The sequence below is a fragment of the Mycobacterium sp. P4_H6 genome (assembly GCF_056400845.1).
Genome location: NZ_JBFUKN010000021.1, coordinates 1 through 85,122, shown reverse-complemented (window position 1 = coordinate 85,122; position 85,122 = coordinate 1). Strand labels below are relative to the sequence as shown.

The window sequence follows — 85,122 nt, the reverse complement described above, 5'->3', positions numbered from 1 at the left end:
CATCGGAACCTCCGAGCGCTTCTTCTCGCAGAATGTCGTCAACGAGATCATCGCGCCGACCATCTACGACATCGTGCGGTCCGCCCGCGGTGAAGTGGTGTCGTTGGGTTTCGTGATCTCGCTGTGGGCGGGATCTTCGGCGGTGTCGGCGTTCGTCGACTCGGTGGTCGAGGCGCATGACCAGACACCTTTGCGGCACCCGGTGCGGCAGCGGTTCTTCGCCCTCGGGCTGTACGTGGTGATGTTGGTCAGCGCCGTGCTGGCGGCGCCGTTCATCGCGTTGGGCCCGCGCAAGATCACCGAGTTCATCCCGGACAGCTGGTCGCATGTCCTGCAGAACGGGTACTACCCGGTGCTGGTGATCGCGCTGATCCTGGTGGTGACCGTGCTGTACCGGGTGTCGCTGCCCAGTCCGTTGCCCACCCATCGGCTGGTGGTCGGTGCGGTGCTCGCGACGGCGGTGTTCCTGATCGCCACCTTCAGTCTGCGGTTCTATCTGAGCTGGATCACCGCGACCGGCTATACCTACGGCGCGCTCGCGACGCCGATCGCGTTCCTGCTGTTCGCGTTCCTGGCCGGCTTCGCCGTCATGATCGGCGCGGAACTCAACGCCGCGATCCAGGAGGAGTGGCCCGCCCCGGACACCCACGCGCGGCGGTTACGCGCCTGGGTCGCCGGGAAGGCCGAGAAGGCCGAGAAGAGTCCTACTTCTTGAGCTGCTCGTAGATCCGCTTGCAGTCCGGGCAGACCGGGGAACCCGGCTTGGCCGACTTCGTCACCGGGAAGACCTCGCCGCACAGCGCGACGACGTGGGTGCCCATGACGGCACTCTCGGTGATCTTTTCCTTCTTCACATAATGGAAGAACTTGGGGCTGTCGTCGTCGGTCCCGTCGTCGACGCGCTCGTCGGTATCCGGCCGCTCGATGGTCTCGGTCTGCATTGCACCATTGTGCCCGACACCGGCCGCCCCATGCGCCCGCAGATGTGGAACAGTGGAGGTATGAAACACGGCCCCGAGCTGAGTTTCGACGACGAAGGTCGCCCGGTCCTCATCACCCGCGCTGCACTCCCCCAGGACGAGCAGCACCGCGAGCGTGTCCGTAAATATCTGACGATCATGGCCTTCCGTATCCCGTGCCTGATCCTCGCCGCCGGGGCCTACGGGATCTGGCACAACGGACTGATCTCGCTGGCGATCATCGTGGTCTCGATCCCGCTGCCCTGGATCGCCGTGCTGATCGCCAATGACCGTCCGCCGCGCAGCGCCAGCGAGCCGCGCCGCTACCAGGACGCCGGCCCCAAACGCACCCCGTTGTTCCCCACGGCGGAACGCCCGGCGCTGCAACCACCGGTGCGGCCGACCCCGAGCGCCGGTGGCGAACCCGGCGTTCCCAGCTGAGCAGCATCTTTCCCACTTCTCAGGACATTCTCAGGTCAGAGGTTTAAAACCGCAGGTCAAGTGGTACGCCACTGAGACCGGGCGGGAACTCTGAGGCACCCTCGGGCGTTGTACGTCATGACAGTTCAACCGAGCAGGAGGCCGTAAATGGCGATCGCCACCGCAAGCCGCTTCGATTCCGATCTGGACGCCCAGAGCCCAGCTGCCGACCTTGTCCGTGTGTATCTCAACGGCATCGGTAAGACCGCGCTGCTGACCGCCGCCGACGAAGTCGAGCTCGCCAAGCGCATCGAAGCCGGCCTGTTCGCCCAGCACGTACTGAACACCAAGAAGCGTCTCGGTGACGCTCGCAAGCGCGACCTGGCCGCCGTCGTCCGCGACGGTGACGCGGCCCGCCGGCACCTGCTGGAGGCCAACCTGCGCCTCGTGGTGTCGCTGGCCAAGCGGTACACCGGTCGTGGCATGCCGCTGCTGGACCTGATCCAGGAGGGCAACCTCGGACTCATCCGCGCGATGGAGAAGTTCGACTACGCCAAGGGTTTCAAATTCTCGACCTACGCCACCTGGTGGATCCGGCAGGCCATCACCCGCGGTATGGCTGATCAGAGCCGCACCATCCGGCTGCCCGTCCACCTCGTCGAGCAGGTCAACAAGCTGGCCAGGATCAAGCGCGAGATGCATCAGAACCTCGGCCGGGAGGCCACCGATGAGGAACTGGCCGAAGAGTCGGGCATCCCCGCCGAGAAGATCGCCGACCTGCTGGAGCACAGCCGCGATCCGGTGAGCCTGGACATGCCGGTCGGCAGCGACGAGGAAGCCCCGCTGGGCGACTTCATCGAGGACGAGAACGCGATGTCGGCGGAGAACGCGGTCATCTCCGAGCTGCTGCACACCGATATCCGCTACGTGCTGGCCACCCTGGATGAGCGTGAGCAGCAGGTCATCCGGTTGCGCTTCGGCCTCGACGACGGCCAGCCCCGCACCCTGGACCAGATCGGCAAGCTGTTCGGTCTGTCCCGCGAGCGGGTCCGCCAGATCGAGCGTGAGGTCATGTCCAAGCTGCGCAACGGGGACCGGGCCGAGCGCCTGCGTTCCTACGCGAGCTGACCGAGTAGAGCTGGGTCCACCAGCGCAAACGTGCACCACAGTGATGCCCGCCGCGATCCGCGGCGGGCATCACATCGTCGTAGGGGATGTTGCACCCCTGTTCAGGCAGCCGGACGGCTAGACTGAGAAGCTGATGGCAGGGCCTGGAAGGTAGGGCATGAACGATCTCATCGATACCACCGAGATGTACCTGCGGACCATCTACGACCTCGAAGAAGAGGGAGTGGTTCCGCTGCGTGCACGGATCGCCGAACGGCTCGAGCAGAGCGGTCCGACGGTCAGCCAGACCGTGTCCCGGATGGAGCGTGACGGGCTGCTGCACGTCGCCGGCGACCGCCATCTCGAATTGACCGAGAAGGGCCGCTATCTCGCGGTCTCGGTGATGCGCAAGCACCGCCTCGCCGAACGGCTGCTGGTCGACGTCATCGGCCTGCCCTGGGAGGAAGTCCACGCCGAGGCATGCCGCTGGGAGCACGTCATGAGCGAGGACGTCGAGCGCCGGCTGGTCCAGGTGCTCGACAATCCCACCACCTCGCCGTTCGGCAACCCGATCCCGGGTCTGTCCGAGCTCGGCTTCGGCGGCGCCGGTAACGGCGAGGACGCCAGCCTGGTCCGCCTCACCGAACTGCCCGCCGGTTCCCCGGTCGCGGTGGTGGTGCGCCAACTCACCGAGCACGTGCAGGGCGACGTCGAGCTGATCGGCCGCCTCAAGGAGGCCGGCGTAGTCCCTAACGCGCGCGTCACGGTGCAGGTCACCGACGATCCCGCCGAGCAGGGCGGTGTCCTGATCCTGATCCCCGGGCACCAGGAAGTCGAACTGCCCCATCACATGGCGCACGCCGTGAAGGTCGAAAAGGTCTGAGCGAGGCCTGTTTTCAGCCGGCTCGCTGACCGAATGCGAGCCGCGGCGGTAGCCGCACACCGAGTTTGCCCGCAGTGCGATAGCCCGACAGTGCCATCCCGCGGATCTGTTCCGGACGCATGCCCGACTGCAGAGCGCTGTCCAGCATGCCCGCCATCCGGTGAGCCGGATCAATCCGCACCGCCTCCTCCAAGGCAATACCGGCCAGTGGGCCGTCCCCGCGCGCATAGGCCGAGAAGGCCAGCAGGGACAACGCGTCCGGACGCCGGCGCTGCGGCAGTACCCGGGCCATCAGCGCCCACAACGACTCGGCCTCGGCGGCGCAATCCCCCACCGCCAGTGCATACAGGGTGTCGCGCACCCGCGGATCGGCCAGCGCGCAGACCAGCGCCACCAGCTCCGCATCGGCGGGTTCGGTGCCGTCCGCGAGCCGGGCCGCGGCGGCCATCGCCGCGTGCACGGCCTCGCGCGCGGTCCGGGTGGTCAGCTTGACCACGCGGTGGCTCGCAATGGCCTCAGCGAGACGCTCGCAGCGATCGGTGTCGGTGACCGCGATGACCTGTTGCAGATCGGCGCGGCGCCGGTAGAGCCGCCGGCCGTCCAGCACCGCAGCCGCCGCCAGCGGTGAGGCCTCCGGGTCGTCGACGTCACCGTGCGCACCGCACCCGTCGGCGCAGAACCAGCGCCCGCCCGCGGCCACCCGGTCGACCACCAGCACGGCGAGCAACTCGACCCCTTCTTCGGCCAGCGAGCGCGACAGCGCGTCGGCCAGCTGCTCGTGGTCGGTGCCGCAGGCCTCGCAGTCGGCGCCGAACTCATCGACGATCACCGCGATCGCCTGATCGGGGGCCGCCGCGCCGACCACCTCGGCCAGCTGGCCGGTGTTGTCGGCCAGTCCCGGTGACAGATCGACCCGCATGACACAGCCCAGTTCGGCACCGTCGACGGTCACCACCACCAGCGAGTGCTCAGGAACGAAGCCCAGCACGGCGGGCAAAGCGGCGATCAGCGAGGCGGGCCGGCCGATATCGAAACCACGAGATTGCGTTGTCATGCGTTCCACGGTGACGGCAGTCGCCCACAGGAAATGGGTCAGTGCCGCCGCGCGGCATCCGGCTGTGGACGAATCCGCGACTGTGGACAACCCCGATCAAGTCACCGAATCCGCGGTCGGCAGCAGCCTTTCCAGGACATCCGCCAGCGTGATCAGTCCGCGCACCCGGCCGTCGTCGACCACCACCACCAGGTGATTGCGGGTCTCCCGCATGATGCGCAGTGCGGCGTACACCGGGGTGTCGGCCGCCAGTTTCAACGCCGGCCGCATGAGATCGGCGGCGGTGATCGTGCCCGGCGCGTTCACCGTGTCGCGCACGTGCACAACGCCGTCGCCCGCCACCAGCAGCCGCAGATGGCCGGTGACCCGCGACTCGGCCTGGATCTGGGCGGGCGTCGCGTCGAGGGCCACGCTGCTGGGCGGGGCGCCGTCGCGGACCATGTCACCGATCGTCAGCGCCTGCAGTTCCAGCGCGCTGACCAGATGGCCGTGATAGCGCTCATCGAGGGTCCCGACCGTCGCCGAGTGCTCGACCAGGTGGCGCAGCGCATCCGGGTCCTGGCCGGTGGCCACCTGATCGACCGGATCGACACCGACCTTCTTCAGGCACCAGTTGGCGAGCCGGTTCAGCGCGCCGATCAGCGGGCGGGTCACCCACATGAACGCACGCATCGGCAGTGCCAGCAGGGTCGCCGAGCGCTCGGGATGCGCGATCGCCCAGGACTTCGGGGCCATCTCACCGACCACCAGGTGCAGGAAGGTGACGATGATCAGCGCGAGCACGAAACCGCCCACATCGGCCAGCCACGCCGGAGCGCCCCAGCCCGCGATCGCGGGTGTGATCCAGTGGTGCACAGCGGGTTTGGTGATGGCACCCAGAGCCAGCGTGCAGACGGTGATACCGAGCTGGGATCCGGCCAGCAGCACCGAGAGCTCCGAGGCCGAACGCAGGGCCGCACGCGCGGACCGGCTGCGCGGGGCGGCGTCTTCGAGCCGGTGCCGCCGCGCGGCGATCAGTGCGAATTCCACCGCGACGAAGAAGGCACTCGCCGCGATCAGCAGGGCGGTGACCAACGCGACGCCCCATGGGCTGCTCATCGCACCTCCACCAGAACGCTTGCCGGAACGTGCTTGTCGACGCCGCGCACGGTGGCGTGCAGTTGCCGCGCGGCCGCCGGCTCCTCGGCGATCAGGTCGGCGGGTTCGACGCCGAGGTCGACGGTGATGCTGTCGCCGACAGCGGGCAGACCACCGAACTCGGCGATGATCAGACCGGCCAGCGTCTCATAGTCACCCTCGGGCAGATCGTGGCCGACGGCGCGGCTGACCTCGTCCAGCGCGACATCCCCGCGGACCAGCCAGCCCTGCGGCGTCGCGACGATATTCTCGTCCGCGCCGTCCCCGTCGTGCTCGTCGTCGATCTCACCGACGAGTTCCTCGGCCAGATCCTCCATGGTGAGCACCCCGGCGAAACCGCCGTATTCGTCGATCACCAGGGCCATTTCGTCACGCGCCTCATTGAGGGTGCGCAACGCCGAGGGCAGTGGCAGCGTGGTCGGCAGGATGACCGCCGCGCGGCTCACCGAGGCTGCGGTGGCGTCCGGATCAGTGGCGCCGAGCAGGTCGTGCAGATGCACGACGCCGATCAGATCATCGGCGGATCCGCCGATGACCGGGTAGCGGGTGTGACCGGTGGCCATCTTGTCCAGGACCGCGCGCACCGGCTCGTCGGCGAGCACCACGTCGACGCGGGCGCGCGGGATCATCGCGTGTTCGGTACTGCGGGTGGGGAAATCGAGGATGCGATCCAGCAGGGTGGACAGATCCTCGGGAAGTTCACCGGCCTGCCGCGAGTCGGCGACGATGTGCTCCAGATCGCGCGGCGTGGCCGAGTGTTCGACATCGTGCACCGGTTCGATGCGCAGCGCTTTCAGCAGCAGATTCGACGAGGCGTCGAAAAGCTTGATGAGCCAACCGAACACCGCAAGATAGATGGTGGTGGACAGTGCCAGCTTGTCGGCGACGGCTTCGGGCCGGGCGATCGCGAGGTTCTTCGGGAACAGCTCACCGAACACCATCTGCACCACCGTGGAGAACAGCACCGCGAGCACCGTGCCGATGGCGACGCCGACCGCGATGGGCACACCCACATCACCGAGCAGCTCACCCAGGCCCGCACCGATGAGCGGCTCGGCGACATAGCCGACCAGCAGTCCGGTCACGGTGATACCGAGTTGGGCGCCCGACAACATGAACGAGGTGCGCCGAGTCACCGCCAGTGCGCGGGCGGCCGCGGCGTCGCCGGCCTGGGCCCGCGCCTTCAGCCGGGACCGGTCCACGGCCATGAAGGCGAATTCCTGGGCCACGAAGTACCCGGTCAGCGCGGTGATCGCCAGCACGACCGCGATACCGGCAAGGATTCCCAGGGCGGTCAGCATGGCGTGCCGGGGCAGGGTCTTCGGCGTTTGCGCTTGGCGCGTCTCACATGGATACATACGAACGACACCGCGCCGAAGTTCCCGAACCGACTGTGCCGAAATTGTTCACACGCAATTAGCCGCGCAGACATACGGTTCGGCCGTGACCGGCGTAGGACTTCAGCCATGGGTTCCATGCAGGAGTACGACCTCGTCGTCATCGGTTCCGGCCCCGGCGGCCAGAAGGCCGCGATCGCCGCCGCCAAGCTTGGTAAGACGGTCGCGGTGATCGAACGGGGGCTGATGCTCGGCGGCGTCTGCGTCAACACCGGCACCATCCCGAGTAAGACGTTGCGCGAGGCGGTCGTCTATCTCACCGGGATGAACCAGCGCGAGCTGTACGGCGCCAGTTACCGGGTCAAGGAGAAGATCACCCCCGCCGATCTGCTGGCGCGCACCCAGCACGTCATCGGCAAGGAGATCGACGTGGTGCGCTCGCAGTTGATGCGCAACCGCATCGAGCTCTACGTCGGGCACGCCCGCTTCCTCGATGCGCACACCGTGCACGTCGATGACCCCAACCGCGCCGAGCGGGTGACGGTCAGCGGCCGCAAGATCGTGATCGCCACCGGCACCAAACCGGCCCGCCCGGCCGGCGTCGAATTCGACGAGCACCGGGTGCTCGACTCCGACGGCATCCTCGACCTCAAGTCCATCCCGAGCTCCATGGTCGTCGTGGGTGCCGGCGTCATCGGCATCGAGTACGCGTCGATGTTCGCCGCCCTGGGCACCAAGGTCACCGTCGTCGAGAAGCGCCCCAACATGCTGGAGTTCTGCGATCCGGAGATCATCGAGGCGCTGAAGTTCCACCTGCGCGATCAGGCGGTCACCTTCCGCTTCGGCGAAGAGGTGACCGCCGTCGACGTCGGCTCCGCAGGCACCGTGACGACGCTGGCCAGCGGCAAGCAGATCCCTGCCGAGACGGTGATGTATTCGGCGGGGCGGCAGGGCCAGACCGATCACCTCGACCTGCCCAGCGCCGGCCTGGAGGCCGACAACCGGGGGAGGATTTTCGTCGACGACAACTATCAGACCAAGGTCGACCACATCTATGCCGTCGGCGATGTCATCGGCTTTCCCGCGCTGGCCGCGACCTCGATGGAGCAGGGCCGGCTGGCCGCCTATCACGCATTCGGTGAGCCGACGCACTCGATCACCGAGCTCCAGCCCATCGGTATCTATTCGATCCCCGAGGTGTCCTACGTCGGGGCCACCGAGGTCGACCTGACCAAGGATTCGGTGCCGTATGAGGTCGGGGTGTCCCGGTACCGGGAGTTGGCCCGCGGGCAGATCGCCGGCGATTCGTACGGCATGCTCAAGCTGCTGGTCTCGACGGAGGATCTGCGGCTGCTGGGCGTGCACATCTTCGGGACGAACGCCACCGAGATGGTGCACATCGGCCAGGCCGTGATGGGGTGCGGTGGGACGGTGGAATACCTGGTGGACGCGGTTTTCAACTACCCGACATTCTCCGAGGCCTATAAGGTCGCCGCGCTCGATGTGATGAACAAACTGCGGGCGCTGAGCCAGTTCAGGCGCTGACGGGACTTCCGGCAGCCTCCCCCGTGTTGGCACAGATGTCCGGGGTCGCACACTGCGACCACGGCAAAGTGCGAGACACTAGTGAACAGGAGGTGAACCACATGGCCGAAAATCAGGAACAGCACTACCAGCCCGACCAGAACGGTATGTACGAGCTGGAGTTCCCCGCCCCGCAACTGTCCACCACGGACGGACGCGGGCCCGTGATGATCCACGCGCTGGAGGGGTTCTCCGATGCCGGTCACGCCATCAAGCTGGCGGCGCAACATCTAAAGGACACCCTCGACACCGAGTTGGTCGCGTCCTTCGCCATCGATGAGCTGCTGGACTACCGGTCGCGGCGGCCGATGATGACGTTCAAGACCGATCACTTCAGCAGCTACGACCAGCCCGAACTGAACCTGTACGCGCTGCACGACAGCGTCGGCACCCCGTTCCTGCTGCTGGCAGGCATGGAGCCCGACCTGCGCTGGGAGCGTTTCGTGACGGCCGTCCGGCTGCTGGCCGAGCGCCTGGGCGTGCGTCAGACCATCGGACTGGGCACCATCCCGATGGCGGTGCCGCACACACGTCCGGTCACGCTGACCGCGCACTCCGCGAACACCGAGCTCATCGCCGAGTACACCCCGTGGGTGGGCGAGGTGCAGGTGCCTGCCAGCGTCTCCAGCCTGCTGGAGTTCCGGATGAGCCAGCACGGGCACGACGCCGTCGGTTTCACCGTGCATGTGCCGCACTACCTGGCCCAGACCGCGTACCCGCCGGCCGCCGAGAGCCTGCTCACCGAGGCGGCGAGGGCCGGCTCGCTGCAGATCCCGCTGAACGCACTGGGTGAGGCCGCCGCCGAGGTGCACACCAAGATCAACGAACAGGTCGAGGCCAGCGCCGAAGTCGCTCAGGTGGTGACTCAGCTGGAGCGTCAGTACGATGCGTTCGTTGCCGCTCAGGAAAATCGCTCGTTGCTGGCACGTGACGAGGAGCTTCCCAGCGGTGACGAACTGGGTGCGGAGTTCGAACGTTTCCTCGCTCAGCAGGCGGACGGCAAGTTCGGCGAGGGCTTCACCGACGGCGACGAGACCACCTGACCGAGCTCCGCTACCGGATTGCGAGGAGTGACCGAGATGACCGATCGCAAACCCAAGCTGCGCAGCGTGCGGGAGATCTCTCCCACCTTGCAGTTCCGCACCATCCACGGCTACCGGCGGGCGTTCCGGGTGGCCGGCTCGGGCCCGGCGATCCTGCTGATCCACGGTATCGGTGACAACTCGACGACCTGGCACACCGTGCAGTCRATGCTGGCCCGGCGGTACACGGTGATCGCACCGGATCTGCTGGGCCACGGCCAGTCCGACAAGCCGCGCGCGGACTACTCGGTGGCCGCCTACGCCAACGGCATGCGTGATCTGCTCAGCGTGCTGGACATCGACCGGGTCACGGTCGTCGGCCACTCCCTCGGCGGCGGGGTGGCGATGCAGTTCGCCTATCAGTTCCCGCAATTGGTCGACCGGCTCGTGCTGGTCGGCGCGGGCGGTGTCAGCAAGGACGTGAACGTCGTGCTGCGTCTGGCGGCGCTGCCGATGGCGACCGAGGCGCTGGCACTGCTGCGGCTGCCACTGGTGCTGCCTGCCCTGCAGGCCGCCGGACGCTTCGGCGGGGCGATGCTCGGTTCCACCGGGCTGGGCCGCGACCTGCCCGACGCGCTGCGGGTGCTCGCCGACCTCCCCGAACCCACCGCGTCCTCGGCGTTCGCCCGCACCCTGCGCGCGGTGGTCGACTGGCGCGGCCAGGTGGTCACCATGCTGGACCGCTGTTATTTGACCGAATCGGTTCCTGTGCAACTGGTTTGGGGCTCCCACGATTCGGTCATCCCGGTCAGCCACGCCTGGCTCGCGCACGCGGCGATGCCGGGCTCGGAACTCGAGATCTTCGAGGGATCCGGGCATTTCCCGTTCCATGACGATGCCGATCGATTCGTCGACGTGGTGCAACGCTTCATCGACACCACGATTCCGGCCGAGTACGACCACGAGATGCTGCGCGGGTTGTTGCGCACCGGCATCAGCGAAGGCGCCATCACCGGTTCGCTGGGCACGAGGGTCGCCGTGCTCGATGCAATGGGGGCCGACGAGCGCAGCGCCACCTGACTACCATCGGGGTATGGCCGTCGATGTCACTGTCCTGCGGGTGTTCACCGATGCACACGGCGAGTTCGGCAATCCGCTCGGCGTGATCGATGCGTCGACCGTGGATCCGTCCGACCGCCAGCGCGTCGCCGCCGAATTGGGCTACAGYGAGACCGTATTCGTCGACATCCCGGAGTCCGGTGCGGCGAGCGCGCACATCCGGATTTTCACACCGGTCACCGAGCTGCCGTTTGCCGGGCACCCGACGGTGGGCACCGCGTGGTGGCTCAAGAACCGCGGCACCCCCGTCCGCACGTTGCACGTCCCGGCCGGCCTGGTGCGGGTGGACTACCTGTCAGAACCCGACGGCGAGTGGACCGCGATCAGCGCGCGTTCGGACTGGGCGCCGGAACTGGCGATCTACGACCTGCACACGCCCGACGATGTGCTGGCCGCCGACCCAGCCGACTACAGCGATGACGTCGAGCACTATGTCTGGGCATGGASCGACCGCGAACAGGGTGCGCTGCGCGCACGGATGTTCGCCCCCCACCTGGGGATCGCCGAGGACGAGGCGACCGGTTCGGCGGCGGTCCGGATGACCGACTATCTGAGCCGGGATCTGCTCGTCACGCAGGGCAAGGGATCCGAGATCCGCTCGTGGTGGGATCCGGCGGGCTGGGTGAAGATCGCCGGCCGGGTCGTCGAGGACACCGGCGTCCGGCTGGACTGATTCAGCCGGAGGTGGAGACGCGATGGGCGCGCAGCGCCTCGATCTCGCGCTCGAAATCGGCGGCCGAGGTGAATGACCGGTACACCGAGGCGAACCTCAGGTAGGCGACCTCATCGAGATCGCGCAGCGGGCCGAGGATGGCCAAACCCACTTCGTTGCTGGGGATCTCGGGCGATCCGGCGGCACGCACCGCATCTTCGACCTGTTGGGCCAGCAGGTTGAGGGCATCGTCATCGACTTGGCGGCCCTGGCACGCCCGGCGCACACCCTTGATGACTTTCTCTCTGCTGAACGGTTCGGTGACACCGCTGCGTTTGACGACCGCGAGTACCGCGGTTTCCACAGTGGTGAATCGGCGCCCGCATTCCGGGCAGGAGCGGCGACGCCGGATGGCCTGACCCTCATCGGTTTCCCGGGAGTCGACGACACGCGAATCAGGATGGCGACAGAAAGGACAGTGCATCACCGCTCCTTTGCCGCACCGCAGGTCGACCAGTTCGAATGTCTTCGAGCCTACCTGGGTGACGCGTGGCAGTCGCACTCCCGCGCCGACGAGCACGTCTCAGCCGATCGGCGCGATGAGGGTCTGCCCGGCCTGCACCGTGCTGGAGTTCAGCTTGTTGAGCTCGCGGATGCGTTCGACCACCGGCTCCGTAGGCGCATCGGGTGCCACCCGGTGCGCGATGTGCTGCAGGGTCTCGCCGTCCTGCACGTACACCACCGACAACCGGGTGGGCAGCTGCACGGGCTCCTCGGTCGGGCCACCCAGCTGCGCAACCAGCCCGAGCCACAAGGTGATTCCACCGGCCAGCAGGGCCATCAGCACCGTGGCGGCCGGGGTGATCGGGCGGCGCCGGTGCGAGGCACGCGACATCAGCACCCCGGTGCCGCGGTGGCCCAGCGGCGCACCACCCGGACGGCGGGTCGGCTGCACGCGGCGGCGGCGCACCACCACATCGCGGGGCAGCGGCCACACCTCGGCGGCCGTCGACGGCTGGGCCGTGGGGGCCGGGGCAAATGCACTGTTCCGGCTGACCGGGCGAGCTTCGAGAATTGTCATCTGACTGCCTCTCCGAGTAGGTGGCGTTCGCTTCTGTGTTCGAATGCTAGTCGATCATGTGTTCGATGAATAGAACATGTGATCGAACTGTTGCGAAACGATAGACGGGACCACCGACAAGTAGGCGGGGGTCGGTCGCGCCTCCGGCCCGTACATCAATTGCGCACAATTTAGTTGTGCAATATAGTTGTGCGGTGCACGCAGCCCGACTCGACGACCAGCTGTGCTTTGCGCTGTACTCGGCCTCCCGGGCCATGACCGCGGCCTACCGCCCACTCCTCGACGAACTCGGTATCACCTATCCGCAGTACCTCGTGCTGCTGGTGCTGTGGGAGGAGCAGGACTGTTCGGTCGGGCATCTGGGCCACCGCCTGCACCTCGATTCCGGGACGCTGTCGCCGCTGCTGAAGCGGCTCGAGAACAGTGGCCTGGTGGTCAGGCAGCGCGCCGCCGACGACGAACGCCGTGTCGAGGTGTCGCTGACGCCGGCCGGGCGGGCGCTGGAGTCGCGTGCCGCGTATGTGCCGGAACGCCTGTTGACGTCGACGGACGCCGCCGAGGCCGACATCGCCGCGCTGCGAGACGTGCTGCGCGGACTGGTGCATCACCTGAATTCCTTGCAGTGACGACACGAAAGGATCGGATATGAAGACGCTCTACACCGCGGAGGCGCTCGCCACCGGCGAGGGACGCGACGGGCACGGACGCACGTCGGACGGAAAAGTCGATGTGGCGCTGAGCATCCCGAAGGAGATGGGCGGGTCGGGCGCGGGCACCAACCCCGAGCAACTGTTCGCCGTCGGCTACGCCGCATGCTTCCATTCCGCACTGCGCCTGGTCGCGCGCCAGCAGAAGGCCGACGTCTCCGATTCCGCGGTCGGCGCCCGGGTGACACTCGGATCCGGCGATGACGGCGCCTTCGGCCTGGCCGTCGAACTCGAGATCACCCTGCCGAATGTGGATCACGCGACGGCGCAACAGCTTGCCGAGGCCGCCCACCAGGTGTGCCCGTACTCCAATGCCACCCGCGGCAACATCGAGGTCACCCTGACGGTGGCCGATGAGTGAGCTTCCCGCCCCGCCGCCGACCACCCGGGCCCGCACGATCGCACGGCTGGCACTCGCCGGCGCCATGATCTTCGCCGGGTTCAGTCACCTGTTCTGGGCTCGCGAGGAGTTCCAGGCCCAGGTCCCCAAATGGGTGCCGATGGACGCGGACGGCGTGGTGATGGCCTCGGGCGGCGTCGAGATCACCCTCGGCGTCGGACTGGCCCTGCTGCGGCGCGACCGGGTGCTGGTCGGCCGGCTGCTCGCGGCCTTCTTCGTGCTGATCTTTCCCGGCAACATCGCTCAATTCGCCAATCATGCCGACGGTTTCGGCCTCAACAGCGACACCAGCAGGTTCGTCCGGCTGCTGTTCCAGCCCGCACTGATCGCATGGGCGCTGTGGTCGACCGCGGTCCCGCGCGGCGCCACCAAATCCGACACGCCTCGAACACATGTTTGATTATCTGTGCCACGGCGACTACATTCGGCGCCATGAGCGACAGCACCGAAACCCCTGAGGCACGCTCCAGCCTGACCGAGCGTCAGCGCACCATCCTGGAGGTCATCCGCACCTCCGTGACCAGTCGCGGCTATCCGCCCAGCATCCGCGAGATCGGCGATGCCGTCGGTCTGACGTCGACATCGTCGGTGGCCCATCAGCTGCGCACCCTGGAGCGCAAGGGCTATCTGCGCAGGGACCCCAACCGCCCACGCGCCGTGGACGTCCGCGGCTCCGACGAGATGGTGACCCCGATCGTGGCCACCGATGTCGCGGGCTCGGACGCACTGCCCGAACCCACCTTCGTCCCGGTTCTCGGCCGGATCGCGGCGGGCGGGCCGATCCTCGCGGAGGAGGCTGTCGAAGAGGTCTTCCCGCTCCCCCGCGAGCTCGTCGGCGAGGGTTCGCTGTTCCTGCTGAAGGTGGTCGGCGAGTCGATGATCGACGCCGCCATCTGCGACGGGGACTGGGTGGTCATCCGCCAGCAGAACGTCGCCGACAACGGTGACATCGTCGCGGCGATGATCGACGGCGAAGCCACCGTCAAGACCTTCAAGCGCACCCGCGGTCAGGTGTGGCTGATGCCGCACAACCCGGCGTTCGACCCCATCGACGGTAACGACGCGGTCGTGCTCGGCAAGGTCGTCACCGTCATCCGCAAGATCTGAGGACGCTCAGTCCGCCCGGACGAATCCGTTCGTCCGGGCGAATTCCTCGCTGGCAAACCAGATTTCRGCCTCGGTGTCGCGATATCCCGGGCTACCCGGAGCCCAGTAGAGCCCGGTCTTCGTGTCAGCCTTGATCGGATAGCCCTCGGGGGCCCGGTAGCGATCACCGGTGGCAAGACGCATCGAAGTCCAGCCGGCGTCCTCGGGTTCCTCGATCTGGATCGCGGCGTGACGGCCACTGGGGAAATCCGGTTCGTACTCGGGCTGCGCAAGACCGGAGGTCAGCGGCACGACCGTGGTCGGTGGATCGAACTCCTCCGCACCGGTCTCGGGAGGCGCTTCGATCCGCGTCGGCGCGGTGTCGACCGCATCCGGATCGTGATCGAAACTCAACGGCTCCTCGGGGGCGCCCAATTCCTCGAGCTCATCGCCCTCGACGTCATGATCATCGGAGCCGTACTCGTCGGACTCGTAGTCGCCGGGTTCCTCGTTGTACTCGTAGTCGTCGTCACCGGTTTCGTCATCGGCGGAGTCGGATTCGGCCGGGGTCCCCGACGCCCACGGGCTCTGCGGCGGGTAGACGGCCGGTTCGGGACGGCTGGGATAGCCGGACTCGTAACGGTCCTCGTATCCACCGTCATAGCCGCGCTCGTAGGGGTCATCGCTGAACTCGTCGTCCTCGCGGGGCCGCCGGTTGCGCAGCACGGCGATGGCGATCAGCGCGATCACACCCACCAGCGGGATCAGGCCCAGCAGCCACCACCACGGCGAGGAGTACCACTTGTCGCCGCTGTCCGAGCCGCCGGTGGCCGCCGGCGCATCGGCCGGTGCCTGCGGTGCGTCCGCACCGGGGACCTCCAGGCCGGCGAGTTGAGACTGCAGGCCGGCAGGTTYGGTACTGAACTTGTTTGTCGCCTTGTCCCACGAGATCGAACCGCCGTTGAACTGCTGGCTGACGACGGTGCCGTTCTCGGTCTGATCGGCCTTCGGGGCGCCGAGCTCGCCGGTCGCGCCGCCGAGCTTGTCCCAGGCCGCGTTCATCGCGCCGCGCACGATCACCGCACCGAAGTCGGGGGTCCAGAAGATCACCGGTTTGTCCGCGGCGGCGAAGGCGACGACGCGGCTCTGCGGTGTCAGACCGCCGTCGGCCTCACTGGTGGTGGGGAATCCGAGATCCCCCGTCGGTCCGCCGACGGTTTCGTACTTGGCCAGGACCTGGCCGGTGACCACATTGGCGCCGGTGTCCGGGCTGTAGAAGATCTTGCCGCCGGCGTAGTTCTGCCCGACCCCGTCGGCGCCGATCGCGTACTGCGCACCCTCTTCGGCACCCAGCGGACCCAGCGCACCGCCGGCCGCCCGGCGGGCGGCGGCAATCGCCGATGTGGCGTCCGAGGGGACCTCGATGGCCCCGAGCTGACCCGCCAACTCGGGCGGCACCGTGGTGAAGGCCTTGGTCTTGCGGTCCCACGAGATCTCGCCGCCGGTGAACTTCTGGGTGACGGTGTCGCCGTTGGTGGTCTCGTCCTCGCTGGGGACTCCGAGCACCCCGGCCGAACCGCCGAGGGCGTCCCACGCCTGGTTGACGGCGCCACGAACGACCCGGGCGCCGGTGTCCGGCGTCCAGAAGATGACCGGCTTGTCCGGCGCGCTGAACGTCGAGTTACGGCTGTTGGCCGCCCGGCCCGCGCCCTCATCGATCGTCGGGAAGCCCAGATCGCTGTCCGCGGGGCCACCGAGAGATTCGTACTTCTCCAGGATGGCGCCCGAGACGATATGCGCACCGGTGTCGGGGGTGAAGAAGATCTTGCCCGACGCGAAGTTCTGCCCGAAGCCGTCACCGGCCGGGTAGACCCCACCGTCCTTGGGACCCAGTGGGCCCCCGTCACCGCCGCCGGTCTCCCAGGCAGCGGTGATCGCCGCATCGGCGTCACCTTCCGGTGTCGCCGCGGCCGGTGGCGCCAGCAGCACCATGCCCGCAATCAGTGCGGCACTCACCAGCCCTGTCGCTGCCCGGCCGGCAAGCCTGCCCAGCCGGGTCCGCTGCCTGGTCATTCGGTCCTCCCCGAAGTAGCGCAAAACCACACGAAAGTATCGCGTTCGTCAACTTTGCGTCAGTTGACCGAGAACTCGTGGGATATCGCCACCTGCGCCGAAACGTGTCGGGACACTCAGACCCCGAGGCCGCGACCGATGATCTCCTTCATGATCTCCGTCGTACCGCCGTAGATCGTCTGGATCCGTGAGTCCAGGAACGCCCGCGCGATCGGGTATTCCCGCATGTAACCGTAGCCGCCGTGCAGTTGCAGGCAGCGATCCACCAACCGAACCTGCGCCTCGGTGCTGTACCACTTCGCCATCGCCGCCTGCTCGACAGTGAGCTTGCGGTCCAGGTGCAGCCGGATGAACTCGTCGACCATGATCCGGATCGCGGTGGCCTCGGTCGCCAGTTCGGCGAGCACGAACCGGCTGTTCTGGAAGCTGCCGATGGGCTTGCCGAAGGCCTTGCGTTCCTTGGTGTACTGCAGGGTCTGCTCGAGTGCGGACTCCATGGCCGCGGCGGCCATGACGGCGATGCTGATGCGCTCCTGGGGCAGGTTCTGCATCAGGTACAGGAAGCCCATGCCCTCCTGGCCGAGCAGGTTCTCGACCGGAACCTTGACGTCGGTGAAGGACAGTTCAGCGGTGTCCTGCGCATCGAGGCCGATCTTGTCGAGGTGGCGCCCGCGCTCGAAGCCCTCCATGCCACGCTCGACGACCAGCAATGAGAAGCCCTGGGCGCCCTTCTCGGGGTCGGTGCAGGCGACGACGATCACCAGGTCGGCGTGAATGCCGTTGGTGATGAAGGTCTTCGACCCGTTGAGGATGTAGTGGTCACCGTCGCGGACCGCGCGGGCCTTGATGCCCTGCAGGTCGCTGCCGGTGCCGGGCTCGGTCATTGCGATCGCCGTGATCAATTCGCCGCTGCAGAATCCGGGCAGCCAGCGCTGCTTCTGCTCCTCGGTGCCCAGTTCGATCAGGTACGGCGCGATGACATCGTTCTGCAGCGTGAAGCCCAGTCCGCTGTGACGGCCGGCACTGGTCTCCTCGGTGATGACGACGTTGTAGCGGAAGTCCGGGTTGCCGCCGCCGCCGTACTCCTCGGGCACGGCCATGCCCAGAAATCCCTGCTTGCCCGCCTCGCGCCAGACCTGGCGGTCGACGATCTTGGCCTTCTCCCACTCTTCCTGGAACGGCGCGGCGTGGCGTTCCAGGAAGGCGCGGTAGGACTCGCGGAACAGATCGTGCTCCGGCTCGAACAGCGTGCGGTCGAATTTGACGGCGCCCATGCGTGACCTCCGGTACTGGTATCAGGGTGTGTGGCGCCCAACATATACCAACCGGATGGTTGGTCGAGCGGTGAGTCCAGCGCCCTAGGATTGGTGCGTGTCACGAGCCAGCCTCGCCCACTGGGGTGCCTTCACCGCCGAGGTCAGCGACGGCGATATCGCGGCGGTGACACCGCGCACCGGTGACGCCGATCCCTCTCCCCTGCTGCACAACCTGCCCGGGTCGATCCGGCACCGCTCGCGGGTCACCGGCCCCGCGGTACGCCGCGGATGGTTGCGCGACGGCCCCGGACCCAGCGAGCGCCGCGGCGACGACGAGTTCGTGGCGGTGTCCTGGGACGAGCTGACCGACCTGCTGGCCGGCGAACTGCGCAGGGTGATCGACACGCACGGCAATGAGGCCATCTACGGCGGCTCCTACGGCTGGGCCAGCGCCGGCCGGTTCCACCATGCGCAGAGCCAGGTGCACCGGTTCCTGAAACTCATCGGCGGATACACCTCGTCGCGGCACTCCTACAGCCTCGGGGCGACCGGGGCGATCATGCCCCGGGTGGTCGGCACGCACGACGACCTGTTCAAGCGTTCCACCCAGTGGGAGGTGATCGTCGAGCACACCGACCTGCTGGTGGCGTTCGGCGGTATCGCGCTGAAGAACACCGGCATCAATCACGGCGGCACCACCGCACACCCGGCGCGCGCGGCGCTGCAGCAGTTCCGCGAGCGGGGCGGTCGCATCGTGTCGTTCTCGCCGCTGCGCGACGATGTCGACGGCGATCACGAGTGGCACGCACCGGTGCCCGGCACCGATGTGGCCGTCATGCTGGCGCTGGCCCACGTGCTGGCCACCGAGGGCCTCGTCGACCGCGAGTTCCTGGACACCTACTGCATCGGGTACGAGCGGTTCGAGCGGTACCTGCTGGGCACCGACGACGGAGTGCCGAAATCCCCCGCGTGGGCGTCGGCCATCAGCGGGCTGGCGGCCGAGGATCTCACCGCACTGGCCCGTCGGATGGCCGCGGGCCGCACCCTGGTCACCGTCAGCTGGTCGCTGCAACGGATCCGCCACGGCGAGCAGGCCCCGTGGATGGGCCTGACACTGGCCGCGATGCTCGGCCAGATCGGCCTGCCGGGAGGAGGTTTCGGGCACGGCTACGGGTCGATGAACGAGCCGGGCCTGGCGCCGCTGCGCTTCCGGCTGCCGGTGCTGCCACAGGGCCACAACCCGGTGTCCACCTTCATCCCGGTGGCCGCCGTCAGCGATATGCTGCTGCACCCCGGCCGTGAGTACGACTACAACGGCCTGCGCCTGACGTTTCCCGATATCCGGCTGGTCTACTGGGCCGGCGGGAATCCGTTCCACCACCACCAGAACATCCCGCGGCTGCGCCGCGCACTGGCCCGTCCGGACACCATCGTCGTGCACGATCCGTACTGGACGGCGATGGCCAAGCACGCCGACATCGTGGTGCCATCGACCACCGCCTATGAACGCGAGGACTATTCGGGCTCGCGCAACGACCCGATGCTGACCGCGATGCCCGCGCTGACCGAGCCCTACGCCCAGTCGCGGGACGACTACACGACCTTCGCCGAACTCGCGCAGCGCTTCGGGGTGGCCGAAGCGTTCACCGAGGGCCGCACGGCCCGGGAGTGGCTGGTGCACATGTATGACACGTGGTCGGCCGGTGTGGATTTCGCCGCGCCGTCCTTCGATCAGTTCTGGGCCGACGGGCAGTTGCGGTTGCCCACCGAACCCGGGCTGACCCTGCTGGCCGACTTCCGCGCCGACCCGTACACGAACCGGTTGAACACCCCGAGCGGGCGGATCGAGATCTTCTCCGCCGATATCGACGGCTTCGGTTACGACGATTGTGCGGGACACCCCGCCTGGTTCGAACCCACCGAATGGCTGGGCGGTGAGCGCGCGCAGACCTACCCGCTGCACCTCATCGCCAACCAGCCGGCCAGCCGGCTGCACAGCCAGCTCGACGGCGGTGCCACCAGTCAGAAGTCCAAAGTTCACGGGCGCGAGCCGATCCGGATCCATCCCGCCGATGCCGCGGACCGCGGCCTGGCCGACGGCGACGTGGTGCGGGTGTTCAACGACCGCGGCGCCTGCCTGGCCGGCGTGGTGATCGATGACCGGCTGCGACCCCAGGTGGTCCAGCTGTCCACAGGCGCCTGGTTCGACCCGCTCGATCCCGCCGACCCGGACTCACTGTGTGTGCACGGCAATCCGAATGTGCTGACCGACGATGTCGGCACCTCGGCACTGGCCCGCGGATGCACCGGCGCCCATGTGCTGGTGCAGCTGGAGAAGTTCGTCTGGGGCGAGCGCAGCGACGGGGAGGGTCCGGCCGAGCTGCCGCCGGTGCGAGCCCACGAGCCGCCGGTGATCCGCTAGGCGCGCTGGTCGGCGGGCAGCCGGGGCGCCACCAGGTCGACGAAGGCATCGACCACCCGGTAGGCGTCGGCGATCGGATGGCCGTGCAGCAGCGCACCGGACAGCATCGTGTTGATGATGCCCCACACCATGATTGCGGTGTCGGCCGATTCCTGGGCCCCCAGTGAGGCGAAATCCTCGGACAGCGTCTGCTGGGCGACGGCGCCGAACTCTTCCATCAGGGCCGCCGCGTTGGCGTCGGCGGTGTTCTGCAACAGCATGCAGACCTTGAAGAAGGCAGGACGACGCTCGAAGGTGGCGATGATGCCGCGCACCTTCTCCCGCACCCGGCGCTCCGCCGGTCGGGTGTCCGGGGCGGCGGGCGCGAAAACCGGCTGCGCCCAATCCATCAGCACCGCGGCGTACACATGCTCCTTGGAGCTGAAGTAGCGGTACAGCGTGCCCAGCGCCACATCCGCGGCGTCGGCGACATCACGCATCTGGATCTGGTCGTACTCCTGCGCCTTGAGCAGTGCCTGCGCGGCCGCCACGATCTGCGACCGGCGGGCCTGCTTGTAGCCCGGCATGTCGGTCATGGCGGCCTCAATTCCTCGGCAGCCCGAGGATCATCGTGGCGATGATGTTCAGCTGGATCTCGATGGTGCCGCCGCCGATGACCTCGGCGGGCATCATCAGGCTCTGCCCCACCGCAGGCTGTTCGCCACCGCCGACCATGGCCGCGCGGCCGCTGAAGGCCAGTGCGTCCGCGGTCACCCGGCGCACCAGCAGTGCGGTGCCGACCTTGCCGACGCTGCTCGCCGGGCCCGGACCGTGCCCGGCGAGCCTGCCCAGGGTGTCCCGCACCGCGAGTGCGCCGATCGCGTTGGTGGCCGCCCGAACCTCACCGAGCGCCCCGCGCACCGCCCCATCCTGCGGGCCGGCCCGGCGGGCCAGGGTGCGCAGCTCACTTTCCTTGTCCAGCTTCACATAGGCGCCGATGGCCACCCGCTCATTGGCCATGGTGGCCAGCGCATGGGACCAGCCGGCGGTGGGCTCACCCACCAGCATCTCGTCGGGCACGAACACATCGTCGAAGAACACCTCGTTGAAATGCTCGTCGCCGCTGGCCGTGCGCAGCGGCCGGACCCGGATGCCCGGGGACGTCATATCGACCAGAAAGTACCCGATACCCTTGTGCTTCTTGACATCCGGATCGGTGCGGGCCAGCAGCGCGCCCCAGTCGGCACGTTGCGCCGAGGAGGTCCAGACCTTCTGTCCGTTGATCCGCCAGCCACCGTCCACCTTGGTCGCCCTGGTCGACAGCGCGGCCAGGTCCGATCCGGCGCCGGGTTCGGAAAAGAGCTGGCACCAGCCGATCTGACCACGCATGGTGGGCACCGCGAAGCGGTCACGCTGCGCATCGGAGCCGGCGGTGAGCACCGTCGGCAGGATCCACTGCGCGATCCCCAGCGACGGCCGTGTCAGATAGGGCCGCTTGTCGTACTCCTCGTCGATGATGAGCTGCTGCGCCGGTGAGGCATCGAGCCCCCAGGGCGCGGGCAGGTACGGCGCGACCAGACCGGCATCGGCGAGCGCGGTGCGCTGCGGGCCGGTCCAGTACTCCGCGTATTCGGGGTTCTGCCTGCCCGGCTTCTCGTTGCGCAACGCTGCCGCAGCATCGAGGGCGGCGGCCACACCGGCGCGGAAGTCCGGCTCGACCTCGGTGAGCTCGATGGCGAAGTCACGTCCGGGCAGGTCCGGATCGCCAAGGGCGCGTGCCCAATCCGTCACCGGACCGATGGCGGCGGCCAGACTGATGGCACGCTTCCAGTACAGGTGCAGGTCGTGTTCCCAGGTGTAGCCGATCGCGCCGAACATGGTCAGCGCGTCGACCACGAGTTCCGGGAGCCGGCCGATGACGGAGACCGCGGCGCCGGCGGCGGCGATGCGATGCTGCACCGCGGACTGATCCGCGCCGCGAATCGCATCCCAGGCCGAGGCCGCGGCGAGTTCGCTGTTGATGAACAGCGTCGCCGCCTTGTGCTGCAGGGCCTGGAAGGTACCGATCGGGCGGCCGAACTGCTCGCGCACCTTCAGGTAGGCGACCACGTTGTCCACACACCAGCGCGCGATGCCCGCGGCTTCGGCGGCGATGAGGCCCACGGCGATACCCTGCGCGGTCTGCTCGTCCATCCCGGTGAGGGCGTCACCGCCGCGCACACCGTGGCAGTGCAGGGTGCCGACATCGCGGGTCAGGTCGGTGGGCGGCTGCGCCTGCACCGTGACGCCCGGCGCACCGGCGTCCACGACGAACCAGAGTGTCTCGCCCGCTTCGGTTCTGGCGCCGACCACGAGGTGCTCGGCGGAACTCGACCCGAGTTGCGGCCCGGCCGAGCCATCCAGCTGCCATCCCCCGTCCCCGGCGGTGGCCCGGATCTCGCCGTCGCCGGGCAGCAGCAGCGCCGCCGTGGCGCCGGCCGCGATGGCCTGCAGCAGCGCACGGGCAGCGGGCCCGTCGGTATCGGCGGCGGCCACCGCGGCACCGGCGATGACGGTGGGCAACAGCGGTCCCGGCAGCAGTCCGTAACCGGCGGCGTCGATGACACACGCGGCCTCGGCCAGTGTGCCGCCCTGTCCGCCGAACTCCTCGGGCAGGTGCACGGCGTGCAGACCCTGGGCGACCAGGGTCGCCCAGAAGTCGGGCCGGGTTCCCGCCGCGATCGCGTCGAACTGCGATCTGGTGAGTTCCCGTCCGCCGTGGCGCTGCGCAAAGCCGGCCATCGAGTCGGTGAGCTGGATCTGTTCATCGGTCAGGGCGACAACCACGCCAGTCTCCTATCGCGCCGCGGTGTAATGCAGCAGGGTGATGTCGGCCTCGGGGCGATCGGCGAACACCGGGGACACCGCCATGCCGACCCGTAGCTGTGCCGCCTCGACGTCGACGAGTTCGGTGGCCAGCCGCGGGCCCTCGTCCCACTGCACCACGCCGAGCAGATGCGGCACCGCGTCGGCGAACTGCGGTGCGACCGGCCGCTGCGCGACGGCGAAGCTGACGAGTGTTCCCGCGCCCGAGATCTGGCGCCACTGCAGGTCKTCGGCGAGCGTGCCGGGGGCGAGCACGCGGGGGTAGAAGACGTAGGCGTCCAGCGACGGCGAGAACTGGACCCATATCTCGTGGCGGCGCAGGCCATCCCAGAACGGGGCCGACGTCGGGGTGGGCAGCGGCATCGGGCGCGCCAGTGCGTCGTTCACGGCTAGTCCCCCTCCAGCACGAGTGCTTCTTGTTCACTGAGCACGCCGCCGTTGCCGGACACGAAAGCGCGGTCACAGTCGGCGATCTGGGTCGCCTCGGCGCGGCCCATCAGCTGCCGGGTGGCATCGCAGACGTGATGCATGCCCCCGGCGTTGCCGGGCTGCCCGTAGCCGAGTTGTCCGCCCGCGGTGTTCATCGGGAAGTCGCCGCGGAAGGTGAGGTCATGGTCGGTGACGAACTGCATGCCCTTGCCCTTCTCGCAGAACCCGGCATCTTCCAGGGTGAGCAGCGCGGTGATGGTGTAGCAGTCATAGATCGACACCATGTCCATGTCGGCCGGCGTCGCGCCGGCCATGCCGAACGCGGACTCGGCGACCTTGACCATCGGCGTCTGCAGCGGATCGGCGGCGTACACCGGCGACTTGTAGGGCACGCGTTCGCCGAAACCCTTGATCCACACCGGCCGGTTGCGGCTCTTACGCGCCAGATCGGCGTTCGTGACCAGGACCGCCGAACCACCCATACAGGGCATCACGATCTCCAACATGTGCAGCGGCGAGGCGATGATGGGGCTGTCCAGCACGTCGGCAATGCTCAGCGGTTTGTCCTTGAACACCGCGCCCGGGGTGTGGTTGGCGTTGACCCGTTGGTCGACGACGATCTTGGCCATCGCGGCCTCGTCGTAACCGTATGCGGCGGCGTACATCTGGGCGACCTGGGCGTAGGGCCCGTTCTGGCCGAGGTAGCCGTAGGGGATCTCGAACTCGGCCTGCGGCGAGCCGTAACGGTAGCTGGAGGCGCCGTAGTACAGCGCATCGCCGGGGTCGTAGGGGCGCTGTGGCGACATCGGGGTGAGGTAGTTGGCCGGGATGGCGCACAGCACCGCCTGGCAGATCCCCAGTTCGATGGCCGCCGCGGCCCGCCACACCATGGCCGCGCCCGACGCGCCGCCGAGGTCGACCAGCTCGGCGTAGTTGACCGCCAGCCCCAGGTATTCCGCGACGGTGGACGGGACGAACAGTTGGGATTCCATCACCCCGCAGGTCACCAGCCCGTCGACCTGGTCCACCGTCAGCCCGGCGTCGGCGACCGCGGCGGCGGCCAGCCGTGCCCACTGTTCCAGGATGAACTCCGGCGCGCCGGTCGGCTTGCGCGTCGCGGGCAGCTCGTGGAACCCGACGATCGCGGCGTCGCCCCGCAAACCCATGTGATCTCCCTTCGATCATTCAGAAACGACGATATGAGAATGAGATTCTACTTTCAATTCGGGGCCCTGTTTTCGGTAACGACAACGTCACGGCGCCCCGGGTGCGACGATCCGAAGAGCGCATACCCGGGGGTGCCAGATGCCTACTGCACGACGCGTGCTCACAACCCTGCTGACGTTGCTGACCGCGGTTCTCATCACCGTCGCCTCGACCCTGACGATGGCCGTGGCACTGGCTGCGACGGCGCTCATCGTGCCGGGCACCGGGACACCGAACGCCAACATCGTCGGCGACTACCTGGAGAACGCCCGCGATTACTACATCTCGCCGTTCAACCCGGCATGCACCGCGGACGACGACTGCGCGCTGCAGGGCATCGACTATCCCGCGCAGTTCTGGCCGATCCCGCTACCGGGCTGGGGCGGGCTGCAGGGTGCCAAGTGGGATGTGTCCACCGGCGAGGGACTGTCCAAGCTGAACTCCACGCTGGTGGACACCCTGGCCCAGGATCCGCCGAACACACCTGTCGTCATCTTCGGTTACTCGCAGGGCGGCAACATCGTCAGCCGGGAGAAGCGCAACCTGGCCGGGCTGCCCAAGGATCAGACCTACCTGTCCTTCGTGATGATCGGAAACACCAACCGGCCCAACGGCGGACTGTTCGAGCGGCTGGCCTTCCTGGGACATGTGCCCATCCTGGACGCGACGTTCGGCCTGCCCGCGCCGACCGACACCTGCGATCACATCTGCGCCACCGATATCGCGTTCCGCTACGACGGTGTCGCCGACTTCCCGCTCTACCCGCTCAACGCACTGGCGGTGTTCAACGCGATCGCCGGGTTCTGGTACATCCACGGCACCTACCTGTCCCCCAATGCGGACAGTGATGTCGGCGAACTCCCCGACGGGTACACGCCGGAAGAACTGGCCGAGCAACTCGCCAACGAGGACAACTGGGACGAACACGGCGACACCCGCTACATCACCATCTCGACCAAGACCCTGCCGATCGTGCGGCCGTTCCTGGACTTCGCCGGATTCAGCGGGACCGGGTTCATCATCAAGCCACTCGTCACGCTGTTCACCCCCGTGCTGGAGGTGCTGATCGAGGCCGGCTACGACCGCTCGCTGAGCTACGGCGTGCCCGCGCCCTTCCGGCTCATCCCGCGGATCAACCCGTTCGTGCTGGCCCGCGATGTCGTCGACGCGCTCGGCGAGGGCATCCACGATGTGTTCGGCGGCGGCACCACGACCAAGCCCGCGGTGCAGAAGCCGGCGCCGGCGAGCACGGCCGCGGCCGCTGCGCCCGAGTCCGTGCCGGCCGCTGTCACCGAAGCGCCCACGGACACGGTGGAGGCCGACGCAGGAGACGAGAAGGTCGAGCGTGCCCGGCTCACCGACGCCAGGACCGCACCGCACGCCGCGCGGCGAGCCCTGTCCGGCGTGCGATCCGCCGACGCACCGTTGACCTCGGCACACGACGCCGATGAGCAGGACATCGAGGACGTCCCGCAGGACAAGCCGGACAACGACATCGACGCCGACAGCGACGACGTAGACAACGACAAAGACACCGACGCGGCAGCTGAGGACAACGACGCCTCGAGCGATCAGAGCGAACCTGCCGACACCGCGGACAAGGCGGCCTGAGCGGCGCGGGCAGGCGCACCGGCCCCTGGAATCCGGGGGATCCCTCAGGACGGTGTGCCTGCCCGTGCGACTACCAGTTGCTGAACTCGCGCAGGCTGGCCGCGAGCGGAACCGGTACGCGCGCAGTGATTTTCGTGCCCGATTCGGTGTGTTCGGTGGTATCGATCCGGCCCTCGGTGTGCACCCGGGCCACCAGGTCGCCGCGGTCATAGGGCACCGTCACGTCGACGAAGGCGTCGGTCGGTTCGACCAGCTCCACCAGCCGGGCACGCAGCTGATCGAGCCCCTCGCCGGTGTGCGCGGACACGAACACCGCGTCCGGTAGGGCGCGGCGCAGCTGTGCCAGGGCGAGATCGTCGGCCGCGTCGATCTTGTTGACCACCAACAGTTCCGGGGCCGGCGAGCCGTCGTGGTCGGAGTAGACGTCGCGCACCACCTGGCGGACCGCGTTGATCTGCGCCAGCGGGGTGGCATCGGAGCCGTCGACCACATGCACCAGCAGATCGGCGTCGACGACCTCCTCCAGGGTGGAGCGGAACGCCTCCACCAGCTGGGTGGGCAGGTGCCGGACGAAGCCGACGGTGTCGGTCAGCACGAAGGGCCGGCCGTCGTCGAGTTCGCCGCGGCGGGTGGTCGGCTCCAGCGTGGCGAACAGCGCGTTCTCGACCAGCACCCCGGCGCCGGTCAACGCGTTGAGCAGACTGGACTTTCCGGCGTTGGTGTAGCCGACGATCGCGACGGCGGGCAGATCGGCGGCCCGGCGCTTACCGCGCTGGGTGTCGCGGATCTTCTTCATGTCCTTGATCTCGCGGCGCAACTTCGACATCCGCTCGCGGATACGGCGGCGGTCGGTCTCGATCTTGGTCTCACCGGGGCCGCGGGTGCCCACGCCGCCACCGCTGCCGCCGGCGCCGCCGCCCTGCCGGGACATCGACTCAYCCCAGCCGCGCAGCCGGGGCAGCATGTACTCCATCTGCGCGAACGCCACCTGCGCCTTGCCCTCGGCGGACGTGGCGTGCTGGGCGAAGATGTCCAGGATCAGCGCGGTCCGGTCGATGACCTTGACCTTGACCACCTTCTCCAGCGAGTTCAGCTGAGCGGGACTGAGCTCACCGTCGCAGATGACGGTGTCCGCGCCGGTGGCGGTGACGATATCGCGCAGTTCGATGGCCTTGCCGGAGCCGATATAGGTCGACGCATCGGGTTTGTCGCGGCGCTGCACGAGAGCCTCGAGGACCTCCGAGCCCGCCGTCTCGGCCAGCGCGGCGAGTTCGGCCATGCTGGCGTCCACGTCGGCTGCGGTGCCCTCGGTCCACACCCCGACGAGCACCACCCGCTCCAGGCGCAGCTGACGGTATTCGACCTCGGAGATGTCGGTGAGTTCGGTCGACAGCCCGGCCACGCGGCGCAGTGCCGCGCGGTCCTCGAGGGCCAGTTCGCCGGTGCTCGGAACGGGATTGCGCGTGAAGTCAGATTCAGTCATATGTTCTTTCGATGGTGGCACGGTGGCCGGGGTTCACGCACCTGAATATTCGCCGTGCGCAACGAGCATCGACGGGCCACGCAGGTAGCTGGTGGCCTCAGTGATGGTGACGCTCACCTCACCGCCGGGGACGCGGACCACCAGGGTGCCGGTCTCCTCCCCCAGGTGGTTCAGCGCCGCCAGCGCCGCGGCCACGGTTCCTGTTCCGCAGGAACGGGTTTCGCCCACTCCGCGCTCGTGGACCCGCATGTTCACCGAGCCGTCGGTCGGGCTCGTCAGGATCTCCACGTTCACCCCGTCGGGGAATTGCGCGGTGTCGAAGGACACGGGTGCACCGACGTCGAGGACGGCCAGCGCGGCCGCGCTCAGGTCCGTCACGCAGGCCAGGTGCGGGTTGCCGACATCGACGCCCAGCCCGGTGAAGCGCTGCCCGCCGACCACGGCCGACCCGGCGCCCAGCCGGTTGACCTTGCCCATGTCGACGGTGACCTCGGCGTGCGTGGGGCTGAACTGCTCGATCACCACCGGTCGCGCCCCGGCCAGCGAACCGACCACGAATTCGTCACGGGTCTCCAGTCCGGAGGCCCGCAGGTAGTGCGCGAAGACCCGCACCCCGTTCCCGCACATCTGCGCGATGGAACCGTCGGCGTTGCGGTAGTCCATGTACCAGTCCTGGGCCGACACCCCCTCGGGCAATGTCGCGAAGACCCCGGCGGCAGCCGCGGCGCCGGCCGTGGTCACCCGCAGCACGCCGTCGGCGCCCAGTCCGCGGCGCCGGTCGCACAGCGCAGCCACCGCGTCGGGCGTCAGCGCCAGCGCGGCGTCGAGGTCGGGCAGCACGACGAAGTCGTTCTGTGTGCCGTGACCTTTGGCGAACCTCATTTGTCCAGGATACGCAGCGCCGCGTCCATCAGGTCCGGCGCCGAACCGTCGAGCCAGTTCACCCGGTGATCGCGGCGGAACCAGGAGCGCTGCCTGCGCACATAGCGACGGGTGCCCACGAAGGTGGGCTCGGCGGCGGCGGAGCCGTCGCCCAGGGCGTCCAGGTCGGCGAGCACCTGCGCGTAACCGAGGGCCCGCGATGCCGTCACCCCGTCGCGCAGGCCACGCTCGATCAGGCCGGACACCTCGGCGACCAGACCTTCGGCGAACATAGTGTCGGTGCGCTGCTGCAGCCGTTCATCCAGAATGCTTGTGTCCCAATCCAGCCCGATGATCGCCGTACCCCAGCGCGGGGTGCCGATGCGTGGCGCCGACGCCGCGAAGGGTTTGCCGGTCAGTTCGACCACCTCGAGTGCGCGCACGATGCGGCGGCCGTCGGTGTCCAGGATGGCGGCACCGGCCGCCGGGTCGACCCGGGTCAGTTCGGCGTGCAGCGCGCCCACCCCGACCTCGGCGAGGCGGGCCTCCCAGCGGGCCCGCACCGCCGGATCGGTCGCCGGGAACGACCACTGGTCCAGCAGCGACTGGATGTAGAGCATGGATCCGCCGACGATCACCGGCACCGCGCCGCGGGCCATGATCGCCTCGATATCGGCCGCCGCGTTCTCCTGGTACCGCGCGACCGAGGCGTTCTCGGTGACGTCGAGGACATCGAGTTGGTGATGCACGATGCCGCGACGCTGCGCCACGGGCAGTTTGGCGGTGCCGATGTCCATGCCGCGGTAGAACTGCATGGCATCGGCGTTCACGATCTCGCCGCCGAGCCGCTCCGCCAGGGCCAGCCCGAGCGCGGACTTTCCGGTCCCGGTCGGCCCGATGACCGCGACGGGACGGATCTCGCTACTCATGGGAGCCAGGTGCCCGCGAAGTAGCCGACGCCGAATGGTGCCCCGCGGTAGAGCTCACGGGCCTGCACCGGCCGCGCGCCGACCAGGCCGGCCAGCACCTGATAGGCGCCCTGCCCGACCGCGCCGCCGGCACACCTGATCACGGCGTCGACATCGCCGGCGGCCAGCGCGTCATCCAGCGCGGCCTGGGCGGACACCGAATCCGGGTCGAACCCGCCGGGCGCGGACTGGGTCAGCGTGTTCGCGCCGTCGGCGACCACCAGCACGCCGACGGGTTCCGGGAGTTCCTCGAGCTCGGTCCGCAGCGTCCTACCGCGGTACACGGCCGCCTCGCCGGCGTCGGCGTAGACCCGCACCTCGGCGGTGCGGCCGGCGTTCACCTGCCCGCGCACCCAGCCGGCGATCAGCGCGGCCAGCGGCAGCTCGGTCACCGGGTCGTCGGCATCCGGCGACAATGCGACCCGGATGTCGGCGCCGTACCCGGCGAAGGTGCCCACCGCGGACGCCGCGATCAGCTGGTCGTCGCCACCCGCGCCGAGGGCGATCCAGCGCGGCGGCAGTTCGGCGGCCGCCGTCAGCACCGCGGTACGCAGATCTGCCACTTCGGCCGCCGCGGCACCGGCGAGTTCGGGCACCAGGACCGGCGCCGAGGGGATCAGAGCAATGGCCGCCAACACGCCATCACGTTATCGCCTTGGCGGTGTCGGACTGATCGGCCCAGCCGGCCTCCCCGCGGGCCAGGGCGGCGGTGGCGACCATCATCACCGCCACCGCGGCGATCAGGGTGATCCAGCCGGCCTCTCCGGGGCGCAGGGTCTCCCCGAGCACCACCACACCCAGCACCGAGGCGACGATCGGCTCGGTCACCGTCATCGTCGGCAGCGACGCCGTGATCGACCCGGCCCGGAACGCGGCCTGCTGGTAGGCGGTGCCCGCCACCGCCACCAGCACCCAGGCATAGAGCTCCGGGGTGCGCAGCAGCTCCCACACCCCGTCGCCGATGCGGTCGACCACGCCCTTGGTGAGAATCGCGAAAAGTCCCCACAGCGCGCCGGAGACGCACGCCAGCAGGATCGCGCTGATCTTGCGGCCGGACCAGACCCGCGCGCCCAGCACACACAGCACGATCGCCGGTGCCAGCACCGCACCGACGGCCAGCCAGGTGTCCGCGCCGGCCCGCTCATGGCCGGCCGTCGGGTTGCCGACCGTGACGATCACCACCACCGACACCGCCAGCAGCACCGCCCAGGTCCACTCGAACCGACTCACCCGGTGCTGGTTCGCGCGGGCGTTCAGCGGTAGCGCGAACAGCAGCGAGGTGACCAGCAGGGCCTGCACCAGCAGCACCGAACCCAGCCCCAGCGCCGCCGCCTGCAGTCCGAACCCGACCGCCGAGACGAGACTGCCGATCCACCAGGCGCGGTCCTTGAGCAGTCGCAGGAACAGTTGCAGATGGCTGACCTGCTCATCGGTCACCTCGTGCGCGGAACGCTGGTGGATGACATCGCCGATGGCGATGAACAGCGCAGCGCCGAGTGCCAGCAGTGCGGCGATATCCGCCTTGTCCAACGGAGGCCTCCCAACAGGTCAGGGCACTGAGGGTGCCGGTAAACACATGCCGATCGCAACCGCGGCTCGACCCGACCTGCTTGAATAGCGACGGAAGCTATCGGGCGCCGCGTCGCGCGGCAGGTGCGTGGGTCAGACCACGCGGAGTGCGAGGAATGGATATGACAACCAACGACTCAGGTTCCGGCGAGACCACCGGGGAATCGGCAGCTGCGGCCCCCAAGCCCACTCCCAAACCCACGCCCAGGCCAGGACCGCGTCCGACACCGCACCCCCGCCCGGCCGCGGCCGTGGCAGCCGCGCCCGTCGTCTCGGCACCGGCATCGGTGGATCCCCACCGGTTCGGTCGCGTCGAGGACGATGGCACCGTCGTCCTGATCACCGCCGCCGGAGAACGCGTCATCGGCTCCTGGCAGGCCGGTGAGACCGAGGCCGCGTTCGCACATTTCGGCCGCCGCTACGACGATCTGCACACCGAGGTCGTCCTCCTGGAGGCCCGGCTGGCCTCCGGCAGCGGAGATGCCCGCAAGATCAAGTCCGCGGCCTCCGCACTGCTGGAAACCCTGCCGACCGCCGCGGTCCTCGGCGATGTCGACGCCGTCGAGCAGCGGCTCAAGTCCATCCTCGAACACGCCGACGGGGCCGCCGCCGAGGAACGCGCCCGGCGCGATGAGCACCGCGCCGCCCAGACCGCCCGCAAGGAGGCGCTGGCCGCCGAGGCCGAGGAGATCGCCAACGCCACCGGCCAGTGGAAGTCCGCCGGCGACCGGCTGCGCGCGATCCTCGACGAGTGGCGCACCATCACCGGCCTGGACCGCAAGACCGACGACGCGCTGTGGAAGCGGTACTCGGCGGCCCGGGAGACCTTCAACCGGCGCCGGGGTTCGCACTTCGCCGAGCTGGACCGCGAGCGTGTCGGGGCCCGGCAGGCCAAGGAAGCCCTCTGCGAGAAGGCGGAGAAGCTCAGCGATTCCACCGACTGGGCAGGCACCGCGGCGACCTTCCGGGATCTGCTCGCGCAGTGGAAGGCCGCCGGTCGCGCCGCCAAGGATGTCGACGACGCGCTGTGGGCGCGGTTCAAGGCCGCCCAGGACACCTTCTTCGAGGCCCGCAACGCCATCAACGCCGAGCGAGATGCCGAGTTCGGCGCGAACGCGGTCGCCAAGGAGAAGCTGCTGGCCGAGGCCGAACGCATCGACATCTCCGACGCCAAGGCCGCCCAGGCCGCGCTGCGTGCGATCGGCGACAAGTGGGACGCCATCGGCAAGGTGCCGCGGGAGAAGTCGGCGGATCTGGAGCGCCGACTGCGCGCGGTGGAGAAGAAGGTCCGCGACGCGACCACCGCGAGCCAACCCGATGCCGAGGCCCAGGCGCGGGCCGATCAGTTCCGCGAGCGCGCCGAGCAGTTCGAGCGCCAGGCGGAGAAGGCCGAGGCGGCAGGCAAGACCAAGGATGCCGAGGCGGCCCGGGCCAGCGCCGCGCAGTGGCGGGAGTGGGCGGGGACCGCTGCGGAAGCGGTCACCAAGAAGCGTTAGGGCTTGTCGGGATCGTCACCGAGATCGTCGAGCAGCGTCTTGTGCTGACGCTCGGCGACGGCCTGACGGCGCTCCGCCTCGGCGGCCAGCTGCACCGCGGTGCGTGACCACACCACCCGCGCCCAGTGGAAGGCCAGCAGCAGCACGGCCAGCCAACCGATGACGAGCCCGAATCCGGGGCCGGGCAGCCCCGCACCGGCGGTCTGGCGGGACCACACCGCGAGCATGCCCGCCGGGCAGGCCACGGTGGTGCCTGCCAGCGCGATCCAGGCCAGCGTCCAGCGCCGGGTCAGCAGCGCCAGGACGGAGAACCCGACGCTGAAGACCAGCGCCAGCCAGACGAACACCCGCGACGGCAGCGAGAGGCCGTCGGCGATCGCGGTGTCGCTGGCGATCAGCACGTCGATGCCGCGGGAGGATCCGGTGTGCGGGAGCAGCAACGACACCAGCACGACGAACACCAGGATCGCCACCACCAGGGCGCGGGCACCGGGGTCGATCTCGGAGGCCACCCGGCGTTCGGCGGCTTCGATATCGCCCTTGAACGCGTCGAAGTCCTTGGGGTCCTGGCCGCTCACAGCGCGCATCCTCCGGTGACGGGGACGGCGGGCGGAACGCCGATACCCGGCATACCGAGACCCACGCCGGTGACCGGGCGAAGCCCCGCCGCGTGCGCGTCCCCGGCGCGGGTACGGCGGTGCGTGGACACGACTCCGTCGGCGACCAGGAAGTGCGGGGCGGCGCGCGTCACGGTCGTGGTGACGATGTCGCCGGGGCGGATGTCGGCGCCGCCGGAGGCGAAGTGCACCAGCCGGCCGTCGCGGGCGCGCCCGGACATCCGCGCGGTGGCGGCGTCCTTGCGTCCCTCCCCCGCGGCGACCAGCAGTTCGACGTGCACGCCGACCTGAGCCTGGTTCTCCTGCAAAGAAATCTGCTCCTGTAGCTCGATGAGTCGCTGATAGCGTTCGCTGACAACCTCTTTGGGCAGTTGGTCGGCGAGCGTGGCGGCCGGGGTGCCGGGGCGCTTCGAGTACTGGAACGTGTACGCGTTCGCAAAGCGGGACTGCGCCACCACATCCAGGGTGGCCTGGAAATCCTGCTCGGTCTCGCCCGGGAAGCCGACGATGATGTCGGTGGTGATGGCGGCGTGCGGTATCGCGGTGCGCACCCGGTCGATGATGCCCAGGTATCGCTCGGCGCGGTAGGACCGCCGCATCGCCTTGAGCACGCGATCCGAGCCCGACTGCAGCGGCATGTGCAGCGTCGGGCACACATTGGGCGTGGCTGCCATGGCCTCGATGACGTCGTCGGTGAACTCGGCGGGGTGCGGGGAGGTGAACCGGACGCGCTCCAGCCCGTCGATGGTCCCGCAGGCCCGCAGCAGGTCGGCGAAGGCGCCGCGGTTGCGCGGGGTGTCGGAGTCGGCGAAGGACACCCCGTAGGCGTTCACGTTCTGCCCCAGCAGGGTGACCTCGAGCACACCCTGGTCCACCAGGGTCTGCACCTCGGCCAGCACGTCACCGGGGCGACGGTCCACCTCTTTGCCGCGCAGCGCGGGAACGATGCAGAACGTGCAGGTGTTGTTACATCCCACCGATATGGAAACCCAAGCGGCGTAGGCGGATTCGCGGGCAGCAGGCAGCGCCGACGGGAACTCCTGCAGCGACTCGGCGATCTCGACCTGGGCGACCCGCTGGTGACGTGCCCGCTCCAGCAGCACCGGCAGCGAGCCGATGTTGTGGGTGCCGAACACCACGTCGACCCAGGGCGCCTTCTTCAGGACGGCGTCGCGGTCCTTCTGGGCCAGGCAGCCCCCGACGGCGATCTGCATGTCGGGTTCGGCGTTCTTGCGCGGGGCCAGATGGCTGAGATTGCCGTACAGCTTGTTGTCCGCGTTCTCGCGCACGGCGCAGGTGTTGAACACCACGATATCGGCGTCGGTGCCCTCGGCGGCCCGCTCGTAGCCGGCGGCCTCCAGCAGCCCGGACAACCGCTCGGAGTCGTGCACATTCATCTGGCAGCCGTAGGTACGCACCTGATAGGTGCGCACGGGGGCCGGGCGGCCAGCACCCGCCTCCACAGTCGAGGCCAACACGGAAGTCACGACGTTCATGTTACGGGGGTGTCGATACGCCCCATCCTGAGCATTACCTGGGTAGGGTTCCAGTCCATGACCACCGCGGCTTCGGTCCCGATGATCTCGCTACAGGGTGTGAACAAGCACTTCGGCGATCTGCACGTGCTCCGGGACATCGATCTCGATGTTCCGCGCGGTCAGGTCGTGGTGGTGCTGGGCCCGTCGGGTTCGGGCAAATCAACGTTGTGCCGCACCATCAATCGGCTCGAGCCGATCGATACCGGCACCATCTCCATCGACGGTGCGGTGCTGCCCGAGGAGGGCCGCAAACTCGCCGAGTTGCGCTCGGATGTCGGCATGGTGTTCCAGTCGTTCAACCTGTTCGCGCACAAGACAATTGTCGAGAACGTGATGCTGGCGCCGGTCAAGGTGCGAAAGCTGGCCAAGGACAAGGCCCGTACCGAGGCGATGGCCCTGCTGGACCGGGTCGGCATCTCCAATCAGGCCGACAAGTACCCGGCTCAGCTGTCCGGCGGGCAGCAGCAACGGGTCGCGATCGCCCGGTCACTGGCGATGAGCCCGAAGGTGATGCTGTTCGACGAGCCGACCAGCGCGCTCGATCCGGAGATGATCAACGAGGTGCTGGCGGTGATGACCTCGCTGGCCACCGACGGGATGACCATGCTGGTCGTCACCCACGAGATGGGTTTCGCGCGGCGCGCGTCACATCGGGTGGTGTTCATGTCCGACGGTGCGATCGTCGAGGACGCCGAGCCCGAGGAGTTCTTCAACAACCCCAAGTCCGACCGTGCCAAGGATTTCCTCGGCAAAATTCTCAACCACTGATCGTCCACCTCCGAAAGGACCATGACATGCCGTCTCTGCGTTTCCGGGTGGCTGCCGCCGCCGTTCTGGCCGCAGCGCTGCCGTTGACCCTCGCCGCGTGCGGCGGCGGTGAGGGCGACAGCAACAAGGTGACCATCGGCACCAAGATCGATCAGCCCGGTCTGGGTCTGAAGAACCCCGACGGCACCATGAGCGGGTTCGACGTCGACGTGGCGACCTATGTCGCCGAGCAGCTGGGCTACAAGCCCGAGGACATCGAGTGGAAGGAATCCCCGTCGGGGCAGCGCGAGACGCTGATCCAGAACGGGCAGGTGGACTTCATCGCCGCGACGTACTCGATCACCGACGCCCGCAAGGAGAAGGTGAGCTTCGCCGGGCCGTACCTGATCACCGGGCAGAGCCTGCTGGTGCGCGCCGACAACAGCGACATCACCGGTGCGGAGTCGCTGGAGAACAACAAGAAGCTGTGCTCGGTGACCGGTTCCACGCCGGCCCAGCGCATCAAGGACAAGTACCCGGGCGTGCAGTTGCAGCAGTACGACACCTACTCGGCCTGCGTGGAGGCGCTCAAGACCGGCGCGATCGACGCGGTGACCACCGATGAGGTCATCCTGGCCGGCTACGCCGCCCAGTCCCCCGGAACGTTCAAGATCGTCGGCGAACCGTTCTCCGAGGAGCGTTACGGCATCGGCCTGAAGAAGGACGACACCGAACTGCGTACCAAGATCAACGATGCCATCACCAAGATGATCGCCGACGGCGCGTGGAAAGAGGCCTTCGACAAGAACCTCGGCCCCGCAGGCATCACCGCGCCCACACCGCCGACCGTCGACAAGTAAACCGCGCGCGGTCACGTGGAGATCTTCACCGAGTACCAGGACCGGATCTACGCGGCGTTCTGGGTCACCATTCAGCTCACGGTGTACGCCGCCATCGGCGCGCTGGTGCTGGGCACCATCCTGGCCGGGATGCGACTGTCCCCGGTTCCGGTGATGCGTGGGCTGGGCACCAGCTACGTCAACGTGGTGCGCAACACGCCGTTGACCCTGATCCTGGTGTTCTGCTCRCTGGGTCTCGGTAACACGCTGCACATCACGCTGACCGACCCCAACTCGCCGACCTCGATCGTGGACAGCGGTTTCCGGCTCTCGGTGTTCGGATTGACCGTCTATACAGCGGCTTTCGTCTGTGAGGCGATCCGGTCCGGCGTCAACACGGTGCCGGTGGGTCAGGCCGAGGCGGCACGTTCGCTCGGCCTGACCTTCGCCCAGAACCTGCGGATCGTCATGTTGCCGCAGGCGTTTCGCGCGGTGATCATTCCGCTCGGTTCGGTGCTGATCGCGTTGACCAAGAACACCACCATCGCCTCGGCGATCGGGGTGGCCGAGGCGGCGTTGTTGATGAAGGAGATGGTGGAGAACACCTCGGCGCTGCTGGTGGTCGGTGGCATCTTCGCGATCGGGTTCGTCATCCTGACGCTGCCGATGGGGCTGCTGTTCGGCTGGCTGGGCAAGCGGCTGGCGGTGCTGAGGTGAAAGCTGCTGCCTCCGTCCTCTACGACGTACCCGGTCCCCGCGCCCGGGCCCGCAACCGGATCTTCACCGTCCTGACGGTGGTGCTCTTCGCCGCGGCGTTCGGCTGGGTGATCTGGAAGTTCGCCGCCGCGGATCAATTCACCGCGGCCAAATGGGAGCCCTTCCTCACCGGGGATCTGTGGATCACCTACGTGCTGCCCGGCATCAAGGGCACGCTGACCGCGGCGGCGGCGTCCATCGTGCTGGCGCTGGTGCTCGGCTGCCTGCTCGGTGTCGGCCGGCTGTCCCCGATATCGGCGGTGAGTTGGGCGTGTGCGACCTTCGTGGAGTTCTTCCGTGCGGTCCCGGTGCTCATCATGATGCTGTTCTCGTATGCACTGTTCGCGTTCTACGACATGTTCCCGTCGGAATACCTGGCGCTGGCCGGTGTCATCACCGGTCTGACCCTGTACAACTCGGCGGTGATCGCCGAGATCGTGCGCACCGGCGTGCACGCCCTACCGCGCGGACAGGCCGAGGCGGCCTCGGCGCTGGGCATGACCTGGCGCCAGACGATGGGTTCCATCCAGCTGCCGCAGGCCATCACCTCGATGCTTCCGGTACTGGTGTCCCAGATGGTGGTGGTGCTCAAGGACACCGCGATCGGGTACCAGATCACATTCCTGGAGATGGTCCGGCAGGGCCAGAGCATCGGATCGGCCTACGGCAACTACATTCCCGCGCTCATCGTCATCGCGGCGCTGATGATCGCGCTGAACTTCGCGCTGTCGTCGGCGGCCAACCGACTCGAGGCCCGGCTGCGCCGGTCCAAGAAGGGGCCGGAACCGTTGGCCGCCAGGCCCGTTGTTCAGGACGGTCCGGCGGTCTGRTTCCGGGCCAGCACCAGACCCGCACAGGCGATCGCCGACGCGCAGACCATCACGATGCCCAGCGGGCCCGCGGTCCGCTCGCCGGCCAGACTCACCAGCGGTGAGACGGCGGCGGCCAGCAGGAACTGGGTGGCGCCCAACGCGGCCGAGGCAGTGCCTGCCGCACCCGGGGCGGCCGACAGCGCCAGCGCGGTCGCGTTGCCGAAGATGAGGCCCATCCCGGCGACGGCGGTGAACAGCGGGAGCGCCAGCCAGCCGGCCGCGGCTCCCGACCAGGACAGCGCCAGCACGGCGATGCTGGACACCGTGATCACCGCCAAGCCGACGGCGGCCAGGACGTGCGGTTCACTGCGCGCGGACAACCGGGCGCTCAGCGCACTCATCAGCAGCAGACCGAACGCATTCACCCCGAACACCGCACCGTACTGGGCCGCGCTCAGCCCCATCATCGTCTGGTAGATGAACGGCGAGGCCGAGATGTAGGCCATCATCACGGCGAACGCGAAGCCGAAGGCGACGACGTTGCCGACGTATCGCCGACCGAGAAGCCGGCGCAGAGGCGAACCGGTGGTGGCCTTTTCGTCGCGCAACGCGGTGCGCCGCTCCTCGGTATGGGTTTCGCGGATCACCACCAGCGCGGCGATGAGCATCAGCACGACCAGCGCCAGGATGACGGCCAGCGCGCCGCGCCAGCCCAGCGGACCCACCAGGAAACCACCGGCCAGCGGCGCGGCGATCGGGGCCACGCCCCCCACGATCATCATCAGGCTGAACGCCCGGGCGGCGGCGCGACCGGTCGCCAGGTCGGAGATGATCGCGCGGCCGATCACCATGCCTGCCGCACCCGTGAGGCCCTGGGCCAGCCGGGCGGCGATGAGCACCTCGATGGTCGGCGCCAGCACCGCCACCACACTGGCGGCCACGCAGATGGCGGCGCCGATCAGCAGTGGCCGGACCCGCCCGTAGCGGTCGGACAGCGGGCCGAAGATCAACTGCCCCAGGGCAAGCCCGATGAGGAAGGTGGTCAGGGTCAGCTGCACATTCGTGGGCGAGGTGTGCAGGTCGGAGACCATCTCGGGAAAGGCGGGCAGGTACAGGTCGGTGGCGAAGGGAGCCACCGCGGACAGCAGCGCGAGGGTGACCAGCAGGCCGGCGGTGATGCGCGGCGCGCGCTCGGTACGCGCGGGGGTGTCGACGGACGTCGGCATTCAACATCTCCAAGTAGTTATCATTTGATAGTTATATATCTATAACTATCAGGTAGGGTGGCCGCATGCAAGCGCGATCGCGTCACACCGAGCAGCTCGCCGACCTGGCCGACGTCGTCATGGCGGTGTCCCGCGCCATCAAACTGCGTACCGCCGCAGACCCTTCGGTGCTCGACCTCTCGACCACCGAGGTGACGGTGCTGCGCTATATCGACCACCACCCCGGCGTCAGCCCCAGCGCGGTCGCCAGCGGAACCGGCCTGCAGCGCAGCAATCTGAGCCGGGCGTTGCGCGACCTGGAGGCCAAACACCTGGTGCGGCGGGCCGCCGACCCCTCCGACAACCGTCAATCACTGTTGCGGTCCACCGAGTCGGCCGCCGAGAACCTGAGGCACATCAGGGCGATCTGGTCCGGACTGCTCCGCGATGCGCTCGCGGACACCGGCGATCACGACATCACCGCCGCGCTCGAACTTCTCGGCACGCTGGAGCGCGGCCTGTACTAGTCGGGCCAGGCCCGCAACGACCGGTCGGCGATGGCGTGCAGTTCCTCGCGGGTGGCGCCGCTCCTGGCCTGCACGGCGATGCCCTGACAGGTGGCGGCGATCCAACGGGCCAGCGAAACGGGGTCCTCACCGGCGATCTCGCCCGCCGACTGCGCCGCGGCGAACCGCTCGGCGAGCACCGTTACCCCGGCATCGCGCAGTTCGGCCAGATCGGAACCCCCCTGCACCAGCAGACATCCCGACGGACGGTCCGGCGTCGAGGTGGCGTCGGCCGCCCCGTGCACCATCGCGTGGGCGACCTCGCGGGCCGTCGGTAGGCCGAGCGCGTCGGCGGCATAGCCGCCGTGGCCCGCCACGTAATGCTCGACCGCGCGCCGGAACAGGTCGTCCTTGGAACCGAAGGTGTCGTAGAGACTGCGCCGGTTGATCCCGGTGGCGTCGGTGAGGTCACTGATGGAGACGCCGTCGAAGCCGTGCTCCCAGAACAGCCGGGTGGCGGTGTCGAGCACCTGCTGCGGTTCGAATCCCCTGGGCCGACCGATCGCCATTGACCTCTCCTGTGTGATGCGGGCCACAGTGCGGAATGATCTTCCTGCCGTGACGCTTGACCTGTACACACTATGTAACCGATCGGTTCGAAAGAACCTTCCCAGCCTTCGGAGGACACCATGACCGACACCACCCACACTCCAGTACTGGCCGGCCGCCGGGCCCTGGTCACCGGAGCCTCCCGCGGTATCGGAGCCGAGATCGTGCGCCGGCTGGCCGCCGACGGCGCCGCCGTGGCGTTCACCTACAACTCGTCACCGGCACCCGCGGAAGCCCTGGCCGCCGAACTGACCGCCGCCGGCGCGAAGGTGGTGGCCATCCAGGCCGACAGCGCCGACGCGACGGCCACCGCGGCCGCCGTCGACACCACGGTCGCCGAACTGGGCGGTCTCGACATCCTGGTCAACAATGCGGGCGTGGCCTCCGGCGCGCTCATCGAGGACTTCGCACTCGAAGAGTTCGACCGGATCGTGAACATCAACGTGCGCGGCGTATTCGCCGCCACCAAGGCCGCGGTGCCGCACCTGGGCAAGGGCGGCCGCATCATCAACATCGGCAGCGTGAACGCCGACCGTGTTCCGGTGCCCGCCTTCTCGGTGTACGCGTTGTCCAAGGCGGCCGTCGCCGGCTTCACCCGAGGCCTGGCCCGTGAACTGGGCCCGCGCGGTATCACCGTGAACAACATTCAGCCGGGGCCGATCGCCACCGACATGAATCCCGCCGAAGGCCCACTGGCCGACCAGATGACTCCGCTGCTGGCGGTCGGCCACTACGGTCACACCAGCGACGTCGCCAGCGCCGTCGCGTTCCTGGCCTCACCGGATTCCGGCTACATCACCGGCATCGCGTTGAACGTCGACGGTGGCTTCCTGATCTGACAGCCCAGGGATGGCCTAGACCGAACGGCGTTCGCGCTCATGGACGAGTTGCGTGCTGACGACGTCGAAGGCCATCCCCTGGTTGTATCCGCGCCGGGCCAGCATGCCCACCAGCCGCCGGGTCACCTTCACCTCGTCATCGAGCTTCTCGCGGCGCAGCCTGGCGGCCACCAACTCCTCGGCCCGCACCCGCCACTCCCCGGCGTCCACGCTGTCGAGCGTTTCGGCGATGAGCTCGGGATCAACCCCCTTGGTCCGCAACTCAGAAGCCAACGCGCGCTTACCTTTTCCAGCATTGGCGCGACGGGTGTGCACCCATTGTTCGGCAAACGCCGCGTCATCGAGCAACCCGACCTCGACGAGCCGGTCGAGCACCCGGGCACTGACGTCGTCGGGGAAACCGCGCTTGGTCAGCTGGGCTTCCAGCTCGGCACGCGTGCGCGCCCGAACGGTGAGCAGGCGAAGGCACACGTCCCGCGCCTGCTCCTCCCGTTTGGGCTCAGCCGGCTTCTCAGAAGTCGACGGGGGCGGGCAGAATGTCATCTTCGGCAGTCAGCACGGCACCGATGCCGAGCTTCTCCTTGATCTTCTTCTCCACCTCGTTGCCCACATCGGGGTTCTCCAGCAAGAACTTCCGGGCATTCTCCTTGCCCTGGCCGAGCTGCTCGCCCTCGTAGGTGAACCACGAGCCGGACTTGCGGATGAAGCCGTGCTCGACGCCCATGTCGATGAGCGAGCCCTCGCGGCTGATGCCGTGGCCGTACAGGATGTCGAACTCGGCCTGCTTGAACGGCGGCGACACCTTGTTCTTGACGACCTTGACGCGGGTGCGGTTACCGACGGCGTCGGTTCCGTCCTTGAGGGTCTCGATCCGCCGGACGTCCAGACGCACGGAGGCGTAGAACTTCAGCGCCTTACCGCCCGTGGTGGTCTCGGGCGAGCCGAACATCACGCCGATCTTCTCGCGCAACTGGTTGATGAAGATCGCGGTGGTGTTCGAGTTGCTCAGCGCACCGGTCATCTTGCGCAGCGCCTGGCTCATCAGGCGGGCCTGCAGGCCGACGTGGCTGTCGCCCATCTCGCCCTCGATCTCGGCGCGGGGCACCAGCGCGGCCACCGAGTCGATGACGATGAGGTCGATGGCGCCGGACCGCACCAGCATGTCGGCGATCTCCAGTGCCTGCTCACCGGTGTCGGGCTGGCTGACCAGCAGCGCATCGGTATCCACACCGAGCTTCTTGGCGTAGTCCGGGTCCAGTGCGTGCTCGGCGTCGATGAACGCCGCGATGCCTCCGGCGGCCTGGGCGTTGGCCACCGCGTGCAGCGCGACGGTGGTCTTACCCGAGGATTCTGGGCCGTAGATCTCGACGACGCGGCCGCGCGGCAACCCACCGATGCCGAGCGCGACGTCGAGAGCGATGGAGCCGGTCGGGATGACCGCGATGGGCTGGCGCACCTCGTCGCCGAGTCGCATCACCGAACCCTTGCCGTAATTCTTTTCGATCTGGGCCATCGCCAGTTCGAGTGCTTTGTCGCGATCAGGAGCCTGTGGCGCCATGGGAGTACCTCTCCGGTAGTCGTGCGGTTGACCGGGGTTCCGGTCGGTTGGCTGTCAGGTTAGGACGAGCCACCGACAAGTAATTCTCGGTCGAACGCTCACCAGATTAGCGAACAGGTGTTCGAACGCAAGCAGACACGCCGTTGTGTCCCGGCAGGTGCGGGCATATCGTGGGGTCATCCGGCCCGAATCGGGGCAGACATGCACGAGATGGCAATCACCCAGAGCGTCGTCGACGCGGTGTGTGAACACGCCGCAGGCCGACGGGTGCTCAGTGTCAAGGTCGAGATCGGTGCGCTGTGCGCGGTGGTGCCCGACTCGATGCGGTTCTGTTTCGACCTGGCCACCGAAGGCACCGTCGCCGATGGCGCCCGCCTGGATCTCGCCATCCCACCCGGCGCAGCCCATTGCCGCGCCTGCGGCACGCACTTCGCGGTGGTCGATCCCATCCTGCTGTGCCGCTGCGGCAGCGCCGATGTCGAGGTACTGGCCGGACGCGAACTGAAGATCCTCTCGATGGAAGTGAGCTGATATGTGCGCTACCTGCGGCTGCGGCGAAGACACGGCCACCATCACGATGCCCGGTCACGGCCACCCCCATCCCCACGACCACCCGCACGACCATCCACATACCGAGACCGTCTCACTCGAACAGAAGGTGCTGGCGAAGAACGATCAGCTCGCCGGGCAGAACCGGGGCCGGCTTGCCGAACGCGGCATCGTGGCACTCAATGTGACCAGTTCGCCCGGTGCCGGCAAGACGACGCTCTTGGAGCGCACCATCCGTGAGCTGCTGACCACAGGCCGGGCGATCACCGTGATCGAAGGTGATCAGGAAACCCTGCTCGACGCCGAGCGCATTCGGGCCGCGGGCGCACGTGCGGTGCAGATCAACACCGGGGCGGGCTGCCATCTCGACGCGCAGATGGTCCATGATGCGCTGAATTCCCTGGAACCCGAGCCGAATTCGCTGCTGTTCATCGAGAATGTGGGCAATCTGGTCTGCCCGGCATTGTTCGACCTCGGCGAACGCACCATGGTGGTGGTCATATCGGTCACCGAAGGCGCGGACAAGCCGCTGAAGTATCCGCACATGTTCGCTGCTGCAGGTCTGGTCATCGTCAACAAGCTGGATCTACTGCCCCATGTGGACTTCGACCTGGATGTCTTTCAGCACGCGGTCCGCTCGGTGAACCCGGATGTGGATGTGCTGCTGCTGTCGGCGGCCACGGGTGCGGGTATGGCGTCCTGGTATGGGTGGATCGACTCGGCCCGGGACAGCTTGAGCGCACAGCTGCCAATGGGTCACCGGATCCATTGACAAGGCAAACCCCTCGGAGTAGACCGAATAACAGCGCCGCACAACGGGCCGGACGTCGACTCCTGCGGCGGAGGGGACCCAGCTCATCCCCTCAGAAGTTCGACGCAGGGACCCAGCCCGTCCCGGAAAGAACTGCGCCATGCCCACTTCGGCAGCAGTCAAAGCAGAAGAGACGCTGATTCACGTGCTCTGGATCAACGCCGGCCTGAGTTGCGACGGCGATTCCGTGGCGTTGACTGCCGCCACCCAACCCAGCATCGAGGAGATCGCGCTCGGCGCACTTCCCGGTCTGCCCAAGATCGCCGTGCACTGGCCCCTGATCGACTTCGAGTGCGGACCCAACGGCGGCGCCGACGACTTCCTCGAATGGTTCTTCCGCGCCGACCGGGGTGAACTGGAGCCGTTCGTGCTGGTCGTGGAGGGATCGATCCCCAACGAACAACTGCATGCCGACGGCTATTGGTGCGGGTTCGGCAACGACCCCGCAACCGGACAACCGATGACGACCAGCGAATGGCTGGATCGGTTGGCCCCCAAGGCGACCGCGGTGGTCGCCGTGGGCACCTGCGCGACCTACGGGGGTATCCATGCGATGGCCGGTAACCCCACCGGGGCAATGGGAGTACCCGACTACCTCGGCTGGGAGTGGAAGAGCAAGGCCGGTATCCCCATCGTCTGCGTCCCGGGCTGCCCGATCCAGCCGGACAACCTGTCGGAGACGCTGACCTATCTGCTGTACATGGCCACCGACCAGGCACCGATGATTCCACTCGACGAGGCACTGCGGCCCAAATGGTTGTTCGGCGCCACGGTGCACGAGGGCTGCGATCGGGCCGGATACTACGAACAGGGCGACTTCGCCCACGAATACGGTTCACCCAAATGCATTGTCAAACTTGGCTGTTGGGGACCGGTCGTGAAATGCAACGTGCCGAAGCGAGGCTGGATCAACGGTATCGGCGGCTGCCCGAACGTCGGCGGAATCTGCATCGGCTGCACCATGCCGGGGTTCCCGGACAAGTTCATGCCGTTCATGGACGAGCCCCCGGGCGGCAAGGTCTCCACCGCGGCGTCGGGCGTGTACGGGTCGGTCGTCCGCAGCCTGCGACATATCACCGAACACACCCTGGACCGGGAACCACGCTGGCGGCACCGGGGCACAACGCTCGAAACGGGAGCGACCCGCACCTGGTAGGTGCCGTCTAGGGAGCGAAGTCCATGACAACGACCATTCCGGAACCGTCACAGGTGAAGCGCGAACCCGGCCAGCTGGTGGAGATGGCCTGGGACCCGATCACCCGGATCGTCGGCAGCCTGGGCATCTACACCAAGATCGATTTCGAGAACCGTGAGGTGGTGGAATGCCACAGCACGTCGTCGATCTTCCGCGGCTACTCGATCTTCATGAAGGGCAAGGATCCGCGCGACGCCCACTTCATCACCAGCCGCATCTGCGGGATCTGCGGTGACAACCACGCCACCTGTTCGTGCTACTGCCAGAACATGGCCTACGGCGTGAAGCCGCCACATCTCGGTGAATGGATCGTCAACCTCGGCGAGGCGGCCGAATACATGTTCGACCACAACATCTTTCAGGAGAATCTGGTCGGGGTCGACTACTGCGAGAAGATGGTCGCCGAGACCAATCCGAGCGTACTGGCCAAGGCCGAGAACACGCGCGCGCCGAACTCGGATGCACACGGCTATCGGACCATCGCCGACATCATGCGCTCACTCAACCCGTTCACCGGAGAGTTCTACCGCGAGGCGCTGCAGGTCAGCCGCTGGACACGAGAGATGTTCTGCCTGATGGAAGGCCGCCACGTCCATCCGTCCACGCTGTACCCCGGCGGTGTCGGCACCGTCGCCACCATCCAGTTGATGACCGACTACATGACCCGGCTGATGCGCTATGTCGAGTTCATGAAGAAGGTCGTCCCCATGCACGACGACCTGTTCGACTTCTTCTATGAGGCACTACCCGGGTACGAGCAGGTCGGGCTACGCCGCACGCTGCTCGGCTGCTGGGGTTCCTTCCAGGACCCCGAGGTGTGCAACTTCGCCTACAAGGACATGGAGCGCTGGGGCGACGCGATGTTCGTGACCCCGGGTGTGGTGGTCGACGGCAAGCTGGTCACCCACTCGCTGGTGGACATCAATCTCGGAATCCGGATCCTCTTGGGCAGTYCGTATTACGACGACTGGACCGACCAGGAGACGTTCGTGCACAACGATCCGCTGGGTAACCCGGTGGACCGCCGGCACCCGTGGAACCAGCACACCAACCCGCACCCGCAGAAGCGGGACATGGAAGACAAGTACAGCTGGGTGATGTCACCGCGCTGGTTCGACGGCAAGGACCACCTCGCACTGGACACCGGAGGCGGTCCGCTGGCCAGGCTGTGGTCGACCGCGCTGGCCGGACTGGTCGACATCGGCTACGTCAAGTCGACCGGGCACAGCGTGCAGATCAACCTGCCCAAGACCATCCTCAAGGGACCGGTCGAGCTGGAATGGAAGATCCCCCGGCACGGCAGCAACACCATCGAACGCAACCGTGCCCGTACCTACTTCCAGGCCTACGCGGCCGCCGCCGCACTGCATTTCGCCGAGAAGGCCCTCGTCGAGATCCGCGCAGGCCGCACCAAGACCTGGGAGAAGTTCGACGTGCCCGATGAAGCCATCGGCTGCGGGTTCACCGAGGCCGTGCGCGGCGTGCTGAGCCATCACATGGTGATCCGCGACGGCAAGATCGCCAACTACCATCCGTATCCACCGACACCGTGGAACGCCAATCCCCGGGACAGCTACGGCACCCCGGGCCCCTACGAGGACGCGGTACAGGGTCAGCCCATCTTCGAGGAGAACGACCGGGAGCATTTCAAGGGCATCGACATCATGCGCACGGTGCGAAGCTTCGACCCGTGCCTGCCCTGCGGTGTGCACATGTACCTGGGCAACGGAAAATCCTTGGAGCGGTTGCACTCCCCCACCCAGTCCGCCACCGGGGACTAATCGATGGGTCCGCCTGGATTGTCACACCCCGAGGTAACCCAGGACGACGCGCATTGGCGCACGGCGGGCGACCGGATACAGACGTTGCTCGACGCCAGCGCGGCCGGCGGAACCACGGCACGCACCCGCGCGGAACAGTTGGTCGGTGAGGTGACCGACCTGTACGGTGTTGCACTGCAACATATCCTGACATTGACCACCGCCGCGCACCCCACGCTCACCGAGGATTTCGCCGCCGACGACCTGATCGCCAGCCTGCTGCTCGTGCATGGGCTGCATCCACATGACATGACCCGACGCGTCGAGGATGCCCTGGCCGGGGTCCGGCCTTATCTCGGCTCCCACGGTGGCGACGTCACCCTGCTCGGCATCGACGACGGTCCCGACGGTGCGACTGTCCGGTTACAGTTCGCGGGCAGCTGCAAAAGTTGCCCCTCCTCGGCGATCACACTGGAACTCACCGTCGAGGACGCCATCGGCGCGGCAGCCCCGGAAGTCACCCGAATCGACGTGGTGCCCGCCGACGCCGCACCGGCAGCCGGGGTGATCCCGGCGGAGTCACTGCTGAGCCGCATCCACCGCAACGGCCAGYCAGCGACCGTCTGGCATCCGGCGCCCGGGCTCGCCGACCTCATGCCGGGTGAGGTCGGTGGCTTCCGGATCGGCACCGCGAACCTGTTGGTCTGCCGGGTCGGTGACGAGTTGTTCGCCTACCGGGACCGATGCGGGCACTGTGGCGACTCGCTGGCGGGCGCCGCACTGCACCGCCGGTTGGGTTCCGCCGGCCCCGTGTTGCGCTGCCCCCTCTGCCATGCGCACTTCGACATCGTTCATGCCGGGGCAGGTATCGACACGGCAGTGCATCTCGAGCCGGTACCGCTGCTGGTACGCGACGGCGTGCTGTCCATCGCGGGTGTGCCATGACCGGCGCCTACGATGTGCTGGCGCGGATCCGCGCCAACCGCTCGGAGCCCGCCGCGGCCGGCGAACGCTGCGAGATGTGCTCGGAACAGATCGCCGACGAACATCAGCATGTGGTCAATCTCGAAGGCCGGCAACTGATGTGTGTGTGCCGCGGCTGCTACCTGTTGTTCACCGATGACCGGGCCACACTGCGCTACCGCGCGGTGCCGGACCGGTACCTCGCCTTCCCGGACTTCGCGCTCGGCCGGCGCGAATGGGACCTGTTGCAGATCCCGGTGGGGCTGGCGTTCTTCTTCTGCAACTCCGCTCTCGGCCGGACTGTGGCGTTCTATCCCGGTCCGGCCGGCGCCACGGAATCCGAACTGGACCTGACCTCCTGGGAGCAGATCCGCGCCGCGGACCCGCGGGTCGACCTGCTCTGCGACGACACCGAGGCGCTCATCATGCGGGTGCCGGACGAGCACGACGGACCGCCCGAGTGTTTCCTGGTGCCCGTCGACGCCTGCTATGAGTTCGTCGGCCGATTACGGCTGCTGTGGCACGGATTCGACGGTGGCCAGCAGGTGCGCCGATTTCTCGACGAGTTCTTCGACCGCATCGGCACCCGCAGCAAGGTGGTCGTGCCGTGAGTGACGTGACGTTCGCGGTGCTCGCGGTGGCTCCCGAGCCCTACGCGGTCACACCGCTGCTGATGGCAYGGCTCGGGATCGCGGCCATCGGTGACGAGCCGGTGCACGCCATCGCGCTGCGCTGCCAGGTGCGTATCGAACCGCTGCGCCGCGGCTATACCGACGACGAGGCGGCCGCCCTGCTGGACCTGTTCGGCAGCAGGGAGCGGTGGAGCACGACCCAGCACACCTTCCTGTGGCAGCACACCAGCGCCATGGTGCCCGGATTCGTGGGCGCCACGCAGGTGGAGCTGCCGCTGGTCTGCACCTACGATTTCGAGGTCACAGCGGCCAAGTATCTCCACGCCCTGCGGGACGGCAGCATCCCACTGCAGTTCCTGTTCAGCGGGACGGTCTTCACGAAGGGCCGCAACAATTTCGCCGTCCAGCAGATCCCGTGGGACCGCGAGGACCGCTACGACATGCCCGTCTCGGTATGGCGTCACCTCATCGAGCTTCACTTCCCGAACACCGGCTGGGTGCGGCTGAACCATGACACCGTCGATGCCCTCGTCGCCTACAAGTCCGCGCACGGCATGCTGGGATTGGACGACGCGGTGACCGCGCTGCTGGACCCCGCCGAGGACTACCGATGAACGCCGTCAGCGACCGGGTCAGGGCCATCGCCGACGCGGTGCTCTACGAGGGTTACCTGCTCTACCCCTATCGGGCGACATCGGGAAAGAACCAGTCCCGCTGGCAGTTCGGGGTGGTTGGCCCGCCGCAGGCCGCAGACCGCGGCGTCGGCGAGGACGACACGCTCGCCACCGAGCTGCTGATGCGGCCCGCGCCTGATGCGTTGTTCAGCATCGTGGTGCGGTTCCTGCAGTTGCAGCACCGTGCGGTCCAGCGTGAGGTGGACGGCGGGTTCACGCCGGTCGGTGAGCTGACCGTGGCCGACCGGACCTGGCTCACCTGGGACGAGGCGGTCGAGTGCGAGGTGTCGTCGGGACCGTTCGACGCACTCGCCGCCACCCAGACGGTTCCGCTCGTCGTGGCCGGCGGCCGTGACACCGAGCGGGTTCCCGGCGGCCGGTTGGTCCGGACCCGCGAGGAGTTGCGCGCCGAACTGACGGTGCGGACCGAACCGGCGGACGGCCTGCGGCGAATCATGCTGTCCGTCCGCAATGTCGGCGCGCCACCGGCCAACAAGCAACACGCCATCGCCACCTCCCTGATCGGCACCCACCTGATCGCACGGGTCCATGGCGGTGAGTTCGTCTCGCTACTGGAGCCGCCGGCCTGGGCCACCGATGCGGTGGGCCGCTGCCGGCAACACCGCTGCTTCCCGGTGCTGGCCGGTCCGCCCGGCGATACGTCCGTCGTGCTGGTGTCGCCGATCATCCTCTACGACCACCCCGAGATCGCCGAACAGAGCCACGGGGCCCTCTTCGACTCGACCGAGATCGACGAGATCCTGACACTGCGGGTGATGACCATGACCGACGACGAGAAGGCCCAGGCCCGAGCCACCGATCCGCTGGCTGCACAGCTCATCGACCGATGCGACGCGATGTCACCGGAGGCCCTGCTGAACCTGCACGGCGTGCTCCGTGACCCGCATGCCGAAACCCCGGGTCTGATACCGGAGGTCCCCGACGGAGTGGATTGGTGGGATCCCCTGGCGGACAGTGCCGTCGACCCCGGCAACGACGCGGTACTGGTGAACGGGGTGCGGCTGAGCCGCGACAGCCGGGTCCGGCTGCGGCCGTCGCGGCGCGCCGACGCACAGGACATCTTCTTCGCCGACCGGATCGCGCGCGTCACCTCGGTGCACGAGACCGTGGACGGTGACCGGCAGATCGGAGTCGTGCTCGAGGACGACCCGGCCGCCGACCTGCACGACTGGTACGGCCGCTATCTGTACTTCGCACCCGACGAAGTCGAACCGCTGATCGAAGGGAACCCGAAATGGAAGTAGTGGGATGGGTGGCCGTGGCGGCCGCCGCGGTGGTGGTGATTGCCGGAGCAGTGCTCGGACTTCGTTCGATCCCGGATGCACGACGCTATGTGCGCATACGGCGGATGTGACGGAGGCGCCGTCACGCCACAGATTCTGGTGGCCGGGATCGGCAACATCTTTCTCGGTGACGACGGGTTCGGGTCCGCGGTGCTGCGCCATGTCCRCTGCGACCACGAGGGTGTGCGTCCGGTCGACTATGGCATCCGGGGTATGCACCTGGCCTATGACCTGCTCGACGGATGGGACGCGGTGGTCCTTGTCGACGCACTACCCAATCGCGGCGCACCGGGGACCGTGCATGTCTTCGAGGCCGATCACGAATCACTGTCGGCAGCCGCGGGTCTGGATGCACATGCGATGGATCCCGCCACGGTGTTCGCCAGCCTCACTGCGCTCGGCGGCACCGCACCGCGCACGGTGGTCGTCGGTTGCGAGGCCGGCAGCACCGATGACGGTATCGGTCTGTCCCCACCGGTGGCCGCCGCCGTTGCGACCGCGGTCGATGCCGTCGAACGCGTCATCGCCGAGTTGGTGGGCTGAACGATGTGTCTGGGGATACCGGGTCGGGTCATCGGGATGCTCGACGGCTACGGCGATCAGCTTGCACTCGTCGACGTGGCCGGTGAGGCGCGCAAGGTGAACATCGGCATGCTGCCCGGKGAAACCTTCGGTCCCGGCGACTGGGTGATCATCCACATGGGCTTCGTGCTCGAGAAGACCGACGCGGCAGGGGCTGCCGCGGCGCTGCACGGCCTGAAACTGATGGGCAGCGGCGAATGACCCGCCGGCGGCTGCGTGTCTGCGTGCACGGCGTGGTCCAAGGCGTCGGATTCCGGCCGTTCGTCTACACCACCGCGGCCACACTGGGCCTGGCCGGATCGGTGTGCAACGACAGTGCCGGGGCGGTCATCGATGTGGAAGGCGACGCCGACGCCATCGGGGAGTTCCTGGACCGGCTGCGGGACCGACCGCCGCCGCTGGCCGTCGTCGAAACGCTTCAGACGCAGGATCTTCCGCTGCGCGGGGGTACTGGTTTCGCGATCGCGGACACGTCCCGATCCGACGGGGGCCGCACCCTGGTGTCCCCCGATGTGGCGATGTGCACCGACTGCGCCGCCGAACAACGGGATCCCGCCGACCGGCGGTACCGGCATGCCTTCGTCAACTGCACCAACTGCGGCCCGCGATTCACCATCATCGCGTCGCTGCCCTACGACCGCGCAGCGACCACCATGGCCGCGTTCCCGATGTGTGCCGAATGCGCGCGAGAGTACGCCGACCCCGGCGACCGTCGTTTTCATGCCCAGCCGGTCTGCTGCCCAGGCTGCGGACCGACGCTGAGCTTTCACGACGGTGACGGTCATCGCGCAGACGGTGAGGTGGGTCTGCGGGAGGCGCGAAAGCTGTTGCGTCGCGGCGGGATCCTCGCCGTCAAGGGTATCGGCGGCTATCACCTCGCCTGCGACGCGGCCAACGGCTCGGCGGTGGGCGAACTGCGTACCCGAAAACGCCGCGGTGACAAACCGTTCGCGGTGATGGTCGCCGATCTGGCGGCCGGGCGCACGATCGTCGACGTAAACACTGCATCCGAACGGATACTGACCGGTCCGCAACGCCCGATAGTGCTGCTGCCGCGCCGGCCCGCAGCCGCGGTCGCCGACAACGTGGCGCCATATCTCCCCGACCTCGGCGTGATGCTGGCGTACACACCGCTGCATACACTGTTGTTCGGGCTGCCTGATGACGAGCCGGGACCCGCCGTGCTGGTGATGACATCGGGAAACCTGGGCGGTGAGCCGATCTGTTTCACCRATGACGATGCCGTGAACCGGCTCGCGCCGCTCGCCGACGGCTGGCTGGCGCACGACCGGTCGATCCTGGTGCCCTGCGACGACTCGGTGGTCCGGGTGCTGGGAGAACTCCAGATACCGTTGCGCCGCTCCCGCGGTTACGCCCCACTCCCGGTGGCACTGCCGGTCTCGGTTCCACCGACCCTGGCGGTGGGGGCCGATCTGAAGAACACATTGGCCGTCGCCGAGGGAAGATATGCCTGGTTGAGTCAGCACATCGGCGACATGGACGATCTGGCGACGCTGAACGCATTCGATGCGGCGCAACGCCATCTGCGGGCGCTGACCGGCGTCACTCCCGAAGTCATGGTGGCCGATGCGCATCCCGGCTACCGGTCGACCGCGTGGGCGCGCCGCCACGCCGCGGGACGGCCGGTGCGGACCGTTCAGCACCACCATGCCCACATCGCGGCGGTGATGGCCGAGCACGGCCTGGACGGTACCGCGCAGGTACTCGGATTCGCCTTCGACGGAACCGGTTACGGCCCAGACGGCGCCATCTGGGGCGGCGAGGTGCTCCTCGCCGATTACAAGGGCTACCGACGGGTGGCCCAGCTGCGATACGTGCCACTGGCCGGCGGTGATGTCAGCGTGCTGCGCCCTTACCGGATGGCCATGACGCACCTGTGGGCTGCAGGTCTGCCCTGGGACCCCGACCTGGCCCCGGTGCGGGCCTGCCCGCATGACGAACGCGACGTGCTCGCTCACCAGGTGCAGACCGGACTCGGATGCGTTCAGACCTCCAGCATGGGCCGGCTGTTCGATGCGGTGTCCGCCCTGGTCGGGCTGCGCCAGGTGGTGGACTACGAGGCCCAGGCCGCGATCGAACTCGAGGGAATCTCTCGCGGTATCGACTGCAACACAACCAGTTATCGCTTCTCGATCACGGCAGGCCACCCTGTCGTCATCGATCCGGCCCCGGTGCTGGCCGCCGTCGTCGCCGACACCCGGGCCGGTGTCCCCGCCGGCATGATCGGCGCACGGTTCCACCGGTCGGTCGCCGACCTGATCGTGGATCTGGCGCTGCGCACACCAGGCGACTCACCCACCATCGCGCTCTCCGGAGGTGTGTTCCAGAACGCGCTCCTGCTGGGGCTCACCCTGGATGCATTGGCCGCGAAAGGTTTCGACACCATCACGCATCGCCACGTGCCGCCGAACGATGGCGGTATCGCCCTCGGTCAGCTGCTGGTGGGGAACTCGATTTGAGAGATGGAGGACACCCATGTGTTTGGCGGTTCCAGGAAAGATCCTGAGTCTGGCCGACCGGGACGGCACCCTGATGTCACTTGTCGATTTCGGCGGCATCCAGAAGGACGTGTGCCTGCAGTACATCCCCGATGCGGCCGTCGGTGAGTATGTCGTCGTCCATGTCGGATTTGCGATCCAGCGCCTCGATGAGGAGTCCGCGAAAAGGACGCTGGCCGAATTCGAGCATCTCGGCGTGCTCAAGGAGGAGTTCGGTGACGGATTCGAGATCGCGGCAAGACAGGCGGGAGTGACGTCATGAAGTACCTGGATGAATTCAGCAACCCCGAGCTGGCCGGTAAGCTCGTCGAGCAGATCCGCACCGCCACCAGCCGACGCTGGTCGATCATGGAAGTCTGTGGCGGGCAGACACATTCGATCATTCGACACGGTATCGACCAGCTGCTTCCCGACGAGATCGAGATGATCCACGGCCCCGGCTGCCCGGTGTGCGTGACTCCGCTGGAGATGATCGACAAGGCGCTGGAGATCGCCGCCCGGCCCGAGGTGATCTTCTGCTCATTCGGCGACATGCTGCGGGTACCGGGCAGCGCAAAGGATTTGTTCCGAGTGAAGAGCGAGGGCGGTGACGTCCGGGTGGTGTACTCCCCGCTGGACGCGCTGACCGTCGCTCGCGAGAACCCCGATCGGCAGGTGGTGTTCTTCGGTATCGGATTCGAGACCACTGCACCCGCCAACGCCATGACGGTGTACCAGGCCGATCGGCTCGGCATCAAAAACTTCTCGCTACTGGTGTCACATGTGCTGGTTCCCCCCGCCATCGCCGCCATCATGGAATCGCCGACGTGCAGGGTGCAGGCGTTTCTCGCGGCCGGGCACGTCTGCTGCGTGATGGGCACCGGCGAGTACCCGGCGCTCACCGAGAAGTACCGGATCCCGATCGTGGTCACCGGGTTCGAGCCGCTGGACATCCTGGAAGGTATCCGGCGCACGGTGATCCAGCTGGAATCCGGTCGCCACGAACTGGAGAACGCCTATCCGCGCGCGGTGCAGTCCCAGGGCAATGTCGCCGCCCAGGCAATGCTGGCAGACGTCTTCGAGGTCACCGACCGCACGTGGCGCGGAATCGGCATGATTCCGCGCAGCGGTTGGCGCCTGGCGCCCGCCTACCGGGATTTCGATGCCGAGCACCGTTTCTCGGTCACCGGAATCCACACCGCCGAGTCGGCGATCTGCCAGTCCGGCAAGGTGTTACAGGGCCTCATCAAACCGCATGAGTGCGCGGCCTTCGGCCGCGAATGCACCCCGCGCAATCCCCTGGGCGCGACGATGGTCTCGTCCGAAGGGGCCTGTGCCGCGTACTACCTGTACCGGCGACTCGAGGTGACCCATGCCTGACCTGTCCATCGACCTCGAGTCGTGGGTGTGCCCGGCACCGCTGCGCGACGCACCGAACATCGTCATGGGGCACGGTGGCGGCGGAGCGATGTCGGCCGAGTTGATCGAGCACCTGTTCCTGCCGGCCTTCGGAACCGCCGCCGACGCCGCGATGGGTGACGCGGCGGTGATCGAGGTCGGCGGTACCCGGCTGGCATTCTCCACCGACTCGTTTGTCGTCAAGCCGCTGACGTTTCCCGGTGGAAGCATCGGGGACCTGGCGGTCAACGGGACCGTGAACRATCTCGCCATGGCGGGCGCGCGCCCGCTGGTCCTGTCGACGGCGTTCATCCTGGAGGAGGGCACCGCCCTGCAGGACATCGCCCACGTGGCGCACGCGCTCGGTACCGCCGCGCTGGCGGCCGGCGTGAAACTGGTGACCGGTGACACCAAGGTCGTCGACTCCGGCCACGGTGATGGCGTGTTCATCAACACTGCCGGGATCGGCATCGTCGACGACCGCGCCGATATCCGTCCGCAGCGTGCGGCGCCCGATGACGTGGTGATCATCAGCGGCGATATCGGCTTGCACGGGATAGCGGTGATGAGCTGCCGCGAAGGGCTGGCGTTCGCGACCACCGTGACCAGCGACACCGCGCCCCTGCACGGTCTGGTGGCAACCATGCTGGACACCGGCGCGGACCTGCACGTCCTGCGTGATCCGACACGCGGCGGGGTGGCCTCGACGCTGAACGAAATCGCGAAGGCCGCGCAGGTGGGCGTCGCACTCGATGAGCGCACCTTCCCGATCCCGGCTGACGTACGCGACGCCTGCGGGTTGCTCGGCCTGGATCCGCTGCAGGTGGCCAATGAGGGCAAGTTGCTGGCGTTCGTGCCGCCCGGCGATGCCGATCGGGTGCTGGCCGCAATGCGCGACCATCCGCTCGGCGCACGTGCCGCGGTGATAGGCCGCTGCGTGCCCGAGCATCCGGGCATCGTGGTCGCGCGGACCGCGCTCGGCGGCACCAGGGTGGTGGACCTGCCGGTCGGTGAGCAACTGCCCAGGATCTGCTGAATGACCACCACTCAGGTGCCGGCCGGACACGCGTTGTTCGCGCGGTACGCCTACCCACCGAACGAACTCGGCTACTGCGGCCCCACAGATCCGGCGGTGCTGCTGCGCGCCGACGACGCCGCCGCCATCAGCGCGCACGCAACGGGCTTCGATGGCGTCTGGCCGTACCTGCGGGCCATCGCCGACGCCGCGGGATGCGATGACCCACTCGACGAGGACGTCGTCCGCAGCTACTGGGTGGGAAGCGACCTGCTGCTCCGGGTCGATCCCGATGGACTGTTGCGCCGACTGCGCATCGCCTTCGGTGGCCAGGTCACCGGGCTGCTGCCGGACCTGACCGATCAGCGCGGTGTGCTGGCGCACCACAGCTTTCACGTTTTCGCCGTCTACCCGTGGGTGCGGTTCCTGGACCGTGACCCGGTCATCCCCCTTCGCGTCATGCAGAACTGCCGTATCCGCTGGGGAACGGTCGAATCCATCGCGGGTGAGCACGTGACGATCAGCTCACGACCCGTCGGTTACGGTGCGGGCAGGCTGGCTCTGGACAGCGCGCGTCCCGAACGGGTGCGGTGGACGAGGGACGGTACATCGCTATCGGGGGCACCCGAGCCCGGTGACATCGTCACCGCCCATTGGGACTGGGTGTGCGGCACACTCGACGACTCCGGCCGCCGGGCGCTGACGGCGGCCACGCAGTCGACGCTGGATCTGGTGAACACGATCATCGGGTCCGGATGACTCACCACTCGTCGCGCGGAACATCGAAGTCTGCGCACAATGCCCGCCACACGGTCCGTGGCTCGACCCCGGCCTCGATGGCCTGGGCGGCGGTGCGCCCGTCCAGCACGCTCAGCACGTGATCGACGAGCACCGACGCCCCGTAGGCGGCACCGAACAGACCGGTGACGCGTTCGTTGAACTCGGTGATGCGCACGCCGACAACCTACCGAGTCGCCGCCGGCGCGTCATGGCACACCCGTACCGGATCGGCCACCTCGCCCGCGCCGGCCCTGGCCCGGCCGGCGGCGGCGCGATAGGCAGGATCCGCCAGCACCGCGCCCACCGCGGCGGTCAGCGCCTCGGCCGTCAACGGCCGGATCAGCCTTCCACTTCCTTGCCGCACAACGCGATTGGCGATCTCCCATTGATCGCCCCCGCCGGGCACCGTCACCAGTGGCACACCGTGCAGCAGTGATTTGGCCACGATGCCGTGGCCTCCCCCGCACACCAGCACATCCGCCTTGTCCAGCAGTTCGTCCTGACGCCCGAGGCCGACGACCGCCCAGTGCGGCACCTCCATGTGCGCGCCGGCCAGCCGCGACACCGCCACCCGCAACCCGGCGGGCAATCCCCGCCCGGGCACCAGCGCCGTCAGCGCCAGTTCGGCCAGGCCGGTGGTACCGGTGCTCGCCGTCGACGGCGCCACCACCACCAGCGGCCCCGGCCCGGGTGGGGGTGTCAGCACCGCTTCGGTGGGCTCGAAGTGCAGCGGCCCGACGACGACGGCCTCGGCCGGCCAGTCCGGTCGGGGCACCTCGAGTGCGGGCAGAGTCGCGATCAGCCGCCGCAGCGGTCCCGGATCCCGCGYGGGCAACCCGATGCTCAGGCGCGCCGCGGCCCGGTCCCGGTCTCCGGCCCGGATGGAACGTGCGGTGAGTGCCCTCATCACCGCATCACGGGCCCGGCCACGCAGGCCGACGCCCGGCGCCAGCCCGCTGCCCAGCGGGGGCAATCCCTTCGACGGCAGGTACAGCGGGTGCGGGACGACCTCGATCCACGGCAGGCCGAGCAGTTCGGCGGTCATCCCGCCACAGGCGGTGATCACATCGGAGCACACGAGATCGACTGCCAGCGCTTGGATCACGGGTACGTTCAGGACCGCCATCCGGGCGGCCCGCTGATGGATCTTGGCCCCGGCATCGCCGTCGTCATCGCCGACCTCGAGGTCGAGACCCTCGAGCAGAACCGCGTCCACGCCGGCCGCCCGGGCGGTATCGAGCCACTTCCGGCCGGTCAGCAGCGTCGCGGTATCGCCGGCCGCCAGGAATTTCAGGCACAGCGCGATCGCCGGGAATGCATGTCCGGGATCGGGCCCGGCGACCACCGCGATTTTCATGAGAAGGCGACCCGCACGCGCTCACCCTGCCACAGCCCGAACGCTCTACCCTGTGGGGTATGACCGACCAGGTATCGCCCACCAGCACCGAAGCCGACAACATCGCGACGGTGGAGAAGTTTCTGTTCTCGCTGCGCGGACCCGATCTGGATACCGCCGGCGAACTGATCGACGAGAACCTCGTCTATCAGAACGTCGGATTCCCGACCATCCGGGGCAGGCAGCGCACCCTCAAGGTGTTCAAGTCGCTCGACCGGCCGGGCTTCGCCTTCGACGTGGCGATCCACCGCACCGCCGCCGACGGCGCCGTGGTCCTCAATGAGCGCACCGACGTGCTCGCGTTCGGCCCGGTCCGCCTGCAGTTCTGGGTGTGCGGGGTGTTCGAGGTGCACGACGGCCGCATCACGCTGTGGCGCGACTACTTCGACCAGTTCGACTTCGCCAAGGCGATCGTGCGAGGTCTGGTGGGAGCGGTCATCCCGTCGCTGCGCCCCACGCTGTGAGCAGGACCAAACCCAGCTTCTTCCAGCTGGTCGGCTACTGCCTGGGTAAGCGGCTGCCCGATTCGATGCTGGATTGGGTGCGCAACGACCTGGCCGGGCCGGGAGCCACCCGGCGGCTGATGCTGCGGGTGCTGATCCCGGCGGTGCTGATCCTCGCGCCGTTCTGGCTGATCCCGACGACGCTCTACGTGCACCTGAGCATGACGGTGCCGATCCTGATCCCGTTCGTCTACTTCTCGCATGCGCTGAACAAGATCTGGCGCCGGCACATGTTGCGGGTGCACGGCCTGGACCCGTCGCTGGTCGACGCGCTGGCCCGCAAGCGCGACGCCGCCAAGCACCAGTCCTATATCGATCGGTTCGGGCCCCGCCCGGATTCCGCGGAGCTGGGCACCCACGACATCTGACGTCTAGGCGCCGCGCAGCTGTCCCAACTCGCTGTAGGCCTGCGCCCAGCCCTGCAGCCGATCGGTCGCATTGACGAGCTCGTCGCGGTAGCGCCGGCCGGCCAGCGGATTGTTCGCACCCGCATTCACCGAGGACACCAACTGCGCTGCAGCGGTGACCATTTCGTCGTACTGGCGGGCGCCCTGGTGCAGCTGCACGGTGAACGCCTGGATGGTGGGTGTCAGATGGGCCCGCGACTGCGGGGACGCCGCGGCTGCCCGCTCCATCGCGACTACCTCGTTGGCGGTCACCGCCATGGTGGCGGCCGTCTGCCCGGCCGTGTCCGCGATCTCGCGCAGTTCCGCGGCGGGCAGCAGCCGGCCGCGTTCGAGCACACCCAGCAGCGAGAACAGGCCCCGTTCCGAGGACGCCAGGGCGGCCATCGGTTTACGGGCCGCCGACCCGAAGGGCGGCATCCGGCGGGCCGTCGGCCCGACCGGCAGTGGTTCGGCGCGCAGCCAGCGGTAGCGCAGGAACAGCAGCGTCGCCGGGAAGGCGGCGCCGGCGGCGATCACGCCGGTGACGATGAGTGCCCAGACCGGGGTGCTCCAGGACGCCAGCACCGCGGTGACCAGGATCCAGAACAGGCTGCTGACACCGAAGAACACTGCCAGCCGCAGCGCCCACCGCCGCTTGCGCAGCAACTTGGCGCGCGGATCGGCCAGGGCGGCGAGCTTCTGGGCGAGCACACCGGAGAACTCGGCAGCGGTGTCGATACCGCCCTGCACGCCACGCTCGGCCAGCGCTCGCCAGCCGCGCGGGCGCCCTGCTCTCGGATTCGTCGCCATGTCCAAACCTATTGCTGGAGGGGGTTTTCGGGTGCAGCGGCGGGCGGATTGGCGGCCGGCGTGGCGGGCGTGGCGGCCCCACCGGACGGCAGCGCGTCACCGCGCATGGACGCACGGATCTGCTCGAGGCGGGAGTGTCCGGCCATCTGCACACTGGCGGACTGGACTTCCATCATCCGGCCCTGCACCGAGTTCTGCGCCAGCTCGGTGGCGCCCATCGCGTTGGCGTAGCGACGTTCGATCTTCTCGCGCACCTCGTCGAGGTTGGGCGTGGTGCCCGGCGCGGCGATCTCGCTCATCGACCGCAGCGAGGCGCTGACCTGCTCCTGCATCTTGGCCTGCTCCAGCTGGCTGAGCAGCTTGGTGCGCTCGGCGATCTTCTGCTGCAGCACCATCGCGTTCTGCTCGACGGCCTTCTTGGCCTGTCCGGCGGCTTGCAGCGACTGGTCATGCAGGGACTTGAGGTCTTCGACACTCTGCTCGGCGGTCACCAGCTGGGCCGCGAACGCCTCGGCGGCGTTGGTGTATTCGGTGGCCTTGGCGGCGTCGCCGGTGCCGGCGGCCTGATCTGCCAGCGTCAGAGCCTGGCGGACATTGGCCTGCAGCTTCTCGATATCGGCGAGCTGACGGTTGAGCCGCATCTCCAGCTGACGCTGGTTGCCGATGACCTGGGCGGCCTGCTGGGTCAGCCCCTGATGCTGGCGCTGAGCATCCTCGATGGCCTGCTGAATCTGCACCTTCGGGTCGGCGTATTCGTCGACCTTCGAGCTGAACAGCGCCATGAGGTATTTCCACGCCTTGACGAACGGATTGGCCATGGGTTCATTCCGCCTTACATAAGTTCGAGTGTGCGCACTACTGCAGTGGGAACTTCTTTGGGTGCCAACCTATCGGTTCAGCACCCGGTCAGGCCACCGCCATGGACACAACCTGCGGAATCACGACCTTGGTGGTGGCGTCGATACCGGTGACGCCGCCCTCTTGTCGGGCCATCTGCTCACCGGCAGTGAAGAGCACGCGCGACATCGGGATGTCGAGGGCGTCGCAGATGGCGCTGAGCAGCTCGCTGGAGGCCTCTTTCCGGCCACGTTCCACTTCGGACAGGTAGCCCAGGCTGACCCGCGCGGAATCGGACACCTCACGCAGGGTGCGACCCTGAGTCGTCCGGGCTTCGCGCAGCACGTCGCCGATCACCTCGCGCATCAGTGTCGTCATACAAGGATCAACGCCACCGGGTGGCCGCTGGTTCCCGAATCCCTCAGGTTGCCGGGCGGGTCCGGGAGTCACGCGCCGCCGAGACGACGTAGTCCACCCCGGTGAGCACCGTCAGCAGCACCGCCAGCAACATGATCGCCATGGCCACGGTGAGCCAGGCACCCGATATCGGCAGGATGAACAGGCCGATCGCCACAGCCTGGACCAGCGTTTTCAGCTTGCCGCCCCGGCTGGCCGGGATGACTCCGTGCCGCAGCACCGCCAGCCGCAGCACGGTGACGCCGATCTCGCGCACCATGATGACCCCGGTGATCCACCAGGGCAGGTCGCCGAGCATCGACAGCCCGATCAGCGCGGACCCGATGAGCAGTTTGTCCGCGATCGGATCGGCGAGTTTCCCGAACTCGGTGACCATGCCGTAGGCCCGCGCCAGGGCCCCGTCGAAATGGTCGGTGATGACGGCCACCGCGAAGACCACGAAAGCGGTTGTTCGCCAGAATGTCTGATGACCGTCCCCGACGAACAGCGCCACCACGAACACCGGGACGAGCAGGAACCGGATGCCGGTCAACAGGTTGGCGACGTTCGCGACGGACGCCCGGGGCACCACTGGATCGGTATCTGATTGGCCCGGCACCGCAACAGAATATCGGTAGCGCGAACCGATACTCTCGCTGCTGTGAGCGAGGTGGTTGAACAGGTGACGGTTCGTCGTGCCAATACGTCCGATGTGCCGGCCATCAAGGCGCTCGTGGACATCTATGCGGGCAAGATTCTGCTGGAAAAGAACCTGGTCACGCTGTACGAGGCGGTCCAGGAGTTCTGGGTGGCCGAGCTGGCCGGCGAGATCGTCGGCTGCGGGGCGTTGCACGTGCTGTGGGCCGATCTCGGCGAGGTGCGCACCGTGGCGGTCAATCCCAAGGTGCGCGGACACGGTGTCGGTTACCGCGTGGTGGCCCAGCTGCTGAAGGTCGCGCGGGATCTGCACCTGCGCCGGATCTTCGTGCTGACCTTCGAGACCGACTTCTTCGGCAGGCATGGCTTCACCGAGATCGAGGGCACCCCGGTCACCGCGGAGGTCTACGAGGAGATGTGCCGGTCCTATGACACCGGTGTGGCCGAGTTCCTGGACCTCTCCTACGTGAAGCCCAACATTCTCGGCAACTCCCGGATGCTGCTCACCCTCCCGGCGCACCAGACCTAAAAGTCGTCGTCCTCCGCGTCGGCGCCGTTGGCGTCCGCGCCGCCGCGGATGAGCGCCAGGGTGCCCGCCAGTTCGTCGGGCTTGACCAGCACCTCGCGCGCCTTGGAGCCCTCCGACGGCCCGACGATCTGGCGGGTCTCCATCAGGTCCATCAGCCGGCCCGCCTTGGCGAAGCCGACCCGCAGCTTGCGCTGCAGCATCGAGGTGGACCCGAACTGGCTCGAGACCACCAGCTCGACGGCCTGCAGGAAGACATCCATGTCGTCGCCGATGTCGGGATCCACGTCGGTACGTTCGCCGGTCGGCTTGGCCTTGGTGACACCCTCGACGAACTCGGGTTCGGCCTGCGCCTTGGTGGCCTCGACGACGGCCTGGATCTCCTCGTCGGTGATGAACGCGCCCTGCATGCGCTGTGGCTTGTTCGCACCCATCGGCAGGAACAGCCCGTCGCCCATACCGATGAGCTTCTCGGCACCGGGCTGGTCCAGGATGACGCGCGAATCGGTCAGCGACGAGGTGGCGAACGCCAGCCGCGAGGGCACATTCGTCTTGATCAGACCGGTGACGACATCGACCGAGGGCCGCTGGGTGGCCAGCACCAGGTGGATACCGGCGGCACGGGCCTTCTGGGTGATCCGCACGATGGACTCCTCGACTTCGCGCGGAGCCGTCATCATCAGATCGGCGAGCTCGTCGACGATCGCCAGGATGTAGGGGTAGGGCTTGTAGACCCGCTCGCTGCCCAGCGGTGTGGTGATCTCCCCTGAGCGCACCTTCTCGTTGAACACGTCGATATGACGCACCCGCGAGGCCTGCATGTCCTGGTAGCGCTGTTCCATCTCCTCGACCAGCCAGGCCAGCGCCGCGGCGGCCTTCTTGGGTTGGGTGATGATCGGTGTGATCAGGTGCGGAATGCCTTCATACGGCGTCAGTTCCACCATCTTCGGGTCGATGAGGATCATCCGGACCTCTTCGGGGGTGGCCCGCGCCAGCAGAGACACCAGCATCGAGTTCACGAAGCTGGACTTACCCGAGCCGGTGGAACCGGCCACCAGCAGGTGCGGCATCTTCGCCAGGTTGGCCTTGACGTACTCGCCCTCGATGTCCTTGCCGAGCCCGATCACCAGCGGGTGGTGATCGGCCCGTGTCGTCGGCGCGGTCAGCACGTCGGCCAGGCGCACCATCTCGCGGTCGGTGTTGGGCACCTCGATGCCGACCGCCGATTTACCGGGGATGGGCGCCAGCATGCGGACGCTCTCGGTGGCCACCGCGTAGGCGATATTGCGGTGCAGGGCAGTGATCTTCTCGACCTTGACGCCGGGACCGAGTTCGACCTCGTAGCGGGTGACGGTCGGCCCGCGGAGGCAACCGGTGACGGCGGCGTCGACCTTGAACTGCTGCAGCACCGAGGTGATGGCGTCCTTCATGGTCTCGTTGGCGGCGGTGAGCGTCTTCGGCGGATCACCGGCGACCAACAGCCCCAGCGACGGCAGCACGTAGGGGCCCTCGACCACCCGGTCCATGACCAGGGTCTCCTCGGCCTTCTTCGGCTTCTTCGGCGGGTCGGCCTTGGGCTTACGCGGTTTGGCCGCAACGGGTTCCGGGATGGTCGGGGTGTCCGCCACCTCGGGCAGCGGGTAGTTGTCCAGCGGCGAACCGGCGGGCAGCTCGGGGGTCGGCCATTGCTGGGCGTCACCGTAGTCATCGTCGTAGTAGCCGTCGGAGAAGTCCTCGGTGGCGGCCTCGTCGTCGTATTCGGCGTTCTCGTCGTCATACTCGTCGTCGTAATCGTCGTATCCGCGAGTGCTGAACATCGAGCGCAACGCCTCGGGCAGTTCGCGGATGGTCGTTCCGGTCAGCAGCAGCAGACCGAACAGCACGCCGATGACGAGCAGCGGGGTGGCAATCCACACCGTCAGCCCGTCCGAGAGCGGCCCGCCCAGGACGAAGCCGATGAAGCCGGCGGCATCGCGCCGCGCCGCCGGATCGAGCGGGGCGCCGGACCAGATATGCCACAGACCGAGCACCGGCAGAGCGATCATCGCCGTGCCCAGGATGAGCCTCGGCCGGGCGTCGAGATCGGGTTCGGTGCGCATCAGCGTCACGGCGATGACGCCCAGGATGATCGGCACCAGCACCACCGCACCACCGATGACGGTGCGCACGACGGTGTCGATCCAGCCGCCGACCGGTCGCGCCGCGTCGAACCATGAACTCGCGGCGACGACGACGGCGATGCCGAGCAGCGCCAGCGCTATCCCGTCGCGACGGTGGCCGGGTTCCAGGTCGCGGGCGCGGCCGACGGAGCGGGCGGTGGAACCGGCGCCCTTGGCCACCATCAGCCAGCCGGCGCGGGTGCCTCGGCCCACTGCGGAGCCCGCGGAGGCGAAGCGCGAGGTTTGACGTCGGGGCGCCGGCTTGCGGCGAGGAGCCGCCGGGCGGGCCGGCTTCGATCCGGTCCGCGAGCTGGAACTGGCCTTTGACCTGCTCGAACGGGCTCCGGACCGGGCGGCGGTCTTATTAGCCATGGGTGTCAGCCTAGTCGCTTGCGCCCCAATTTCACCATCTGCCACACGGGTCACAGAAGTGCATCAATATGCCCGATTTCGGCCTAACCTGCCCGAATGACCACAGTCAGCAAGATCCGATGCGGGATCTACGCCGTAATCGCCGTGATCGCGCTGGTCGCGACCTGGAGTCAGAACATCGCCTACCTGGACTCCCCCGCCACCTTCCTCGGCGACTTCCTGACTGATCTGAAGGTCAACGCCGGGACCCGCTCCATCACCGTGGACATACTGCTGTTGTTTCTCGCCGTGAGCATCCTGATGGTGATCGAGGCACGCAAGCACGGCATCCCGTTTGTCTGGGCGTATGTCGCCGGCGGCCTACTGATAGCCATCAGTGTCACCTTCCCGCTGTTCCTCATCGCCCGCGAACTCCGGACCGGTGGCACCTACCCGGATCAACTGACCGCGATCGACAAGGTGCTGCTGGTCGCCGTCGCCGTGGGCGTGCTGGGTGCGACCGTCTGGGTGAACGTGCTGTAACACGCGACAACGAAATCCGCAGCCTGCTTTCATGCCCACGAACTGGTGCGAAAGAAACGTAATCAGGGTCACGGTCGCCGGCGCCGACGGATTCCGCAACCGTCGGTACCGTGGAGCCGGTGACCCCTCCGAACGCGCCTCAGCAAGACGTTAAATCTTTGTTACACACAGTCTTTCGCTATGACGTCCCGGCCTCGCTGGTGGTGTTTCTGGTGGCCCTGCCCCTGTCCATCGGTATCGCGGTCGCCTCGGGGGCGCCGGTGGTGGCGGGCCTGATCGCCGCGATCGTCGGCGGCATCGTCTGCGCCGTCGTCGGCGGATCCCCGTTGCAGGTCAGCGGGCCGGCAGCCGGCCTCACTGTGGTCGTCGCCGAGCTGGTGGTCACCTTCGGATGGAAGGCCACCTGCGCGATCACCGCGGCCGCGGGCGTGCTGCAGATCCTGTTCGGGCTGAGTCGCGTCGCCCGCGCCGCGCTGGCCATCGCCCCGATCGTCGTGCACGCGATGCTGGCGGGCATCGGTATCACCATCGCCCTGCAGCAGGTACACGTGCTGCTCGGCGGCGGCCCGGCCAGCAATGCCTGGCAGAACCTCACCGGACTGCCCGCTCAGCTGGGCTCACTGCACGTGGCGCCGATGATCATCGGTGTCACCGTCATCGCCATCATGCTGGGCTGGAAGTACCTGCCCAAGCCGGTGCAGGCCGTGCCCGGCGCGCTGGCCGCCGTGGTCACCGCGACCGCGATGTCCTACCTCTGGTTCTCCTCGGTCGAACGCATCCAGCTGGACGCCTCGGTGATCGACGCCATCGGCCTGCCCACGATGCCGACGGGCAGCTGGACCTCCATCTCCGTGGCCGTGCTGACCGTCGCGCTGATCGCCAGCGTCGAGAGCCTGCTGTCGGCGACCGCGGTGGACAAGATGCACACCGGTGCGCGCACCGATTTCAATCGCGAACTCCTCGGCCAGGGCACCGCCAACGTCTCGTCCGGCCTGCTGGGCGGACTCCCGGTCACCGGTGTGATCGTGCGCAGCACCGCCAACGTCGGGGCCGGGGCGAAGACACGGGCATCGGCGGCCCTGCACGGCGTCTGGCTACTGATCTTCTCGGTGTTCTTCGTCAACGTGGTGGAGATGATCCCGTCGGCCGCGCTGGCCGGCCTGCTCATCGTCATCGGTATCCAGTTGGTCAAGCTCGCGCACGTCAACCTGGCGCGGCGCACCGGCGAACTGCTGATCTACCTCGTCACGCTGCTGTCGGTGGTGTTCCTCAACCTGCTCGAGGGGGTGGCGATCGGTCTGGCCCTCGCCATCGGTTTCGCCGCCTGGCGCATCATCCGGGTCAGCATCGACGCCGAGGAACTGCGCGCACCCAACGGCAGGCAGGCACGCTGGCAGGTCACGATCAGCGGCTCCTGCAGTTTCCTCGCACTGCCGCGACTGTCGGCCGCGCTGGCCAGCGTGCCCGACGGCGCCGATGTCCTGATCGATCTGAATGTCGACTACCTCGACCACGCCGCCATGGAGACCCTCGAAGACTGGATCCGCCAGCATCGGGCCGGCGGCGCGACCATCGATATCACCGAGACCGGTACGGCCCGAATGATCTTCGCGTCCAGCTCACCACCGCGTCGCGATACCGAGGGCCGCCGCGCGGTCTCGGCGTTGCGGCTGATCTGGCCACCGCAGCTGGCAGGCGGAGTAGAACGCTTCAAGAACGGAATCGCGCCCCTGGTGCGGGGGCAGATGGCCGAGATGGCGGCCGATCACCAACCACACTCGATGCTGCTGAGCTGTTCCGATGCGCGCATCCTGCCCAACCTGATTCTCGACGGCGGCCCGGGCGACGTGCTCAACGTCCGCAATGTCGGCAACCTGGTACCCACCGGCCACGGCAGCCTGTCGGTCGAGTCGGCGCTGGAATACGCCCTCGGCCCGCTGGCGGTGACATCGATCGTGGTCTGCGGCCACTCGGGGTGCGAGGCGATGCACGACCTGCTCAGCGGTGACTGCGACGGCGCCGTCCGGGAGTGGCTGCACGAAGGCGACGCCAGCCTGACGGCGCTGCGCGAGGGCCACCCCGTTGCCGCGGCCGCCCGCGACGCCGGACTGGAGGAGGCAGACGCCCTCAGTGCGGTGAACGTGGCGATCCAGCTGGAACGATTGCAGCGGCATCCACTGGCGGGACCCCGCATCGCCGATGGAACGGTGACGGTCGTGGGCCTGTTCCTCGACCTGCCCACCGCGCGGCTCTTCCACGTGAGCGCCGATGCGTTCGTCGAATTCACCTCCGCCGAGGACCTCGAGCCGGCCGAACCCCGGTAACCCGTGAGGGCCCCGGCGGCAGACAGTACGGTGACTGTGTTCAGTCAGACTCATCGAGGAGCTCCTGTATGCCTGTTGTCGTCGTCGCCACCATGACCGCCAAGCCCGAGTCCGTGGACCTCGTCCGCGCGGCCTGTACCGATGCCATCGCCGAGGTGCACGGCGAGCCGGGCTGCGAGCTGTACTCGCTGCACGAGGCCGACGGCACCTTCGTGTTCGTCGAACAGTGGGCCGACGCCGACGCACTCAAGACGCACAGCACCGCGCCCGCCATCGGCAAGCTGTTCGGCGCGGTGGGTGAACACCTCGACGGCGCGCCCGACATCAAGATGCTGACGCCGGTTGTCGCCGGGGATCCCGCCAAGGGTCAGCTGCGCGGCTAGTCGCGGACATGGGATCCCTATCCGGCAAGGTCGCGTTCATCACCGGGGCGGCGCGCGGCCAGGGTCGCGCGCACGCCGTGACGCTGGCATCCGAGGGCGCCGACATCATCGCCGTGGATCTGTGCGACCAGATCGCCTCGGTGCCCTACCCGTTGGCGAGCCCCGATGACCTCGCGGCCACGGTCAAACTCGTCGAGGAAACGGGGGCGCGTATCTATGCCACTGAAGCCGATGTCCGCGAACGTGATTCGCTCAAGAGCGCGCTACGTGCCGGAACCGAGCTACTCGGGGACCGTCTGGACATCGTCATCGCCAACGCCGGGATCGCCCCGATGGCCGGTGAGGACGCCTGGCAGGACGTGATCGATGTGAACCTCACCGGCGTCTACAACACCGTGGATGTGGCGATGAAACCGATGGTGAAGTTCGGCAACGGTGGTTCGATCGTGCTGACCAGTTCGGTGGCCGGACTGGTCGGGCTGGGCTCCCCCATCGCGGGCTCGGTCGGCTACGCCGCCGCCAAGCACGGCATCGTCGGCCTGATGCGGGTGTATGCGAATGTGCTGGCACAGTTCAACATCCGGGTGAATTCGATCCACCCTGCCGGTGTGGACACCCCGATGATCGACAACGACTTCACCCGCAGCTGGCTCGAAGGCATGGCCCAGCAGTCCCAGCGCGGGCCGGACATGTCCAACGCCCTGCCGGTGCAGACGCTGAAGGTCGAGGACATCGCCAATGCGGTGCTCTGGCTGGTCACCGATGCCTCCCGTTACGTCACCGGGGTCGCGCTGCCGCTGGACGCCGGGTACGTGAACAAACGCTAGTGGCATCGAACCCGGCTGCGCAGACGGCCTTCGGGCCGATGGTGCTGGCTGCCGTCGAACACAACGAGGCACCCGGCCGGCGGCTGGTCGACGACGATCTGGCCGAATCGTTCCTGCCCGCCGGGCTGCGTACCCTGGTGCGGCTGACCCGGTCCGGTCCGCTGCGTGCGGCGATGATCGCGGCCTCCGAACGCGCCGGTCCGGGTCTGTGGGCCGGCATCGCCTGCCGCAAGCGGTTCATCGACGACAAGGTGTCCGACCCGGCCAGTGAGATCGACACCGTCGTCATCCTCGGGTCGGGGCTGGACACCCGGCCGTACCGGATCGCCCGGTACAGCGATCTGCCCGTCTACGAGGTCGATCAGCCCGTCAACATCGAACGCAAGACCGCCGCGGTGCAACGCGCCCTGGGCGGCATACCCGCATCGGTGCATCTGGCGGGCGTGGATTTCGAGCGTGACGATGTGATGACCGTGCTGGCCGACAACGGGTTTCGCGACACCGGGCGGTCGCTGTTCATCTGGGAAGGCGTCACCCAGTACCTCACCCCGGAAGCGGTACACGGCACGTTCGAACAGCTGCGGTCCGTCGTGCCGGGCAGCCGTCTGGTCTTCACCTACGTGCGGCAGGACTTCATCGACGGCACGAATCTCCATGGCGCCGAAGCGGTCTACCGGAAGTTCCGGAAGCGCCGGCAGGTCTGGAAGACCGGGATGGAACCCGAACGTGTCGAGGAGATCCTGCGCGGCTACGGCTGGCGGGTGGTCGAACAGGTCGGCCCCAGTTACTACCGGGATCTCTACATCCGGCCCACGGGGCGCACGATCAGCGCCTCGCCCATCGAATGGACCGCTGTGGCGGTGCGTTCGGACTAGATCTCGATGACGGTCGGCACGATCATCGGCTGGCGCCGGTAGGTCTCGCCCACCCACTTGCCGACGGTGCGCCGCACCGCCTGTGCGATCCGCGCCGGATCGGTGACCTGATCTGCGGCAAGGCGTTCCAGCTCTGCCTCCACCTTGACGGCCACCGGTTCCAGTGCCTTGGGGTCCTCGGAGAACCCGCGTGAGTGCAGGTGGGCGGGACCGGCCGACTTGCCGGTGCCCCTGCGGACGATCACCGTGATGGCCACGAAGCCCGAGGACAGCGTGAGCCGTTCGCCGAGAGTGGACTCACCGACATCACCGGTGACGAGTCCGTCGACGAACATCTTGCCCACCGGCACGGCGCCGGCGATCGAGGCCACCCCGTTCACCAGGTCGACGCTGACACCGTTCTCGGCGAGCACCACGTTCTCCGGTGGGACACCCGTCCGCACCGCGAGTGCGGCGTTCGCGCGCAGATGGCGCCAGGTGCCGTGCACCGGCATCACGTTGCGGGGACGGACCCCGTTGTAGAGGAAGAGCAGTTCACCGGCATAGGCATGTCCCGAAACATGCACGCGCGCTTGGGCATTGGTAACGACCCGGGCACCGACCTTGGACAGCGCGTCGATGACACCGAACACCGCTTCCTCGTTGCCGGGGATCAGCGACGAGGACAGGATGATCAGATCGCCTGCGGTCAAGGTGATACTGCGATGCTCGCCGCGGGACATCCGCGACAATGCCGCCATCGGCTCACCCTGGGTGCCGGTGGTGATCAGCACCAGCTGGTCCGCCGGCATCATCTCCGCGGCGGCGATATCCAGGATGTCCTCGTCGGCGACCTTCAGGAAGCCCAGTTCGCGGGCGATGCCCATGTTGCGCACCATGGACCGGCCGACGAAGGAGACCCGCCGTCCGAGTGCCACGGCGGCGTCGACGATCTGCTGCACGCGATCCACATTGGAGGCGAAGCACGCCACGATGACGCGGCCGTCGGCACCGCGGATCAGCCGGTGCAGGGTCGGTCCGACCTCGCTCTCGGACGGGCTGACACCGGGATGCTCGGCGTTGGTCGAGTCGCAGAGGAACAGGTCCACCCCGGCGTCGCCGAGTCGCGACATCCCGGGCAGATCGGTGGGCCGGCCATCGGGCGGCGACTGGTCGAGTTTGATGTCACCGGTGTGCAGGACGGTGCCTGCGCCGGTGTGCACCGCGATCGCGAGGGCGTCCGGGATGGAGTGGTTCACCGCGAAGTACTGGCATTCGAACACCCCGTGGGTGCTGCGCTCGCCTTCGGCGACGGTGACGAACTTGGGCTTGATGCGGTGTTCGCGGCACTTCTCGGCGACCAGCGCGAGCGTGAAGCGGGACCCGACGACCGGGATGTCGGCGCGCAGCTTCAACAGGTGCGGAATGGCGCCGATATGGTCCTCGTGGGCGTGGGTGAGCACCAGCGCCTCGATATCGTCCAGGCGGTTCTCGACATGACGCAGATCCGGCAAAATCAGGTCGACGCCCGGCTCATCGTGGCCGGGAAACAGCACACCGCAGTCGATGATGAGCAGCCGGCCCAGATGCTCGAAAACCGTCATGTTGCGGCCGATTTCGCTGATCCCGCCCAGTGCGGTCACCCGCAGACCGCCGGGGGCCAGCGGCCCCGGAGCTGCCAGGTCGGTGCTCACAGCACGCCGGCCGACCGCATGTCGGCGGCCAGTTCTTCGATCTCGGACGGGGTGGCCGGGATCTGCGGTAACCGCGGATCGCCGGCGTCGATGCCGAGCAAGCGAAGCCCTTCCTTGGACATGGTGACGCCTCCGAGCCGGCACTGCGCGTAGTACAGCGGGCCGAGGGTGGTATTGATCTTGCGGGCGGTGGCGACATCACCGGAATTGAACGCCGACCACATTTCCCGCAGTTGCCCGGCGGCCACATGGCCCCAGACGCTGATGAAACCGGCTGCGCCCATCGCCAGCCAGGGCAGGTTGAGCGCATCGTCACCGGAGTAGTAGGCAATGCCGGTCTCGGCCATCAACTGGCCGGCGCCGTGCAGGTCGCCCTTCGCATCCTTGACCGCCACGATGTTCGGATGCTCCGACAGGGTCCGCAGGGTGTCCCAGTCGATCGGGATGATCGAGCGCGGCGGGATGTCGTAGAGCACCACGGGGAGCTCGGTGGCGTCGGCGACCGCGGTGAAGTGGGCCTCCAGGCCGCGTTGCGACGGACGCGAGTAGTACGGGGTGACGACCAGCAGACCGTGCGCGCCGGCGGCGGCGCTGGCCTTGGCCAGGTGCACGCTGTGCGCGGTGTCGTAGCTGCCGGCCCCGGCGATGATGCGGGCGCGGTCACCCACCGCTTCCAGAACGGCCTCGAGCAGCGCGATCTTCTCGTCATCGTTGGTGGTGGGCGATTCCCCGGTGGTCCCGGAGATCACCAGTCCGTCGCAGCCCGAGTTGACCAGATGCTTCGCTACCTTCTTGGCAGCAGCCAGATCAACCGAGCCGTCCGGGCCGAACGGCGTCACCATGGCAGTCAGCACGCTGCCCAAGCGCGCGCTCACGTCGATTCCACCGGTGCTCACGGGCGTCAGATTACCCGGTAGTACCAGTGGTTTATGCATCGCCGCCGCACTGCGCGGCCCCTGCCGCGGGGTTAGGGTGCCGCATGAGCCTCCCCCGCCGCCTGCTCGATGTCATCGACCTCGACATTCTGCCGCTAACCGAGACCGGCGTGGCCGCGGGCAACAAGGTGTTCGGGGCCGCGATCCTGCGCAAATCCGACCTGTCGCTGGTGCTCGCCGGCACCAATGACGAGACCACCAATCCGTTGTGGCACGGCGAGGTGCACACCCTCACACAGTTCTATGAACTCCCCGGGCGCCCGCCGACCTCGGATCTGCTGTTCCTCTCCACCCATGAGCCCTGCACCATGTGCATGTCCGCGATCACCTGGGCGGGATTCGACAACTTCTACTACTTCTTCAGCCACGAGGATTCCCGGGACAGTTTCGCCATCCCGCACGATCTGCGCATCCTGCGTGAGGTGTTCGGACTGGAGCCCGGCGGTTACCGCCGCAGCAACGCCTTCTGGACGGCGTACTCCATCCCTGCACTGGTCGACGCCGAGGACGATGCGGACTTGCGCGCCCGGCAGCAGCGGATCACCGAGCGCTACGCCGCTTTGTCGCAGCGGTATCAGGACACCAAGGGTGACAACGACATTCCGTTGAGTTGAATGCGGCCTGGAGGACGCGACGCCGGCCGAAATTGATGCCGAGGCAGGCCGGCAGGCGGCCTTAGGCTGGATCTATGGCTGGTCACCTCGAGGTCGATACGGATGCTGCCTTCAATACTTCACATTCCATGAGCACGGACGCCGAGGAACTGCGCGAAGGCGTGTCTGAGCTGTCGCGTGACTGGGCGAACGTCTCACGCGGATGGTCTGGCGCCGCCGCGTCCGCATACTCGCCGTTGTTCCAGGAATGGCAAGAGGGTGCTTCGAAGCTTGTCGAATCGCTTGCCGAGTCGGCGAGCCTGCTCGCCGAAGCTGCGGTCCGCTACCAGGAGCAAGACACCGCCTCGTCTGAGTCCGTCGCCGCGACGGCCCGACAGATGGGGCTCTGATGCGCTATCGGGTCGAACTCGACGAACTATTGGCCTTCGTCGACAAACTGGAGTCGTTCGGAAAGCGCGCCGAAGCCATCGCTGCTCGGGTCGACAGCCAGGTAGCCGATCTACACACAAGCTGGTCGGGCGACGCCGCGACCGCTCACCGCGGGCGGCATGACGAGTGGATCGCTGCCGCGACTCAAATGCGGGAGGCGGTGATGGAGCTTCGCCAGGCGGCGCACACTGCGCACCACAACTACGTTGACGCCGCACGACTCAATGTCGAGATGCTCTCGTGACTGTCCAAGACGTAGATCCCGAGACCTTCTACGGCGTCGGTAACCGTCTGTTCGAATTGGCCGGCGACCTATACGACGCCTTTCAGGCGAACGTCACCATCCTCGGTCAAACCGGAGCCATGGCTGGCAGCGATGATTCCGGCACCGCCTGGGCAGCGTCGTATGACGCGCGCGTCGTGGAAGTGCTCGGAGCCGTCAATGACCYGACCCTTGCGTTGGAGAACTACGGCGGCGTCGTCATTCAAGCCGGGTACAACCACGCAGTTGCTGAGCACAACGCGACTCCGGGCGCAGGTGCCCCGCCAGTCAAACCGGCCGAACCAGTCAGCGTCGCGGGCGTGCTGTCTGCGCCACCGTCGGCGGGCGGCCCCGGGAAAGGTCTGATCGACAACGCCATCGGGTTGGCCGACCAGATCGGTGTGCCGGTGCCCGACGGCGACACCGACAAAATCGATAAGGCCGCGCAAGCATGGGACCGGTTGGCGACCGTCTACCAGACAAAGACGGTCGTCGAAGCCCTGGAGGTGAACGCTCAGAGGTTCAGCGACACGACATCGCCCGAAATCGAGTACATCGCGAGGGATCTGCGGGAACTCAAAGATGCCACCAGCTCGGTCCTGGACGGCTGCGCAGAACTTTCGCAGTCCTGCAAGGACTACAAATCCGCGTTGGACGAATTGCGCAGCAATATTGAGGGCATCCTCGAAGACTTGGCTGAAGAGCTGGCCACGACCGTCCTGATCGGGATCGCTGCCTCGCTGGTCTCCGCCGGCTTCGGTGCCGTGGCCGCCACGGCAAAAGCCGCCCACACGATCACCAAATTCGCGACGACCATCGGGCTGGCGGTTGCATCCTGGAAAATCGCGAAGAACATCGCAGGAGGCGTGAAGAAGGTCGCGGATATCGCGAAGATCCGTAAGCAGTTGGAGCGCATCAAGAATCTGGGGCGAAAAAGGAAAGACGAAGAGCCCAAACCACCCCCCGCCGCCAAGCCTGACAGTTCGTTCGATTTCAATACCCGCCCAGAGCGGCTCGATCACACTTTTGCACCGAAGCACAAACTGGACGGCGTGGTGGAGAGAACCGGCGGACGCGAGGAAGCCGTCCGGGAAATGCTGGATGCGCTACAGGGCAAAGTGCCCCAGTCGGGACAGTTCGAAGAGATCATTACTGTTTCAGGAGAACAGGTCACCGTTCGCGGATTCGTTGACAACGGCACCATCAAGATAGGTACGGCATTCATTCCATGACTGACACGCAGAACTGGCGCAGCATCTCGCCTGATGTAGCGGCAATAATTTCATCGATCATCGCGGAGTCAGGTCTGCCTGGGACTGACAATTTACTTGCCGGTCTGCCTGAAGCAGTGATGGCGCCTCAAACTGCCTGGATTCTCGACATCAAGACACCAGCGTCACCGGCCGCCAACGAATTTGCCGACGGACCATTCCCGGCGCGCGCGTTCGTGCCCAGCAGCGCCGAGTATCAGGGCGAAGTGATCATCTGGATCTCCCAAGGGCGTGTATCAGGAGTCGAGTACGCATGGATAACCGACACCATGCCTACTCGTTGGCCGCGGCCCGACGAGGTGGAAATTGTTCGTAACTGATAAGCAGTCATGCCGGAGGTGAAGTTCCCCGCGATGAGGCAGCAGACCACGACTGCTCTAGCCGCATTGGCTGACCGTGAATATCAGCAGCGAGTCTGGATAGCACGCGAATACCCTCGTGAAGGTTTCTACGATGCCCTGACATTGAACGTCAACACCCTGTACGACATGGTCCTACCTGATCCGAAAGCGAGGCTTGGCGTCCTACTCCTCAACGAATCTGAGATCGAGCTGTTGACTGATCTGGAACGGCTTCTCGGACGACCTCCGCGACGCGTCCGACCAGCAGTACTTGTCCGATCCGCGGTGGAATGAGGTCGTAGCTGCCGCAGCATCTGCTCTGTCCGCCATGAAGGCGAACGACTTAGTGACCTGAATTCGCTTGCGAAGTAAGCCGTTGCCGCCTACGCCGTGCGCAGGTACTCCGAGCCGCCCACGTAGACGATGCCCGGGTGGTACTGAGAGTTTGCAGCCCCGGCGATGGCGGCCGCGAACTCGTCGGTCGAGGGCAGCGGTGTGCTGCGGCGCGGTTCGAGCGCCGGGCCATGGAGCCGGGTCAGCACGTTCGTGCCGTCGATCATGTCACCGGAGACAACCGTGAAATGGATTCCCCGCCGGGCGAATTCGTAACGCATGCCGTACATCGCGGTTTCGCCCGCACGCATGCTCGCCGCGATCGGGGCGTACCCCATCGGCACCGCCTTGTGCGGGTAGAAGTGCGCCTGGTGGCTGGTGACGAACACGACGCGGGCACCGGCCGGCATCAGCGGCAACGCCAGCGCGACCAGGCGCCGCTGCGCATCGCGGTTGAGCCGCATGGCGTAACCGGGCTCGGCGTCACGCTCCAGGCCACCGGACGCGTTGAGCACCAAGGTGTCCAGCCGGCCGAAGCGCTGCCGGATGCCGGCGATCATCGCCTCGGCGGCCAACTGGTCGGAGATGTCGGCGGCCACCGCGGAGGCGTGTCCCCCGGCCTCCCGGATGGCGTCGGCCACCGCATGTGCCCGGCCCGCCTTCTCCCGGTAGTTGACGATCACATGGGTGCCCGGATGGGCGAGCTGGTGTGCGACCTCCGCGCCGATTCCGCGCGATGCGCTGGTCACCAGGGCGATCTGTGGTTCGTGCATGTTGGGTCCTTTCACCAGGCCGTCACGTCACGTACTCGGCTCACGGTACACCCAATTTAAGAAAAATAAGAGATCTTTAAGGTCACGGTGAGGCGGCGGTCGCGTCGCTGCGGTGTATCCGGTTTCCACCTGCGCGTTTCGAGCGGTACATCGCCAGATCGGCCGCCCGGATGAGCTGGTCGAGGAATTCCGGTGGATCCGCCGTGGCGCCGGGGCCGATCACCGTGCCGCAGGTGCCCAGGCTGGCGGTGATGTGCACGGGCAGCGCGGCAATCCCGAGCCGGATCCGTTCGACGGTCTCGGCGTGGCGCTCGGCACTCGCCGTGTCGGCGATGATGAACTCCTCGCCGCCCAGGCGCCCCACGACCGCCTCCGCACCGCAGTTCTGGATCAGCACCGCACCGATGCCGACCAGCGCTTCATCACCGGCCGCGTGTCCCCTGGTGTCGTTGAGCCGCTTGAAGTCATCGATGTCGATCATCGTCACGTTCAGCTCGGTGTGTTCGCCGCGGCGCGCCAGGAGCATCTCGTGCACGGAGTTGTAGAAGGACCGGCGGTTGGGCAGCCCGGTCAGCGGGTCGAAGTCCGATGACCGCAACTCCGTGTGCAACGAATGCACGAGCGCATGGATGCCGAACGGCACCCCGAGATTGAGTCCCAGCACCAGCAGCAGCGACGCCACCACGACCGCGGGGTCACCTGTGTCGGCGAACAACCGGGTGGCCGCGACCACCGCGCAGACCACCGCCACGGCGAAGTTGGCGAACACGTGCACCAGCGCATGGAAGTAGGCGAGCAGGCCGCCGATGGCCGCGAACATCGCGCAGCCCATCAGGGCGCCGTAGGAGGTCGACAGCGTCAAGGTGCCCGCGGCGATCGACAGGCAGCACACCGCGTGATAGATCAGCGACTGTCTGCGGGTGGGCCAGCCGACCAACCAGATGGAGCTCACCGCCAGGCCACACACCGATGCCACGATTGCCGCGGCACGTGTCGGCGCCGTGTCGGGCCCGTAGGGACTGGTCAGCATCACCACCGGCACCGCGGCGAATAGCAGGGTGAACACGAAGGTGGCCAGCCGCCACGGCAGGTCCAGACCGCGGTCCTGCAGGTAGACGCTGAACCAATGGAATTGGTCGGCCTGTTGCCACCATCGGCCGCCCCGCCCCGCCATCTGGAACAGTCTGCCCGTTATTTACGTATCCGTCACCCCGTACCAGGCTCCCCGCGGTGGACGAAGTCGGCCACCACGCCGGCGAGTTCGCGGCCCTTGTCCTCCTGCAGGAAGTGGCCGCCGCCGTCGATCGTGACATGGGCCTGCCCGGCGGCGCCGGGGATGAGTTTTCGCAGCGGCGCATCAGCGCCGCGGGTGATCGGGTCCGCGTCGGAGAATGCACACAGGAACGGCCGGTCGAACCGCCGCAGCCCCTCCCAGGCAGCCCGGTTGGGACCGGCGGCCGGGTCGTCGGGGCTGGTCGGCACCAGCGTCGGGAACTGACGCGCGCCGGCCTTGAAGGTGTCGTCCGGGAACGGCGCGTCGTAGGCCGCGATCACCTCGGCCGACAGCTCGGATACGCAGCCGCCGTTGACGATGGCGCCGACCGGGAACTCCGGCGTCTCCTGGCTGAAGCGCTGCCAGGCCAGGAACGCCTCACCGGGATGCTGGTCGCCCGTCGGCAGGGTGGTGTTGGCGGCCACCACCCCGGCGAAGCGCTCCGGGTGCTCGCCGACCAGGCGTAACCCGATGAGCCCGCCCCAGTCCTGGCAGACCAGGGTGATGTCGGTGAGCCCGATCGCCTCGATGGCCGCCCAGGTCCAGTCGACATGCGACTGATAGGTGTAGTCCTCCCGTGCCGCGGGTTTGTCGCTGCGCCCGAATCCGATGAGATCGATCGCCACCGCGCGCAGTCCGGCATCGACGAGCACCGGGATCATCCAGCGGTACAGATAGCTCCAGGACGGCTCGCCGTGCAGCAACAGCACCACCGGCGCATCGGCGGGACCCTCGTCGAGGTGATGCACCCGCAGCCCGTCCACCTCCACGTAGTGCGGCGCGAACGGAAAGTCCGGCAGATCGGCGAAGCGGTCGTCGGGGGTGCGCAGAACGTCCATGGCTCAGCTAACCAAGGCCGCCCGCAGTTCGGTCACCAAATCGCCGCGATCACCGACCACCACGTCCTGCAGGCCCAGCCACCCGGCCATCGATCGCAGTTCGGCGGCCATCCCCGCGGCCACCCGGGACCGATCCCGACCGTCCTCGGTGAACGCGCCCACCACGTGGAGCTCCCCGTCGGCGCGCTTGAGGTCGACGCGACCCACGAGTTCGCCATCGAGCAGGAAAGGCCACACGTAGTAACCGAATTGGCGTTTGTGGGCCGGCGTGTAGATCTCTATCCGATAGTGGAACCCGTCGAACAGGCGCTCCATCCGGGGCCGGAAGAAGACCAGCGGATCGAACGGGCACAGCAGCGCCGTGCCCCGGTCGCGGCGGGGCACCTTCTGCCCGGCACGCAGGTAGGCCAGGGCATTCCAGCCCGCCACCTCGACCGGCTCCAACTCGCCCTCGGCCACCAGTGCGGCGACCGCGGGCTTGCTCTGTTTGGGGTTGAGCCGGAAATAGTCACGCAGATCCGGTTCGGTGCCCACCCCCAGCGCGCCGGCGGCCCGCAGGATCAGCTCGCGCACCGCCTCCTCGTCGGAGACCGTGCGGGCCAGCACCTCCGGGGGCAGGACGCGTTCTGTGAGGTCGTAGTGCCGGGCGAACCCGACGCGCGTCGCGGTGGTGAGCACGCCTGCGGACCACAGCGCTTCGGCCACCCACTTGGTGTCGCTGCGGTCCCACCACGGACCTTTGCGGCCCCGGGGTTCGGCCTCCAGATGCGCCTCGATCTGCCCCGCGGTGGACGGGCCCAGCTCGGCGATCGCGTTGACGATGTTCTCGGCCAGCCGGGCGTTGCGCTTGACGATCTCGGTGCCCCAGCGGCCGTGTTCGTACTCGGCCATCCGCCACCGCAGCAGCGGCCAGTCGTCGACGGCCATCAGTGCGGCCTCATGCGCCCAGTACTCGACCAGCAGGCGGGGCGCCCTGGCGGTGTGCGTCCACGCCGCCCGGTCCAGCACCTCGCGGTCATAGGGGCCCAGCCGGCTGAACACCGGCGCGTAGTGGGCGCGCACCGCGACCGAGACCGAATCCAGTTGCAGCACCTGAATCCTGGAAATGAGGCGTTTCAGGTGTCCGCGGGTCAACACGCCCGGCTTGGGCTCGTGGAAGCCCTGGGCGGCGACGGCGACCCGCCGGGCCTGCGCGGAGGTCAGAGTAGGCACGCCGCCATCGTTCCCTACGGCACCGACAAACCGGTCGGCGCGGTCAGGTCCGCAGGTAGCTGCTGAACCGGTATCGCAGGCCCGAGTCGCTGGTCAACCAGTCCCCCTCGGTGCCCACCCAGGTTTCGTCGAGCACGGGTGCGGTCGCGTCGTCGTCATCGCGCGGAAGGTCGATGTCGACCTCGGTGATCTCGCAGCGGTCGGCCAGCGGCAGCGCCAGCGCATAGAGTTGCGCGCCGCCGATCACCCAGATGTCCCGCGACGCGGGCAGTTCCGTCACCACGTCCGCCCCGTCGGCGCGGTAATCGGGATCCCGCGAGACCACCACGTTGCGGCGGCCGGGCAGCGGGCGCACCTTGAGCGGCAGCGACTCCCAGGTCAGCCTGCCCATGACCACGGTCTGGCCCGTCGTCAGCTCCTTGAAGCGGGCCTGGTCCTCCGGCAGCCGCCACGGAATGCCGTTGTTCCGCCCGATCACCCCTGAGGTCGACTGCGCCCAGATCAATCTCATACCGCCACCGGGGCCTTGATGCCCGGGTGCGGGTCGTAGTTCACGATGGCGATGTCCTCATAGGTGTAGTCGAAGATCGAATCTCGCGGCGCCAGAACGAGTTCGGGGTAAGGCCGCGGATCGCGGGACAGCTGCAGCTGCACCTGGTCGACGTGGTTGTCGTAGATGTGGCAGTCCCCGCCGGTCCAGACGAACTCGCCGACCTCCAGGCCGGCCTGGGCCGCCATCATATGGGTCAGCAGCGCGTAGCTCGCGATATTGAACGGCACGCCGAGGAACAGGTCCGCGCTGCGCTGGTACAGCTGACAGGACAGCTTGCCGTCGGCGACGTAAAACTGGAAAAACGCGTGGCACGGGGGCAGCGCCATCTGCGGGATCTCGCCGACGTTCCAGGCCGAGACGATGTTGCGGCGGCTGTCGGGGTCGCGCTTCAGCAGTTCGAGCGAGGCGCTGATCTGATCGATGTGCTCGCCAGACGGTGTCGGCCAGGATCGCCACTGTACTCCGTACACCGGACCCAGATCGCCTGTGTCGGAGGCCCATTCGTCCCAAATCGTGACCCCGCGCTCCTGCAGCCAGCGCACGTTCGAATCGCCGCGCAGGAACCACAGCAGCTCGTAGACGATCGACTTGGTGTGCACCTTCTTGGTGGTGATCAGCGGAAAACCGGCCGTCAGGTCGTAGCGCAGCTGATGACCGAACAGGCTGCGGGTCCCCGTGCCGGTGCGATCGGATTTCGGGGTCCCCCGGTCCATCACCAGGCGCAGCAGATCCTCATAAGGGGTCGCAATCGGCACACGGTCAGCTTACGTCGGACCGCGCGTTCTCGATCGCAATGTCGCGCTGGGAGCGGCGCCAGGCATATATATCCACGGCGACGCTGTCAGGGTGACATTGCGTGACCGACGTTGAGCGCCGTGGGGTAGAACGGACCTATGCCCACCACCACAGACACCATCACCACCGCCGACGGCGCATGCCGGGTCACCGTCGCGACGCCCGACGGGGACGGGCCCTGGCCCGCAGTGGTGATGTACCCCGACGCCGGCGGTGTCCGGGACACCTTCGACGAGATGGCCGCCCAGCTGGCCGGGTACGGCTACGTCGTGCTGGTTCCCGACGTCTACTACCGCGACGCCGGGTGGGCGCCGTTCGACATGGGTTCGGTGTTCGGCGATGACGAGGAACGCAAGCGGCTGTTCGGGATGATCGCCAAGGTCACCCCGGACATCATGGCCGCCGACGCGACCGAATTCTTCGACTATCTGCAGTCCCGTCCCGACGTCTCCGGCGACACGTTCGGCACCACTGGGTACTGCATGGGCGGACRGACCTCCCTGGTGGTCGCCGGGCGGGTCCCCGACCGGGTGGCGGCCGCGATGTCGTTTCACGGCGGCGGCCTGGCCGCCGACGATCCGGGCAGCCCGCACCTGCTCGCCGACAAGATCAAGGCCAGGGTCTACGTGGGCGGCGCCCGCGACGATACTTCGTTCACCGTCGAGCACTCGCTGATCCTGGAGGCGGCGCTCACCGAGGCCGGAGTCGATCACACCATCGAGTTCTATTCCGCCGCACATGGTTTCGCGGTGCCGGACAACCTGCCTTATGACGAGGCGGCGGCCCGGCAGCACTGGGAGGCGATGAGCCAGGTGTTCGGCAGCACGCTGAGCTGACTACGCGTCGTCGCGGTGCAGGAAGGTGCGAATCGCGCGCGCGATCCCGCGGCCCGCGTAGATGCCGGTGGCTGCCGACAACAGAATCATCGCGATGAACATCACCAGCCAGTTCGTCCGGGCGTGACTGACGTTCCACCAGACGATGGTGAACAGCACCGCGCACAGGAACAGCACGATGTCGCGCCAGTTCCCGCGGTAGGACAGCGCCGCATCGCGCAGTTCGCGGCTGCGTTCACCGGCGGTGATCAGCTCGTCGATGCGCTGATCGATGCTCGCCTGCAACCGGGCGCGGCGTTCTGGCTGGTCCGCCGGGAGGCGTTCGAGCAGATCCATGTCCTTGGCGATCAACCCCCGCACGTCCGGCGGTTTCAGGTTGCCCGCGATCACACCCAGCATCGCGCCGCCGGCGATCGGCGCCGCCCCCAGCGCGAGTTCGGCGATTCCCGGCATGTGTTCCCCCTGTCGTCGTTACGTCAGCGTCGCGGCCAGTGTGCCACCTGGTTGGGTCCCTGAGACCCGCCTCACTGCATCAGCTGCGCGGCAACGGTGGCACCGAGATTCCAGCATGCCTCCAGGTCGGCCTTGGTGGGTTTGCCGGAGACCACTACATGCTCGACTGCCTGCACCCAGCCCAGCCCGGCGGTGATGCCGTCGACCGCCCGCTCGGCGCCTTCGGCGCCCTCGTTGCCGTGCAGGTACAGCCCGAACGGCCGGCCTCGGGTGCTGTCCAGCAACTGGTAGTAGGCCCCGTCGAAAGCGTGTTTGAGTGCGCCGGAGATGTAGCCGAGATTGACCGGAGAGCCCAGCAGGTAACCGTCGGCCCCGAGCATCTCCGCCGGCGATACCGTGAGCGCCGGGCGGCGGATGACCTCCACCCCCTCGATCTCAGGGTCGGTGGCGCCGGCGATGACGGCTTCGAACATCTCCTGGCAGTGCGGCGACGGCGTGTGATGCACCACGAGCAGCCTCACCTGCGGCCCGCGCGTTCCGTCTCGACGGCGGTGCGCATCGTCTCGCGCGCCCGGCTGCGATCACCGGCATAGTCGTAGGCCCGAGCCAGCCGGTACCAGCGCACCCAGTTGTCCCGATCGGCTTCCAGCTCGTCGCGCGTCTTCTCGAACAACGCGTCGGCGGCGTCGCGCTCGATCCGGCCCGACGGCCTGCGCGGCAGATCGCTGACGTCGAGATCCATATCGGCCTCGCGCGCCAGCCGGACCAGACGCTGATGCGCCAGCCCGGCCCGCAGCGTGGCCAGCATCGCCCACAGGCCGATGATCGGCAGCGCCAGCAGCGCCACGCCCAGACCGATCGCGGCCGGCTCGCCAGAGCCGATGAACGCCAGTGCCGTTCGGCCCAGCATCAGGAAGTAGACCAGCAGCGCGACACACATGAACCCGATCAGCAGCTGGATACGCAGTGTGCGCGCGCCGTCGTTCATGACAGGTCGAGCAGCGGCTCAATCCCGATGGTGAGACCGGGCCGTTCGGCCACCTTGCGCACCCCGAGCAGCACTCCGGGCACGAAGGACGTGCGGTCCAGGCTGTCGTGCCGGATGGTCAGCGTCTCCCCTTCGGTGCCGAACAGCACCTCCTGGTGCGCGATGAGCCCGGACAGCCGGATGGAGTGCACCGGGATACCGTCGACGTCCGCGCCGCGTGCACCGTCGAGTCCGGTGCTGGTGGCATCGGGATTGGGCGGCAAGCCTTTTCGCGCCTCCGCGATCAGCTTGGCGGTGCGTGCCGCGGTACCGGACGGGGCGTCGGCCTTGTGCGGGTGGTGCAGCTCGATCACCTCGACGGATTCGAAATGGCGAGCGGCTTGCTTGGCGAAATGCATGGTCAGCACGGCGCCGATGGCGAAGTTGGGGGCGATCAGCACCGCGACGTCGGGCCGCGCCGACAGCCAGATGTGGATCTGGGTGAGGCGCTCGTCGGTGAACCCGGTGGTGCCCACCACCGCATGAATGCCGTTCTCGATCAGGAAGTTCAGGTTGTCCATCACCACATCGGGATGGGTGAAGTCGATGACGACCTCGGTACCGCTGTCGGTCAGCATCGACAACGGATCACCGGCGTCGACCTGCGCCGACAACTCCAGATCGGGGGCGTCCTGAACGGCCTTGACCATGGTGGCGCCGACCTTGCCCTTGGCACCCAACACTGCAACTCGCATGGCTGGCAGCCTACTGCGGCGGGATTCGGCGCATCCGGCTCCCCGCCCCGTACTGCTCGTCTACTGTTCGGGCATCACCCGCTGCGGCAGATCGGAACATCTGGATGACCGCAGGGAAGGTGGCCGACGTCAGACGGGCCCTGCGGCTGGCCGGCATGCGCCCCCTGCCCCGATGGCCCGACCGCAATCCGGTGGACCTGCGCGGCCGACGCATCCTGCTGACCGGCGCGTCCTCGGGTATCGGGGCGGTCGCGGCGCACAAACTCGCCGCACAGGGCGCGCATGTCACCGCGGTCGCGCGCCGGGAGAATCTGCTCGCCGAGGTGGTCGGACAGATCACCGCCCGCGGCGGCACCGCCACCGCAATCCCGGCCGACCTGTCCGACCTGGCACAGGTGGACGAGCTGGTGAAAGCCGTTGGCACGGTAGACATCCTGATCAACAACGCGGCGCGGTCCATCCGCAGGCCGCTGCTCGAATCGCTGGACCGCTGGCACGATATCGAGCGCGTGATGGCACTGAACTACTACGCGCCGCTGCGACTCATCCGGGGCGTGGTCCCGGGGATGATCGACCGCGGCGATGGTCACATCATCAACATCGCGACCTGGCGGGTGCTGCCGGAATCCTCACCGATGTTCGCCGCCTACAACGCATCCAAGGCGGCGCTCAGTGCCGTCAGTCGTGTCATCGACACCGAATGGGGGCACGCAGGCGTGCATTCCACCACGGTGTACTACCCGCTGGTGGCCACCCCGATGATCGCCCCCACCCGCGCCTACGACGGTATCGCCGCACTGAGCGCAGACGAGGCCGCCGACTGGCTGGTGACCGCCGCCCGGACCAGACCGATCCGCATCGCACCCCGCAAGGCCCTCGCAC

At 67.7% G+C, this 85,122-nt stretch carries 94 protein-coding genes and 1 pseudogene; 53 read left to right on the top strand and 42 right to left on the bottom strand.

Annotation, left to right across the window (positions count from 1 at the left end; all coding sequences use genetic code 11):
* Window positions 1-715, top strand: a 715-nt coding sequence (locus AC1DTF_RS11565) for a YihY/virulence factor BrkB family protein (protein ID WP_477474152.1), incomplete at its 5' end; no start/stop codon positions are given.
* Here the strand turns inward: AC1DTF_RS11565 and AC1DTF_RS11560 are convergent.
* On the bottom strand, window positions 705-941 hold the full coding sequence (locus AC1DTF_RS11560; RefSeq protein ID WP_057168797.1) for a DUF3039 domain-containing protein: 237 nt from the start codon (window positions 939-941) through the stop codon (window positions 705-707). The two genes, AC1DTF_RS11565 and AC1DTF_RS11560, sit on opposite strands and share 11 nt — an antisense overlap.
* A 42-nt stretch (window positions 942-983) precedes the next feature.
* Between AC1DTF_RS11560 and AC1DTF_RS11555 the strand changes: the two genes are divergently transcribed.
* From AC1DTF_RS11555 to AC1DTF_RS11545, 3 genes are all read left to right on the top strand, one after another.
* Complete coding sequence (locus tag AC1DTF_RS11555) at window positions 984-1,400, top strand: DUF3099 domain-containing protein (RefSeq protein WP_057169005.1); 417 nt, start codon at window positions 984-986, stop codon at window positions 1,398-1,400.
* Between the two features lie 147 nt (window positions 1,401-1,547).
* The gene (locus tag AC1DTF_RS11550) at window positions 1,548-2,507 is read left to right on the top strand and encodes a sigma-70 family RNA polymerase sigma factor (protein WP_057168796.1); all 960 of its coding nucleotides are present in this window, start codon (window positions 1,548-1,550) and stop codon (window positions 2,505-2,507) included.
* Window positions 2,508-2,664: 157 nt separating this feature from the next.
* Entirely contained in the window at window positions 2,665-3,369 is a 705-nt protein-coding gene (locus tag AC1DTF_RS11545) for an iron-dependent transcriptional repressor DtxR (protein WP_057168795.1), read from the top strand.
* A 13-nt stretch (window positions 3,370-3,382) separates the two neighbouring features.
* Here AC1DTF_RS11545 and AC1DTF_RS11540 read toward each other — a convergent pair whose 3' ends face one another.
* From AC1DTF_RS11540 to AC1DTF_RS11530, 3 genes are all read right to left on the bottom strand, one after another.
* Entirely contained in the window at window positions 3,383-4,423 is a 1,041-nt protein-coding gene (locus AC1DTF_RS11540) for a DUF4192 domain-containing protein (protein ID WP_477474151.1), read from the bottom strand.
* A gap of 96 nt (window positions 4,424-4,519) precedes the next feature.
* Window positions 4,520-5,521: a hemolysin family protein gene (locus tag AC1DTF_RS11535; protein WP_057168794.1), complete on the bottom strand. Its 1,002-nt coding sequence runs from the start codon at window positions 5,519-5,521 to the stop codon at window positions 4,520-4,522.
* Window positions 5,518-6,861 carry a hemolysin family protein gene (locus tag AC1DTF_RS11530; RefSeq protein ID WP_477474150.1) on the bottom strand — a complete coding sequence of 448 codons (1,344 nt, stop codon included), beginning with the start codon at window positions 6,859-6,861 and terminating at the stop codon, window positions 5,518-5,520. Before AC1DTF_RS11530 ends, AC1DTF_RS11535 begins: the two co-directional genes overlap by 4 nt.
* Before the next feature lie 174 nt (window positions 6,862-7,035).
* On the opposite strand from AC1DTF_RS11530, the gene sthA reads away from it, so the two are divergent.
* From sthA to AC1DTF_RS11510, 4 genes are all read left to right on the top strand, one after another.
* On the top strand, window positions 7,036-8,442 hold the full coding sequence (gene sthA / locus AC1DTF_RS11525; RefSeq protein ID WP_477474155.1) for a Si-specific NAD(P)(+) transhydrogenase: 1,407 nt from the start codon (window positions 7,036-7,038) through the stop codon (window positions 8,440-8,442).
* 101 nt (window positions 8,443-8,543) lie between these two features.
* Window positions 8,544-9,524 carry a proteasome assembly chaperone family protein gene (locus AC1DTF_RS11520; RefSeq protein ID WP_057169003.1) on the top strand — a complete coding sequence of 327 codons (981 nt, stop codon included), beginning with the start codon at window positions 8,544-8,546 and terminating at the stop codon, window positions 9,522-9,524.
* Between the two features lie 36 nt (window positions 9,525-9,560).
* The gene (locus AC1DTF_RS11515) at window positions 9,561-10,583 is read left to right on the top strand and encodes an alpha/beta fold hydrolase (protein WP_057169002.1); all 1,023 of its coding nucleotides are present in this window, start codon (window positions 9,561-9,563) and stop codon (window positions 10,581-10,583) included.
* Window positions 10,584-10,596: 13 nt separating this feature from the next.
* Complete coding sequence (locus AC1DTF_RS11510; protein WP_477474149.1) at window positions 10,597-11,295, top strand: PhzF family phenazine biosynthesis protein; 699 nt, start codon at window positions 10,597-10,599, stop codon at window positions 11,293-11,295.
* Between the two features lies 1 nt (window position 11,296).
* On the opposite strand, the gene nrdR is transcribed toward AC1DTF_RS11510, so the two are convergent.
* Together nrdR and AC1DTF_RS11500 are read right to left on the bottom strand one after the other, a co-directional pair.
* Window positions 11,297-11,758: a transcriptional regulator NrdR gene (gene nrdR, locus AC1DTF_RS11505; protein ID WP_057169001.1), complete on the bottom strand. Its 462-nt coding sequence runs from the start codon at window positions 11,756-11,758 to the stop codon at window positions 11,297-11,299.
* 99 nt (window positions 11,759-11,857) lie between these two features.
* Window positions 11,858-12,355 (bottom strand): LysM peptidoglycan-binding domain-containing protein, encoded by a 498-nt coding sequence (locus tag AC1DTF_RS11500; protein WP_082614295.1) that lies wholly within the window; start codon window positions 12,353-12,355, stop codon window positions 11,858-11,860.
* A 194-nt stretch (window positions 12,356-12,549) separates the two neighbouring features.
* Between AC1DTF_RS11500 and AC1DTF_RS11495 the strand changes: the two genes are divergently transcribed.
* Genes AC1DTF_RS11495 through lexA form a run of 4 tightly spaced genes read left to right on the top strand, consistent with a single transcriptional unit; the run spans window position 12,550 to window position 14,569 of the window.
* Window positions 12,550-12,981 (top strand): MarR family winged helix-turn-helix transcriptional regulator, encoded by a 432-nt coding sequence (locus tag AC1DTF_RS11495; protein WP_477474148.1) that lies wholly within the window; start codon window positions 12,550-12,552, stop codon window positions 12,979-12,981.
* 19 nt (window positions 12,982-13,000) lie between these two features.
* Window positions 13,001-13,423, top strand: a complete 423-nt coding sequence (locus tag AC1DTF_RS11490) for an organic hydroperoxide resistance protein (protein WP_477474147.1) — start codon at window positions 13,001-13,003, stop codon at window positions 13,421-13,423.
* Window positions 13,416-13,862, top strand: coding sequence for a DoxX family protein (locus AC1DTF_RS11485; protein ID WP_057168789.1), 447 nt, complete (start codon window positions 13,416-13,418; stop codon window positions 13,860-13,862). The genes AC1DTF_RS11490 and AC1DTF_RS11485 overlap by 8 nt, the downstream gene beginning before the upstream one ends.
* A 32-nt stretch (window positions 13,863-13,894) precedes the next feature.
* The gene (gene lexA / locus AC1DTF_RS11480) at window positions 13,895-14,569 is read left to right on the top strand and encodes a transcriptional repressor LexA (RefSeq protein WP_057168788.1); all 675 of its coding nucleotides are present in this window, start codon (window positions 13,895-13,897) and stop codon (window positions 14,567-14,569) included.
* A gap of 6 nt (window positions 14,570-14,575) precedes the next feature.
* On the opposite strand, the gene AC1DTF_RS11475 is transcribed toward lexA, so the two are convergent.
* A complete protein-coding gene (locus tag AC1DTF_RS11475; RefSeq protein WP_477474146.1) occupies window positions 14,576-16,621 on the bottom strand; it encodes a sunset domain-containing protein in 2,046 nt (681 codons plus the stop codon).
* Between the two features lie 116 nt (window positions 16,622-16,737).
* Entirely contained in the window at window positions 16,738-17,895 is a 1,158-nt protein-coding gene (locus AC1DTF_RS11470; protein ID WP_057168787.1) for an acyl-CoA dehydrogenase family protein, read from the bottom strand.
* A gap of 97 nt (window positions 17,896-17,992) precedes the next feature.
* Here AC1DTF_RS11470 and AC1DTF_RS11465 point away from each other — a divergent pair, with 97 nt between their 5' ends.
* Window positions 17,993-20,299 carry a molybdopterin guanine dinucleotide-containing S/N-oxide reductase gene (locus AC1DTF_RS11465; RefSeq protein ID WP_057168786.1) on the top strand — a complete coding sequence of 769 codons (2,307 nt, stop codon included), beginning with the start codon at window positions 17,993-17,995 and terminating at the stop codon, window positions 20,297-20,299.
* Here the strand turns inward: AC1DTF_RS11465 and AC1DTF_RS11460 are convergent.
* From AC1DTF_RS11460 to AC1DTF_RS11445, 4 genes are read right to left on the bottom strand one after another with little or no spacing between them, the layout of a single operon-like run.
* Window positions 20,296-20,874: a TetR/AcrR family transcriptional regulator gene (locus AC1DTF_RS11460; protein ID WP_057168785.1), complete on the bottom strand. Its 579-nt coding sequence runs from the start codon at window positions 20,872-20,874 to the stop codon at window positions 20,296-20,298. The genes AC1DTF_RS11465 and AC1DTF_RS11460 overlap by 4 nt on opposite strands.
* 7 nt (window positions 20,875-20,881) lie before the next feature.
* Window positions 20,882-23,104 carry an acyl-CoA dehydrogenase gene (locus tag AC1DTF_RS11455; protein ID WP_477474145.1) on the bottom strand — a complete coding sequence of 741 codons (2,223 nt, stop codon included), beginning with the start codon at window positions 23,102-23,104 and terminating at the stop codon, window positions 20,882-20,884.
* 9 nt (window positions 23,105-23,113) lie between these two features.
* Window positions 23,114-23,506: a Zn-ribbon domain-containing OB-fold protein gene (locus tag AC1DTF_RS11450; protein WP_477474154.1), complete on the bottom strand. Its 393-nt coding sequence runs from the start codon at window positions 23,504-23,506 to the stop codon at window positions 23,114-23,116.
* A 26-nt stretch (window positions 23,507-23,532) separates the two neighbouring features.
* On the bottom strand, window positions 23,533-24,738 hold the full coding sequence (locus tag AC1DTF_RS11445) for a thiolase family protein (RefSeq protein WP_477474144.1): 1,206 nt from the start codon (window positions 24,736-24,738) through the stop codon (window positions 23,533-23,535).
* A 157-nt stretch (window positions 24,739-24,895) separates the two neighbouring features.
* Here AC1DTF_RS11445 and AC1DTF_RS11440 point away from each other — a divergent pair, with 157 nt between their 5' ends.
* Entirely contained in the window at window positions 24,896-26,389 is a 1,494-nt protein-coding gene (locus AC1DTF_RS11440) for a PE-PPE domain-containing protein (protein ID WP_477474143.1), read from the top strand.
* 70 nt (window positions 26,390-26,459) lie between these two features.
* Here AC1DTF_RS11440 and hflX read toward each other — a convergent pair whose 3' ends face one another.
* From hflX to AC1DTF_RS11415, 5 genes are read right to left on the bottom strand one after another with little or no spacing between them, the layout of a single operon-like run.
* Window positions 26,460-27,872, bottom strand: coding sequence for a GTPase HflX (gene hflX, locus AC1DTF_RS11435; protein ID WP_477474142.1), 1,413 nt, complete (start codon window positions 27,870-27,872; stop codon window positions 26,460-26,462).
* 33 nt (window positions 27,873-27,905) lie between these two features.
* Window positions 27,906-28,754, bottom strand: a complete 849-nt coding sequence (gene dapF, locus AC1DTF_RS11430) for a diaminopimelate epimerase (protein WP_477474141.1) — start codon at window positions 28,752-28,754, stop codon at window positions 27,906-27,908.
* A complete protein-coding gene (miaA, locus tag AC1DTF_RS11425) occupies window positions 28,751-29,650 on the bottom strand; it encodes a tRNA (adenosine(37)-N6)-dimethylallyltransferase MiaA (RefSeq protein ID WP_162264253.1) in 900 nt (299 codons plus the stop codon). Before miaA ends, dapF begins: the two co-directional genes overlap by 4 nt.
* A gap of 8 nt (window positions 29,651-29,658) precedes the next feature.
* Window positions 29,659-30,339 carry a class III extradiol ring-cleavage dioxygenase family protein gene (locus AC1DTF_RS11420; RefSeq protein WP_477474140.1) on the bottom strand — a complete coding sequence of 227 codons (681 nt, stop codon included), beginning with the start codon at window positions 30,337-30,339 and terminating at the stop codon, window positions 29,659-29,661.
* A 4-nt stretch (window positions 30,340-30,343) separates the two neighbouring features.
* On the bottom strand, window positions 30,344-31,231 hold the full coding sequence (locus AC1DTF_RS11415) for a DMT family transporter (protein ID WP_477474139.1): 888 nt from the start codon (window positions 31,229-31,231) through the stop codon (window positions 30,344-30,346).
* A gap of 161 nt (window positions 31,232-31,392) precedes the next feature.
* Here AC1DTF_RS11415 and AC1DTF_RS11410 point away from each other — a divergent pair, with 161 nt between their 5' ends.
* Complete coding sequence (locus AC1DTF_RS11410) at window positions 31,393-32,766, top strand: DUF349 domain-containing protein (protein WP_477474138.1); 1,374 nt, start codon at window positions 31,393-31,395, stop codon at window positions 32,764-32,766.
* Here AC1DTF_RS11410 and AC1DTF_RS11405 read toward each other — a convergent pair.
* Entirely contained in the window at window positions 32,763-33,353 is a 591-nt protein-coding gene (locus tag AC1DTF_RS11405) for an Rv2732c family membrane protein (protein WP_477474137.1), read from the bottom strand. The genes AC1DTF_RS11410 and AC1DTF_RS11405 overlap by 4 nt on opposite strands.
* On the bottom strand, window positions 33,341-34,870 hold the full coding sequence (gene miaB / locus AC1DTF_RS11400; protein WP_477474136.1) for a tRNA (N6-isopentenyl adenosine(37)-C2)-methylthiotransferase MiaB: 1,530 nt from the start codon (window positions 34,868-34,870) through the stop codon (window positions 33,341-33,343). The genes AC1DTF_RS11405 and miaB overlap by 13 nt, the downstream gene beginning before the upstream one ends.
* Before the next feature lie 90 nt (window positions 34,871-34,960).
* On the opposite strand from miaB, the gene AC1DTF_RS11395 reads away from it, so the two are divergent.
* The 4 genes and pseudogenes from AC1DTF_RS11395 to AC1DTF_RS11380 form a co-directional block, all read left to right on the top strand.
* Window positions 34,961-35,689 carry an amino acid ABC transporter ATP-binding protein gene (locus AC1DTF_RS11395; RefSeq protein WP_057168996.1) on the top strand — a complete coding sequence of 243 codons (729 nt, stop codon included), beginning with the start codon at window positions 34,961-34,963 and terminating at the stop codon, window positions 35,687-35,689.
* A 26-nt stretch (window positions 35,690-35,715) separates the two neighbouring features.
* The gene (locus AC1DTF_RS11390) at window positions 35,716-36,528 is read left to right on the top strand and encodes a glutamate ABC transporter substrate-binding protein (RefSeq protein WP_477474135.1); all 813 of its coding nucleotides are present in this window, start codon (window positions 35,716-35,718) and stop codon (window positions 36,526-36,528) included.
* A gap of 15 nt (window positions 36,529-36,543) precedes the next feature.
* Window positions 36,544-37,224, top strand: a complete 681-nt coding sequence (locus tag AC1DTF_RS11385) for an amino acid ABC transporter permease (protein WP_477474134.1) — start codon at window positions 36,544-36,546, stop codon at window positions 37,222-37,224.
* Window positions 37,221-38,081: pseudogene (locus tag AC1DTF_RS11380) on the top strand (amino acid ABC transporter permease); the annotation flags it as partial. The gene AC1DTF_RS11385 and the pseudogene AC1DTF_RS11380, both read left to right, overlap by 4 nt.
* Here AC1DTF_RS11380 and AC1DTF_RS11375 read toward each other — a convergent pair.
* Window positions 38,072-39,301: a multidrug effflux MFS transporter gene (locus AC1DTF_RS11375; RefSeq protein WP_477474133.1), complete on the bottom strand. Its 1,230-nt coding sequence runs from the start codon at window positions 39,299-39,301 to the stop codon at window positions 38,072-38,074. The pseudogene AC1DTF_RS11380 and the gene AC1DTF_RS11375 overlap by 10 nt on opposite strands.
* 65 nt (window positions 39,302-39,366) lie before the next feature.
* Here AC1DTF_RS11375 and AC1DTF_RS11370 point away from each other — a divergent pair, with 65 nt between their 5' ends.
* Entirely contained in the window at window positions 39,367-39,807 is a 441-nt protein-coding gene (locus AC1DTF_RS11370) for a MarR family winged helix-turn-helix transcriptional regulator (RefSeq protein ID WP_477474132.1), read from the top strand.
* Here the strand turns inward: AC1DTF_RS11370 and AC1DTF_RS11365 are convergent.
* Complete coding sequence (locus tag AC1DTF_RS11365; RefSeq protein ID WP_477474131.1) at window positions 39,804-40,355, bottom strand: TetR/AcrR family transcriptional regulator; 552 nt, start codon at window positions 40,353-40,355, stop codon at window positions 39,804-39,806. The two genes, AC1DTF_RS11370 and AC1DTF_RS11365, sit on opposite strands and share 4 nt — an antisense overlap.
* A gap of 120 nt (window positions 40,356-40,475) precedes the next feature.
* Between AC1DTF_RS11365 and AC1DTF_RS11360 the strand changes: the two genes are divergently transcribed.
* Complete coding sequence (locus tag AC1DTF_RS11360) at window positions 40,476-41,234, top strand: SDR family oxidoreductase (RefSeq protein WP_057168768.1); 759 nt, start codon at window positions 40,476-40,478, stop codon at window positions 41,232-41,234.
* A 15-nt stretch (window positions 41,235-41,249) separates the two neighbouring features.
* Here AC1DTF_RS11360 and recX read toward each other — a convergent pair whose 3' ends face one another.
* Together recX and recA are read right to left on the bottom strand one after the other, a co-directional pair.
* Window positions 41,250-41,777: a recombination regulator RecX gene (gene recX / locus AC1DTF_RS11355; protein ID WP_477474130.1), complete on the bottom strand. Its 528-nt coding sequence runs from the start codon at window positions 41,775-41,777 to the stop codon at window positions 41,250-41,252.
* Window positions 41,746-42,792, bottom strand: a complete 1,047-nt coding sequence (gene recA / locus AC1DTF_RS11350; RefSeq protein WP_057168766.1) for a recombinase RecA — start codon at window positions 42,790-42,792, stop codon at window positions 41,746-41,748. Before recA ends, recX begins: the two co-directional genes overlap by 32 nt.
* 201 nt (window positions 42,793-42,993) lie before the next feature.
* On the opposite strand from recA, the gene AC1DTF_RS11345 reads away from it, so the two are divergent.
* The 16 genes from AC1DTF_RS11345 (at window position 42,994) to AC1DTF_RS11270 (ending at window position 56,932) form a co-directional block, all read left to right on the top strand.
* Window positions 42,994-43,323, top strand: a complete 330-nt coding sequence (locus tag AC1DTF_RS11345) for a hydrogenase maturation nickel metallochaperone HypA/HybF (protein WP_057168765.1) — start codon at window positions 42,994-42,996, stop codon at window positions 43,321-43,323.
* Between the two features lies 1 nt (window position 43,324).
* A complete protein-coding gene (gene hypB / locus AC1DTF_RS11340; RefSeq protein WP_057168764.1) occupies window positions 43,325-44,113 on the top strand; it encodes a hydrogenase nickel incorporation protein HypB in 789 nt (262 codons plus the stop codon).
* A 139-nt stretch (window positions 44,114-44,252) separates the two neighbouring features.
* The gene (locus AC1DTF_RS11335) at window positions 44,253-45,308 is read left to right on the top strand and encodes an NADH-quinone oxidoreductase subunit B family protein (RefSeq protein WP_057168763.1); all 1,056 of its coding nucleotides are present in this window, start codon (window positions 44,253-44,255) and stop codon (window positions 45,306-45,308) included.
* A gap of 23 nt (window positions 45,309-45,331) precedes the next feature.
* Window positions 45,332-47,128, top strand: a complete 1,797-nt coding sequence (locus AC1DTF_RS11330; RefSeq protein ID WP_477474129.1) for a nickel-dependent hydrogenase large subunit — start codon at window positions 45,332-45,334, stop codon at window positions 47,126-47,128.
* 3 nt (window positions 47,129-47,131) lie between these two features.
* A complete protein-coding gene (locus AC1DTF_RS11325; protein WP_477474128.1) occupies window positions 47,132-48,052 on the top strand; it encodes a NifU family protein in 921 nt (306 codons plus the stop codon).
* Window positions 48,049-48,681: a DUF5947 family protein gene (locus AC1DTF_RS11320; protein WP_057168760.1), complete on the top strand. Its 633-nt coding sequence runs from the start codon at window positions 48,049-48,051 to the stop codon at window positions 48,679-48,681. The genes AC1DTF_RS11325 and AC1DTF_RS11320 overlap by 4 nt, the downstream gene beginning before the upstream one ends.
* Window positions 48,678-49,316, top strand: a complete 639-nt coding sequence (locus AC1DTF_RS11315) for a DUF6084 family protein (protein ID WP_477474127.1) — start codon at window positions 48,678-48,680, stop codon at window positions 49,314-49,316. Before AC1DTF_RS11320 ends, AC1DTF_RS11315 begins: the two co-directional genes overlap by 4 nt.
* Complete coding sequence (locus AC1DTF_RS11310) at window positions 49,313-50,641, top strand: hypothetical protein (RefSeq protein WP_477474126.1); 1,329 nt, start codon at window positions 49,313-49,315, stop codon at window positions 50,639-50,641. The genes AC1DTF_RS11315 and AC1DTF_RS11310 overlap by 4 nt, the downstream gene beginning before the upstream one ends.
* Window positions 50,632-50,751 carry a DUF6893 family small protein gene (locus AC1DTF_RS11305; RefSeq protein ID WP_442928739.1) on the top strand — a complete coding sequence of 40 codons (120 nt, stop codon included), beginning with the start codon at window positions 50,632-50,634 and terminating at the stop codon, window positions 50,749-50,751. The genes AC1DTF_RS11310 and AC1DTF_RS11305 overlap by 10 nt, the downstream gene beginning before the upstream one ends.
* A complete protein-coding gene (locus AC1DTF_RS11300) occupies window positions 50,729-51,223 on the top strand; it encodes a hydrogenase maturation protease (RefSeq protein WP_477474125.1) in 495 nt (164 codons plus the stop codon). Before AC1DTF_RS11305 ends, AC1DTF_RS11300 begins: the two co-directional genes overlap by 23 nt.
* 3 nt (window positions 51,224-51,226) lie before the next feature.
* Window positions 51,227-51,463 (top strand): HypC/HybG/HupF family hydrogenase formation chaperone, encoded by a 237-nt coding sequence (locus tag AC1DTF_RS11295; protein ID WP_057168756.1) that lies wholly within the window; start codon window positions 51,227-51,229, stop codon window positions 51,461-51,463.
* Window positions 51,460-53,742 (top strand): carbamoyltransferase HypF, encoded by a 2,283-nt coding sequence (gene hypF, locus AC1DTF_RS11290; RefSeq protein ID WP_477474124.1) that lies wholly within the window; start codon window positions 51,460-51,462, stop codon window positions 53,740-53,742. Before AC1DTF_RS11295 ends, hypF begins: the two co-directional genes overlap by 4 nt.
* 16 nt (window positions 53,743-53,758) lie before the next feature.
* Window positions 53,759-54,043: a HypC/HybG/HupF family hydrogenase formation chaperone gene (locus AC1DTF_RS11285; RefSeq protein ID WP_057168754.1), complete on the top strand. Its 285-nt coding sequence runs from the start codon at window positions 53,759-53,761 to the stop codon at window positions 54,041-54,043.
* Window positions 54,040-55,140 (top strand): hydrogenase formation protein HypD, encoded by a 1,101-nt coding sequence (gene hypD / locus AC1DTF_RS11280; RefSeq protein ID WP_477474123.1) that lies wholly within the window; start codon window positions 54,040-54,042, stop codon window positions 55,138-55,140. The genes AC1DTF_RS11285 and hypD overlap by 4 nt, the downstream gene beginning before the upstream one ends.
* Window positions 55,133-56,194, top strand: coding sequence for a hydrogenase expression/formation protein HypE (gene hypE, locus AC1DTF_RS11275; RefSeq protein WP_477474122.1), 1,062 nt, complete (start codon window positions 55,133-55,135; stop codon window positions 56,192-56,194). The genes hypD and hypE overlap by 8 nt, the downstream gene beginning before the upstream one ends.
* Complete coding sequence (locus AC1DTF_RS11270) at window positions 56,195-56,932, top strand: DUF6390 family protein (protein WP_057168751.1); 738 nt, start codon at window positions 56,195-56,197, stop codon at window positions 56,930-56,932.
* 1 nt (window position 56,933) lies between these two features.
* Here AC1DTF_RS11270 and AC1DTF_RS11265 read toward each other — a convergent pair whose 3' ends face one another.
* Window positions 56,934-57,128 carry a DUF3046 domain-containing protein gene (locus AC1DTF_RS11265; RefSeq protein ID WP_057168750.1) on the bottom strand — a complete coding sequence of 65 codons (195 nt, stop codon included), beginning with the start codon at window positions 57,126-57,128 and terminating at the stop codon, window positions 56,934-56,936.
* A 9-nt stretch (window positions 57,129-57,137) separates the two neighbouring features.
* On the bottom strand, window positions 57,138-58,310 hold the full coding sequence (locus tag AC1DTF_RS11260) for a glycosyltransferase (RefSeq protein ID WP_477474121.1): 1,173 nt from the start codon (window positions 58,308-58,310) through the stop codon (window positions 57,138-57,140).
* A gap of 59 nt (window positions 58,311-58,369) precedes the next feature.
* On the opposite strand from AC1DTF_RS11260, the gene AC1DTF_RS11255 reads away from it, so the two are divergent.
* Both AC1DTF_RS11255 and AC1DTF_RS11250 read left to right on the top strand, forming a co-directional pair.
* Complete coding sequence (locus tag AC1DTF_RS11255; RefSeq protein WP_057168748.1) at window positions 58,370-58,813, top strand: limonene-1,2-epoxide hydrolase family protein; 444 nt, start codon at window positions 58,370-58,372, stop codon at window positions 58,811-58,813.
* Window positions 58,810-59,220, top strand: a complete 411-nt coding sequence (locus tag AC1DTF_RS11250) for a DUF5313 domain-containing protein (RefSeq protein ID WP_057168747.1) — start codon at window positions 58,810-58,812, stop codon at window positions 59,218-59,220. The genes AC1DTF_RS11255 and AC1DTF_RS11250 overlap by 4 nt, the downstream gene beginning before the upstream one ends.
* A gap of 3 nt (window positions 59,221-59,223) precedes the next feature.
* Here AC1DTF_RS11250 and pspM read toward each other — a convergent pair whose 3' ends face one another.
* The 4 genes from pspM to pgsA form a co-directional block, all read right to left on the bottom strand.
* On the bottom strand, window positions 59,224-60,048 hold the full coding sequence (pspM, locus tag AC1DTF_RS11245; RefSeq protein WP_057168746.1) for a phage shock envelope stress response protein PspM: 825 nt from the start codon (window positions 60,046-60,048) through the stop codon (window positions 59,224-59,226).
* An 8-nt stretch (window positions 60,049-60,056) separates the two neighbouring features.
* Window positions 60,057-60,866 carry a phage shock protein PspA gene (pspA, locus tag AC1DTF_RS11240; RefSeq protein WP_477474120.1) on the bottom strand — a complete coding sequence of 270 codons (810 nt, stop codon included), beginning with the start codon at window positions 60,864-60,866 and terminating at the stop codon, window positions 60,057-60,059.
* Between the two features lie 88 nt (window positions 60,867-60,954).
* Complete coding sequence (clgR, locus tag AC1DTF_RS11235; protein ID WP_057168744.1) at window positions 60,955-61,263, bottom strand: transcriptional regulator ClgR; 309 nt, start codon at window positions 61,261-61,263, stop codon at window positions 60,955-60,957.
* A 43-nt stretch (window positions 61,264-61,306) separates the two neighbouring features.
* Window positions 61,307-61,900: a CDP-diacylglycerol--glycerol-3-phosphate 3-phosphatidyltransferase gene (gene pgsA / locus AC1DTF_RS11230; protein ID WP_477474119.1), complete on the bottom strand. Its 594-nt coding sequence runs from the start codon at window positions 61,898-61,900 to the stop codon at window positions 61,307-61,309.
* Window positions 61,901-61,942: 42 nt separating this feature from the next.
* On the opposite strand from pgsA, the gene AC1DTF_RS11225 reads away from it, so the two are divergent.
* Window positions 61,943-62,467, top strand: coding sequence for an amino-acid N-acetyltransferase (locus tag AC1DTF_RS11225; RefSeq protein ID WP_057168742.1), 525 nt, complete (start codon window positions 61,943-61,945; stop codon window positions 62,465-62,467).
* Here the strand turns inward: AC1DTF_RS11225 and AC1DTF_RS11220 are convergent.
* Window positions 62,464-64,995: an FtsK/SpoIIIE family DNA translocase gene (locus tag AC1DTF_RS11220; RefSeq protein WP_477474118.1), complete on the bottom strand. Its 2,532-nt coding sequence runs from the start codon at window positions 64,993-64,995 to the stop codon at window positions 62,464-62,466. The genes AC1DTF_RS11225 and AC1DTF_RS11220 overlap by 4 nt on opposite strands.
* Window positions 64,996-65,091: 96 nt before the next feature.
* Here AC1DTF_RS11220 and AC1DTF_RS11215 point away from each other — a divergent pair, with 96 nt between their 5' ends.
* The 5 genes from AC1DTF_RS11215 (at window position 65,092) to AC1DTF_RS11195 (ending at window position 69,926) form a co-directional block, all read left to right on the top strand.
* A complete protein-coding gene (locus tag AC1DTF_RS11215; protein WP_477474117.1) occupies window positions 65,092-65,517 on the top strand; it encodes a DUF2834 domain-containing protein in 426 nt (141 codons plus the stop codon).
* Between the two features lie 110 nt (window positions 65,518-65,627).
* Window positions 65,628-67,841, top strand: a complete 2,214-nt coding sequence (locus AC1DTF_RS11210) for a SulP family inorganic anion transporter (protein WP_477474116.1) — start codon at window positions 65,628-65,630, stop codon at window positions 67,839-67,841.
* Between the two features lie 68 nt (window positions 67,842-67,909).
* Window positions 67,910-68,224 (top strand): putative quinol monooxygenase, encoded by a 315-nt coding sequence (locus tag AC1DTF_RS11205; RefSeq protein ID WP_057168738.1) that lies wholly within the window; start codon window positions 67,910-67,912, stop codon window positions 68,222-68,224.
* Window positions 68,225-68,232: 8 nt separating this feature from the next.
* Window positions 68,233-69,051 carry a mycofactocin-coupled SDR family oxidoreductase gene (locus AC1DTF_RS11200; RefSeq protein ID WP_057168737.1) on the top strand — a complete coding sequence of 273 codons (819 nt, stop codon included), beginning with the start codon at window positions 68,233-68,235 and terminating at the stop codon, window positions 69,049-69,051.
* A complete protein-coding gene (locus AC1DTF_RS11195) occupies window positions 69,051-69,926 on the top strand; it encodes an SAM-dependent methyltransferase (RefSeq protein ID WP_477474115.1) in 876 nt (291 codons plus the stop codon). The genes AC1DTF_RS11200 and AC1DTF_RS11195 overlap by 1 nt, the downstream gene beginning before the upstream one ends.
* Here the strand turns inward: AC1DTF_RS11195 and AC1DTF_RS11190 are convergent.
* Together AC1DTF_RS11190 and dapA are read right to left on the bottom strand one after the other, a co-directional pair.
* Entirely contained in the window at window positions 69,923-71,599 is a 1,677-nt protein-coding gene (locus AC1DTF_RS11190) for a ribonuclease J (protein ID WP_057168735.1), read from the bottom strand. The two genes, AC1DTF_RS11195 and AC1DTF_RS11190, sit on opposite strands and share 4 nt — an antisense overlap.
* A complete protein-coding gene (gene dapA, locus AC1DTF_RS11185; RefSeq protein ID WP_477474114.1) occupies window positions 71,596-72,495 on the bottom strand; it encodes a 4-hydroxy-tetrahydrodipicolinate synthase in 900 nt (299 codons plus the stop codon). The genes AC1DTF_RS11190 and dapA overlap by 4 nt, the downstream gene beginning before the upstream one ends.
* Before the next feature lie 83 nt (window positions 72,496-72,578).
* Here dapA and AC1DTF_RS11180 point away from each other — a divergent pair, with 83 nt between their 5' ends.
* The 6 genes from AC1DTF_RS11180 to AC1DTF_RS11155 all read left to right on the top strand — a co-directional run bounded on the left by AC1DTF_RS11180 (window position 72,579) and on the right by AC1DTF_RS11155 (window position 75,745).
* A complete protein-coding gene (locus tag AC1DTF_RS11180) occupies window positions 72,579-73,148 on the top strand; it encodes a tRNA-specific adenosine deaminase (protein ID WP_477474113.1) in 570 nt (189 codons plus the stop codon).
* Between the two features lie 74 nt (window positions 73,149-73,222).
* Window positions 73,223-73,537: a WXG100 family type VII secretion target gene (locus AC1DTF_RS11175; RefSeq protein ID WP_477474112.1), complete on the top strand. Its 315-nt coding sequence runs from the start codon at window positions 73,223-73,225 to the stop codon at window positions 73,535-73,537.
* A complete protein-coding gene (locus AC1DTF_RS11170; RefSeq protein WP_477474111.1) occupies window positions 73,537-73,821 on the top strand; it encodes a WXG100 family type VII secretion target in 285 nt (94 codons plus the stop codon). Before AC1DTF_RS11175 ends, AC1DTF_RS11170 begins: the two co-directional genes overlap by 1 nt.
* Window positions 73,818-75,071 (top strand): WXG100-like domain-containing protein, encoded by a 1,254-nt coding sequence (locus tag AC1DTF_RS11165; protein WP_477474110.1) that lies wholly within the window; start codon window positions 73,818-73,820, stop codon window positions 75,069-75,071. The genes AC1DTF_RS11170 and AC1DTF_RS11165 overlap by 4 nt, the downstream gene beginning before the upstream one ends.
* Window positions 75,068-75,430, top strand: a complete 363-nt coding sequence (locus tag AC1DTF_RS11160) for a hypothetical protein (protein ID WP_477474109.1) — start codon at window positions 75,068-75,070, stop codon at window positions 75,428-75,430. The genes AC1DTF_RS11165 and AC1DTF_RS11160 overlap by 4 nt, the downstream gene beginning before the upstream one ends.
* 9 nt (window positions 75,431-75,439) lie before the next feature.
* Window positions 75,440-75,745, top strand: a complete 306-nt coding sequence (locus AC1DTF_RS11155; RefSeq protein WP_477474108.1) for an SCO4402 family protein — start codon at window positions 75,440-75,442, stop codon at window positions 75,743-75,745.
* 89 nt (window positions 75,746-75,834) lie between these two features.
* On the opposite strand, the gene AC1DTF_RS11150 is transcribed toward AC1DTF_RS11155, so the two are convergent.
* The 6 genes from AC1DTF_RS11150 to AC1DTF_RS11125 form a co-directional block, all read right to left on the bottom strand.
* Complete coding sequence (locus tag AC1DTF_RS11150) at window positions 75,835-76,557, bottom strand: SDR family oxidoreductase (protein WP_477474107.1); 723 nt, start codon at window positions 76,555-76,557, stop codon at window positions 75,835-75,837.
* An 82-nt stretch (window positions 76,558-76,639) separates the two neighbouring features.
* Window positions 76,640-77,731, bottom strand: coding sequence for a GGDEF domain-containing protein (locus AC1DTF_RS11145; protein WP_477474106.1), 1,092 nt, complete (start codon window positions 77,729-77,731; stop codon window positions 76,640-76,642).
* 32 nt (window positions 77,732-77,763) lie between these two features.
* On the bottom strand, window positions 77,764-78,669 hold the full coding sequence (locus AC1DTF_RS11140; RefSeq protein ID WP_477474105.1) for a haloalkane dehalogenase: 906 nt from the start codon (window positions 78,667-78,669) through the stop codon (window positions 77,764-77,766).
* A gap of 3 nt (window positions 78,670-78,672) precedes the next feature.
* Window positions 78,673-79,881, bottom strand: coding sequence for a winged helix-turn-helix domain-containing protein (locus AC1DTF_RS11135; protein ID WP_477474104.1), 1,209 nt, complete (start codon window positions 79,879-79,881; stop codon window positions 78,673-78,675).
* Between the two features lie 43 nt (window positions 79,882-79,924).
* Window positions 79,925-80,392 (bottom strand): dihydrofolate reductase, encoded by a 468-nt coding sequence (locus AC1DTF_RS11130; RefSeq protein ID WP_477474103.1) that lies wholly within the window; start codon window positions 80,390-80,392, stop codon window positions 79,925-79,927.
* Window positions 80,389-81,189 (bottom strand): thymidylate synthase, encoded by an 801-nt coding sequence (locus AC1DTF_RS11125; protein WP_057168728.1) that lies wholly within the window; start codon window positions 81,187-81,189, stop codon window positions 80,389-80,391. The genes AC1DTF_RS11130 and AC1DTF_RS11125 overlap by 4 nt, the downstream gene beginning before the upstream one ends.
* 138 nt (window positions 81,190-81,327) lie before the next feature.
* Here AC1DTF_RS11125 and AC1DTF_RS11120 point away from each other — a divergent pair, with 138 nt between their 5' ends.
* Window positions 81,328-82,065: a dienelactone hydrolase family protein gene (locus tag AC1DTF_RS11120; protein WP_477474102.1), complete on the top strand. Its 738-nt coding sequence runs from the start codon at window positions 81,328-81,330 to the stop codon at window positions 82,063-82,065.
* Here AC1DTF_RS11120 and AC1DTF_RS11115 read toward each other — a convergent pair whose 3' ends face one another.
* From AC1DTF_RS11115 to dapB, 4 genes are all read right to left on the bottom strand, one after another.
* Window positions 82,066-82,518: a hypothetical protein gene (locus AC1DTF_RS11115; RefSeq protein WP_057168726.1), complete on the bottom strand. Its 453-nt coding sequence runs from the start codon at window positions 82,516-82,518 to the stop codon at window positions 82,066-82,068.
* 71 nt (window positions 82,519-82,589) lie between these two features.
* Window positions 82,590-82,991: a flavodoxin family protein gene (locus AC1DTF_RS11110; RefSeq protein ID WP_477474153.1), complete on the bottom strand. Its 402-nt coding sequence runs from the start codon at window positions 82,989-82,991 to the stop codon at window positions 82,590-82,592.
* A 44-nt stretch (window positions 82,992-83,035) separates the two neighbouring features.
* Window positions 83,036-83,506: a hypothetical protein gene (locus AC1DTF_RS11105; protein ID WP_477474101.1), complete on the bottom strand. Its 471-nt coding sequence runs from the start codon at window positions 83,504-83,506 to the stop codon at window positions 83,036-83,038.
* Window positions 83,503-84,240: a 4-hydroxy-tetrahydrodipicolinate reductase gene (gene dapB / locus AC1DTF_RS11100; RefSeq protein WP_057168724.1), complete on the bottom strand. Its 738-nt coding sequence runs from the start codon at window positions 84,238-84,240 to the stop codon at window positions 83,503-83,505. The genes AC1DTF_RS11105 and dapB overlap by 4 nt, the downstream gene beginning before the upstream one ends.
* 104 nt (window positions 84,241-84,344) lie before the next feature.
* Between dapB and AC1DTF_RS11095 the strand changes: the two genes are divergently transcribed.
* Window positions 84,345-85,122, top strand: a 778-nt coding sequence (locus AC1DTF_RS11095) for an SDR family oxidoreductase (protein WP_477474100.1), incomplete at its 3' end; no start/stop codon positions are given.

What these genes read in the sequence shown, in the direction of transcription:
- sthA (WP_477474155.1), top strand. Translation starts at nt 7,036, where the DNA reads ATGCAGGAGTACGACCTCGTCGTCATCGGTTCCGGCCCCGGCGGCCAG.
- lexA (WP_057168788.1), top strand. Translation starts at nt 13,895, where the DNA reads ATGAGCGACAGCACCGAAACCCCTGAGGCACGCTCCAGCCTGACCGAG.
- AC1DTF_RS11550 (WP_057168796.1), top strand. Translation starts at nt 1,548, where the DNA reads ATGGCGATCGCCACCGCAAGCCGCTTCGATTCCGATCTGGACGCCCAG.
- AC1DTF_RS11320 (WP_057168760.1), top strand. Translation starts at nt 48,049, where the DNA reads ATGACCGGCGCCTACGATGTGCTGGCGCGGATCCGCGCCAACCGCTCG.
- hypD (WP_477474123.1), top strand. Translation starts at nt 54,040, where the DNA reads ATGAAGTACCTGGATGAATTCAGCAACCCCGAGCTGGCCGGTAAGCTC.
- recA (WP_057168766.1), bottom strand. Translation starts at nt 42,792, where the DNA reads ATGGCGCCACAGGCTCCTGATCGCGACAAAGCACTCGAACTGGCGATG.
- AC1DTF_RS11540 (WP_477474151.1), bottom strand. Translation starts at nt 4,423, where the DNA reads ATGACAACGCAATCTCGTGGTTTCGATATCGGCCGGCCCGCCTCGCTG.
- AC1DTF_RS11175 (WP_477474112.1), top strand. Translation starts at nt 73,223, where the DNA reads ATGGCTGGTCACCTCGAGGTCGATACGGATGCTGCCTTCAATACTTCA.
- AC1DTF_RS11500 (WP_082614295.1), bottom strand. Translation starts at nt 12,355, where the DNA reads ATGACAATTCTCGAAGCTCGCCCGGTCAGCCGGAACAGTGCATTTGCC.
- AC1DTF_RS11405 (WP_477474137.1), bottom strand. Translation starts at nt 33,353, where the DNA reads ATGCGCGCTGTGAGCGGCCAGGACCCCAAGGACTTCGACGCGTTCAAG.
- AC1DTF_RS11410 (WP_477474138.1), top strand. Translation starts at nt 31,393, where the DNA reads ATGACAACCAACGACTCAGGTTCCGGCGAGACCACCGGGGAATCGGCA.
- AC1DTF_RS11110 (WP_477474153.1), bottom strand. Translation starts at nt 82,991, where the DNA reads ATGTTCGAAGCCGTCATCGCCGGCGCCACCGACCCTGAGATCGAGGGG.
- recX (WP_477474130.1), bottom strand. Translation starts at nt 41,777, where the DNA reads ATGACATTCTGCCCGCCCCCGTCGACTTCTGAGAAGCCGGCTGAGCCC.
- AC1DTF_RS11155 (WP_477474108.1), top strand. Translation starts at nt 75,440, where the DNA reads ATGCCGGAGGTGAAGTTCCCCGCGATGAGGCAGCAGACCACGACTGCT.
- AC1DTF_RS11130 (WP_477474103.1), bottom strand. Translation starts at nt 80,392, where the DNA reads ATGAGATTGATCTGGGCGCAGTCGACCTCAGGGGTGATCGGGCGGAAC.
- clgR (WP_057168744.1), bottom strand. Translation starts at nt 61,263, where the DNA reads ATGACGACACTGATGCGCGAGGTGATCGGCGACGTGCTGCGCGAAGCC.
- AC1DTF_RS11145 (WP_477474106.1), bottom strand. Translation starts at nt 77,731, where the DNA reads ATGGCGGGGCGGGGCGGCCGATGGTGGCAACAGGCCGACCAATTCCAT.
- AC1DTF_RS11360 (WP_057168768.1), top strand. Translation starts at nt 40,476, where the DNA reads ATGACCGACACCACCCACACTCCAGTACTGGCCGGCCGCCGGGCCCTG.
- AC1DTF_RS11485 (WP_057168789.1), top strand. Translation starts at nt 13,416, where the DNA reads ATGAGTGAGCTTCCCGCCCCGCCGCCGACCACCCGGGCCCGCACGATC.
- AC1DTF_RS11345 (WP_057168765.1), top strand. Translation starts at nt 42,994, where the DNA reads ATGCACGAGATGGCAATCACCCAGAGCGTCGTCGACGCGGTGTGTGAA.
- AC1DTF_RS11115 (WP_057168726.1), bottom strand. Translation starts at nt 82,518, where the DNA reads ATGCCGGGAATCGCCGAACTCGCGCTGGGGGCGGCGCCGATCGCCGGC.
- nrdR (WP_057169001.1), bottom strand. Translation starts at nt 11,758, where the DNA reads ATGCACTGTCCTTTCTGTCGCCATCCTGATTCGCGTGTCGTCGACTCC.
- AC1DTF_RS11460 (WP_057168785.1), bottom strand. Translation starts at nt 20,874, where the DNA reads ATGACCGACATGCCGGGCTACAAGCAGGCCCGCCGGTCGCAGATCGTG.
- dapF (WP_477474141.1), bottom strand. Translation starts at nt 28,754, where the DNA reads ATGAGGTTCGCCAAAGGTCACGGCACACAGAACGACTTCGTCGTGCTG.
- hypB (WP_057168764.1), top strand. Translation starts at nt 43,325, where the DNA reads ATGTGCGCTACCTGCGGCTGCGGCGAAGACACGGCCACCATCACGATG.
- pspA (WP_477474120.1), bottom strand. Translation starts at nt 60,866, where the DNA reads ATGGCCAATCCGTTCGTCAAGGCGTGGAAATACCTCATGGCGCTGTTC.
- AC1DTF_RS11395 (WP_057168996.1), top strand. Translation starts at nt 34,961, where the DNA reads ATGATCTCGCTACAGGGTGTGAACAAGCACTTCGGCGATCTGCACGTG.
- AC1DTF_RS11150 (WP_477474107.1), bottom strand. Translation starts at nt 76,557, where the DNA reads ATGCACGAACCACAGATCGCCCTGGTGACCAGCGCATCGCGCGGAATC.
- AC1DTF_RS11470 (WP_057168787.1), bottom strand. Translation starts at nt 17,895, where the DNA reads ATGGGCGCCGTCAAATTCGACCGCACGCTGTTCGAGCCGGAGCACGAT.
- AC1DTF_RS11535 (WP_057168794.1), bottom strand. Translation starts at nt 5,521, where the DNA reads ATGAGCAGCCCATGGGGCGTCGCGTTGGTCACCGCCCTGCTGATCGCG.
- AC1DTF_RS11520 (WP_057169003.1), top strand. Translation starts at nt 8,544, where the DNA reads ATGGCCGAAAATCAGGAACAGCACTACCAGCCCGACCAGAACGGTATG.
- dapB (WP_057168724.1), bottom strand. Translation starts at nt 84,240, where the DNA reads ATGCGAGTTGCAGTGTTGGGTGCCAAGGGCAAGGTCGGCGCCACCATG.
- AC1DTF_RS11445 (WP_477474144.1), bottom strand. Translation starts at nt 24,738, where the DNA reads ATGGGTTTGCGGGGCGACGCCGCGATCGTCGGGTTCCACGAGCTGCCC.
- AC1DTF_RS11335 (WP_057168763.1), top strand. Translation starts at nt 44,253, where the DNA reads ATGCCCACTTCGGCAGCAGTCAAAGCAGAAGAGACGCTGATTCACGTG.
- AC1DTF_RS11220 (WP_477474118.1), bottom strand. Translation starts at nt 64,995, where the DNA reads ATGGCTAATAAGACCGCCGCCCGGTCCGGAGCCCGTTCGAGCAGGTCA.
- AC1DTF_RS11205 (WP_057168738.1), top strand. Translation starts at nt 67,910, where the DNA reads ATGCCTGTTGTCGTCGTCGCCACCATGACCGCCAAGCCCGAGTCCGTG.
- AC1DTF_RS11560 (WP_057168797.1), bottom strand. Translation starts at nt 941, where the DNA reads ATGCAGACCGAGACCATCGAGCGGCCGGATACCGACGAGCGCGTCGAC.
- AC1DTF_RS11545 (WP_057168795.1), top strand. Translation starts at nt 2,665, where the DNA reads ATGAACGATCTCATCGATACCACCGAGATGTACCTGCGGACCATCTAC.
- AC1DTF_RS11490 (WP_477474147.1), top strand. Translation starts at nt 13,001, where the DNA reads ATGAAGACGCTCTACACCGCGGAGGCGCTCGCCACCGGCGAGGGACGC.
- AC1DTF_RS11140 (WP_477474105.1), bottom strand. Translation starts at nt 78,669, where the DNA reads ATGGACGTTCTGCGCACCCCCGACGACCGCTTCGCCGATCTGCCGGAC.
- AC1DTF_RS11170 (WP_477474111.1), top strand. Translation starts at nt 73,537, where the DNA reads ATGCGCTATCGGGTCGAACTCGACGAACTATTGGCCTTCGTCGACAAA.
- AC1DTF_RS11285 (WP_057168754.1), top strand. Translation starts at nt 53,759, where the DNA reads ATGTGTTTGGCGGTTCCAGGAAAGATCCTGAGTCTGGCCGACCGGGAC.
- AC1DTF_RS11105 (WP_477474101.1), bottom strand. Translation starts at nt 83,506, where the DNA reads ATGAACGACGGCGCGCGCACACTGCGTATCCAGCTGCTGATCGGGTTC.
- AC1DTF_RS11200 (WP_057168737.1), top strand. Translation starts at nt 68,233, where the DNA reads ATGGGATCCCTATCCGGCAAGGTCGCGTTCATCACCGGGGCGGCGCGC.
- AC1DTF_RS11310 (WP_477474126.1), top strand. Translation starts at nt 49,313, where the DNA reads ATGAACGCCGTCAGCGACCGGGTCAGGGCCATCGCCGACGCGGTGCTC.
- AC1DTF_RS11365 (WP_477474131.1), bottom strand. Translation starts at nt 40,355, where the DNA reads ATGGCGATCGGTCGGCCCAGGGGATTCGAACCGCAGCAGGTGCTCGAC.
- pspM (WP_057168746.1), bottom strand. Translation starts at nt 60,048, where the DNA reads ATGGCGACGAATCCGAGAGCAGGGCGCCCGCGCGGCTGGCGAGCGCTG.
- AC1DTF_RS11255 (WP_057168748.1), top strand. Translation starts at nt 58,370, where the DNA reads ATGACCGACCAGGTATCGCCCACCAGCACCGAAGCCGACAACATCGCG.
- AC1DTF_RS11390 (WP_477474135.1), top strand. Translation starts at nt 35,716, where the DNA reads ATGCCGTCTCTGCGTTTCCGGGTGGCTGCCGCCGCCGTTCTGGCCGCA.
- AC1DTF_RS11530 (WP_477474150.1), bottom strand. Translation starts at nt 6,861, where the DNA reads ATGCTGACCGCCCTGGGAATCCTTGCCGGTATCGCGGTCGTGCTGGCG.
- AC1DTF_RS11555 (WP_057169005.1), top strand. Translation starts at nt 984, where the DNA reads ATGTGGAACAGTGGAGGTATGAAACACGGCCCCGAGCTGAGTTTCGAC.
- AC1DTF_RS11180 (WP_477474113.1), top strand. Translation starts at nt 72,579, where the DNA reads ATGAGCCTCCCCCGCCGCCTGCTCGATGTCATCGACCTCGACATTCTG.
- AC1DTF_RS11215 (WP_477474117.1), top strand. Translation starts at nt 65,092, where the DNA reads ATGACCACAGTCAGCAAGATCCGATGCGGGATCTACGCCGTAATCGCC.
- AC1DTF_RS11305 (WP_442928739.1), top strand. Translation starts at nt 50,632, where the DNA reads ATGGAAGTAGTGGGATGGGTGGCCGTGGCGGCCGCCGCGGTGGTGGTG.
- AC1DTF_RS11370 (WP_477474132.1), top strand. Translation starts at nt 39,367, where the DNA reads ATGCAAGCGCGATCGCGTCACACCGAGCAGCTCGCCGACCTGGCCGAC.
- AC1DTF_RS11160 (WP_477474109.1), top strand. Translation starts at nt 75,068, where the DNA reads ATGACTGACACGCAGAACTGGCGCAGCATCTCGCCTGATGTAGCGGCA.
- AC1DTF_RS11270 (WP_057168751.1), top strand. Translation starts at nt 56,195, where the DNA reads ATGACCACCACTCAGGTGCCGGCCGGACACGCGTTGTTCGCGCGGTAC.